The sequence below is a fragment of the Lentibacillus songyuanensis genome (genome assembly GCF_039548255.1).
Taxonomy (GTDB): Bacteria; Bacillota; Bacilli; order Bacillales; family Amphibacillaceae; genus Lentibacillus_C; species Lentibacillus_C songyuanensis.
In genome coordinates this window covers 1-115,343 of the sequence record NZ_JBCLVH010000009.1, presented here as the reverse complement: position 1 = coordinate 115,343, position 115,343 = coordinate 1, and the positions used below count along the sequence as shown (strand labels likewise).

Here is a 115,343-nt window from a genome sequence, read left to right as displayed (position 1 = left end):
TCGCAGCACCAATTACATCGCTGAATCCATTGATCGCTGCAGGTTGGTTTGCGGGGATTGTACAGGCACTTATTCGACGACCGCATGTGCGGGATTTTGAAACGTTATCCGAGGATGTATTCAGTTTTAAAGGTTTTTGGCATAATAAAGTAACGCGTATTTTATTGATTGTGGTATTAGCGAACCTCGGCAGCTCGCTTGGAACATTTATCGGTGGCGCGGATGTTATTCGCCTGTTTTTTCAGAACCTTTAGCTAATCAAGCCTGCTAATGCAGGGAAACCATTTTGGAGGAATTTCATGGATCCGATAGCTACTCAAATGTATGAGATCGTTGAAAGAGTCGTCACCGGCCTTGAAAAAAAGGAATATAAACGTGTGGAAAGCATGCATTTGTATCAGGATCGGATTGTCACGGCAAAATATGATTTTCCCTTACATGAGATACTGGATATATCTTACAGAAAAATGGGGGATCAGGGCGGATTGTTATATTTACATACCAACAGCGGGTTGTATAGCTATCTGGTGGCATCCTCACCGATGGAATTCATTCGTGTTTATAGGGGATATGGATAATGTTGAATAAAAAAACGCCAATTTGTTATTGAACAATCGGGTCCCTAATAGAAAAATGTGTGGTGTTAAAACGATTGCAAATTATATTGTTCGTTTAAAGTGTGCAAGATGATTAAATACCATGAATGTTTTGTATCCCATTTTAAGATCTTTTTCACACGTCATTAATATGTTGGGATATTGGTGGCGTTTATGATGTCCGAAAAGAATGATAAAAAATAACCCCTCATATCAGGCGTAAGGGGTTATTTATCCAATCTGCGCTGCCCCTCTTGATGGGGTTCGGTCTATTATGCCGTAGACGCCCTTACGTCTATGGTTTTTACTATTATATGAACTTTCAATTTCCAGTATACCCGATTTTTTCTGAAATGAAGAGAAACATGAATGTTTATTGGGGGTTTTAGGAATAAGGATTGGAAAATCAAATAACTTAATTATCAATTTTCAAAAGAAGACATGAGCGTTCTGTTTAATGATAACAGAACGCTTATGTTTATTCTGGGTATCCATTATTTTAGTTCGTCAGCAGTTATTTTCCAAATAGCTTTACCAGACTGAAATGGGTCACTGAAATGCAGTTCATACGCATCTGATTTCGGAACATCAAATGGTATTTCACCACGCAGTTTGTTACCAGCAGGAACGGAACCGTCGAATTGTCCCTTTGCTCCCTCTGTTAAAATGGTTGTGGAGTAATTATATCCCTCATCATCGTACAACTCAACATTCATCATTGAACTCATCGTGACTTCTTCATCCGTATTATTTTCGGCAGTTAAGTTAACCACAATGAATTGCTCGTTTTCTGGTTCATCAAATTCTCCGCCAGGCTCGATTCGTGCTTCATTTAATGTAATGTCGACACCGTCAAATGTTACTGTTTCTCCCACTTTTAGATTCTCTGTTTCTTTGTCTTTGCTCTTTTCTTCTTTTCCCTTATCTTTATCCTCCGAGGCTTTGGAATCATCGGTTTTGCCATCTGCTTTCTCGATTGCGCTTTCACCACATGCAGCTAAAAGGATGCTTAGGGATAAGATTAAAAATAATGCCATAAACGTAAATTTCTTCATGTGTTGTTCCTCCTTTGATTTTGATAAGTTAACAATATCAGAAAGGGTGTGCAAGAAAATGTAGAGGATTGATGCGATGGAAATTTGCTATAATAAAGGAATTTATTATCATGATATCGAAATGAAGGGAACATATGAAGGAAGGTGTTTGTTATGTTAAAAAAACCAGAACGTTTGCGACATGGGGACAAAGTGGCTACGGTTAGTCCGTCATGGGGAGGAGCTGGTGAGCCGGAGTTGCAATGGCGATACGAACAAGGTGTAAAAAGGCTGGAAGAGGTTTTCGGCTTACAGGTTGTTTCCATGAAAAACAGTTTAATGGGCGGCGATTATCTTTACGCGCACCCTGAAGCAAGGGCTGCGGACTTAATGGAGGCATTCCAAGATAACACCATCAAAGGAATTATTGCAAACATTGGTGGGGAAGAAAGCATTCGCTTGTTACCATATATCGATTTTAAGGTAATCCGGGAGAATCCGAAAATTTTTATGGGATATTCCGATGTGACGATTTCGCATTTGTTTTGCCATAAGGCGGGAGTTTCATCGTTTTATGGACCAGCGATATTAACTGATTTTGCTGAGAACGTGAAAATGGACGATTATACGGTTGAAATGGTACAGCGGATACTTTTTTCCAATGACTCGATTGGAAATATCCAACCAGCAAAGCAATGGACCAGTGAGCGTTTGGAATGGCTGGAGGAAAATAAGCATCAACAACGAATAATGCAGCAAAATACGGGATATGAAGTTCTGCAAGGGGTCGGCCGTGTACATGGAAGGCTAATTGGTGGCTGTATAGAGGTATTGGAATTTGCAAAAGGAACCATTCTTTGGCCGGATCAACGGTATTGGCAAGATAGTATCTTGTTCTTTGAAACGTCCGAGGAAAAGCCCGGCCCAGATATGCTAAGGAAGTGGCTGCGGAACTATGCTGCACAAGGTATTCTGCAACAGGCGCAGGGAATTATTTTTGGTAAGCCGAAAGATGAGCAGTTTTACGAAGCGTATAAGGAAGAAATTCTAATGGTTATGCAGGAATATCAATTGGAGGATTTACCTATTCTTTACAATTTAAATTTTGGGCATACCGAGCCAAAGTTTATTTTGCCATATGGTGCGATGGCGGAGATCGATTGTGATCAGGGGCGGTTCGCTATACTGGAGGCTGGCGTGGATTGATTTTATCTATTAATAGTAGTTAAAGGCAAAACAGCCATATGACTAGCTGATCATATGGCTGAAGTACCTTATCCTTTTTCATATGTCCAAACCCGGTCATGGTTTGAATTCTGCGGGAACTTCTCTCCTGCTTTTAGCTTAACGACTTTTGGATCATTGACATTGCTTCCCTCTTCGCCAATTTCCCGGTAAATTCCATTGTTTGGAGCCTTTTGTCCAACGCGAAAATGACTGTATTCACCCATGTTCACCACTCCTTACCTAAGTTTCTCTTAGTATGGCTGTTTACGCATTATCCATTCGGAAGCGGAAAGGTGATGTGCTCATGTTATCCTATCTACTGAAATACGATTGTCTTGTTCCCTTGTACGATAATGCGGTCTTCCAGATGCCACTTTACGGCACGGGCTAAGACACGACGCTCGATTTTTTGACCGGTTTTCTTTAAATCGATGACCTGATTGCGATGGTCCACACGTTCCACATCTTGTTCAATAATCGGGCCTTCGTCTAAATCATTGGTGACGTAATGTGATGTCGCCCCGATGAGTTTTACCCCACGATCAAAAGCCCGCTCGTAAGGTCTGGCACCAATGAACGCCGGCAGAAACGAATGGTGGATGTTGATGATTTGATTTGGAAAACGCTCGACAAATCCCGGTGTTAAAATTTGCATGTAGCGTGCTAAAATAATCAGATCAACTTGATGACTTTCAAGTAATTGTATTTGTTTCTGTTCAACCTGCTGGCGAATATCTTTGTTCGCCGGAATATAATAAAATGGGATTCCAAGTGGCTCGACAACCGACCGAGCTTCCTCATGATTACTAATAACCAGTGAAATCTCCGTATCCAAGTCGCCATTTTGCCATTCCCATAACAGCTCCATCAGGCAATGAATTTCTTTTGAGACAAAAATAGCCGAACGTTTACGCTCATTTCTGTATGTAAAGTGATATTCCATAGAAAAAGAATCCGCTATTTCGGCAAAATCCTGTTCTAATTGGTTTCGCTTGCGTCTTAATCCATCACAGAAAAATTCAATTCTAATAAAAAAAGTGCCATTCTCCGGATCGCTGGAATATTGTGTTGATTCCATGATGTTTGCGTCCCGAGCAGACAAAAAATGGGAAACTGCCGCTACAATCCCAGGTCTGTCCGGACATTTGACAATTAAGCGGCCACAGTTTAGTTGATTACTAGATTCATTATGATTGCCCAGATTATTATTATGTACCATTTGTATTCATCCATCCTTTTTGATTCATTATATAGGAAAACGTCATTATGAACAAAGATGTTCATACCGTTATGAATTCCTATATGATATAATAGACATAATATTATATACAATTTCGATTTCAAATAGAAGGGATGGGAATGAATGGCGAGAAAGAACTGGATTGGTCTATTTTTTCTAGTGTTCGGCTTTGGATTTTTAATGCAACAGGCGAACATATTAGACTTTTCACATATACTCTCCATCTGGTGGCCGCTAATCTTTATTATCATTGGTGTTGTTCAACTCTTTAATCGTACATATTCCACAATGATTTCAGGGTTCTTGTTCATACTAATTGGTGGATTCTTTTTAGTAAAACAATGGGTCGATATAAATCTGACAGAATATTTATGGCCACTAATATTAATTGTGATTGGTTTTGTATTTATTTTTTCACGCGTGAATCATAAAAAAACCCCCGTTGATTCCAAAAATAAGATCCATCATTTTTTGCTGTTTTCTGGAACAGAGGTAAGAAGTCAATCGCAAAGCTTTGAAGGTGGAAGCGTTACCGCGATATTCGGTGGCGCAGAGATTGATTTACGAGACGCTACCATTGCTGATACAGGGGCTTCACTCGATTTAACAACGATATTTGGCGGGGTTAACCTTTATATTCCTGAAAATGTACAAGTGGAGGTAAAAGGGATTCCGATTCTTGGCGGTTGGGAGGATAAAACGAAAAAACGTGGAGATGATCATACAGGTTTTCCTGTTTTAACAGTGAACTATTTAGCTGTCTTTGGTGGTGTTGAAATTATTGACTGAAATAACAAAAATGAGAAATTAATTGGACAGAGGCCAGTTGATTTGCAGTATCAATAATGATAAAGACAGATTCTAAACCCTTCTTTCCGTGAACAAAAAAACCTATTTTTTATTTTTTTACCTTAAAGATAAAAATGGGGATATGTTCTCAGGATAATGTTTAAAATCGAACAGTTGTGGCGGATTTTGTCTTTTTAACAGCTGGAAAGTCGCATTTTGATGATTTGTGTTTCGTCTAAGAACCCTTATAATGAAGCTAGATAACCAAATCATTTAGGGAGGTTGTTTATATATGGCAGATATTAAATACGACATTGTCGAGACCGTTGCAGTACTTTCTGAATCTCCAAAAGGATGGACAAAGGAACTTAATCTCATTAGCTGGAATGGTCGCGATCCAAAGTATGATATCCGCGATTGGGCACCTGATAAAGAAAAGATGGGAAAAGGTGTGACTCTGACCGAAGAAGAGTTAGGAAAATTGAAGGATGCTTTGGTTAACAAGGATCTAAACGGTAATTGATAATCAATGGTTGCAAATAGATCATGAACTGCAATCCAGTGTAAGTTCGTTCGAAGCAGGTGGAACTAAGGGAGAGGGGACCATCTTTAGTTCCTTCTTTTCCATGATTTTTTCTCGTCTTAACGTGCCGTAAGCCCCTCCGGTCCAAGTTCCCCGCACGAATCCAGCCAGTTGTCGCACGTTTCGCGCTGGTTCCCGCGCGAATCGGACCAGTTCCACTCTCCATTTGCTTTGCCTCCATTTCTATTTCGATCATTCATCTTGTGGTATTCATGCACGGAAGAATATCCAGAAGACAGGGCTTCGTAAGCTTGTATTTTGACTTTCTCGCACTACATATGCTATCATTTATCTTGAATTCAAAATAACTTAATTACAAATAATAATCGTAAATAAATGGAGGCAGTAAATATGAACCACTTAAAAGGGATCCATCATGTCACTGCGATCACTAGCAGTGCAGAGAAAAACTATGAATTTTTTACGTATGTGCTAGGTATGCGTTTGGTCAAAAAAACGGTTAATCAGGATGATATCCATACGTATCATTTATTTTTCGCGGATGATACGGGTGGTCCGGGTACAGATATGACGTTTTTTGATTTCCCGGGGATTCCAAAAGGAGTTCACGGTACCGATGAAATTGCTAAAACCTCTTTTCGGGTGCCAACAGATGCGGCACTTGATTATTGGGTGAAGCGTTTTGACCGGTTAGAGGTGAAACATGACGGAATCTGTGAGCAATTCGGTAAAAAGACATTAGCGTTTGTTGATTTTGATGACCAGCGGTACCAATTGATTTCCGATGAACGAAATGCTGGTGTTGCTTCTGGTACGCCGTGGCAAGATGGTCCAATTCCTCTAGCATATGCCATCACCGGCTTGGGACCAATTTTTGTTCGTACCGCTAACGTTGATTACTTTAAAGAAATGATGGAAAAGGTTCTCTTATTTAAAGAAGTTGCTAAAGAAGGCTCATACCATTTATTTGAAGTTGGTGAAGGTGGGAACGGGGCACAGGTCATTGTTGAGTATAATGCTGTTCTCCCGCAAGCGCGTCAAGGCTATGGTACGGTCCACCATGCGGCATTTCGTGTCGAAGATCGTTCGGTGCTTGAGGAATGGATCACGCGAATGCAAAGCTTTGGCTTCCAAACATCAGGCTATGTCAATCGCCACTTTTTCGAATCGCTATATGCCAATGTTGCCCCACATATTCTCTTTGAAATGGCAACTGACGGACCAGGGTTCATGGGGGATGAGCCATATGAAACCCTTGGGGAAAAGCTGTCGCTGCCACCATTTTTAGAACCGAAGCGGGAACAGATTGAGCAAATGGTGCGTCCGATTGATACGGTGAGAAGTACGAAGGTATTTACCAAAGAATGATATAATAGGCTGGGCCCAAACAATGAAGCAAATTTCATCCATTGGAATTTGAATTTGTTTGGGTTTTTTGTTACGAATGATTCATCTGTACTGACAGAAAAATTCGCTGTTCCGACAGTATTTGCTTTCATTTGGACAGTAAATCATCGAATTCGGACAGTATTCACACTGCTTCGGACAGTATTGTTTTCTTGATTGACAGTGAACAAAGTGTTCATTATCTCCCATTCCTTTTAAAATATGAAAATGCATTGTCTTTGCATTCCAAATTATTAACAGGTAAACTTATTATAATTTAGAAATTTTGAGTAAATAAAGTGAAACTTCATTCAGTGGGGGTTTCTCTTTCTCCCCCACTGAATGTTAGTTGAACAGAATCAGACCTTTACGGGCAGTTGACCCCACTTATCTTTTTTAGTTTCACCTCAAAATCTTGAAGCGGGGGTCTTAATGCCTGTTAAGGCGGAATAAAGGGGCAAGTGACATGCTGGAGCAAGTTGCAGAAGGAATACATAAATTAATTGTTCGTTTTCCAGGGGGCATGGGCGAGGTGAATTGTTATTTGCTGGAAGGTGAGCATGGTTATACGGTTATTGATACAGGGGTCGATTCAAAGGAAGCACGAACGATCTGGAAGCAGGCATTGGCAACTGGATTAAAGTTGGAAAAGGTTGTATTAACTCACACTCATCAGGATCATATTGGCTTGGCGAAATGGTTTCAGCAGCAGATTGGTGTGCCCGTTATTGTTTCAGATCTAGGCCATCAGGAAATGCAGTATTTCTGTGAGACAGATGCAGATGGGCGGCTGGTCCAATTGGTAGATAAACATGGTGGACCCGTGCTTCGGAATCGGCGGGATCATTCGTTGATATATGACTTTAAACCGGATGGAATATATCAAAATCATGACACTATCCAATTGGGTAACGATATCTATGAAGCGATTTGGACGCCTGGGCATGCACCAGATCATTTCTGTTTTTATCAGCAAGACCGACAAATCATGCTTGTTGGGGATCATATTTTACAAAATGTGTCACCTGTGATCGGATTATGGGAGGGGAGGGAAGAAAATCCACTTAAGGATTATTACGATTCCTTAGATCTGATGGCTAACTATCCGGCTGCACTGGCATTACCAGGACATGGCGAGCCAATAAAACGGGTGAAGGAACGGGTTAATGAGATTAGAAGCCGGCATGATCATCGTCTGGAGCAAGTGCTGCAGATTTTGAAAACGGGACAGTGTAAAACAGCACAGCAGGTATGTGATGAAGTGTATGGAACCATTGCGCCCGGTCTCAAACTGAGTTCCTTTATGGCAATCCTGACGCGGTTAATTTATCTAGAATCAATTGGGGAAATAAAACGGACTGAGCATGGCGGGAAGGTTGCATTTCACGTCAATGCTGTTAAAAAGAATACCTGGCAAGCATGCTAAGTCACCTGTGGTTTTTCAACCAGGCTTGATAGAGCTGAATCGGGATAGCATTCGTATCTGACGGCACTACAATTAAGTCGGATAATGGCAGGAATCGTTTTTCTCCTTCTTTTTCACATTCCATCCTAATCCCGTAAGATACGTCAACTTCTGTTTCGGCTTCCAACCGTAAGCAGGTAACACTGGCTCCGTCTATTCGCACAAAAAACGGGAGGGTTAGTTCATCACGTAAATAATCGTAGAAGGTGAGAAGCTGTTCCTCGTTGACTTGTAAAACATCCGTCTGGTTTTTGCCATAATAATTTTTTTCGATGCCGGTAACAGGGACCCCTAATATTCGGGCTACCTGCTGCTCCCAATTTTCCATTGCTTGTGCCTCCTGTGTTTTTAATACCAGTATAATGGCTCTGTTAGGAACATGTCCATACGCAAACGTGAACAATCATTTACTATTCTATAACTAGTGAGGTGGATCAATTGAAATTAGTAAGTTATAAATTTAACAACAAACCAGGTGCATATCGAATGGGCTGTGTGATCGATGGTAGGGTAGTTGATTTACAGGAAGGATTGAACTCGTTATTACAATCCAGACAGGATCATGGCGCATTAAGGGTGCTGGATCAGTTGCTTCCAGCCGATCCGAACTTATTTTTCACTTTGGGCGAACACGCCATGGATCAAGCACGAAAGGTATATGATTATTTGGCCGCTCATAAAGATGAAAGCCTAAGTTTTGCGTTAAGTGAGGTCAGCTTGGGGACACCGATTTCTAAGCCATCCAAGATCATCTGCGTGGGCAAAAACTATGCGGATCATGCAGAAGAAATGAAAAGTGCTATTCCAGAAATCCCGGTGTTATTTGCGAAATTTCCGAACGCGTTAATTGGTCCGCAAGATGCAATCGAAAAAGCTGCTGTGACCAGTAAATTGGATTACGAAGTTGAATTAGCGGTTGTTATTGGCAGAGAAGCATCGAAAGTTACCAAAGCAGATGCACTCCAATATGTGGCCGGTTACACGATTGGCAATGATACATCGGCACGGGATTTGCAAAAGCGGACGCCACAGTGGCTGCAAGGAAAGTCGCATGACCGGAGCACCCCAATTGGACCGTGGGTAGTTACCGCCGATGAAATTGCGGATCCGCATAACTTGTCAATTCGTTCATTTGTTAATGGTGAGAAGCGTCAGGACTCTAATACAAGCAAACTAATTTTTGATATTCCTTTTTTAATTGAATTTATCTCGGGATTTATGACGTTGGAACCGGGGGATATAATTATGACTGGAACCCCGGATGGTGTTGGGTTTGCGATGGACCCGCCGCAGTTTTTACAAGCGGGCGATACCGTAATCCTTGAAATTGACAGTATCGGTAAAATGGAAAATAAAGTGATCGATCGAAAGCAATAATCCATTCAGTTCAATCCTTGACATGCGGGAGGTTCCTGTTCATAATAGATATAATATTAATAAAGTGAACGTTAACAAAGGATTAGTATGTGACCTGCTGAGGTGTGAGAGAGCGAGATTTATAAGCTGAGAGATTTCGTCACTATCAAGTCATTGAACCTGCCTTTGGAGTCCCATTTAAGAAAAGTGCTCAATTTTCGCTTCTTTTTAAACATGGGCGCCACCTTCTGCGTTAAAGGAGAAAAGTGGAATGTGCATACATTCAAAATGGGTGGTACCGCGGAATATACTCTTTCGTCCTTTGTTTTTGGGATGGAAGGGTTTTTTGTATATTGTAAAAAAGTAGGTGTGACAGCATGAATAAGAAACGAATCGTTGTCAAAATCGGCAGCAGCTCGCTAACAAATAATAACGGACAAATTGATCACCACAAACTGGACGATCATGTTGCCGCCCTCGCTGCCCTTCGAAAGGCCGACCATGAGGTAATCGTTGTCTCATCCGGTGCAATAGCGGCTGGATTCTCCGGTTTGGGGTATGCGTCAAGGCCGGTCACGATTAAAGGCAAACAAGCAGCAGCGGCGGTTGGCCAAGGTTTATTAATTCAATCCTATATTGAAAAGTTCGCTGCCTATCATTTGAAACCAGCACAAATTTTATTAACCCGGACTGATTTTTCCGACCGTAAACGATATCGGAATGCCTTTGCCACGATGGAGGAGCTTTTAGAACGGGGAATGATTCCAATTATTAATGAGAATGATACCGTGTCTGTTGAGGAATTAACGTTTGGTGATAATGATATGCTGTCTGCACTTGTTAGTGGTTTTGTGCATGCGGATCAGTTAGTCATTTTAACGGATATAAATGGACTTTATGATGTTAACCCGTTAACCAATACAGAGGCCAAACGGGTTGATGTGCTGGAGACCATTACAGAATCCATGTTAGCTGCAGCTGGTGATACAGGATCCAAGGTGGGAACAGGCGGGATGAAGTCAAAACTGTTGGCCGCAAAAACAGCGACATCCCTAGGTGTACCGGTATTTATTGGCCAAGGCGAGGGGCCACATAAATTGCTTGAGGTGCTGAGCGGGAATGGGGATGGCACGTATATTACCGGTGATGCTGCTCGATCGATAAATACAAGGAAACAATGGATCTCCCTTCACTCGGAGACTACAGGGAATATTTACGTTGACCAAGGAGCCGAAGAAGCAATTTTGTTTCACGGAAAAAGTTTACTGCCGGCGGGTATTTTTAAATTGAAAGGAACATTTCAAAAAGGGGATGTGGTGCGAGTATATGGTTCAAGAGGGTTGCTTGGTAAAGGAGAGGTTAGCTGTTCGTCTGACGAATTAAGGCACGTTATTGAGGGGAAAACGTTGATGGCACCCTTTGTTGAGGTCATTCATCGCGATGGCTGGGTAACTGAACCAAAAATCAGGGAGGGATTGATATGAATGAAGTATTACAAAAAGGGCAAGCAGCCAAACAGGCAAGTTTTGCGTTAACCACTGCTACAACTGAAGAACGCAATCAAGCATTAGAATTGATTGCTGATCAACTTTTAGGGGAAAAGTCTGTAATCCTGGTAGAAAATGAACGTGACCTTGCAGCGGGGAAGGAAAAGGGGCTATCAGATGCCATGCTTGATCGAATCATGCTAAATGAAGCCCGCGTGAACGACATGGCTCAGGCGATTCGCCAATTGGTGCTGTTGAAGGATCCGATCGGTGACACGCTAGATATCATTGAAAAGGAAAACGGTCTGCAGCTGCTAAAAAAGACAGTTCCAATTGGTGTTATCGGGATGATTTATGAGGCCAGGCCAAATGTAACCGTAGACGCTGCAACTATTTCCCTAAAAACAGGCAATGCTGTGATTCTTAGGGGAAGCTCCTCGGCCAAGTTTTCCAATCAAGCGCTTGTTGCCATTATCCATCATGCTCTCGAAAGAAGTGCTTTGCCGGTTGATGCCGTGCAATTAATCGAGGATACGAGCAGGGAGACGGCAAAAGAATTATTTCACTTAAATGATTTTCTGGATGTGTTGATTCCTCGTGGCGGGAAAAGTTTAATTGATACGGTTGTAAAAGAGTCAACGGTACCAGTAATTGAAACTGGAGCTGGAAATTGTCATATTTATCTTGATGAAACAGCGGATCCGGGCATGGCAGAAGCAATTGTTTTGAATGCCAAGCTGCAGCGCCCATCCGTCTGTAATGCAGTTGAATCACTGTTGATCCACGAGAAGTGGCTTACGGAAAATGGGATCGGCCTGTTAGATACCCTGATAGCAAATGGGGTAGAAATATACGGAGATGAAGCGGTTTGTGCTCTATTTTCTCAGGCAAAACGAGCAACGGAGGAAGACTGGCACAAGGAATATCTTGGTCTTTGCCTCAGTGTGAAACAGGTTGATTCCTGTGAAGCAGCAATACAACATATCAACCATTATGGCACCAAACATTCGGAAGCAATTATTACCGAAAACACCGCACATGCCCAACGTTTTCAGCAGCAGGTCGACGCGGCGGCTGTTTACCATAACGCTTCAACCAGGTTCACCGACGGAGCTGAATTTGGTTTTGGGGCTGAAATTGGTATCAGTACGCAAAAACTGCATGCTCGCGGACCGATGGGATTACGTGCGTTGACATCAAGTAAATTTTATATTTATGGAAACGGCCAGGTGCGGGAATAAGTTGGTACACGGAGGGTTTTTACATGCAACGTGATTTACCCGCCGCGTGCATTCTCAATTTTATCATAAAATGGGGATCTCATAAAATAACAAAAATTTAAAAGACCTACTATACAAATGATAGTAGGTCTATCATAAATTCAAACTATTTTTTCTTATGGTCGATAAATAAATTGAATCGGAGTACTAGATGGTATTACAACAGATTCTTTAGATAAACTTCCTGTCGGTTCACCATTAGCGTTTAATATAGCAAAATATATATTTTGACCATTTTTATATGCTGTATCAAGGTTGCTATCGCTCATACCACTCAATGTTGCTGCTATGGAACTCGCAGCACCAGGTATAGCAAAAGGTTTAATAAAAGACGCCATTCCAGAGATAATAGAAAACCAACCTACTGATTTTTTCCTCTGATCTAGCATTTCTCCAAGCTGATAATTTGAAAGATAACCAGTTTCAGCAATTGGTTTACCTACATCAATCATTGTAGATTGGGGTTGAAAATTTTCTTGTTTTCCTTCATCATTATCATTAGAAGAAGCAAAACAAACAGGAACAAGCAACGTACTAGACATAAGCATTACGGACAAGATCGACACGATAATCTTTCTTTTCACAATTAGCCTCCTAGTATTTTAGTCTTTTGACCTTATAAGTAAACGATAACATAGTATGATAAAAGAGTCTAATAATTTGAAAGGATGAAAATTATGAAGCCTTCGATAAAATCGTTTAAAAGATATTTAATCGGAAATGTATTAATCGCTACATTGTTAACAATAGTATCCTATCTTAATTATCAAAGTAATGATTCCTCAATATTCTCTGTAGTAAATTTTACTCTTGTAATTGGAATTGTTATGTTCATTGCTTCCATAATTTCATATATTGCAATAAAAGTATATGAAAAAAAATAGAGATGCTAGCAAAATTCAATTATTTTCATTTCAGTACTCAATTTTTTTCGCATTTTGTGTTTTATCATTACTTTATCCCCCCCTCCTGTTAGAGATGGGGGTCATAAGGAAATTCCAATTCATCAATAACAGAACGTGAGAGAGCCGGATTATCCGAGTGTTATGGGGTCAATCCCCACTGCATTAACGCGTTAAAGCGGTGGGGGCTGACCACTTGATTGCTGGGCTACTGGCTGGAAAGCGAGTCGCGATAAGCCACAAAACCGCTGATAAAAGTGGTAAAGCCGCCGATAAACGGCACAACTGTCCGTAAAGCAGATAAGACCACCGTTAAATGTTATAACTAAAAATTGAAAGTCGCTATTTCCTGCATTACTCCGGTTTAAAATAGTAATTTTTATTCGTCTATCCCAGTGTGTTTGGAAATAATTAGGGTCAATCACTCGTGTAATACGAGAGATTGACCCTTTAAACTTTACACCCAAATTTCCTTTGCTAATTCAACAACGAATGCTAACTTGTTCCACTGTTCATCTTCGGTTAGTTTATTCCCATGGTGTGTTGATGAAAAACCGCATTGAGTACTTAAGCATAGTTGTTCGAGCGGAACATACTGAGAAGCTTCTTGAATCCATGCCTTGAGTGCCTCTTTAACCTCAAGCTCCCCACTTTTAGAAGTTAAAATTCTCAGTACCACCCGCGGATCATTTTTTGGGATATATTCCAGCGGTTTAAAATAGCCTGAACGATCGTCATCGTACTCCAGGAAAAAGCCATCTACGTTTTCCTTAGCAAATGGGTTGGTGCGATTTGGGCGTAACTGCCTTCAAATGCCCAATTAGATTGAAAATTTCCCCGGCATAAATGTGTGGTTACAACCAAGTCTTCTGGTTTGTTTGGCCAAAGCTTCATTGACAACCTTTAATGCGATATCAATTAGTTCTTGTCTGCTGAATTCACTGTTACTATACGGAAGGTTTGGCAACCGCACGACCACCGACAATTTCGTTAAATTCAATAAAATCTTTCTTTCTTTTGTATTATTCTGGATGGATTGGCGATTTCATATCATGTATTGCGTATAATACATGATATGAATCGCCTTGTTTACATAAACTTAAGCCTTCAATCGATAGTCCAAGTTATGCTTTTTCAACGTCTTATCTTCTCCAAATAAAAAGTGCTTTTCCATGTTAGGGGAATATTTGGAATTAACAGTTTCTAAACCAACCGCTTCCGCCACTGCACGTAACATAGCGGGAGACGCCCCGCAGCATAAACCGATATAATTTAAACCAATGTCTTTTGCTTCCTTTGCCCATGCTGCAAGCTCATACCGGTTGTGATAGAGCGGGTCAAGCGCAGTTGGGAATGTTGTTTCCAATGGCAAGTGACAGCTGCATCCGCCATCGGGTAAGTTAAAGAACGTTGGATGGTCTTCACTGGTCCGATATGGAATTGGCAACCCTCCAACATATCCTTCGACATGATTGCGGATACTGGCAAGGTACGGCTGCATGGTATCCGGTCCACGGAAGCAGTTCATGCCAACAACGAGTGCTCCTTTTTCAGAAAGAAGTTTGCAGGCTTCTTCAACCGTGTAGCCATCCCGTAAAATATTTTCACCCATCAGTCCAAAAGTGATGACGGCTGGCAATCCTTGTTTGGTAATCTCCTCTAAGGCAATTAACGCTTCTTCGTAATAGTAAAAAGTTTCTCCATTAATGAAATCGACATCTTCTTGTTTGCACCATGACACCATTTCGGCAAACATGCTTCGGACCTGTTCCTTTGATGCTGGATCCTGCGGGTCAAATATATTTGTATTGGAGATGTTCCCGGCTACAAGAGCTTCTTCAACCGGGTGCTCTTTGGCAACTTCTTTCGCTAGTTGAATGGCGTTACGGTTTAACGGTTCTAACAGATTCTCCTTGCCAATGATGCGCATTTTCTCTCGGTGCGCATTGTATGTAAATGCCAATACAACGTCAGAGCCCGCATTCATATAGTCCCGGTATGCCTGTTTAAGTGCTTCCGGATTATCCAGTGCAACTTCCGGTACGAATGAACCCGCTTGTAAATACCCCCTGCGTTCCAATTCAAATAGATACCCTTCTCCGGCAATAACCGTACCTTCTTCCAAACGTTGTTCCAAACTGCGCTTTGACATGATGTTTTCCTCCCTTAATACTTGGTTATATATTTGGTAAAATAAAAAGCTCTCCACTTATAAATAAGAAGAGAGCCTGATACCAACAGCTTCAGCTCTTCTTATCTTCAGCATAACGCTTCTGGAATTAGCACAGTACACATGTCTGTTGCTGAGGCTTCCAAGGGCCAGTCCCTCCACCTCTCTGGATAAGAAAAAATTCAATTTATTTAATTATTAGAGCCTACTATACGGGCAAAGCAGGAAAATGTCAAGCATGAATTTTGAGATACGGGGAACAGGTACAATGTTCCGCGTTGCCGGGACATGACCTGTTCCCCGTATCTCTCAACGTGCGGAACCCGTGCGCTACTCCAGCCAAACCGGAAGAACGCTCAATCAAACTTCCACACTCTTTTTTAAATAAGATCCATACTCAGGTACCGCTCGCCGCTGTCTGGAGCCATGGATAGCACTTTTTTGCCAGGGCCGGTTCGTTTAGCTACTTCAATGGCGGCATAAACAGCTGCTGCCCCGGAAAGGCCGATAAAGATGCCCTCCTGCTGTGGCAGCTGCCGGAACATTTGAATCGCATCTTCATCCTCGATTTGCATAATTTCGTCATAAATGGAGGTATTTAAGATTTGCGGTACAAATCCAGGACTTGTGCCAACCAGCTTGTGCGGTCCAGGTTTTCCACCAGAAAGCACGGGTGATCCTTTAGGTTCAGCTACTGTAATCGCTAAGCCTGGGATTTTGTCTTTTAACACTTCACCGGTTCCCGTAATCGTTCCTCCGGTTCCAGCCGTACAGACAAAAGCATCAAGCTCTCCATTCATTTGTTCATAAATCTCGAGTGCAGTTGTTGTTCGGTGGATATCCGGGTTCGCTTCGTTCTCAAATTGCTGCGGGATAAAACTGCCGGGAATTTTTTTTTGCAATTCCAAAGCTTTTTTAATACAACCAGGCATCTTCTCCTCGCTAGGGGTGAGAACAACCTTTGCCCCATAAGCCTTTAAGATATTTTTACGCTCTGCCGTGCTGTTATCGGGCATTACCATGATAGCGTTATACCCCTTTGCGGCGGCATTCATGGCCAGCCCGATTCCGGTATTGCCACTGGTCGGCTCGATAATGGTTGCCCCAGGCTTCAGTATCCCTTTTTCTTCAGCCATTTTAATCATATTGTAAGCGGCACGGTCCTTGACACTTTTACTCGGATTAAACAATTCAAGCTTTACATAAACAGCAGCAGCCCCCTTGGGAACCAGCCTATTTAATTTGACCACAGGTGTTTCCCCGATGAGTTCCGTTATGTTTTGCGCAATGGTCATTCTAACTCACGCTCCTTATTTGCTCATGAATTTTTATCAAAAACATGAATTCCTAGTGGTTTACTATATAATTAATCATACCAATTTCAAATGAAAATGCACAGCATTTTATTTGCTTTCACAAAATATAGGCAAAAATCTATTGGAAAAATACCCAAAGCATGCTACAATCATTTTAATTCATACTAAATTTATGAGAATTATTTACTTTAATCGAGGTGAAATACGATGGAGTTGACGATCGATGCTGTATCTAAGCAGTTTCCGAATAAGCAAGAACACCCGTTACAGGTGCTGGATAATATTCAGCTAACCATAAAGAAAGGAGAGTTTGTTTCGATATTGGGTCCATCGGGATGTGGAAAGTCAACATTGTTATCTATGATTGCCGGGCTGCAAAACCCAACATCCGGAGCGATTTTCTTAGATGGCGAAATAATTGATGGAGCTCATCCGAATCGGGGGGTGGTTTTTCAGGAAGCAGCATTATTCCCATGGATGAGTGTCAAAGAAAATGTCATGTTTCCACTGCGGAAGAAAATGAGCAAAACAGAGCAGGTGCATACAGCAAATCAATATTTGCGGATGGTACAGCTCAGTAACTTTCCTAATCACTACCCTCATGAGTTATCTGGCGGGATGCAGCAGCGGGTGGCGATTGCCAGGGTGCTGGCTATGAATTCGCAGGTGTTATTAATGGATGAACCATTTGCCGCGTTGGATGAGCAAACAAGAAGTGTCTTACAGGATGAGGTTGAAAAAATCTGGCTGGAAACGAAAAAAACGGTGATATTTGTCACACACAGTATCCGCGAGGCGATTAAGTTGTCTGACCGGGTGCTGGTTATGGGAGCTCGGCCGGGACGGATTATCCAGGACTTCGCCATAGGACTTGATCGTCCTAGACAACAGGAGGATATGGCAAAATGGGAAGAAAAGATCATGGCGATTTTAAAAACAGAAATTGACCAGGTAATGAAGGAGGAGCTTGACTATGCGGGTAGCCATTAAACGCCTCATCTTTTTTGTGTTACTGCTTGTTATTTGGCAAGGAATTGTTCTCCTTCACATTTGGCCTGAATCGATGATACCGAGCCCGCTTTCTGTTTTTGAAGCCATTTATTCAGGCTTTAAGGATATGACACTTGTTTATGATTTGATGGCCAGTTTTCGTCATCTCATCATCGGCTTGATCATCTCGATTCTGGTCGGCACCGGACTTGGATTCTTTCTTGCTAGTATAAAAACAGCGGATGAAACACTGGGTACTATGATTCTGGCATTACAAAGTGTACCAAGTATTGTCTGGGTGCCACTGGCAATTATTTGGTTTGGTTTAGGTGAAACGTCGATTATTTTTGTTGTCATTATTGGGGGAACCTTTGTGATGACAATGAACATGCGAACAGGTGTAAAAAACGTGCCGCCAATTTACTTACAAGCAGCTCGAACCATGGGATCATCCGGGGTGGATCTGTTTTTCCATGTTGTGGTACCGGCATCGATTCCGCATGCAGTAACAGGCGTACGTTTAGCGTGGGCTTTTAGCTGGCGTGCATTAATGGCTGCTGAATTGTTAAGTACTGGACCGGGATTAGGATATACGCTTTCCTATGCATCCGATTTTAATAATATGAGTCTTGTCATTGGTATTATCGTGATCATCGGGGTTATTGGCTCCGTGGTAGATCAGCTTGTTTTTCAGCGGATTGAAAATAAAGTATTACGGCGGTGGGGATTGGAAGAAGCAGCATAACAAACAAGGAGGAGGGTTTTTTGTGAAGAAGGTAGTTACTATTTTCGTAATTGGGGCATTTTTATTGTTAAGTGCATGTGGCGGGAATTCATCGGCATCTGGTGAGAAGCAAAAGGTGATTATTGGCTATTTTCCAAATTTAAATCATGCACCGGCAATGGTTGCGATAGAAAAACAGATGTATGAACAGCATTTAGGTGACGATATAGAAGTGGAGTATCAGACATTTCCGGATGGATCGGACTTTATGACAGCATTAGCAACAGGGGAAATTCAAGGTGGGCTAGTTGGCCCAGGACCAGCAATGAATAATTATATTTCTGGTGTAGATGTTGAAGTGGTGGCAGGCTCATCCACAGGTGGTACGGTCATTGTTGCCCGCAAAGACAGCGGCATCAAGACAGTAGATGATGTTAAAAACAACACGTATATAACGCCGGGCATTGGCTGTACACATGATGTGCAGTATGAAACTTATATGAAAGAATTGAGTGTGACCTCTAATCGGATAGGAGGTCAGATGAAACACGTCACAGGCAAACCGGCCTTATATCCAGCGATGTTTGAAAAAGGAGAAGTTGATATAGCAGCTGCTCCAGAACCGTGGGGATCCGTGTTAGAATTGAAGGAAGGGGCAAACGTTCTGCTTGATTCCGACGAAGTTTCTTTCGGTGAAAAATTACCAGCAGCTGTATTCGTGACAAGTTCCGAGTTTGCAAAAGATAATCCGGAATTGGTGCAAAAAATGGTCGATGCCCATATAGAATCGATTGACTATATTAACGAACACACGGATGAATCCATTGATATAACTATTCAAAGTATTGATGATATTACTGGACAGAAAATGGAGCGTGATGTCATGGAAAATGCCTGGAAACGCACACATTTCGTCTATGATGTGGATGTAGATACGATTCAAAAATTTGGTAACTCTTCTTTTGATTTACAATTTCTTAAAGAAAAACCCGATTTTAGTACGTTTGTTGACAAGCGTTTTATTGAATAACCAAAAGCCAGTCTTTAATTTCATTCATAAAGGCTGGCTTTTTAGTATCGAATTTGGGTCTATCCCGTTGTCCTGTTATGATGGGGTCTTAAATAATATTGAAATTCCCATTATTAGGAATAACTCAACACGGGGTAAATTATCTTTGCGTATATACTCCATACGCATTAGGGCTACCGAACGAGGGAAAAAACCCCCTCGTTCGGTCACTCAACACAAACGGCCGGGCGCTCTTTACCCGGTCCTCGTCTAATAGTTTATAGTCGTGATTCTTTGGCCAATACGGATAATGCCTGTTTTAAATCCTGTTTTAAATCATGGGCCTGTTCAATACCAACGGAAAACCGCAATAACCGATCATCGACACCGCGCCTTACACGTTCCGCAACCGGAATGTCGGCATGGGTCTGGGTTGCCGGGTACGTAATAAAGCTCTCGACACCGCCAAGACTTTCGGCAAATGTGATCAATTGCAGCTGCTGCAGGAATGAATCAACCCATTCGCTTTGCTGGAGGCGGAATGATAGCATGCCGCCTTTTCCCGGGTAAAGAACATCCGCTATTTCCGGTTGTTCACGTAAAAACGCGGCAATTTCTTGGGCGTTTTGTTGGTGTTTTTCCATTCGCAGTGAAAGAGTTTTTAGGCCCCTGATTAATAACCAGGAATCGAATGGGGACAACACCCCACCTGAGGCATTATGAATCATCGCTAATTGTTCACAGAGTTTTGGCCCTTTTGCCGCCACTAACCCCGCCAGCACATCATTATGCCCGCCAATATATTTGGTTGCACTATGAATCACAATATCTGCACCCAATTCGAGTGGACGCTGCAAGTAAGGGGTGAGGAACGTGTTATCTACAATTACTAACAGCTGATGTTTACGCGCAAGCTCGGCAATCTGTTGGATATCCACTTCCTGCATTAATGGATTTGTCGGTGTTTCAAGTAAAATCGCTTTCGTATTGCCGGTGATCAGCTGCTCCGTTTGAGCTAAGTCGGAAAAATCACTGTAGGACGTCTGAATCTGATAGTTTTCTGCATAAAGATCGAGTAATCGGTATGTACCGCCATAGATATCTTCTGTAACGATGAGCTCGTCACCAGATCGAAAAAGGGAAAATATTAACTGAATGGCAGCCATACCGGAACTACAGGCATACGCTCCATCTCCGCCTTCTAAATCCGCGAATGCTGACTCTAACAGATAGCGGGTTGGATTTTTGGTGCGACTGTAATCGTAACCGGTGGACCGGCCGAGCCCTTCATGTTTATATGCGGTTGATAAAAAAATCGGTGGATTAACAGCACCTGTTGCTTTATCACTGTAGCTTCCCAGTTGTGCTAACTTTGTTTCGATGCTTCTCTCTGTCATGTGATCATCTCCTGATAAAATGAATTTATTCCATATTCTCAAATACGAAAATAGAGGTCTTTTCACGTTCATGCGGGAAAAATATAAAACAGCCTCCACTTAAAAAGAAGAGACTGTAATATAAACGGTTGATGCTCTTCTTATCTTTCAAGCATGGCGCTTCTGGAATTGGCACAATACCTGTTTGGCTATTACAGGCTGTTGCCGAGGCTTCAAAGGGCCAGTCCCTCCACCTCTCTGGATAAGAAAATAGTATTTAAATTTTAGAATATTAATCAATACTTTACAATTATCTAGCTGGAAAGTCAAGCAAAAATTATGTAACAAACATATGATGGAAAGGATCTGCTATCAGCAGTTTCGCTAGGAAAGTTTAGTCAGTAGCAAATGGTGATAACGTTTGTTTTCCTTCGTAATTCCGTCATTACTGCTGTGATTCGCTGGGATGCTGACAGACGATGTTTTGTGCTATGATAGAGTAAAGGGGAGGTACATAATGGAGTTTACATCAATCGATTTTGAAACTGCTAATGCAAAACGTTACAGTCCATGCGCGGTTGGTATTGTTGTGGCCAATGAACATGAGATTGTTGATGAATATTATACGCTGATCAACCCATTAATGGAATTTAGTTCGTTTAACATTGCTATACATGAAATCACCAGTCGGGACATTGAAAATCAGCCTACATTTGCTCAAATTTGGCCGACATTACGTGAATATCTTCATAATCATCTGGTTATTGCTCATAATGCTAGTTTTGATATGAGTGTTATTCGTAATACGCTGGATTATTTTCAGATTCCATATCCGGAGCTGGATTACTTGTGTACGGCAACTATTTCCCGGAAAGTATGGCCACAGCTGCGGAATCATAAATTAAATACAGTCGCAGCCGAGCATGGAATCACATTTGAACACCACCACGCCTTAGAAGATGCCCGGGTGGCGGCGAACATCTTTCAACATGCGGTGGACCAGCATGGTGGTGTACTGGATTCATTACTTACCCATTGTCAAATGGATAAAGGCCGGATTTATGAGCATGGGTACAAAGCTCCGCGTATGAAACAGGTCAAAAAAGCCCGAAAGCTTTATTTCTAGTGGCCGATAGGGAGAGATGGTATAGTTACTCTCACTTGATATTATTAATGGCTATTTATATTTCATTTTTAGTGCTTTATGTGCGTTTTTTAGGTCATTTTGCAATAACTTTTCCAAATCATATGCCGGATATTCTCCTTTTTCGAACATGTATGAAAATACATTGGCATGGGCTTCAATCGCTTTTTGCAAGTGCTGATTTAATGTTTCCCTTAGTTGAGGAGTAGCGACTTCTGTGATGGAAGCGGCATAATTTTTCACACACGATTTGGTTAAAACTAATAAGTCGCCAGCGTAAAAGCTGTTTCCAAGCTCGCGAAACCCCTCTTCCCCTTCTGTCTCTCTGGGCGCCAACGAATAAAATTGTGTAAGTTCCTTTAAATTGTTTTCCATATCTTTAATACATTGCACATACAAATTACGGAGCATGTTATCTTTGACGTCACCAACCGCATGCTTTAATTTCATTAATCCGATCGATTGAAATGCTACAAGTTCGTGTATTTCAAGTGTTTCATGCCAAGCGAGATGCTTTGGGCGGTTTTTTCTTGATGTTTCCATTGTGTCAGGTTCCTCCTTTAAACTAGTCAATTTCACTATATTCAACAACCCATGATTAGGTACTGTATAATGTGATTTTGGGCGATAAGATTGAAAAAATAGTGCTATATTCATAGGAAGTAAAGTGATAGTATAATAGTATGAAGGGTTAAGTGTTTGGACTTTTAATACAAAGGAGAGGTTACATATGGCATTATTTGATGAATTGCAGCACGAATTAGCCCCGGATCGTGTTACTAAAAATGAAACGATATTGGAGCAGCATAGCAGTGATGAATCCTATCATACCCCACATTTGCCGGAAGTAGTCGTTTTTCCGGAAACGGCCGATGAAGTGAGTACTATTATCAAATTGGCAAACAAGTACGGGCAAACGGTGGTTCCATTTGGGGTTGCTTCCAGTTTGGAGGGGAATGTGATCCCGTATGAATCCAGTATTGTTGTAGATTTTTCACTAATGAATAAGGTGTTGGAAGTACGGGAAAATGATTTTCTTGTGCGGGTACAGCCTGGGGTAACACGATCCCAGTTGGATAAAGAATTGAAAAAGTATGGGCTATTTTTCTCGGTTGATCCGGGAGCAGATGCCACACTTGGCGGGATGGCCGCAACAAATGCAAGCGGTACAACGGCAGTAAGGTATGGAATTATGCGTGATCAGGTAAGGGATATGGAGGTCGTTCTTGCTGATGGATCGATTATTCATACGGGTAACCTGGCAGCGAAGTCCTCTTCCGGTTATCATTTGAGCGGTATTTTTGTCGGATCGGAGGGGACGTTGGGCTGTTTTACCGAGTTAACATTACGCATCTATGGAATTCCAGAACATGTGATGGCGGCACGGGCTGCGTTTGCCAGTGTAGACGACGCCGTAGAAGCGGTCATTGCCATCCTGCAAGCTGGCGTTCCGATCGCACGTGTGGAATTGGCGGATGCTCAGTCCATCAAACAAATGAACCTGTTTAGTGATACAGATTATCAGGAAGTGCCAACTGTCTTTCTGGAGTTTCACGGGAATGAGGCAGGACTGAAGCAAGATGTTGATTTTACCCGTGATATCGTCATGGATTATAATTGTCAGGATATTGAATTTGAAACCGATACAGCGGGTAGAAACCGGCTATGGGAAGCAAGACACAATGTTGCTTATGCCTATATTCATGGTCATCCTGGTAAGAAACAGATGGTAACCGATGTCTGTGTGCCGATTTCTGAGCTTGCAGGTGCGGTAAAGGATGCGCGAATTGCCGTTGAATCATCTGGACTTGCCGGTGGGATTGTCGGTCATGTTGGGGATGGTAATTACCATATCTTGTTAATGGTTGATGTCAATGATGCAACGGATATTGAAAAGGCAAATACGGTCAATGAGCATATTGTTACCTATGCACTTGCCCGCGGTGGTACCTGCACGGGTGAACATGGAGTCGGTGTTGGAAAACGGAAATATCAAGCAAAGGAGCATGGAGTGTCACTTGAGGTTATGCGCACAATTAAGCATGCTCTGGATCCTAAAGGTATACTGAATCCAGGTAAAGTTATATAAGGGACAGCCCCACCATGTTATTGTGGTGGGGTTATTTTCTAAATTTTGTTCGTTCGAAGTTATTCTTTTTTACAACTGCCCATGCCGGGAGTACCTCGAAGCCGGGAGGAAGTACCTCGAAGTCGGGAGAGAACGCCCTGAAGTCGGGAGAGAACGCCCTGAAGTCGGGAGAGAACGCCCTGAAGTCGGGAGAGAGCGCCCAAAAGTCGGGAGAGAACGCCCTGGAGTCGGGAGAGAACATCTCAAAGTCGGTAGACAGCTTCCCGAAGACGGTAAGAATACTTCAAAACTCCAACCTGCTGAAGAAACAATCAGGCAACCCCCATTTGATTACATTTATGCCGCCTTAACGGGCTGTAGACCCTCACTTCAAGATTTTGAGGTAAAACTAAAAAAGATAAGTGGGGGTCAACTGCATGACAATGGTCCGATTCTGTTCTCAGCCTGCACGATGCAGGTCAAAAAGCGTTGCAACTCAGGCCACTGAGTTCTTAGTCTTTCTCCAGTCTCAGTGGGAAAGAAGGGAAACTCTCACTGTATGAAGTTTTCACTTTATCCTCAGTAGTAAGAAATCATAATTATTTTCACACCACTAATGATTATTTCCTAACAGTTTGGTACGATAGCATAAAGAATGAAGTTTCATACATATGGAAGTTGTTAGGAGATGTTTAATTTTGCACAAGGACTTATTCATTGCTTTTTTTCGTGCTGGAATGCTTGGCTATGGCGGCGGATTGTCGGCAATTCCACTGATGCATAAGGAAGTAGTGAAGACGTATCAATGGATGGATGACGATGAGTTTTCCGATATACTCGCGCTTGCCAATACATTGCCGGGACCAATTAATACGAAATTGTCTGGTTATATTGGCTGGCGGCTGAAAGGTTTTTGGGGATTAATTACATGCACTATTGCAACCGTACTGCCGACTGCTTTTTTAATGATTTTATTACTTACGGTGCTTAACAAATATAAAGACGTGCCGTGGGTGCAGGGAATGTCAAAAGGGGTTCTGCCGATTGCTGGCGTAATGATTGGGGTTTTAGCGCTGGACTTTATTAAAAAATCTAAACAACTGCTTGGCTGGGTTGCAACGATAATGCTCACTATCCTAAGCATTGTTGTGATGGAGGTATTGGGAATACACCCTGCCATTCTCATCATTGTATTGATACTTTCTGCCTTATTTTCGAAAGGGAAATCGAATGAAAGGCAGGCTGACGGGTCATGATCTATTGGAAAATATTTTTAGCAAATTTCACCTCGAACCTTTTGGGTTATGGCGGGGGGCCGGCAACGATTCCGCTTTTGGAGCATGAAGTCGTGGACCGTTATCATTGGTTTACCACCCACGAATTCAGCGAAATGGTCGCACTTGGCAACGGGCTCCCAGGTCCAATTGCAACAAAATTAGCTGCGTATGTAGGGTATGATGCAGGGGGAATCCTGGGTGCATCCATCGGTGTTTTTGCATCAGTGGCACCATCGCTTGTGATGATGATCGCGTTGTTGGGGTTATTAATGCGGCATAAGGAATCACCGAAAGTGAAACGGCTGACAAAAATTATCCGGCCGACAATCGCTGTACTGCTCGGTGTGATGACGGTTGAATTCTTTCATAACTCATACGTAGAAATCGGATGGATACATATGGTTATTTTAATTGTCGCTGGCTACTTTTTATTGGAGAAACGCGGAATCAGTCCAGTATATGTTGTGCTGGGTGCATTGCTTTATGGTGCCTTATTTTTGGCCTAAAAAAGAGAAAAATGAAAATAAAAGGGCAATCTCTAAGTCATATAGGAGATTGCCCCGCTTTTTATTGCTATTTAAACCAATCTGAAATAAAATAAGAGAAAGAATATTTTATAAAAATGCGAGCAGCATCTGTAGGGGAGTGGTTTTTTGAAAGGGCTTACACAAAAGGATAACGAATTTTCCAGCATGTTACAGCGTGCACGACGGAACACATTGGGGGATTTATTGGCTAGAACGCGGGATCGGACTCCGGATAAATTGGCGTTCATGTATCAGGATAAGCAAGTAACATATGCCGAGCTGGATGCTTTGGTAAACCAGACAGCATGTGCCTTTTTAGCAAAAGGAATGACAAAGGGCGAAATGGTTACCGTTATGTCAAAAAATAGTTTGGATTTCGTTGTGACAAATTTTGCGTTAGCTCGCATTGGGGCAGTGATGATTCCGATCAATTACATGCTGTCGATCGAGGATGTGCAGTATATTGTTGAACATGCTGAGGTCACTGGTTTTATTGCGTCTGCGGAATATGCTCCTGTTTTAGATCAAGCATCCAATTCTAAGGTGCAATATCGCTATCTGATGGACATACCGGCGGAAGCGCAATTGCCAGAAGAATTGTCTTCATGGGAAACGCTGTCCAGGAGTCGTAACGGACAACCTGTAACATTGGTAGAAGCAGCGATTGATGATGATGACTTGGCACATGTATTATATACCAGTGGTACCGAATCACGGCCCAAAGGTGTCATGCTAACCCATAAAAGCCTGATCAGTGAGTATGTCAGCAGTATTGTTGATGGCCACATGGAGGCGCGGGATGTTGCAATTCATGCGCTGCCGCTTTATCATAGTGCCCAGCTTCATGTGTTTTTGGGACCAAGTGTGTATGTTGGGGCGAGCGGGATCATCCTTGGGGCGGCGGATCCGCAGCTGATTATGAAGACGATTGAAGATGAAAAAGCGACCCAGTTGTTCGCCCCGCCAACTGTTTGGATTGCGTTATTGCGCCATCCGGATTTTGATAAGCGTGATTTATCAACGTTGGAAAAGTGTTACTATGGTGCTGCCATCATGCCGCGGGAGATATTAAAAGAGCTTGCGGAACGGTTGCCAAATGCCCGGTTTTGGAATTTTTACGGTCAAACGGAAGTCGCACCGCTCGCGACCGCGTTGCAACCGGAAGATCAATTACGTAAACTTGGTTCAGCTGGAACACCAACATTAAATGTGCAAACGAAAATTGTTGATGAACAAGGCCAAGAGGTAGCCTGTGGTGAAATTGGTGAAATTGTACATCGGACGCCACATGCAATGAAAGGTTATTTACATGATCCGGATAAAACGCGCGAAGCATTTCGTGATGGCTGGTTTCACAGCGGAGATCTCGGTGTCATGGATGAAGAAGGGTATGTCACGATTGTTGATCGGAAAAAAGATATGATTAACACAGGTGGCGTTAATGTTTCCAGCCGGGAAGTGGAAGAGATGATTTATCAAATGAAGGGTGTTTCTGAAGTTGCCGTTGTGAGTATTCCCGATCCGTATTGGATAGAGGCGGTTACAGCAATTATTGTGCTAAAACAGGGGGCGTCATTGACAACAGGGGAGGTCATTTCCTTTTGCAAGGAACGTCTTTCTACTTTTAAAGTGCCAAAGTATGTTGATTTTACCGATCAACTGCCAAAAAATCCAAGTGGAAAAGTGCTGAAACGAGCATTGCGCGATCAGTATAAGGATTTGGGTAACTAGTTAATTCAATTAAAAGGATAAAGCAGCTTGATCATTGCTTTATCCTTTTTGCGTTGATAATCGGGGGAATAGAACTGTTGATGAAGAAGATAATAGAACGACGGGAGGTGTTTTTCATGAGCGAAAAAGAAAGTAATTGGAGTAAACAGCGCGTGACAAACAGCATAAATCCACAGGGACTCGCTGAAGATGAGAAAAACCAACGGGTAAAATCCCAGCTGGAGCAAAAAGCAAAAAAACGTAATACGAAAATATGAGAAGGTGAAACCAATCAATTATACTCCAAGGCTTGCGGGAGTCGTTAGCAAATTATGCGGATGTATGATGGGGCAGCAGCTCATTAACAAATTGGGATTTGATCATCAAGGAGAACAATTTTCAGGCGGAGACGCTCAACTTAGTTCCCAGACCGCTCAATTTTATGTCTGGCCCAGTTTACAGTCAGGAAATCAAGCGTTATCAGCAGCATCGCCCCAGTTTTCCAAAAAGGATAAAAATACCATTGCAATCTTAGCAGTTTCGTTGTAGTATATAACTACAAGCTACAATGTACGTAATCATAATAAGTTTTAACCTCTAATGTGATAATAGGGAGTTTTAGATCGAGGCTATAATGTCGGGCCGCCACGGAGCGGAAGGCAGGAAGGTCTCTGCAAACACCCACTTTGTGAAGTGGTGGTTTAAAACTTTTTATATCTTAATTACGGCAATTGTGGCTGTTTATGATGAACATGGCAGACCAGTTCCCAGATGGAGCTGGTCTTTTAAATTTTAATGTGTAAAAAAGAGATCAACCATCCAAGGTATGATCTCTTTTTGTGTACTGATCCAGCTGTGTGTGGGGCTAGCTTCTCCTTGGCTATGACTTGCAGCCGCTGGAAAGCCCGTGCCGCTTTTCGCTTAAGCAGATTTTAACGAAATTCCGATACTTTCCAGCTTTCGTTTAGATTCGTCATTCATAGGTCTGTATCCTTTTTCAATGAGCTCTTTTATGTAAATCTTATTATAAATAAACGCAAAAACAATCGAAACAACCCATGGAGCGATTCCAGCTGTTACGATTCCAATAACTACTGCAACGACGAACATAATTGCGGCCCATTTTAAATCTCCTCTGAATAATGCCGGGAAAAAACCGAAAAAGAATGTAGTCCAACTAAAGCCAACCTTAACCTCTTTAAATAAGCCAATATCATTTTCAAGAGTCGCTTTCATTTGTGTCACCTCCTTCAAAAGCAAAAATTACATGCATAGTAAAATCATACTATACTTTCTTCTTTCCGTTAAGACCTTTTAGGAAAAAGTTGAAAAATATGTATAACAATAACCTTACACGATCGATCACAAATATGTATTATCTTGTTTTACATACTTGTGTTAGGCTGAAGTTCATAAGGTGAGGGGATATAAGATGAATTTTGCCATTCAAATGATTGATCATGTCCAGCTTGCGGCTCCAGGTAATAAGGAAGACATTGCGCGTAAATTTTATCCCTCCTTAACGGGCAGTAAGACCCCCACTTCAAGATTTTGAAGCGGAACTAAAAAAGATAAGTGGGGGTCAACTGTCCGTAAAGGTCCGATTTTGTTCAACTAACATTCAGTGGGGGAGAAAGGGAAACAATGTTGTCAGGTTAATATTGTGAATAAAAGTATTTTACACCTTTTATTAATTTTATCTGCACTGATAGAGTGATTTACTCATCACTCTACACACTGGAGCATAGAGATTGGATCATTGCCCATAAAAAGCTATTAAGTGGACACACTTCGCCATTTAACATCATTTTAAAATGTATTTATTTAGGCTATAAACTGCGCCTATTGGTGTTGCTGTATCGATTGGCTTGTTTTTTCTCTCTTTTATATCGTCGTCCGGGTATGACTGGAACCACGTGACGTTGAATTTCGGCCAAGAAAGTCTCATAGATCTGCTCTCTGTGATGAGGGTCGTCTGTTAAAACCATTTCAATGAGACGTGTCCTTAATTTACCTGCCAAAATGCTTTTATTGATGTGATAGGTTTGATATTTACGATCTTTATGATGGTTCTTTTCGTACCATTCGGCTTCCGCTTCTTGTTCAAAGAGCGAGGCGATATTGCTTAAAAATATCGTTGCGTAAAAGTCTTGTTCAATCAACAGTGGCTTGATACCTGAGAAGTTTTCAACTTCAAATTTATGCTTAAGGTCATTAAACCCAGACTCGATGCCCCATCTTTTCGCATATAGTTCCTGGCTGTCGCTGTATTTGATGTCTGCTGAACTCACATTCGTGAGAAGCGTTTCCGTTTCGCCAGTCGGTAGCGTAACCTTGAGGACACGCACTTGAAGAACAGTTCCGACTGGAATAGGCGTCCCTTGTTTTTTCAATTCCCTTGCTCGCGGTTTGGTGACCTTTACCTGAATCCATTCGTCTTCAGAGGTCGTTTGTTCTACTTCTTTGAGAAAACTACCTTGAGAGCGAATGACATAAGAAATACCTTGCTTTTCCAAATCGATCATGAAAGCAATGGAAGGATAACCGCGATCAAAAAGAATAAGATCACGAACCGACGGCTGTTCAAACGATTGAAGCTTTTCGATATTACGCTTGGCCAGGTCTCTTTCGCTGTCATGAAAGTTTCCAAATACACTACTGATTGTTACCTTGTTTTCAATATCATATAAATTGGAAGCGAATGCCCGGGCAACCGAAGGGTCTGCATTGGAGCCCCAGTAGCCATATGTGTTCCGAGTTTCTTTTGTATCAGGAATTTCTACCACACTGCCATCTATGGCCAGCAATCGGAAGTTATGAAAGGTTTTAAAGTCACCATCTTCGTAAAAACCGCGGATGAATTCATCATTCAAAAGCGTAAAAGCAACAGGACGCAATTTTTGGCGCGCTTCTGAAAACGACTGTTTGGTGTACGTATCCGAGGAGCTAGGCAGAGATAGCGCCTGCTCCCGAAACTCGTCTAGTTCCAATTGGGAGGATTTACGTACCATTCGTAAAAGCAGGGTGAGTAAAGATACAAAACCCACTTTTCGTTCTCTTGTGAAATCTTTGGCATTGCGCTTGGATTTACGTTTGAATTTGTCATTATTCATAAGCTGAATGGTCCGTTCCATAAGGTTGGTCATTTTTTTTCATGAGTGATCACCTAATTCCTTTTTCCCCCAATATAACTAAAATTTGTTAACCTGACAACATTGGAAAGGGAAACCCCCACTGAATGAAGTTTCACTTTATTGAGTGGGAAAAAATAACAAAACAGGAAGTATCTTTATGATAAGGTACTTCCATGTATAAACTGCAAAATCCGCGTGTTTTTCTCCATATTATTGATCTGCTGTATGCCGATGCTTCACCCAACGAAACAACAACGTTAGCCAATAGGCGAAAAAAGAAACCGCAATATCAATTAGAAAAACGTAAACAAAATTCATTCCATTATCCAATTTAAGAAGGTTACAAGCGCTCATAATGGGGGCAAAAACAAAAGCTCCCAAAGCGCAACCAATGAGTGACCACAAATATACATTTTTATTGCGGTTGGTGCTGTACTGGTATAATAGCATAAACAAGATGGGTAAAACCACAGCAGTCATATTTAAGCCAGTTGGAATAAAATAGGTTAGGCTGTGTGGATGGACAAGAAGATTATGAGTAGACAGGATACTATCAACATTCGCCCATCCAACGTGAATGGTATATCCGTAAAAACAAATTTCAAATATCCGTTTCTTATCAATTGCAAAATAAAGAATAACTAGCGGAATAATGGCACTAAGAATGTTAAACCAGAAGTACCATGTATCAATACTCGAATATTCATGCCAGAATTGACTTACCAATTGTTGGGTTTCGCTTTTATATTCTGCAATCTTATGATATAGCTGTTCTTGATTCATTTGTCACTCTCCCATAACAAATAGTACACCTAGCATGTAATATTTGAGCAAAATTTATTCATCGGCTAACATTAGATTGGTATGATGAAAAATAGTTAAAGAAAGGTGTGGAACATATGGCTGAGAAGCTAACATCTTTTGTCCCAATACTTCCTGTACATCCCAAGGTGCTAATTCTAGGCTCCATGCCAGGAGGAATGTCGCTTGAAAAACAGGAATATTATGGGAACCCTCGAAACCATTTTTGGGACATACTCTATACATTATTGCATCAGCCCCCGCTTGCTACATATCATGAAAAAATCATGTTTGTTAAACGGCATCATTTAGCGTTATGGGATACTATTCAAACTTGTTATCGAGAGGGCAGTCTGGATACAAAAATTACCGATGAAATCCCAAACGATATTCCTGGACTGCTTGAGAAGTATCCAAGTATTCGCTTGGTTGCTTGTAATGGAACAAAATCTTTTCAAACGTTTAGGAAATTTTTTGGAAGGGAAAAGTTGGAACAAGCTGACGTGCTAAAACTGCCGTCAACAAGTCCGATTCCCGGGCGGTATACGAAAACGTTTGCCGGGAAAGTAGAGGAGTGGAGCAAAATTTTAACGTATTTATGAATTCCTCATGATAGCGGTTCTGATGGTTATTTTGTGGTATAATAGTATTAGAAAAGGTAATTACGATTCGGAAAGTGATTAAATAGTCTCAATTTTAAATTGTTTGCTATTTTCATTGTTTTTTTAAAAGGATTCGAATAGAATGAAAAGGTGAGTCGTAAGCGGCAACTTACGACTCAAGCGATGACAGTTTCCGCAAGGTGCGGCGACTTTGTGTAAGGATCAAAAGTAATTATCCCGTTTTCGTCGTCGACAGGGTGATTACTTTTTTTCTCGGCTGTTGACAATTAGTAAGACAAGCGTAGAAAACATAACCATCAATTCAATCGCTTTATCAACCGGTATCAATTGCTTCAGCCCCTTTCCTAGGGGATAAAAGCCGCCGATCGAGAAGCTTCCCTATGCAGCCCTCGCCAAGCTCACCCTGCATACCTGTCCCCTTCATTATACAATAAATAAATTGGAAAAGGTTGTAATTATTAGAAAATGGTACAATATTCACAGAAATCGGAAATAAACAGTTAAATAATGTACCGCTTTTGTACCGCTTTTTTCTAATCCAGAGCACTACAAAAAACAGGCTTCGCTACAGTTAAGCCTGTTTTTTTGATTGGATGTAATTTGTACAAATGATAGCCGCTTTAGTTTAGTTAATTTTTATTTGTTTCGTATGGTCGTCTCTATATTTCCGATAATAGGCAATCATCGACGGCAGCGTGTCTTTTAAGTCTGGACAGGAAATACCAGATCCCTTCAAATCAGTTGTGGCTTGTGAGGTGTCATACGACGAATGGATCAAGAAATAATCTAATGCTTCCGGCTCGATTTGAAGCATTTTTCTTACTGGTTTTATTTTTAGCACTGCTTTCCCAAGGCCTACTGGTAACTTACCTTTTGGAGGTTTGCCAAGGTAATATTCAGAAAGCATCGTTTGCAATTCCCTCATTGTGTATGGATTCGGATCGGTTAGGTGATAGGTTTTTCCCTCGCCAACTGGTGCCAGTGACAGATAGCTTGTCGCCTTCAGAACATAATCATTTGGCACGAAATTCCCCTCGGGTTTTCCCTCACCATAATACGTGTTCATTGGGAGGAAACGTGAATTCTCCAAATAGTTTAGCATGAAATAAAGTCCGTCAAATTTAATAGTTTGCCCGGTTTTAGAATTTCCTTTAACGACACCAGGTCGAATGATGGTTAATGGAATGGTATCCTTTAAGGCATCAACCAAGAGTTCTGCCTCATATTTTGTACTTTCATAATGATTCCGGAAACTCTGCCCCTCAGCCAGTTCGTGTTCATAGATACGTCCTTCGCGTCTTCCTGATACATATGCAGTACTGAAGTAAATGTAGCGTTTGAGGTTCGTCAGGTTTTGTACCCAGTCATTCACTTGTTGAGTACCAATTACATTTACGTTGTGAGCAAGGTCCTTTGGCACAGCCAAATCATAAATCGCTGCTAAGTGAAAAACATGTGTTACTGACTCCTGTAAGACGTGATCGACTTTGGAATCAAGTGCAAGTCCTAATTTGGTAATGTCACCGCTTACAATTGTAAATAATTCAGGATCCCGATTATATTTGTAAGCATAAGTAGTAATGGCATCTATGGCCTGGTCATGGAGGTCAGGCAATGCCAATAAGTATATATGATCGATTGTTTCGCCATGATCTTCAATAAGTTGATCGATCAAATTACGTGCTAAAAAACCAGGATACCCAGTCATCATAAAAGTATTTCCCATCTTCCATCAACCCCTCAATATATAAGAATAGTACAAATAGTATAACACATGTGACCTTTATAATCGACTTTCCATTTAATTTTTGGATATACATACATAGAATTGTGGAAGGATAACGTTTAAGTGATGGAATTCGTGTTATATAACTGTTATAATACTAACTTGTATGATAGTAAATGAATGGTCATTCACTTTTAAAAAAACAGATTGAGGTAAACGAAATGAAAAATATCTTTAGGATATTCAAAACAGATATGAAAAACATTGGAACCAATTGGGTAGCTGCAATTTTAATAAGCGGTCTTGTTATTTTACCGTCATTATATGCATGGTTTAATATTCAAGCTTCTTGGGATCCTTATGGTCAGACCAATCAGATTCCAATTGGTGTGGTAAATGAGGACACGGGGGCAACGGTTCGTGACGAGGAGATTCATGTAGGAGACGAACTGGTGAAGGAACTCAAGAAAAATAATGATATGGAATGGCATTTTGACAGTCGAAAGCAGGCTATGGACAAAGTGGAATACGGTGATTATTTCGCTGTGATCGTCATTCCCAAGGATTTTTCTAAAAAGCTTGGTACCGTTGTCCAGGATGATCCACAAAAAGCGAACGTAGAGTATTATGTGAATGAAAAGATCAACGCAATTGCACCAAAAATTACCGATAAAGGTGCGAGTTCCATCGTTGAAAAGATCACAAGTCAATTCGTTTCCACGGTCAATGGGGTCATTTTTGACATGTTTAACCAGATTGGGGTTGAATTGCAAAAAGATCTTCCCGATATTAAACGGTTTGAGGACTATGTATTTACGATGGAAAAAAAGCTTCCCGAAATACATAAGGTGTTAAATGAATCCTTGTCCGATGCAAATGATGCCCAAGATATTATTCATAAAGCCCAAGGGTTAATGCCAGATGCGAAGGAAGTAACGAATAATGGTCTCGAGACGATTGATCATACGACCGAGTTTCTGAAAAAAGCAGAGAGCCGGCTAAATGAGATGGCTCCGAAAGTGAAAAAGGATTTGGAAAAGGTTCAAAATGTTGCTAGTGAAGCAAATGATTTTATGAGCAAGGTGCAGGCAGCGGATATTGATTTCGATAAGGGAAAAGAAATTAGTGACCAATTAACTGGGAAAACGAACGATGCAATCAAACGAATTAACACAATTGAAGATGCATTGAATCAGTTGAAACAGCAAAATCAAGGACAGCAGGAGAATGACGCCGACAATGATGCGGAACAAGAGGAACAGCAACCCGACAGCAATATAAAAGATCAGAATGAACAAATTGATGATGCACTTCAGCGATTGGAGACGTTAAAAGCAGGTCTGCAGGAGGCGCAGGATAATGCTAAGGATGTTAGCTCGTTCATCGAGGATAAGCAGTCAGAGGTTGATTCCACTATTTCCGATTTAAAAAAGATAACTGCGGATACCTCGACGAAAATTGATGATTTTGTGAAAGAGTATAATGAAAATATTGAGCCTACTGTTTTGCAGGAGGTACAAAATGCAAAAGATACGTTGGGCAAGGCCCGCGGTATCCTGACCGAAATCCAGTCCACCATTCCAGAAGTCGAGAAAATCTTAAATCGGACGGATGATAATCTTGGAGAAGGGAAAGATGTGCTGCAATACGCACTTGGCGAGTATCCATATGTACACGACAAGGTGGACCAGCTGGCAAATCGGATTCGCGATATTCAAGGTGAAACCGATATTAATGAAATCATTCAACTATTACAGAATGATCCGGAAGCAGAACGCAGCTTTTTCGCTGAGCCAGTTGAACTGAATGAAAATAAATTGTTTCCAATTCCTAACTATGGATCTGGCATGACACCATTCTATACTGTTCTGGCGATTTGGGTTGGGTCGTTGCTGCTGATTTCTTTACTGGCGACAGATGTGCGAGATCCGGAAGCTTATACCACTAGACAAACCTATTTTGGTAAATATTTAACATTTATGTCGATTGGTATATTGCAAACCTTAATCGTAACGTTTGGTGACATCTTTCTGGTTGATGCCTATATCAAAGATCCTGTTTGGTTTGTGGTATTTGGTCTGCTGATTAGCATGCTCTTTATGTTAATTGTGTACACCTTAGTGTCGGTTTTCGGTGATACTGGCAAGGCGATGGCAATTGTGTTCCTTGTTCTGCAAATAGCGGGGTCTGGCGGCACATACCCAGTCGTGCTACTGCCAAAGTTTTTCCAAATGATAAATCCTTTCCTGCCATTTACGTATGCCATCGATTTGATGCGCGAAGCAGTAGGGGGAATTGTTTGGGAGCGTGCATATCATGATCTCCTATGCTTAGCACTGTTTGCTGCTCTTTTCCTATTACTGGGAACGTTTTTGAAAAAGGCAATTAACAAGCGAACAAAAATTATGATGAAAAAATCGAGGGAAACCGGATTATTTCATTAACCGTCGTAATGCTGTATAGTAACGAATATGTATTTTTAACCCTGTATGAAAGAGATGCAATGAAAAGGAGCGATACATTTGCATGTAAACGAAGAAGCACGAGAATCCTTATTAAAGGAAGTCAATGGCATTTCGGATGACAATTTAAATAAACAGCCAGATGCAGCCAGCTGGTCCATTAAACAGATATTGGAGCATTTGTTTTTAATGGAAGGTGTTATTGTAAAAATGATCGAAAATGAATTGGAGAATGGGAAGGATGTCCAAACAAAGCCAAAACCGATTGAGTTAACGGTTAATCGTGATCAAAAAGTGCAAGCACCGGATTTCGCTGTTCCATCTGATGACTTTGCGACACTTGAAGAACTAAAATTAAAGTTAGAAGCTTCTCATCAAGGGCTTGCTCAATTAGTTACTAATGCTGATGAACACGTATTGGCCAATCGAGCCTTTTTGCATCCTGTATTTGGGGAAATGAGCTTGAACCAATGGATTCCGTTTATTGGATGGCATGAGAAACGTCATACGCTGCAAATTAAGGAAGTCAAGACGGTGTTAGGGTTAGCTTAGTTTTCTTAGATGATCATACTTATGAAAGAAAGGCGGGCAGCGTGTGTTGCCCGCTTCTTCTTTTCGTTGGAAATTACTGGCGTGATGCTAATAAGTACCAGCATAAAAGACAATCAACGGTTGAAATGGTTTGGTATAATAGAATGGAGAAAGGAGCAGGTCAGAATTGAAGCGAAAAAGGCTTTTAAAACTATTAATCGGATTTATTGTCCTTTTATTTATCATAAATATAGTTGCAAGTTTTTATTTTTATCATTTAGCCATTGAGCGCGGACCAAAGGACTTCTTGGTTGGAAATGCGGATCTGGAAGTATCAGCTGCAGCCATGGATGAGTTCATTGATGGTGATTGGCATGCGTGGCTGGATAATCAGTCGTTTGAGGAATTTAAAATGACCTCCTATGATGGGCTGACGTTAAAAGCATATTATTTAAAAGCCAAGCAGCCAACAACGAAAACGGTAATCTTAGCACACGGGTACCTTGGCAGTGGCAAAGATATGGGATTGTATGCGCGTTATTATCATGATGCACTCGGATATAATGTGTTGATGCCTGATGCGCGCGGTCAAGGGGAAAGTGAAGGGGACTACATTGGATTTGGCTGGCATGATCGTCTGGATTATGCAGATTGGGCTGATTTGATGATTGATAAGTTAGGAGACAATGCACAAATTGTGCTGCATGGTGTTTCCATGGGAGCAGCCACCGTGTTAATGACAAGTGGAGAGAATCTTCCTGATAATGTGAAAGCCATTGTTTCAGATAGTGCGTATACAAGTGTGAGAGATATGTTTGCGTATCAAATGAAACGCATGTATCATATCCCATCGTTTCCGGTGCTGCCGACTACTAGTCTGGTGACAAAGATGGAAGCAGGGTATTGGCTAACGGAAGCGTCTGCACTTGATCAGGTGAAAAAAGCGACCGTACCGATTTTATATATCCATGGCAACGCAGATAAATTTGCTCCTGCACGTATGTCTGAGGAATTATATAAAAACACTAAAAGTGATGCAGAGCTCATGATTGTTGACGGCGCTGGACATGCTGAATCATTCGTACTTGCACAAGATAAGTACGAAGCAAAACTGCAGGAGTTTTTAGGGAAGTACGTAGAGTGAGGCACAGGAACAGGTAGAGTGTCTCCATGTTTCCCATGGTGGATTAAATCCGGAGAAGAGCTACCTGTCCCGCCTATGATAGTCGACCTATGACTCGCTGATGTTGGCGTCTTGTTTGTATGCTATTTGCAGTTGTTTTGTGATGTTGCCAGGTTTGCCATTAGCGATTGGTTGATGATCAACTGTGATGATTGGCATAATTTCCGAGGTGCTGCTCGACAGAAAAAGTTCATCCGCATTAGCAATATCATCGACGGAAAAAGCTGTCTCATTGAACGGAATGCCAAGTTTTTCCGCAAATTGTTCGACACGAATTCGCACACAACCATGTAAAATTTGATTGGTGGCCGGATGCGTCATGATCGTACCATCTTTCACCAGATAGACATTTGATGAACTGCATTCCGTCACCGTGCCATCTTTGTGCAAAATGGCCTCGTAACATCCTTGCTCCTGAGCTTCTTGTTTTGCCAAGACATTTGGTAACAGATTAAGGCTTTTAATATAACAATTTTCCCAGCGTACATCGCGTTGTGTAATCGCCTTGACACCATTTTTTAAATTGTCCAGATTCCTTGGCTGTTTTGAAACATAAGCATATACATTTGCGTCTACGCCGGTTGGAAATGTATGCACACGTGGTGCGGAGCCGCGTGATGCTTGAAGATATACTTTTGTATCGGTTTTGACATCATTTTTAAGTAATAAGGTATGCAATAAATCGGTTAGTTCCACCTTTGTAAAGGGCAGGATAATTTTGACTGCTGCTGCCGATCGAAATAAGCGATTGACATGTTCGTCAAGCAGATAATAGGTACCGTTATACACACGAATCACTTCATATACACCATCTCCAAATTGCAGCCCTCGTTCCTCGAATGGATAATGCAATGTGTCGCGGTGTACAAATTTTGTTTGTGATAATACGACAGGATAATTTGTCATTTCTATTCCCTCCCATAAGCCATAAGATCATTCTATATCTTCATACAACCATTGTAAACAAAGAATTCCTAATTGTCGTACCGCGGGAAATCATTTGGAATGAAGAATCTGAAAGTGATACCGGTTTAATGGAAATTTGTTTAATTTAGTGATAAATATCACGGTGTGTATTATATTTCTCATATATAATAGTGATAATGAAGCAGTGTGTGTTACATAAAAGTAATTGGCTAAGCACACATGAATCGTATCCATCTTCTAAAAGGAACGTGATGACAATGGAACCTTTATTATTACGGCTGGGTCAGCGGGATTGTGACAAGCTGATTGCCAATACGAAACGGTTACATGTAAAAAAGGGCGCGGTTATTTTTAATGAGGGAAGCCCAGCGGAGCATTTATTTTTTATCGAAAAAGGGGAGATGCGCATTTTTAAGAACCTTGGTGATAATAGGGAAATTACGATATTTACCCGGGGTGAAGATGATGGATTTGGTGAGATTGGTATTTTTAGTGGGAAAAAGTATTCAAATACAGCTGAGGCAACAAGAGATAGTGTAATCCTATCCATTCATAAAGATGTTATTGAATCCATTTTGGCTGAGGATGGGCATCTGTGTTTGCAATTCATCAAATGGGTTGCCGAGTCATTGGAGGCTAGTAAAGCACAAACTCGTGATTTTCTGGCATTTGGATCGGAGGGCGCAGTGGCATCCATGTTTCTTCGGTATGTCAATATGTATGGCGTGGTAACGGTGAACGGAATCCGTATCACAAAGCCAATCTTGATTCAAGATATTAGTAAGTATATTGGAATTTCCAGAGAGACGGTCAGTCGAATTGTAAACAAATGGAAGGAAAAAGGAATCCTCACAAATGATAATAAATATTTTTTAGTGAAGGATATCGACTATTTGAAAACACTGCTTGCATGTGATTCGTGTGGCGTGGAAAATTGTGTGCTGTAGGTGAAGTCAGATAGTAAATCTTGTAGGGTATTCGTACACTTTTGTTAAAAAAACGACAAATTTCTCTTGAATTGCGATGATAGACTTGCTATAATAAAAAATGCATTACAAAAAGCGGGTGTAGTTTAGTGGTAAAACCTCAGCCTTCCAAGCTGATGATGAGGGTTCGATTCCCTTCACCCGCTCCATACATATGTCATAACGCAGTGTTTCGTCGGATGAGCGACGAGGTGTTGCGTTTTTTTCATTGTTTGGAGTTTTTGACTCGTGTCTGCACTTGAATTTAGAGTTCTCTAAGTAGTATTCTTTAAGTTAGAAATGATTAATTAATGAGGGATTTTAATATGAGACATTTGTTACAACAATTAAAACAACTAGATGGAAAAGGGTATAAAGCTTACAAAGGTGTACAAGGAACCTATTATTCTGCTCGCTTCACGTTATCGATTGACTATGTACAGGGGGATCCATTTGCGTCCCCTTCCAAAATTCGTGTCGTGGTGCCACAACAGCAACGTCGCATTAAGCGCGAATGGATGGAAGATGATTACCGCAATGTGGCGACAGCGGATGCGCTAGCCCGATCTGTCGGTAAAGCAGTAGCAGGCAGTCATGTTCAGGTAAAAGGATCCGGCAAAAGTGGTGCTGTGTTATTTGATACACCTGGGCAGGAGGTCTTGGAGCGGAGCGCGGTACAAATCGGTCCGAATGGTACCACTATCTGTCTGTCAGTTGGACTTCCCGCGAATGGAAGACGGATCAACGGCAGGGAAGCCATCAAGTTATTTGAAACGGTTATTCCCGCGATCATCAACAAATCGATTTTTACGATAACCGATCAGGAAATGGAACAGGCGGTTCAATTAGCAGATCAGCAAGAAGCTATTCGTGAGGAGATGGTCAAACAGGGGTGGATTGCGTTTATTGCGAATGGAGCAATTTTACCAAGAGAAAGCGGGATAAGCAATCGCCCGTTGAAACAAGCAGTTCCCTTTCAAAGCCCGAAAGAAAACCAAGTAACCATTCGTGTGCCCCACCGGTCTGAAGCCTTAACAGGAATGGCGATCAAAAAAGGAATTACATTGATTGTTGGCGGTGGTTATCATGGCAAAAGTACGGTGCTTGAGGCGGTGGAACGAGGTGTCTATCCGCATACCAAAGGGGATGGGCGTGAATTTGTCTTGACCGATCCAGATGCCGTCAAAATTCGTGCGGAAGACGGCAGGCAAATTAAGGGTGTGAATATTTCACCGTTTATTTCTAACTTGCCACATAAACAGGAGACGGAGTGTTTTTCCACAGAAAATGCAAGTGGCAGTACGTCACAAGCAGCAAATGTTATGGAGGCTTTAGAGGTTGGTGCGACAACATTGCTGATTGATGAGGATACAAGTGCAACTAATTTCATGATCCGCGATCACCGAATGCAGCAATTGGTGACACAAGAACAAGAACCGATTACCCCGTTTATCGATAAGGTAAAACAAATGCGTGATCAGCTCGCTGTTTCAACGATTCTGGTAATGGGAGGTTCCGGCGATTATTTTGCTGTTGCCGACGAGGTAATCATGATGGATGAATATGTTCCACGAAATGTGACGGCAAAGGCAAAAGCAATCATGGAGCAGTACCCGATGGAACGAAATGGTGTTAATGATAGTATGTTTGGTACGATCGCGAAACGTTGCTTGAAGCCGAGTAGCTTGCAAACGCAAAAAGGGAAGCGGGCGAAAACACAAGCAAAAGGATTAACGAAAATCTTAATGGGTCGAACAGAAATTGTTTTTGATCAAACAGAACAACTAGCAGATGCCTCACAAACACGGATGATTGCGGAGATCATTTCCTATCTGGATCGGACCAATGGCTTGGAAAAGGTTAGGACATTAGCAGATGTGCTTGTAGAAATAGAACGGAAAATGGATGATGATGGACTGGCTTCGTTTACTAGTTTTTCAAAGCAACACCCCGGTGACATTGCCCGTCCACGCAAATATGAAATTGCCGCCGTATTAAACCGGATCCGGACATTGCAAGTGACCCAAATGGACTGATATACGGCGCAGGGGGCAGTTTTAGACCGCTTAAAAACGCACCTTTTATCCCGCAAGTCCCCCACTGAATAATCGTTTGGGAGAAAATGGGCTAAGACGTGCGGGAACAGCCCTGAAACGTGTGGGAGTAGCCCTGAAATGTGTGGGAGTAGCCCTAAAACGTGCAAGGACCAGCCTGAAACATGCGACAGCAAGTTCGAAATGTGTAATAGGTGCAGAGGTTTTTAAAACGAATCTATTTCACTTTTTCAGCAGTCTCAGCCGATTCCACTATCCCGTATCGATCGTTCATGTGAATTCCCGATCGGATATCCTGCATCCCCGATCACATGGCAAACTTACTTTGCCCAACTTTAGAGGAAGTGAATGAAATGGATGTGCAACAATTAAAACAGGAAATTATCGCGTACAGCAAAGATATAGGCATTGATAAAATTGGCTTTGCTGCTGCCGACGTGTTCGGTGAATTAAAAGAACGGCTTAAGCAGCAACAAGCACTAAGCTATCAGTCGGGATTTGAAAAAGGGTCGATCGAGGAACGGACAGAACCAAATCGATTATTACCCGAAGCACAATCAATTCTCTCGATTGCCGTTGCGTACCCTTCCCGGATTAGGAACGCGCCAAAAGGAACCAAACAGGATCGCCGGGGAATTTTTTGCCGGGCATCTTGGGGGATGGATTACCATGTCATTCTCAGAGAACGGTTAGAAAAATTGGCCACATTTATCGCGGAACAAGTCCCCCATGCGCAGACAAAAATAATGGTTGATACGGGGGAATTATCCGATCGAGCGGTTGCGGAGCGGGCTGGTATCGGCTTCAGCGGAAAGAACTGTTCCATTATTACCCCTGAATTTGGGTCGTTTGTTTACCTTGGCGAATTAATCACAAATATTCCTTTTACCCCAGATTCACCAGTAGAAGATAGCTGCGGAGATTGTCGTAAATGTCTTGATGCTTGTCCGACAGGGGCCTTGGTGCAGGGTGGACAGTTAAACGCCCAGCGCTGTTTATCCTTTTTAACCCAAACAAAAGGGTTCTTGGCTGATGAATTTCGTGTGGAGCTTGGTAACCGGGTATATGGCTGTGACACCTGCCAGCAAGTCTGTCCCAAAAATAAAAAAATGGATTTTCATCTGCATCCAGAGACAGAGCCCGAACCGGAAGCTGCCAAGCCGAAGCTGAAACCGATGTTACGCATGTCCAACCGGGAGTTTAAAGAAACGTTTGGCCATATGTCCGGATCTTGGCGCGGAAAAAAACCAATCCAGCGTAATGCAATGATAGCACTTGCTCATTTCAAAGATGAAACAGCTGTGGACGATTTGATTGCGGTGATGAACGATGATCCACGCCCAGTTATTCGTGGAACAGCAGCTTGGACCCTTGGAAAAATAGGGACCGTAGCAGCAATCACTGCTTTGAGGGAAGCCCGGACGATAGAAGCAGACGATCAGGTGTTATTTGAAATGGAAAAAGGATTGAACATGAATAGCCCAGTTTTATAGCTTGTAAGGGAGTGGGGAAAATGAACGAGGCACTTTTCTACGATGTCATGGAATCACCGGTAGGACCGCTGTTAATCATCAGTGACGGGAAAAAAGTCATTCGGATTGATTATGGAACAATGCACGATTTGCAAGCGCAGTTGACAAAGTGGGCTACACGTTATTTCGCCCATTCGGTATTTGTAAATAAGCCGGAAAAAGTGAAATATGTGAAGCAGCAACTTCAGGATTATTTTGACAACGAGAGCAGCGATTTTTCGATCGATTTTACCTTTCATGGTACACCTTTTCAAAAACGGGTCTGGCGTGCTTTGTATGAAACAATTCCGTATGGGGAAACAAGGACGTATAAGGATATCGCTGAAGAAATTGGCAACCCCAAAGCTGTTCGTGCGGTTGGCGGCGCGGTGAATAAAAACCCATTTTCAATTCTGGTTCCGTGTCACCGTGTGATCGGGGCAAACGGGAAAATGGTCGGCTATAATGGGGGACTGGATAAAAAGGAATATTTACTGGAGCATGAGCGGATTCATAAGCGTGGTAAGGAAAATGGCGCGGGTTGAAAAAATCATGCGTTAGACAAGGCCACCCTCCATATACATATAGCGGAGGGGATTTTTATGGAGCGGTTAGCAAATTGGTGGCAGGATGTCTTTCAATCCGATGCCAGTCACGAAGCGTGGTGGGAACGAAAAAAAGCATTATGCCAGGAGCGTGGTGTGGAAATTAGCCGGATACAGGGCGATGGCCATGTATTTCAGGAGTTACGGTATGACCGGGAATCGATCTTTCATTATCTGTTACATGTGTCCTTTTTAATGAAGCAAAAGGATTACTTGTATCGTGAGGAACAAGTTATCCCGCTGCAATTCCGAATGCTTCCTGATCAATCCATTGAACATATCAAGCTGGAATCTAAGCCTGCTGAATCAGCCGAATCGAATTCCGCTGAGCTGTTGGAAGCGCGTGATGCCGCAGAATATCGCTTTACGTACGACCGGCTTGCCGCAGTGAAATATGCCGAACGATGGTGGAATGATTATAATCCTGCCTATCAAAGGTTTCGTGTCGATTGTACGAACTATATTTCGCAATGCCTTTATGCTGGGGGAGCTCCGATGCGTGGTGCGCCAAATCGTGGCACAGGCTGGTGGTACCAGAATAATAACTGGAGCTACAGCTGGTCAGTAGCCCACTCCTTTCGCTGGTATCTAAGCGGGTCAACAAAAGGGTTAACCGGAAAGGAAGTGGGTACGGCAGAAGAATTAATTCCTGGTGACGTGATTTGTTATGATTTTGAAGGGGACGGCAGATGGGATCATAGTACCATCGTGGTGGCCAAAGATGCATATGGGATGCCGCTGGTCAATGCTCATACCGACAATTCCCGAAATCGTTACTGGTCGTATGAAGATTCAACGGCTTATACACCAAATATGGCCTATAAGTTTTTCCATATTGGTGAGTAGTGGTATACTATTTTTCGTATGCTAAAAAGTCAAGGCAATGCCTCGCCCGGCTCCAGCGCCCAGTCGATACCGCTTAACAGGCGCTTTTAGCCTTTGATGTGAATAAGGAGAAGAATAATTGTGAGCTTACATGTTGTTTTGTATCAACCAGAAATTCCGGCAAATACCGGGAACATTGCCAGAACATGTTTGGCAACCAATGCAATATTACATTTGATCCGTCCGCTTGGATTCTCTACCGATGATAAAATGGTTCGCCGAGCTGGACTGGATTACTGGAAAAATGTTGATGTCCGCGAGTATGATTCTATCGATTCTTTGTATGCCACGTACCCGAATGGCGACTTTTACTATATTGAGAATTTCGGGACAAAATATTATACGGACTATGACTATAGTGATCCGATGAAAGAGTTGTTTTTTGTGTTTGGCAGGGAAACAAACGGCATACCCAAAAATTTGCTGGCCGGAAAAGAGGATAAGTGTTTACGGATTCATATGTCGGATCAAGTCCGCTCGCTGAATTTATCGAATACAGCTGCCATCATTGTTTATGAGGCATTGAGACAACAAGGATTTCATGGGTTATCCTAGAGAAGCTGTTTTCATTTCAGCATTTCCACATACATGGAAAAAGCTGCCCCCATTTTATGTGGAGCAGCTTTTTCCTATTTACAGGCTACTGTTTTCTAGGCTTCCCTGGCTTTGCTTCATACCCGGAAGTAAAGACGGATACCATAAATGTAACAATAACACCCATTAATAATGCTAACTTCATGTGTGTTGCCTCCTTTAAAGCGGTATGTAAAACATGACAATCATTAGTATACCCCCATTATACCGAAAAACTATCTGAATGTGAACTGGAAAAGATGTAAACGGCCTCAAAATTAAATAAAAATAAGTCAGTTAATAAGTTAATTTACTTTAATATATATTCACTATTTTATGAATTCCATAACCTCCGACAAACGTAACGCTATGTGATTGTTTATCCACTTAAAATAGGGTATATTAGTTGATGAAGTCATTCGACAGTTCTATAATGGATACGGAGTTTGAAAATACCGTTGTCGAACGGAACAGTTAATACTAATGGGGGTATATAACGTGGCACAAAATGAAGAATCTCATCAAGGATTCTGGGGAGAATTTTATGGTCCTAACTTGGGGTATATTGAAGAACAATATGAGTTATATAAAGAGGATCCACAAGCAATTGATCCGTCTTTAAAGGAATTGTTTGATCAACATGGGGCCCCCAACTGGCAGCACCAGACAAACGGTGCCGTACAAACATCAGCAAGCCCTGCAACTTCCATAGACGATGTGAAGAAACTAACCTCGGCAATGAAACTTGTGGAGGCTATTCGCCGTTATGGTCATCTGGAGGCTGATATTTATCCAGTTGGGCGTGAGAAAAACCGTAAGTCGGACCTTGTTGATCCAAAGTCATATGGATTAACCGAGGATGATTTGCAAAGTATTCCTGCTTCCTGGTTATGGGAAGATGCATCAGGAAATATTGAAAACGGGCTAGATGTTGTCAAGCAGTTAAAGAAATATTATTCCGGAACCATCACGTTTGAATATGATCATGTAAATAATGATGACGAACGAAAATGGCTGTTGGAACGTATTGAATCGGGAAACCTATCATTATCATTTTCTGATGAAGAAAAGAAACAATTACTGGAGCGGCTTGCCCATGTAGAGGGTTTTGAGGAATTTCTGCAAAAAACGTTTGTTGGGCAAAAGCGTTTTTCTGTTGAAGGTTTAGAAGTCATGATTCCTATGCTTGATCAGGTTGTTAAACATGCGACTGATGAGAAAATTGATCATATCATGATGGGCATGGCTCACCGCGGACGACTGAGCGTTCTATCCCATATATTAGGTAAACCATATGACAAAATATTTTCCGAGTTTCATCATTCGCCAGACAAAGAATTAATTCCATCTGAAGGTTCAAGGGGAATCAATTATGGCTGGACCGGTGATGTGAAGTATCATTTTGGGGCAACAACGGAAGTAAAGGATAAAGAAGATGAGTCCACCCAAATTACGCTGGCGCATAATCCATCCCATTTGGAATTCGTAAACCCAGTTGTGCAAGGCTTTACTAGAGCAGCACAAGATAGCCGAAAGGAAAGAGGCTATCCAGCACAAGACCTGGATAAAGCATTTAGTGTACTCATTCATGGGGATGCTGCTTTTATTGGAGAAGGTGTTGTAGCGGAATCATTGAACTTGAGCGGATTACCAGGTTATCGAACTGGGGGAACGCTGCATTTAATTACGAACAACCTTGTTGGATATACGACTGATCAAAAAGACGGGCGTTCTACCCGTTATGCTAGTGATTTAGCAAAGGGATTTGAGATTCCGATTATTCATGTCAATGCGGATGATCCGATAGCGTGTGTTTCGGCAATGAACTTTGCTTATGAATATCGGAAAACATTCCGTAAAGACTTTTTAATTGATCTGGTTGGTTACCGTCGTTATGGTCATAATGAAATGGATGAGCCAAGAACGACACAGCCGCAGCTTTATCAGGATATTGATAATCACCCAACGGTTGCGAATGTATTTGCTAATGTGCTGCAAAATGAGAATGTTATTACAGAAGATACCTTGAAACAAATGAAAGAGAAAGTGGAAAGTCATTTACGGGATATCTATGAAAGCATGAAAGAAAATGAGAGTGGGGAAGCGGAAGCAAGAAGCATGCCGAAAGCACTAAAAAATGGTATTGACCGCTTCGAAACAGCAGTACCACTTGATCAGCTGAAGGCCTTGAATAAAGGATTATTAAATCGTCCTGAAGGTTTTACCGGCTTTAAAAAATTGGAGAAGATTTTAAAACGCCGTGAAAATGCCCTTGAAGAAGGGAACAAAGCGGACTGGGGCGCCGGGGAAGCATTAGCCTATGCATCCATTTTAGCGGATGGCATTCCAATTCGGTTAACCGGCCAAGACTCGGAACGCGGAACATTTGCGCATCGTCATGTTGTATTGCATGATGTCGAAAAACAGGATTCTTACTGCCTCATGCATGGTTTGGAAGAGGCTAAAGCATCATTTGATATTCACAATAGCCCCCTTTCAGAGGCTGGAGTGTTAGGTTTTGAGTATGGCTATAGTGTTCAATCACCAAACACGTTGGTATTATGGGAAGCGCAATTTGGCGACTTCGCGAATGCTGCACAGGTAATTTTTGACCAATTTATTTCTGCTTCTCGTGCGAAATGGGGCGAGAAATCAAACATGGTTGTACTTTTGCCGCATGGTTATGAAGGCCAGGGACCGGAACATTCCAGTGCACGGTTGGAACGCTATCTGCAATTAGCTGCAGAAAATAATATCATCGTGGCAAACGTGACATCGTCAGCACAATTTTTCCATTTAATGCGTCGTCAAGCAGCCATGCGTGGACGTGAGGAAGCGCGGCCATTGATTTTGATGACACCAAAGAGCTTGTTACGGAATCAGCGTGTTGCGTCAGAAGCAAAGGAATTTACGGAGGGAAAATTCCAAGTGCTTAAGTCACAGCCGAATTTAAAAGTGAGCAAGAAAAATGCCAAACGCTTACTGATTGGCAGCGGAAAAGTCATGGTTGACATTGAGGAAGCAATTGAGAAGTCGGAAAGCGCTTTTGACTGGCTACGCGTATTACGACTGGAACAAATCTATCCATTCCCTAAAAAGGAATTGCAGAAAGAACTGGAACAATTACCAAACCTCCAAGAAGTTGTTTGGGTCCAGGAAGAACCGAAAAACATGGGCGCCTGGGTTATTGTAGTTGAATATTTAAAAGAATTGGTAAAAGAAGGCATTGATATCCGGTATATTGGCCGTCCTGATCGTTCGGCACCGGCAGTTGGGGAACCAAATGTGCATAAAACAGAACAAAATCAAATCATCCAAGCAGCAATAAGCGAATCACAAGGAGGAGATACCCGTGAAAGAGATTAAAATTCCGGAATTGGCTGAGTCTATTACAGAAGGTACGATCGCTGAATGGTTAGTAAAAAAAGGTGACAAAATTGAAAAAGGTGACCCGGTTGTTGAACTGGAAACAGACAAAGTAAACGTCGAAGTGAATGCCGATTCTGCTGGGGTACTTGTCGAAATTGTAGCTAATGAAGGTGATGATGTCGAAGTTGGCGATGTGATTGCCAAGGTGGACGAAAATGGGGAAGCATCCGGTGATACGTCTTCGGCAAAAGAAGAAACAAAAACGGATGATCAGCCAAAACAGGAAGAAACAAAACAAGAGGCACCGAAACAAGAAGCACCAAAGCAGGACCAGCAACAAGCAGATGAAACCAATCAAGACGTGATTGCATCACCTGCAGCAAGAAAACGAGCCCGCGAATTAAATATTGACTTGAGCCAGGTAAGCACACGTGACCCATTAGGCCGCGTGCGTCCTGAGGATGTGGAAGCAGCTGCTAAAGGTGGAAATGAATCTAAACAGCAACAGCAAAAGGCTGCTAAAAGTGACACACCAAAGCAATCTGAAAAGACGGAGTTTGATAAGCCTGTAGATCGAATCAAATTATCGAGACGACGCCAAACAATTGCTAAGAACCTTGTGGCAGTGCAGCATGAAACTGCTATGTTAACAACATTTAATGAGGTTGACATGACAGCAGTGATGAATTTGCGCAGTAAACGAAAAGAAAACTTTATTAAAAAACATGATGTAAAACTTGGCTTCATGTCATTCTTTACTAAAGCGGTTGTTGGCGCATTAAAAGAGTTCCCTGAAATTAACGCTGAAATTCAAGGCAATGAACTGGTGTTGAAGAAATTTTACGATATCGGAGTTGCGGTATCAACAGAAGAAGGATTGGTTGTACCGGTTGTTCGTGATGCAGATCGTATGGATTTCGCCGGTGTTGAGCGTGCAATTGGGGATCTTGGTGTGAAAGCGAAAAATAAAGAACTGTCATTGAAAGATCTTCAAGGCGGCACATTCACAATTACGAATGGCGGTACATTCGGATCAATGATGTCGACACCGATCTTGAACGCACCACAGGTTGGAATCTTAGGAATGCATAACATTATTAAACGACCAATCGCGATGCCAGACGATTCGATCGAAGTACGCCCAATGATGTATATTGCCCTGTCTTATGATCACCGTGTTGTTGATGGAGCAGAGGCTGTACAATTCCTCGTTCGTATTAAACAGATGTTGGAAGATCCATATGATTTATTGTTAGAAGGTTAATATAAATATGGAATGCCCCGTTTTGATGAGGATCAAAGCGGGGCATTATATATAGGAAAATTAAATATTGTTGTGGTTTTGTTCTATCGTTATTTTGTGGTTACTTTCTTAAGTAATTTTATATCAGATTGCATGTCAGTTACGGTTTCTTTTAGCGTATCCATATCTGATTTCATTTCGTATTCGTACCAACCTGCTCTTTTGTGTATTTTACATCGCGATGAACTCGTCTAAGAAGATTCATTTCCATTCCATGATTTGTTTTGAGGAGTGAATGATTCATCGCCATTTCGTCTTGAAGATTTTTAAACCCGCTTTTCTTTGTGGTTTCGAGTGACCCAAGCTTTGTTTCTACGGAGCTGAGTTTATCTTCTTGAGAACTTAGCTTATTACCCATCAAGTCCAATTTTTCTCCTTAAGCGCCAAATTGTTTTCCAAGGGCGTCCAACTTTTCCCCTTGATAATCGAATCGTTCTTCCTGTGAATCAAATCTGCTGTTTAATTTGTTGATTTCCGTTAAAATTACTTTCATATCTTCATTTATACATACGACCTCCTTTTTTGATTTATGTTATCTACATTATAGCATGTATGCAGAATTAGTCATTTCAGTAATTTTTCATTTTAAATGATTTCACATGGGTCAAATGTGAAATTTAACCTAGACGAAAATATAAATTTCAGCCCATAGAAAGGTATTAAAATTCATTTCAGTCATTTTCAAATGAATTTATCCCACCTTAACGGGCAGTAAGACCCCCACTTCAAGATTTTGAAGCGGAACAAAAAAAGATAAGTGGGGGTCAACTGTCCGTAAAGGTCCAATTCTGTTCGGGCCTGCACGACGCAGGTCACAAAGGCGTTGCAACAGGACGTTGCGTTCTTAGCCTTTGTTCTCCTGTTTCAGTGGGGGAGAAAGGGAAAAGAAAGGAAACCCCCCCACTGAATGAAGTTTCACTTTATTGCATTTCTTTCTAAAAACGAATATTATATTAGGTGTTGATTGATATTATTCGTTAATGAGGGTGAAATCGTTGGAAAATTTATTCAAACTTAAACAAAACAATACTAACATCCAAACCGAAGTAATGGGTGGTGTGACGACCTTTCTTACCATGGTCTATATTATCATTGTCAACCCCGCGATTCTTTCAGCGGCAGGAGTTCCGTTTGATCACGTATTTATGGCTACAGTTATTTCAGCTGTCGCGGGGACATTATGCATGGCATTATTTGCGAATTATCCGATTGCAATTGCACCCGGAATGGGGATGAATGCTTATTTTGCCAGCGTGGTTGCTACACAAGGCTTCTCCTACCAGGTAATATTCGGGACGGTATTTCTAGCAGGTATTGTCTTCATCATTTTAAGTTTTACAACGTTACGTGAAACGTTAATTGAGGCAATTCCAGCTTCACTAAAGTTTGGCATCACGTCAGGGATTGGTTTGTTTATCGCTTTTTTAGGGTTGCGATCATCTGGAATTGTGGTTGCCAATGAGGCGAACCTGGTTGGATTTGGTGATTTACACGCACCTGGAACCTTATTAGCAATAGCAGGATTATTTATCATGTTAATCCTGATGACTTGGAATGTGCGTGGAGCGCTGTTTATCGGGATGGTTGCAACTGGTATTATTGGTTATTTCACCGGGCAGTTAACGTTTAATGGGGTGGTATCTGCACCTCCAACACCGGTGTTCTTTGATATGGATATTGCGGGTGTGTTCAGTAATGGATTATACACCATTGTTTTTGCTTTTTTACTTGTAACGATATTCGATACAACGGGAACGTTAATTGGGGTAGCGGAACAGGCAGGATTTATGAAAAATGGCAAACTTCCGCGGGCAAAGGCAGCCTTGATGGCAGATGCAAGTGCAACGACCATTGGCTCGATGTTTGGTACAAGTCCTTCGACCGCGTATGTTGAGTCGACTTCAGGAGTAGCAGCAGGAGGAAGAACCGGATTAACATCGGTGGTTGTTGCTGTTCTGTTTGCTTTATCGATTTTTTTCACGCCGATTATTAGTTCGATTGCCAATGTAGCAGCTATCACCGCTCCTGTCTTAATTATTGTTGGTTGCTTTATGATGGAGGGGTTAGCGCGGATTAATTGGAAAACATTTGATGAGGCATTTCCTGCATTTTCCATTATTTTAACGATGCCGTTAACCTCCAGTATTGCAACGGGAATTTCGATCGGGTTTATTACCTATCCATTATTAAAATTAGTAAGCGGGAAAGGAAAAGATGTGCATTGGATTCTTTACGTTTTCGGTATCATCTTCATCCTGCAAATGATCTTTTTTCCCGCACACTAAATGACTGATCTTCCTTTGATGGAAGAACTGATTTTAACAAAAAATCCTGCAGAAAAGTGTCGTGCTAACTTTTTAGTACTTCATGATAGTGTTTTAAGTGTGGAATCCACTTGAAGATTAAAACAGGTATAACAATGAATCGTGAACCCTCATTGCGTCTGGCCCCAATACGAATAAAATATATGGGATAGTAAATAACTATAGGCAGACGAAAAAGGCAGCCTGCTGATTCGTTATGGAAAGTATTTATTATTAGTGGGACACAGGAATCTGCCCTGTATGTCTCCAGGAGGGCTTATTTGTGGATATTATTTTAGGACTTATAGCAATTGTTGTTGTTCTTGGGGTAGCTTATTTAATGTCGAATGACAGGAAAAATATAAACTATCGGGGAATTGTCGTTATGTTGATAGCGCAAATCATAATTACCTGGTTTATGTTTTCGACGGAGATCGGAAAAAAAATCATCAACGGTATTTCGGCTGGGTTCGATAAATTAATTGAGTTTGGTCAGGAAGGAATAAGTTTCGTTGTTGGCGGATTTCAATTAGAGGAGAGCGGCGTGTTTTTCTTTAATGTACTCTTATTGATTATCTTTTTTTCCACACTTTTATCCGTTCTGACCTATTTGAAAATTTTGCCGCAGATCATTAAATACATTGGCGGTTTATTGTCTAAGATAACGGGATTGCCAAAGGTGGAGTCATTTAATGCGGTAAACAGTATCTTTTTTGGTCAATCTGAAGCGTTGCTGGCTATCAAAACCCAGTTCCATCAATTGGAGAAGAATCGGTTGTATATTGTCAGTGCTTCAGCAATGGGTTCCGTTTCGGCATCAATTGTTGGTTCCTATATACAAATTCTGCCGCCACAATATGTATTGGTTGCATTGCCACTAAACATGTTTAGTGCTGTTATGATTGCATCGGTGATTGCTCCGGTACATGTACCCAAAGAGGAAGATCATGTCGATGTAAAGGATGTTTCCAAGGATCGCAGTATTTTCGAAGCGATGGGAAATGGGGCGCTTGATGGGGGGAAGATAGCCTTAATCGTAGCTGCCATGCTAATCGCGTTTATTGCTTCGCTTGCCCTCGTTAACTGGCTGATTCAACTCATTTTCGCCGGTGTGACATTGCAGGATATACTCGGGTATGTTCTGTCACCAATTGGCATGTTAATGGGGATTGCTCCTAGTGAGGTTATTCAAGCCGGTGGTGTAATGGGGACGAAAATTGTTACCAATGAATTTGTTGCTATGCTTGACTTCCAATCCATGCTTGGTGATATGTCGCAGAAAACGGTGGGGATTGTGTCCGTTTTCTTGACCAGCTTTGCTAACTTTTCATCGATTGGCATTATTGCGGGAACGGTACAGGCGATTGATCAAAAAAAGGCTGTACAAGTTTCCGGATTTGGGATGAAATTGTTGATTGGGGCAACACTGGCATCGATACTTTCCGCAACGATTGCTGGATTATTTCTATAAAAAAGTGGAAACCGGTCAGTGATCGGTTTCCGCTTTTTTTCGCTAGCGAATATTTTAAAAATATGGAGACGGCGATATGGTATAATGGAAGAAAAAGGGTATGAGGTGTATTCGCTGTGCTGTCTAAACATTGTAATGGATGTGGGAAAGATATCCCGTTTTCTATGTTTATCAAACAAAAAAGCTTCCATAAGGTTTTCTGTCCCAATTGCAACAAGCGGCTACGTCCAACAGGTTCTTCCAAGGTCGTTTTTTCTGTACTATGTATTGTGCCAATCATCGCCTTGCCAAATACATTTTCATATTCATGGATGATAATGTTTGCCTGGATCATCTTTTGTATTTTTATTGTCCAGCCGCTTGTTTACAAATATGAAATCCATGAATAAAGTGAAACTTCATTCAGTGGAGGGATCTCTTTCTCCCTCACTGGGACAGGAGAACAAAGGCTAAGATCGTAATGTCTGAGTTTGCAACGCCTTTGTGACCTGTATCGTGCAGAAGCGGCTTGTTTTTTCGTTTCACCTCAAAGCCTTGAAATGGGGGCTTACTCCCCGTTAAGGCGGGATAAAACTGAAAAATAGCTGGGATGTAACGGAAACATTGCACACGAAAGAAGAACGATCATTCGGTCATCCAACAGCCGTTTGCCTTGCCGCATGACGATATACAACTTCGTTTGGCAACTCAACCCTCATTTGAATGACCGAATGACAAAAAACTCTTTCGTTCGCTAACTTAACTGTCCGGAGCGTTCCCGCGGCAACCGCAAACTTTTATGTTTCTTGAACGACTTTGACTTTTTGCAGCTTTTTTTGTAAATAGAAAAATCTTGCTAACAGACAGCAAGCACCAAAGCTTAGCCCAATAATAATTCCCACCCAATAGCCAAATGGTTCAAGCGGAGTGAAATTTGCCAGAAGCCAGCCGCTTGGCAGTCCCACAACCCAGTAGGAAATAAGTGACAGAATAAGGGTGACGTTAACATCCTTGTAGCCGCGTAATGCACCTTGAATGGGAGCACCAACTGCATCAGCCAACTGATAAAAGATCGCGTAGATGATGAAATGTTTGGTCAGCTCAATAACATCTGGATTAGTATTATAAATTGCAGCAACAGTTCCGTTAAATACATACAAGACAATCCCGGCAAAAACTGCAATAATTAACCCACTGCTAATTCCGATATATCCATATGCTCGTGCATCGGCAAATCGCTTTGCACCAGCCTCAAAGCCAACCGCAATCGTTAATGCCATGCCAACACTTAACGGTAGCATATATAATAATGAAGCAAAATTCATTGCAGCCTGATGTGCCGCGATTGTAAACGTGCTATAGACACTCATTAATAATGTTATTGCAGAAAAAATGCTCGTTTCAAAAAAGATGGAGAAGCCAATGGGAATCCCGATTTTTAATTGTTCCCACCACGCTTTTATCGATGGCTTCACCCAGTTGGAAAAAATGCTGTACTGGCGAAACGGCTTTACCTTATAAATGACCACAATGGCAATGCCGCACACCATCCAATACGTAATCGCTGTTGCAATCCCGGCACCAATTCCGCCAAACGCTGGCAGCCCCAATTTTCCAAAGATAAACAGATAGTTAAACAAAACATTCAATGGTAGGGATGTTAGAATTATGAGCATAGATATTCGTGTTTGGCCCAGCGCATCAATAAAACAGCGCAATGTGTTAAAAATAAACAACGGAATAATCCCGGTTACAAGAAAAATGAGATAAAACTTAGCGGTATGCCGGACTTCCGACTCCAAATCCATCATCTGCAGAACTGGGTGAAGCAACAATGCACCGGCTGCTGCAATAACTAATGCGAGCGCGATTGCCAGATAGATCCCTTGTTGGACTTTTTGGGGAATAGCATGATCTTTCCTAGCCCCGGTTAAGTGCGCTATAATAGGGGTGATCGCAAGCAAGATCCCATTGATTCCAGTGAAAATCGGAACCCAAAGACTGGAACCAATGGCCACACCTGCTAAATCCGTTGCACCAGCTCGTCCAGACATGACGGTGTCAAAGAAATTCATAAGGTACATACTGACTTGGGTAATCAGAATAGGTATGACGATCAGGCTAAAAAGCTTTATTTTCTCTTTTAATGTTGTTGTTTCGTGCATATTCTTCTTCCTTTTTTATTCATTTTCCAGTAGGATAGAAATGGCTTATGACATCTTAGTTTATTTAACTTAATAATGTAAACATGGAATCGGGAATGGGAACATCAACCGAAGTCAAGGAAACATCGACCCAAGCACGTGAGCATCAACCGAAGTCAAGGAAACATCGACCCAAGCACGTGAACATCAACCGAAGTCGAGGAAACATCGACCCAAGCACGTGAACATCAACCGAAATCAAGGAAACATCGACCCAAGCACGTGAACATCAACCGAAATCAAGGAAACATCGACCCAAGCACGTGAGCATCAACCGAAGTCGAGGAAACATCGACCCAAGCAGGTGAGCATCAACCGAAGTCGAGGAAACATCGACCCAAGCAGGTGAGCATCAACCGAAGTCGAGGAAACATCGACCCAAGCAGGTGAGCATCAACCGAAGTCGAGGAAACATCGACCCAAGCAGGTGAGCATCAACCGAAGTCGAGGAAACATCGACCCAATCACGTGAGCATCAACTGAAATCAAGGAAACATCGACCCAAGCAGGTGAGCATCAACCGTAATCGAGGAAACATCGACCCAAGCAGGTGAGCATCAACCGTAATCGAGGAAACATCGACCCAAGCACGTGAGCATCAACCGAAGTCGAGGAAACATCGACCCAAGCAGGTGAACATCAACCGAAAACAGGCAAACATCGACCCAAGCACGTGAGCATCAACCGAAATCAAGGAAACATCGACCCAAGCAGGTGAGCATCAACCGTAATCGAGGAAACATCGACCCAAGCACGTGAGCATCAACCGAAGTCGAGGAAACATCGACCCAAGCAGGTGAGCATCAACCGTAATCGAGGAAACATCGACCCAAGCACGTGAGCATCAACCGAAGTCGAGGAAACATCGACCCAAGCACGTGAGCATCAACCGAAGTCAAGGAAACATCGACCCATGAATGGCTATGAGAGCATTGGTGACTATTTTAAACAAGTATCACAACAGCAATTATACCGTTTTAATGCAGGAAAGGAAGACATTTTATGAAAAAGAAGCGAATCCTTTTTACTGGCGGGGGAACTGCCGGACATGTCATTGTGAATCTGGCTTTGATTCCTGTATTCCAGGAAGAAGGATGGGACATAGATTATATCGGTTCGAGAGATGGGATTGAACGTACCTTAATAGAGCAGTTAGACGGTGTTACCTACTATCCAATTTCTACAGGAAAACTCCGTCGTTATATCTCTAAGGAAAATATGAAAGATCCATTTAAAGTGTTAAAAGGAACAATGCAGGCATGGCGAATTATCGGTAAGCAAAAACCATCTATTATTTTCTCCAAAGGTGGCTTTGTATCTGTTCCAGTTATAATGGCAGCTAAAATGCGCAGGACTCCGGCAGTAATTCATGAATCAGATTTCACGCCGGGACTGGCAAACAAATTGGCAATTCCTTTTGCCAATAAGGTATTAGCAACCTTTCCGGAAACGATGAAATTCCTACCGGAAAAGAAAGCAGAATATGTCGGGGCTGTCGTTCGGGATGAATTATTTCAAGGAAAGAAACAAACCGGTTTGGAATTATGCGGCTTTACCACTAAAAAACCTGTCCTGCTAATCATGGGCGGAAGCGGTGGCTCAGAAAAAATCAACAATACAGTTCGTGAGGGTTTGGATGATCTGTTGCCAGTATTTCAAATTGTCCATATTTGTGGAAATGGCAAAGTGGATTCCAGCATCAATCGGGAAGGGTATAAACAATTTGACTATGTTAATGAGGAATTAAAGGATTTGTTTGCAGCTACCGATTTCGTGTTATCGCGTGCAGGTTCGAATGCGATCTTTGAATTCTTGGCATTACAAAAACCGATGTTGTTGATTCCATTGTCAAGACAGGCAAGCAGAGGGGATCAGATTGTTAATGCAAACTCATTCCATGAGAAGAAATATGCCCGGGTGATGGAAGAAGAAAAGATTACGGTGGATAATTTAGTCGCGCAACTGCTCCGTTTAAAAGAACAAGCGCCAATCATGATCGACTATATGAAAAAATATCAAAGTGAACAGGCAAAAGACCGGGTAATTGAGATTATTAAGCAGACAGGCAAGTGATTGAACAAAATCTAATGGGGGAATAGGCGATGTATTTATATCGTACTGATGCAGTATCAGTGGATGGATACTGGCAAATTCGCGAAAAGGACGACGCATTATTGGAGTACATTGATGGACTTGTTTATCCCGCCTTAACGGGCAGTAAGACCCCCACTTCAAGATTTTGAAGCGGAACTAAAATAGATAAGTGGGGGTCAACTGTCCGTAAAGGTCCGATTCTGTTCAACTAACATTCAGTGGGGGAGAAAGGGCAGGCTAAGAACGCCACGTCCTGTGGCGACGCCTGCACTAGAACGTCCTGTTCGTCGAAAACCCCCACTGAATGAAGTTTCACTTTATATGTCACCATCCCCATCAACGAAACATCAACGGATTTCAAGTGATTTGCAGCTTGAATTCGGTACCTTTCTTAAAGGAAAAGATTGCGAGGTATTTCCAGCACCATACGATATCGAATTGCAAGCCGACAACATGGAAGGGACGAAGATTTTCATCCCGGATATCAGTATTATTTGTGAAAAACAAGGATTTACCGAAGCCAGATATGTTGGTGCTCCAAGCCTGATTGTTGAAATTCTGAGTCCTTCCAACCAATCGCATGATTTGAAAACCAAGCTCAACCTTTATATGAATTATAGTGTCAAAGAATATTGGATTGTGAATCCGATGCTGGATACGACTATGGTTTATGCGCTTAATGATAAGGGCATGTATGAACAGCATGACATGAAAACCGAGATAGGGGAAATTACATCTAGATTGTTAGAAGGTTTTCGTGTTGATTTAGCAAATATTTTTTAATAGAAAAGCAGGAGCGAGAAACTCGCACCTGCTTGCTTTTACTCCTCGTTCTTCTTCCTCCGAAACGGCCACCAGTTTGCTTTACCAAAAATCCGCACCATAACGGGAACAAATAATGGAAGCATCACAAAGGCGTACAGGAACAAGCCTGTTAATACAACCGTTGCAATTTGCAAAAGCGACATAACGCCGGATGGCAGCATAGCTCCAAATGTTCCACCCAAAATAACTGCAGCGGAGATGATAACCGTACCCATGTTTTTCATGGCAGTTAATAACGCTGTTTTAATATCACCATTCTTATACTCATTGAATCGATCCATTAGGAAAATACTATAGTCAATTCCTAGTGCCATTAGCATTACAAAGGCAAAGAATGGAATGGCCCATGTCAGTCCATCATATCCTAATAGGTTTTTGAAGATCAATTCGGCCACACCCATTGATGTAAAGTAGGTTAAGACCAATGAGCCAATTAAATACAATGGCATAATTAAGGATCGTAACAGAATAACCAGGACGATAAAGATTCCAGCGATCATTAAGAATACGGTACGCGAATAGTCTGCATCAGAAATATTTTGTAAATCATTGTTTGTACTGCTGATTCCACCAAGTTTAGGATCGCTATTCGCAAAAATTGTGTCGTTCTTTGCTTGATCGGCTGTATCCTTAATCTTGTCAACCATATTGATAGCCTCGGTTGAATATGGATTGTGGGATAAGACAACATCGAATTTAACAATGCGCTTATCATCCGAAAGATAGGTTTCGGCAGCATCCATGAAGTCATCTTCATCCAAGGCTTCTTCAGGAATAACGACAATCGGTTTTCCGCTGTCTGCATCAAAATCGTTTAAATGATCCTGTACGGTTGATAGTCCATTGTTAACCTTCTTCAATCCGTCAGAACTGTCATTCAATCCATCGGAAAGCTCACCTAGTTGATCCTGCATATCGGCAAATGCGGTTTTTAATTCTTTTTGTCCACCGTAGATTTGTGACAACCCATCCTGTAAGCTTGGAATGTTCGAAACAACTTCCCCTTGACCGCCTGCTGCTTGGTCTAAGCCGTCCTGCAATTGATCAATACCGGAAATTAACTCACCAATACCAGCGGATAGTTTTTCCTGGCCGTTAATTGAATCAGCGAATCCTTGATTTAATTGATTTAATTGTTCTTTTACCGATTGAATTTCGGATTGAATGCCTTGTAATTCGCCAAGTTTGTCCTGAAGCTGGTCAATTCCTTTCAAGGCTCTATCGGTATATTGAATGGCAGCACTGAGCTGTCCTTGTTGTTGTTCGTTTAGATCGGATTGTTGCAGTGCATTTAATTGATCCAATGAACCTTGCAAGGCATTTTTCAGTTCACCGATACCTTCTGACGGATCACCGTCCGTACCACCGCCAAAATCGCCAAACCCATCGGCGAATTTTTGATAGCCATCCAGCAGCTTACGGTTGCCGGCAATCGTCTGATCCAGGTTATCCTTAATCGTTTGCAGGTTAGATTTTATTTCACCAGCACCCGCAGAACCGGATTCGATTCCTTGTTGAATTTGGGTTAGGGCATCCTTGATATCGCCAATTCCGGTATTTGCATCATTGGTACCTTTCATCAATTGATTGACCCCATCTTTGGCATCATCCAGCTCTGGGGAAGAATCTTTCAATTGTGACGCGGCATCTGTTAGTCCATCTTGGATTTTTTTAATCCCGTCCGTACTTTTACCGATACCATCCCCTAGCATTTCAGTTTGATTGTTTACCTTGAAGTCATCGATAATATCACCAGCGGGCCGGGTTGCACTGCGGACTTGATCGACCCCGTCTAATTGCGCAAGCTCCTGTGACATGTCCTCGATCGCTTGGTAATCATCAACGGATTTAATTGGTTTGTCAAGTTTAAATACGACACTCGTTGGCATGGTCTGGCCAGGTCCAAAACTATCGGCAATCAAGTTGAAACCTTTGACCGAATCATAACTATCACCAATTTCATCAAGTGAATTATACGATTTATCCCCATGAAACATGATTAAAAATGGGATAGTGATTACCGCCACGATGACAAGTGCAATCACGGGCCGTGTCCAGGCAAATGCACCGGCAGTACCCCAGATCCTGCTTTCCTTGTGGGCGACATTTTTGTCAAATGGCCAGAAAAGTTTTTTACCAAATAGTACAAGGAAAAACGGTACCAGTGTAATTAACGCAATCAGCACGACCGCTACCCCTACTGCAACAGCAACCGCTGATTGATAAAGGGAAAACGTTGATAAGCCAATGGTTGAAAAGCCGATTAATACAGCAAGGCCAGCAAAGAAAATCGTTTTTCCACCGGATTTATATGTGGTATAAACGGCATCCTTGATGGAATCATGCTGGGCAATTTCTTCTTTAAATCGGCTGATCAATAAAATACAGTAATCAGTTCCAATCCCAAACATGACCGCTACCATGAAAATTTGTGTAAAGGTCGACAGTGGGAAATTAACCGTATCCGCAAGTATGGATACAACCCCTTGTGCGGCAAGGTAACTGATACCAACTGTCAATAGCGGAATAAATGGTGCTACAAATGATTTAAAGACGACGAATAAAATAATCAGGATGAGTCCAACGGTAATAAATTCCGTCTTTTGCAATCCATCTTCTGAGTTGTCAAGAATATCTTGCTGAATTAGCTCTTCGCCAGTCAGGTAATGGTCCACCTTGATATTCTTTACCGTGTCAGTAATCTTGTCTCGCGCGTCTTTAATTTCCTGATCCTTTAACGATAATTCAAAAGGAACCATGATCGTCTTGCCATCGTCTGCAACGGTTTGATCGGCAACGTCATCATTTTCCGTGAAATCAAGAATATCGGAAATACCAAGTTTTGCTTTATTTGTCTCCAGCTCATCGATGGCCTTGTCGATCTCTTGTTTATCTGCTTTATCCAGGCCATCGTCGTTATGAAAAACCAGTACGGAACTTTCCGTATTACTGTCTTCGTTGGATGACATATCCTCTATTAAAGCTTGAGCTTCTTGGGAGGAATAGCCGTCAGGAACCGTTATTTGTCCCTTTTCCTGAACCAGATCCTGCAGGTTCGGGGCAAAGATAAACAAACAAGCGGCAACAGCAATCCATAAAACAGCAATGAGCCAGCGGAAATTAATAATTTGTTTCATAATACTCTCCCTTCAAAAAGGATGTTCAAAAGCCCTAAACGTGTTGAGAACTTCTTACCCTTTTCTATCTTTTTCCATGATTTGTGCGAGTTTCTCTAATGAACGGATGACCCGTTGTATTTCTTCCTCATCAAAGTGTGCCAGCTGTTTGCCAAGTACACTGTACAATTCCTGCTCTGTGAAAGCTACCAGTTCCATACCCTTTGCTGTTACATACAAGTACACATTACGCCGGTCTTTATCATCGCGTTTTCGTTCGATCAATTGCTTATCGAATAAGCGATTAATTTGGGCCGTTACTGCACTTTTTCCAATCCCGAATGCGTGGGCAATTTCGGTTGATGTACAGTTTTCGTGATTTTGAATGTATTGCAGGGTGGAGAATTGATCGGAAGTAATATCAGAGTGAATTTTTTCCTTCAATATTCCATTGACACCGCGATAAATGGTGTTCATTGCTCCTTGGTAACGTTCAACGAGTTCTTTTAATTTCATAAAAATATGAACACCCCCTTCATTAAAAAAAGGTTCAACCATTGAATAGTTTAATTAGTGAACTATTATATGGTAGCAATTTCATCCTGATTTAGCAAGGAAATATTGTTTTACTGGAAAAAGAATTTTTATGGATGTTTAAAAAATTGTCACAAACGTTGGTAAGAGGCTTAGCGACCGAAGAAAAATGGGTATTAATAAAATGTCCGAAAATAGGTATCATTTTCCCAATTTTGGATTATATTAATATATACGAATAAGATGAAAGGATGGTATAATGATGGCAAATAATGAAAAAGGGGTGCTTTCTATGACGACCACAGCAAGAAAATGGGGAAACAGTATTGGAGTTAATATACCTAAAAGAATAGCAAATAAACATGGGTTAGTGAACGGGACCCAATTGGAAGTGGTTGATAGCAAAGATGGTATTTTACTAAAGCCTATTGATGACGATCCATCATTAGAAGAACTGCTCTCCATGATCACAGAAGATAATCAACATGACGAAATCGACTTTGGTAAACCAGAGGGCGGTGAAGTATGGTAATGAAAATACCTAAAAGGGGTGATTTAGTCTATCTGAATTTTAGTCCACAAATAGGTCACGAGCAGGCGGGGCATCGACCGGCAATTGTTTTATCTCCTAAAAAGTTTAACGAGGCTCAAAAATTTGCTATTGTCTGCCCGATAACCAGTCGAAAAAAGGGATATCCTTTTGAAATTGGGTTACCTGATGATTTATTAATCAGTGGAGTTATTTTATCTGATCAAGTGCGTAGTCTTGATTGGAGAGCAAGAAATTTAAAAATAAAGGATAAAGCACCTGTCGAGATTATCAATAAATGCATTAAAAGGATTCATAAAATATTATATGTAAGTGATTATGCAAGGGACAATTAAAAGCCTCGTTCATTTTTCATGATTTGGATAGAGTTGAAATCATGCTGCTGGGGATACTATATCTTTGCTACTAAGTATCAAGGGGGAGGCGGCAATGGATATGCAAACAAAAATGGAATTAAATAATGGAACAAGCATCCCACAATTGGGGCTTGGTGTGTATAAGGTGCTTGCTGAGGATGTATATGAAACGGTGAAACATGCCTTGGAAATTGGCTATCGGCATATTGATACTGCGAGTTTTTATGGCAATGAAGAAGGGGTGGGAAAGGCGATTCAGGATTCCGGCGTACCAAGAGAAGAATTGTTCGTGACGACCAAGGTGTGGAATGATGCACATGGTTTTGATCGCGCATTACAAGCGTTCGATTCTAGTTTAACCCGGCTTGGGCTGGATGATGTTGATTTATATCTCATCCACTGGCCTGTAGCAGACGTATTTCCAGAAACCTGGAAGGCATTGGAGCAGTTATATCAAGATGGGAAGACAAAGGCGATCGGCGTTAGTAATTTTCTTGACCATCACTTAAAAACCTTGGCCTCGACTCAGCAGATTATGCCTGCTGTAAACCAAATAGAATTGCACCCTAAATATCAACAACAGCGGACGACGGATTATTGCCGCAAACAGGGGATTGCTGTTGAAGCATGGTCACCGCTTGGCAGGGCAAAATATTTGGACGAACCAGTGCTTGTCAAGCTAGGTGAAAAATATAATAGGTCTCCGGCGCAAATAATCATCAGATGGCATTTGCAGCATGATTTCATCGTGATCCCAAAATCAACGAATAGCAGACGTCAATGGCAGAATATGACCGTGTTCGATTTCTAGCTTGATGACGAGGATATGCAAGCAATTGATGGTCTGGAAGAAGGGATGCGTGTAGGTTCACATCCCGATCAGCCACCAAAGTAATACAATGCGGAAGACATCTCCGGTCGTATGCAAGCTTTAGGACGTACGGCAGGGGATCTGTCCTCCGTTATGGGAGCATTCCATGATGTTTAATCCGCGCTTTAACATTAAAATGGACATTTATGTTTGGATAAATATCATGTAATTTAGCGCTCCCAGGTTTATTTCCTCTGTGATTGATACGATAAACGACACCGTAACCAAACGGATCCGCGCCTACTTGTTGGGTATAGGCCAATAATCTTTCGTATTGATCTTTTACTTGTTTTTCAACCACTTTTTCAAACTTTTTCATTACTTTTGGATCCTTCATACTAATTTGTTCGCTTACTTCCAGCAAATCCAAATCCAGTTTTACATCGGTTTGAAACGTCATGTTTTGTTTATCTGTCAATTTTGTTTTGGCCTTCCCTTTTTGTATATGTAAAGAGGCATAGGCATACTTTTTATCCGGATGTTGATCGGTTCCGCTTTTTAAATCGTTTTTAAAGGCTTTTAACGGAATGGGCACTTGAATGTCCAGTTTGTGAATCGTTTTATGAAACATAGTAATTAAATAGGCCTTATCCACTGGTATCTTTCCAACAAAATAATCATCTTGGAATAGGGCCACGGATGAAAGTACAGGTCTCTTGTCCTTGACGGATAATACCGGCAAGTATGGATCTCTGCCAATTTTGTAGTACTCATTAACAAAATCAATCAGAGTGGGGTCTGGAATAGCATTGTTCTTGGCATTTTGTGTGACTAGACTATTAAAATACTGTCGAACATCGATATCAGAGTTTTTTTGGGCTGCTACAATAATTTCTTCTGCAGTGGAATCCCCAATCGTTAAATACATCGTATCCGAAACTTGAGCATCACGTTCCAATGCCATAATATAATGCATTAATCCATGCTTGGCGGCTTCTTCAGAGTATAATTCCAGTTGAATCGATCCGGGTGTAAGCTCAATACTGATCTTTTCATTAGCTGCCTGACGAGCACGTTTTAACGTATGTGCCTTCCCGGTTACAATCTGGGTAACTTCATTTTCTTTAGTTCTGAATTTGAACGCTGCGATTGTTGTCTTAATAGCATCATCTTCCAGCATGTCAACCCCTCGTACATTGATGATTCCCATGTCTTCAATTGTTTTTGAGGGCACACAGCCAGCTAGAAAAATCAGTAGTGCGATTACCACCCAACCTGTTCGATTCATTTTTTTCCTCCACCTTTTCGTTTTTTTCCCCAACGTTTTTTCATCCATACCAATGGAAGCAGAATAATTGGATAAACGTAGACTAACCAGATACTAACGCTGGCATAGGCGGTCGTCAGTTGCATCACATACGCATGATATGTAATAAATCCACAAGCAATAAAGAGTAGAAGTGCTACGGCATAAACGGTGAATTTTTGCGGGATATTATATAACCGTTTCAACCCATAGACGATCCCCCATAATAATAACAGCATTGTCGACAGCGTCACCATCATCCATATCGCAATGGCAATAAAATCGAAACGATTGATAAACGGCAGCTTTATCCCTTTAAACAAGTCCAATACAGCCCATTCCAATTGGGTAAGCAGCCCCGGACTGAAAAAGCCAATCGCAATGACCATGTCCAATAAAACGATGCCGGCAGTATAGGATAAACCTAAAAAGACCGGACGTTTGGCCTGCTGTTTATTTTGGATAAATGGATAAATAAAAAAGAGAATTTCAAAACCCAGGAAGGTAAATGCTGTCTGCTTCGCCCCATGAAGTAACGATGGGACAGATGCCTCAAAAAAGGGTTGAAAATTGTCGAATTCTATATTCATGAGAGGAGCATAAAGCAAAAACAATAACCACATCGTTAAAAAAAAGAATAGAAACACAGCCCCAACTATGACTCGCAGACCACCTAGAATACAATAAATCATCAGGATAAGTAACAGTCCACCCATAACAAACGAACTCATTTCAGGGAAAATAAAAATCTGCACAACCTCAATATAGGTAACAAATACGGTAAGCAAGCCAACGAAAAAGTAGATCATGTAAATGGTGCCAAGCAATTTGCCAATCCATTTACCAAACACATCGACCTGAATACCTAAGATATCCGCACTTTTATATTGTTTTAATATTAAAAACATGATGTATACGATGAACATCATGTATAGGTAGGCGATAATAATGGATATCCATGAATCTTGTGCTGCTTCATTGTACACGTACGTCGGAAACCCCATAATGCCGACCCCTATTTGGATACCTGGAATGATAAAGAACAAATAAAATGCACGAATACGAACATCATCTTTTACGTTCACATTAATATCCATTATTTCACCTACTCTTCAATGTCATGCTTTCGTTTTGCTTCTTTGCGTTTGTAACGAAGCAAATTCTTTGGCCGTAATGAAAGAAACCGCTTATTCTCATATTGGAGCGGGGCGCGGAATAACGCTTTGTTCAGATCGGCTAAGCGGAATGGATAGATGGGTGTAAGGTATGGTATTCCCAGCGACTTGAGTTTTAATAAATGGATAATCAGTAACGAGACACCAAAAATGATCCCAATCAAGCCAAATAGTCCCGCCAGGATGATCATCGGAAAGCGAACGACGCGAATTGCAGTTCCCATCAAGTAATTTGGTGTTGTATACGAGGACAGCGCGCTTAACGCAACAACAATAATCAGAATACTGCTGGTTAGCCCCGCTTCCACTACCGCCTGTCCAATGATTACCCCGCCAACAATTCCAATTGTCTGACCAACTTTGGTCGGTAGCCTGGCACCAGCTTCGCGTAACAATTCAATCAAGAATTCCAGAATGATTGCTTCCCAGATTGGTGGAAAAGGAACGACAGCACGGGATTGCCCGATGGTGATCAGCTCATCAATCGGAATAATCTCGTAATGATAGGTGACAGCAGCTACGTATAATGGCGTTAGTACAGTTGAAAAAAACATTCCGAAAAAGCGTAAGAATCGTAAAAACGTACCAATATTCCAACGCATATATATATCTTCCGTTGACTCAAAAAAGCTTATAAATGGCGATGGGGCAATAAACCCGGTCGGGCTATTTTCCGTCAATACCCCAATCCGCCCTTGCCTGATCGCATAGCTGAAACGATCAGGGAGTTCGGTGGAATAGAACTGGGGAAAGACCGTGGATGATGAATCATCGATATACTGTTGCAATACGGTACTATCCTCTAGTTCGTCTACATCCAAATCTTGCAGTCGCTGTCGCATCGTGTTTACCAGTGTTTTGTTGACAATTGATTTCATGTAACAAATTCGAATTTCACGGGGATAGCGATCACCAATGATGATCCTTTCCAAGACAAGGTCAGTTGAGCGAATACTCCAGCGAACCACATTGAGATTAGTGATAAGGGACTCGGTAAAGGATATTTGCGGCCCAATCACAACCGTTTCATTTTCCGCTTTACTCAGCTCCCTATGTTGCTTTTTTAAAGCAATATAGGCGATAGCTTCCTCCTCCCCCTCCACGTAAATAAATACTTCTCCAATGAGTAACCCCTTTAATATCGATTCTAGTGCATCAATGGGAGTTCCGGAGTTTAAAGGAATTTCATTTAAAATGGAATCGTTGCTCCACTCCTCTTTACTGCTTAATAGAGGATCGAGGAGAAACTCATGTACGATTTCCTGGTCGACTTGATAAGAGATAAAAAATACAGCCGCTTTTTTACCATTATCTTGATTATATGTACGAAATAATAAGTCTTCGTTATGTTCAAATTTATCTAGCATGATCTGTTCTAATGTTTCAAGCTTCATCGGAAAGGAATTATTCATGTTAGACTTCCGCTGGCGACCTCTTTTCATAGGAACCTCCTGGACAAAAAGCTACTAACAACTAGTATGTAACGAATTACCAAAATTATTAGTGGGAAATGAGGGGAGGCGAAGACCATTGAAAAAATACGATTACCTGTCTACCAGCCTTGTTGTAAGAAAGGGGGTATAGTTGATTGTGCGTGCAGAATTCGACAATCTGCTTAAACTCAATGCAAAATCGTCAAACGAAGCAATGTAATGAAAAAGGCATTAACCACAAAGCCAAAAAATACTATAAAAAACCCTTTCCGATCCGTGCAGACAATTGGATCGAAAAGGGATATTATTTGCATTTTAACCTTTTGTAACTAAATCAAGTTTGCCTGTTGCTGGATCAATAACCAACCCGTGAACTTTAATCGATGGGGGTAGCAGGGGGTGGTTGCGAACAATTACAACACTTTGCTCTACTGATTCCTCAACAGATGAAAAACCGCTAAACTCTGTATGTAGATCGATGCCGGCGTGTTCCAGTGTTGATAGTGTTTCTTTGGAAATCCCCTTTTTAAGCATGGTTTCTTGTAACACATTGGTATCCACATGGGACATGCCGCAATCACGATGCCCAATGACCATGACTTCCTCGGCTTTTAATTCATAGATGGCAACAAGGATCCCTTTCATAATGCTGTCAAAAGGACTGCGAATGATGGCACCAGCATTTTTCAGCATTTTCACATCGCCATTATGAATGTTGAGCGCTTTTGGAAGTAATTCAACAAGACGTGTGTCCATACAGGTTACGATAACCAGACGCTTATTCGGAATATTATCGGTTTTGTATGGCTCGTATTCCTTTCCTTCCACAAATTTTTGATTGTAGTCAAGTATTTCATCGATTTGCATATGAATCCTCTCCCTTTTTTAAAATATTTCTTCTATATAACTATAGCAGGTTTTGCTATCATCGCAAATGTCATTTTCACTAAATAGAGACTGGATAAAGGTGGAAAGTGAATCGTATAAATGGATAAATCTCCAAAACAGGGGGAAGCTATACTATCACTAAATCGAAGGGAGGGGCTTAATTTGCCGAGTATTGGTAGTATGTTTAAAAACGCCGTAAGTGTTATTGAATCACTAACGGATAATCATAAAAATCCGCTACATGTCGGCGAAACAATGGCATGTTGGACCTATCTTAATTTTGTATCAGGTATTATCGGGTATATGGAAGTTGCGATTCATATGACAACAGACTCTGAACTAAAAAAACAGTTACAGAATGCTCTCCAGGTTCCCCTGTCACACAAAAAGGAACTATCTCAATTTATGCGTAAAGAAGGCGTTTCATTGCCCGATATGCCTGAGCATAAACCGGAATCCAATCCAAACGACGTACCGTTGGGGGCAAAGTTAACCGATAATGAAATTGCGAACACCATAAATATAAATTTCGTGGTGGCTGCCGACATGTGCGCAGGCGCTGCCAGCCAATCATTAAGAACTGATGTTGCTATTATGTTTCTAAGATATCAAATCGATAAACTGTCACTAGGGCTGAAATTCAAGGATTTAATGCAGCAAAAAGGTTGGCTTAAAATACCGCCGTTTTATCATCCGCCAGGTTCCCTGTACAAAATAAAGGTTAAAAAAGGTTAAAATGTTTTTTACTGACGTATCATCTCCTGTTTTTAAGGCAGGGGGTTATTTGGCTTCGATGATCATTTCACCAAGTAAGGTTTAATTTCCGACATGTTTTGGGTGGGGGAGAAAGGGCAGGCTAAAACCGTCACGTCCTTATGCCTTCGCCTGCACTAGCACGTCCTGTGCGTCGAAAACCCTTACTGATGCTAAAATAGGAAAAGTAGCTGAGCACAGTGAATAAAAGGATGGGTTGATTAATGAAACAAGTAATTAAGATTCGTTGCTGGAGTCATTATTGGTCGATTTACGGAAAACTTACCTCACGCAGATACAGATTGATCAGTCCTCATTGCAATATATTAAAGAAAATGTGCTTACCGTTGATGCAATTGATGATCTAACGGACTCCAATACGCTATTTCAATTCCTGTTATCCGGGAGTGTTATTCTCCTATTTGAAGGTTACAATTTTGGATTTGCTATTTCAATGATTGTCTGGGAAGATATTGGAGTCACGGAAGCAAAGCGGGAAAATACATTACGCGGTTCCAAGGCATCCCTGACGGATAATTTCCGAACCAATTCACCTCAAATACAAAGAATTATTAGAGATCCCAATCTTTGGTTTGAAACAAGAAAAATTGGTACTATCACAAAAACCAAAGTAAGCTTGAAAATTGGGCCTCTGGGAATCGGCAGACACCCTTTCCCAAACCATGCCACAGTTGAAGTTAACCACCATTCATCAAAGGCATAACAAAAAATAACGAGTTTTTGAATGTTGGGCTATTCCACGTATATTCCAGTTCCCCCGATACATACTATCACTAAATATATATCAAGGGGGATATGAATAATGAAATTTAGGCTTTTATGCGTTTTGTTTGCTGTAATTTTTGCACTTGCCGCGTGTGGAAATAATGGAACAAATAATGATGCAAACAATGATAACAATGGAACCAATCGGGATGATAATGTAGAACACACGAGATTTAATAGTCATGCAAATGATGATAACCGAATCGATAACGGGGATCGTCACGATGATCGCATCCATATGGGTAATGATAGTAATGATGACCTTAATAATCGGTACGATGTATCCAAAAAGGCTGCCGACAGAATAATGAATGAAGTCGCCGGTATAGACCGTGCGCACGTCTTTACAACCGACAATAATGCCTATGTAGCTGCAGGATCGGATGAAAACGATGGTGATGGCACAAACATGGATAACAATCATGGTGTGAATGATGAAAAAATGAACGATAATACAAACAGCAATCCTTTAGATAATGGACATGCATTAACGGATGAGAAAAAACGGGAAATACAAGAAATCGTTAAATCCGTTGAACACAATGTTGACCATGTATATGTTTCCACAAACCCCGATTTTTTTAATTTGGCAAATGACCACGCTGGTGATGTGCGCAATGGCAAATCAGATCATGGTTTTTTCGACCAATTTGGGAACATGATAGACCGTATATTTCCACAACACAATCGCTAATATCATAACAATGTAAGGTTAAAAGACATAAAATATAAAATGTCCAAGGGGTAAGCAGCTATTATCACATGTTGGATGACAGCGGCTTACAGTAATTCTATGGTTATTATTAACGCGGATTATAAATTAGATAAAGGGAAGAGGAAGGTTGATCTGATGGGAAATCCAAATAACGAAATAAAAAGCATTTTGGGAGTTGATGTTAGAATTAGGTCCAAAACGCACAGGGTATTGAATGTGAACGAGCATGTTCAAAAGCCCATTATACATAGAGAAATTCAAGGTGATAAAATATTTGTGGCATTCAATCTTTGGTCAAGAGAATAGATAGGTAAAGGGTTGATCTAATTATGGATCAACCTTATTTTTTATTCCACTTTAATGGGTAGTAAGCCCCCCATTGAATGAAGTTTCACTTTATGGACTCCTCAACCCGAAAGTTTCCCTTATACAACACTAACATAAAAAACAAATAAGGATGAGGAAACCTCTCTTTAAAAATCGGTAACATTTACTTTGCATTACCATAAATATATGATATATTAAAGTAAATATAATATTATAATAGTTATAAATAATGATTGCTGTCGCTTATAGTGGCAGCTTTCGATGTTTTAAGAGGAATGATTTTGAATCTCATTATCAATTAGAAAAGGAGTGGTGAATATGGGTATCCCAGCAGAACAGATAAAGGAAAATGCCCCCGACTCTTCAGTTGGAACGAAAAATACTCCCAACCCTTCGGCGGGGAAAAAAACTCGTTGGATGGAACGATTTCAAAAACATGGTGAAATGATCGCAGCACTTGTTGCAGGTGTTTTGATTTTGATTGGATGGGATCTTTCGGCCAAAACATCCAATCCTATGGTAGATGGCTTGTTTATCACAGCATTTGTGATCGGTGGTTATGCGAAAACGAAGGAAGGTATTACAGAAACCATTAAGGATAAGACGCTTAATGTCGAATTACTTATGTTTCTTGCCGCGATTGGCGCGGCGGTCATCGGCTACTGGCTAGAAGGCGCAATATTGATCTTTATCTTTTCACTGAGTGGAGCGCTGGAAACTTATGCAATGAACAAAAGCAGCGATGAACTTTCCGCTTTAATGTCACTTACACCTGAAACGGCCCGTGTTCTGCGCAATGGAAAAGAAGAGAGCATCCTTGCTAGGGATTTGCAAATCGGCGATACTATTCTTGTTAAACCCGGTGAACTAATGCCAGCTGACGGTGTCGTGGTCAAAGGGAAAACCTCGGTCAATGAATCGGCCATCACGGGAGAATCGATGCCTGTAAGAAAAGGAGAAAATGAAGAAGTTCTTGCTAGTACGGTCAATCTCGACGGGGTTGTCCAGATCAAGGTGAATAAAACGAACGAAAATACATTGTTTCAAAAGATTATCAAACTTGTTCAAAGCGCGCAGGAGGAAAAACCGCGAGCCCATCTTTTCATCGAAAGAGTTGAAAATTCCTATGTCATTGCTGTACTGGTCGCTTCTGGATTAATGATGTTCCTCCCACATTTTTTGTTTGGATGGTCCTGGAATGAGACAATCTACCGGGCACTCGTGCTTCTTGTGGTTGCATCACCCTGTGCTCTTGTTGCCTCAACGATGCCCGCAATCCTTTCAGCAATTTCCAAGGGGGCTCGCGAGGGTATGCTGTTTAAAGGCGGCGTACATCTGGAGGGATTGGCAAAGCTTTCGGCGATTGTTTTTGATAAAACTGGTACGCTTACCACCGGAAAACCAGAAGTTACTCATATTGCTGCATGTGACGGATGGGATTCGAATCAAATCCTGCAGATCGCTATATCCATAGAAAACTATTCTAATCACCCGTTGGCTTCTGCTATGATGAGAAAGGCAAAAAAAGAGGGAGTCGATTTACTTAAAGCAGGAGAAATCAAGGATGAGCCAGGATGGGGCATTGAAGGCATAGTGAACGATGTCCACTATAAAATAGGAAAAGCAGATTTTGTTGGGACAAAAAAAGCTGGAGTATTTTTAAATACAGCCACTTTAGAGACAATGGGAAAAACGATTGTGTTTGTAAAAAATGAGGAGGAAGTTATTGGGGCGTTGGCTTTAAAGGACGCCGTACGTTCAGATGTGAAAAAAGCCATTGAGGACATTAATGCGGCAGGTGTTGAGACGTATATGCTCACTGGGGACAGTGAGGAAATGGCAAGCGAAATTGCACGTGAAGTAGGCGTGACACAATATAAATCTGAATGCCTACCTGATCAAAAGCTTGATGAGATCAAAAAACTAACAAAAGAATATCAACGTGTGGCCATGGTGGGGGATGGAACAAATGATACACCGGCACTTGCAACGGCCCATGTCGGGATTGCTATGGGAGCTGGGACAGATGCCGCTCTTGAAACCGCAAATGTTGTGATTGTGAATAACGATTTGCGCTCCATTCCTTACACGATCCAGTTGTCCAAAAAGATGAATCGGATTGTCAAACAAAACATGGTATTTTCAATTGTCGTCATCGTGGCACTCATTGCATCGAATTTCATGCAAAATCTGTCGTTACCACTTGGTGTTATCGGTCACGAAGGAAGCACGATACTGGTTATTTTGAATGGGTTAAGAATGTTGAAAGGCTAAATTTTACTCCCTCAGTTTTTTAATTATCTTGAATGTAAGTCTCCCGCAAAAGGGGAGCGATTGTGATGGGAAATGTTCCTAGTTTCGTTGAACTAACATCCCCCGTCAGGTTAATTGAAAATATCCGTGACATGGCCTGATTGCTGGGAAGGGTTCCCGTTAAAGTAGAGCATCCACGCATACGCTAAAGAATATTTAGCTGAACAGATTGACGGAATATCGAAAGTTTGGAGACAATTAGTTAGATAGTCGTAATAGCTTTGGCTCTGTGAAGACTCGATTATTAACAAAGGCATGTACACGAGAGGGCGCTAAGGTCAGTTGCTCATAGAGTTCATGTACGCCGAACCCAAATTTGTCGGTATCTCTCTTCAACGATCTGAGTCGATCGATGGAAGTTCTTCTTAAAACGTTGATATGACGCTATCTCTCAAACTGATAGCGTCATATTTTGTGTATATTTTCTTTGGGTGGGTGAGTTAATAAAATAAATGGGAATCGAACTGAACTAACTAAAATATATTTGGTTTCTAAAACAAATTCATGGGGGAAGATGATGTTGTGACTTTGAAACAAAGTTTGATACAATAACGTTGTTGTGTCGAATTGCGGCAATTTGGCATCCGGGCCCAATTGTTTAACATGCTATAATTTTAATAAACAGGACAAATAATTTCTAAGAAGTGTTGGAAAGGAGAATCCCTATGAGAAAAAGAATTTCTATTGGGTTGATTATGATAGCTATCATAATTGGAGCCTTTGTTTATTATTCGATTTCGAAAGAACCTATTAATAAAACAGATACTATCATAACAGATAAAAATGGAAAAGTAGTAAAACCAATTAGTGGTAACAACGATAACATTGGTCATTAATGAATATTAATAGCGGGTGCAAAAAATGCAAATTAACCTAGGTTGAACGGAGGAGGGTCAAAAGGACATTATATTTTTTGTTGGCTGGTTTATTTAATTTTATTTTTGGGTGTTTTATCTTTCTTCGTATTTTTTCATGGCCTATGAGTCTTTTATATATCGCTGACGCTTTTGGTTGGGTCCTAGATCCTACATTGGAGCCGGGGGTAGAGATGCTTTTTATTTTCTTATTCCTTGCAATAATTTTATGTATAATTTATTTTTCAACAGAGTGGTTTGCAATCATTGTAGCAGGAGTTTTCCTAGCAGCCCATTTCGGATTATGGTTTAAATCGTTAAATCATACAACAGTGGCAAGCTCTACATTAATACTTGCATTACAGTCGGCAATAGCTTTAATTGGTGGGCTTATCTTCTTTAAGAAAAAGAATTATCCAACAAAGAGACTGAAGCTGGTCTTTTGTGACATCCTTCGTATTTACATAAAAATCATGTTTATAAAATACCTTACAGGGGTATTGTATTTAGGTATAACGGAACGATAGAAGTAAAAAGCTAAAACTTGCAACGGATAGAATTTAATATCGAAAAAAATATGAAGTAAGAGGAGTGATAGGTTTGGCAGGTAATGACGATACACACAAAAAAACGCAAGATGATCATAACCACCATGACCATCATGCTAACCATACGGATGAACATCACCATGACCATAGTGCACAAAAAGGGCATGGTCACGCTGGGCATGACCATCATGGCCATCACGAACATATGGTGAAGGACTTTAAAAAGCGGTTTTATATCTCGTTAATTGTCACTATTCCAATTCTCATTTTATCGCCGTTGATTCAAAGCTTCATTGGTGTGGATTGGCAAGTACCATACAATCAATATATTTTATTTATTCTTGCTACATTTATCTTTTTCTATGGTGGCTGGCCGTTCATTACCGGGGCAATTAGCGAGGTAAAGGATAAAAATCCTGGAATGATGACACTTATAGGCTTAGCTATTTTTGTTGCGTACGTGTATAGTTCGCTAACAGTATTTGGATTAGAAGGAAATGACTTCTTTTGGGAACTGGCTACTTTAATTGACATTATGTTGCTTGGGCACTGGATTGAAATGCGTTCGGTGATGGGGGCATCCAATGCATTAGAGGAACTCGTAAAACTTATGCCAAGTGAAGCCCATAAATTAGATGATAATGATGCGGTACATGATGTACCAGTTTCCGAATTGAAAAATGTTGACCGTGTACTGGTTAAGCCAGGGGAGAAGATCCCGGTTGATGGAACGATTATAAATGGAACATCAGCAGTAGATGAGTCCATGCTCACTGGGGAATCCGTACCTGTCGAAAAGGAAAACGGTGATGAAATTATCGGTGGTTCCGTAAATAAGGAAGGATCGCTGACGGTACAGGTCGAAAAAACAGGTGAAGCTTCTTACCTGTCGCAGGTAATTACATTGGTAAAAGAGGCACAGGAATCGAGATCACGAACACAAGATATTAGTAATAGGGCAGCAAAATGGTTGTTTTATGTTGCGCTTGCTTCGGGATTTATCACCTTGTTCATTTGGCTTGCGCTTGGCTACCCATTCGATACATCATTGGAGCGTATGGTAACGGTAATGGTTATTACTTGTCCACATGCACTTGGTTTAGCTGCCCCACTCGTTATAGCAGTCTCTACTTCCATTTCTGCAAAACAGGGGTTACTTATCCGTAATCGTGCTAATTTTGAAGGGGCGAGGGATTTAAATGCAGTTGTTTTTGATAAAACGGGTACGCTGACAAAAGGGGAATTTGGTGTAACCAATATTGTCCCAAGGGAAAGATATAAAGAAGATGATGTACTAAACTGGGCAGCCAGTCTAGAACAAAATTCAGAACACCCCATCGCAACAGGTATCGTCAAATCGGCAAATGAAAAAGGAATGGAACTCAAAAAAGTAATTGATTTTGAATCGATAACAGGGAAAGGAATTCAGGGAACGATTGATGGAAAAAAGGTCAATGTGGTAAGTCCCGGTTATGTCGATGACAATAATCTTGACTATGATCAGGAACCGTTTAACGAAATGTCCGGGGAAGGAAAAACAGTTGTATTTGTTTTACTGGATGATGAACTAGTTGGCATGATTGCACTAGCTGATATGGTAAGGGAAACGGCGAAGGAGGCTGTTGCCAAGCTCAAAGAAAATGGTATTCACTCGATTATGTTAACGGGGGATAACAAAAAGGTTGCCAATTGGGTTGCAGAGCAATTGAATATTGATGAGGTGTATGCCGAAGTTTTACCAGATAAAAAGGCGGATCAGGTCAAAATAGTTCAAGAAAAAGGCTGGAAAGTCGCGATGACAGGAGACGGAATTAATGATGCCCCTGCGCTAGCAACGGCTGACTTGGGAATTGCTATTGGCGCTGGTACTGATGTTGCTATGGAAACAGCCGATGTTGTGCTAGTAAAAAGTAACCCAAAGGATGTCGTTTCGTTAATTAACTTATCAAAGAAAACCTATCGGAAAATGATTCAGAATCTATGGTGGGCCACTGGGTATAATATTTTGGCGATCCCACTTGCAGCAGGTATATTGGCACCGGTAGGCATTGTTTTAAGCCCTGCAGTTGGTGCGGTTTTGATGAGTTTAAGCACGATTATTGTAGCGATTAATGCGAAGTTGTTGAAGGCATAAATTCGCTTCAGAACCCGGATATAAGCGAAAATGATTGGAGGGAAATATAGTGAATAAGAAATTCAAACTAAGTATTGTAGCATTATTGATGGGTGTTGTGTTAGCAGCTTGTGGTGGGAACAACAAGACTCCTCCCAATAGTAACTCTGATTCAGAGAATGACGCAACCAAAAACACAGAAATAAATGAAGAATCCCAATCCGAGAAAGAATCTGATTCTACGGAAGGAGCAGATCACTCAAGTATGGACCATTCTAGTTCAGATGAGGTTCCGGAAGATTTAGCTGATGCAAAGGATCCAACATATCCTGTCGGAAGTGAAGCTGTGATCGATGCAAACCACATGAAAGGCATGGATGGCGCTGTTGCAACTATTGAAGGCGTCTATAATACCACAGTTTACGAGGTGACCTACACTCCAACTAATGGTGGAGAAAAGGTTGAAAACCATAAATGGGTGATTCATGAAGAGATTGAGGATGCAAAGAAACAGCCATATAAGCAAAGTGATGAAGTTGTTCTTGAGGCAGATCATATGGAAGGCATGAAAGGTGCGACAGCTACAATCGATGCTGCGAAAGACACCACGGTTTATATGGTAAGCTATACAGATACAAAGACTGAAGAAAAAATTAAGAATCACAAATGGGTAACGGAAGATGAACTTTCATCAGTCAAATAAATAAGTTTATCTCCTATCATTCAATGATGTAATCTTTTTTACTACTGTTTTTACAATGGGCTTAAAAAAAGGGTCACCTTTAGTGGTGACCTTGCTTGGAATTAGGAGACAGATTATAACCACTACGCCTATTATTTCCAAGGGATATTAAAACATTAAAATAAGTCAGAAGTTCCGAACAATAAGGAGGTTTTAAAGGTTAGGTGCTTGTTTCATCAATAGAAGGGAGGATATTATTTTTTCCTATGCTATTTTATGGGCCCCGCTTACAAACCAATTAGACGTTCTTTGGTTTGACAACTTTACACTAGGAGCATCCCCTGACTTATATATATGTTGATTAAAGCAAGTTGTGCAAAAAAATGATGTTGGTGGACTTTTTGTATTCCCGTCTAGTTACTCGTTGTAGATATGAAAACAATAATCGTAAAATGGCATTAGTTGTATACATAAAGAAAATGTTTCACGGCAACATATACTTGTAAGCAAATTAATTTAAGGAGGAGTCTTCATGACAGTTGTGAGTCAAGTGAACCAGACGGTGGCAGGTTTAAAAAGCGCTCAGGCAAGTTTCGAAACCTTTGCACTTCAGACGGAGAACAAACAGGCAAAACAGTTGTATCAAAATGCGGCCCAACAAACACAAATGATTGTAGATAGTCTCGTTCCACGTATTCAAGAAATGGAACAAGAGGAACCGCAATACAAACAATAAAACACTTGAATAGTGCCATCACACGTATTAATGAATCAAACGACCATTCCGGCACGCAAACCGGCAACTAGTCAGTGTTTCACTATTGTACTCCACCACTGCCAGTGATAGGGGGCATTTAATTATGGGTATTGTTGCCCCCTGGATATGGTGGAATAGGGAAGAAAAATATAACGATGTTTTACATTTGATTGTGTAAAGGAGTATATTTTTGTTTTTCTAAAGGAACTTATGAAAGCAACAGATGTACTTGTTCAATGTTTGGAAAATGAAGGTGTTGCACATGTTTTTGGCATTCCAAGTACGGGATTTTAGATCTGGTCCATTCCTTGGCCCACTCCGATAAAATTCATTTTGTAAATGTTCGTCATGAACAGGGTGCGGCCTTCATGGCAGATGTTTACGGAAGATTATCTGAAAAGGCAGGGGTTTGTTTGGCGACGTTAGGTCGTGGTGCCAGCATAGGGGAAGCGGATTTACTTATCGTCATTGGTTTTGATTTTGTGGAGAAGCTCCCAAATGTGGAATAAAAATAAAATATCAGTTTTATATATTGATACCATACCAGCGGAAATAAATACCCTGTGGAAATGGAATTGACCGGGAATATCAAGCAAATTCTTTACCACCTGAATCAGCTTAGCATGGAGCCAAAATCGTGGGAACCAATTGGAAAACCCAAAGAAAAAATTGAGCAGGAAAATATGCCGCATGCCATTGAACAGCTAATCCCGGATCGGTCCATTGTTATTTCGGATGTGGGTGCACATAAAATGTCCATTGCTGGGACGTTTCAGCCAAAGGGACCGGGAAGGATGATCATTTCAAATGGTTCGCTTCCATAGGAGTCGCTTTACCAGGAGCAATCTAGGCAAATTGGCCTGTCCCGACAGCCCAGTAATATGTATTACCGGTGATGGAGGGGTCCTTATGAACTTTGCTGAAATAGAAACAGAAAACGACTTGGTGTATCGTTTATTATCATCGTATTAAATGATTCCGTTTTAAGGCTGGAACAAATGAAAATGAGAAAATGTTTGGGGAAAGCAGTGGAGTAACATTTCAAAATCCAAATTTTACCCAACTGGCAGATGGTTATGGAATAAGGAACGGTAAAGCGAATAGTTTGATTGAATTTGCGGATATTATGATAGATGCACTTCAATCTGTAGGGGAAATAACGATAATCGATGTTCTTTTGCCACAGTAAACGATATTATGTTTTCAAACTGTATTGTACAAGTACTATACCTATTAAAATGAGGGATAGGCCGAACGCGGAAGTCCAACCTGGGTATATTTTGTAAAGAACTGTACTGACTATAATAAGACTAAGAACCCAAATTGACATCGATATTCCGAATAAAAACATTGGATTAAGCCCCGTTTTGATGCCGAAGATAAAACCTGTTGTAACCAGGATATTAGCAATCAAATAGATAGGAAGCATTTTGAAATGGTGAATGGTTATTTCTGTGAAGGTACTATCTCCCTTGTTGCCAAACCAGTATACTGCAAAATCGATAGCTATATAGGCAATAAACGTAAAAGTAATAAACTTTATTATTTTAACCACCTCCACCGGGAAGCATTAACGAATAAATATTTGGCTTAATCTAACTTATATGCCCTATTGGCGCCGTATATGCATGTTATGTTTTTTATTAACTTGATATATATGCACCTATTTTGTCGGCCCTTTAATTTGATCCCGCAATATTTTTCGGCACAGGTTGTACCTAACAAATATATTTTCCATAATATTGAAATGGTTTGTAATATAATCATTAATGGGTTAATAATTTAGCATAATGGACAGGTGGACGTGAATACAATCTAATTGTTCGGGGCGATTGACTTTATTGGTGCTCCTTGAATCGACCCGGATGGGGGTGATGGCCGATTCAAGGTGCCCAATACTTTCATTGCATTTTCCGGACTAAACCAATAAAGTGAAACTTCATTCAGTGGGGGTTTCCCTTTCTTCCTCACTGAATGTTAGTTGAACAGAATCGGACCTTTACGGACAGTTGACCCCCACTTATCTTTTTTAGTTCCGCTTCAAAATCTTGAAGTGGGGGTCTTACTGCCCGTTAAGGCGGGATAAACTAACCCCTTGTTCCCTATGTTTAGGCCGTAATTATTGAACAGTGAGACATAGTTAAAAAAACGCACAAAGGACATATATACTGGCGAATCAATCAAATTAGGTTTGAAATCTTAATGTTCGACAGTTGGAGACAATTGCTTTATCTCGTGGGCCATTATTCATTATTGCTGATACTTTTTATCGGTCGCAAATTAGCACCGAAAAAAATTATGAGAGGCCCCAAAAAACACTATGTAGAATATTGGGATTAACGTGGCGTTAACATTAATTTTAACTGTTGAAAACCTTGAAAAGGGATGCCGCAGGAAACATGCAACAATTGTTATGTTGGTCATATACTTAATGAAACGGGGAACTTAACTGGATCCATCCCTTCAGTATAATCCCAAATTCCCCAGCTGCAAACTTCCATTTTTTGTCTCTTTTAAAAGACTGATCACTTGGTCAGTCTTTTAAAGACAAAATTACATTTGCAAGGCAATTACTAATGTGTGAACCTTTCCACCTAAATCCCGGATTTTTTGATGGAGCATCCTCTTGAATTCACCGTAACAACCTGCCTCCTTTGATCCTAGTCTTTCGGCAAACTTTAATCTTCAGAGCAGCCGCAAAAAATAATATGTCTATGTAACACTTCATGCTTTCGTTTAACATTATTACTCATTTTATGTTTTTTTATGTATGAGCCGAGTTTTGAAATGTGGCATAAGAATTAGTTCTAAAAATGATTCGTTCAATGTTATAATGGTGTTGGTAAATGACAAGGCGGTGTTTAAAATAAGTGTTAACCGTGTGGTTGGAAGAAACTTATGATGAACCTATTTTTGAATACAGTGATGCATTATTCTCCAAATGCTCGCTACAATTAGAACCCGATAATGAATATGATTCAAAGGCAATAGCAGTCTACATAGATTCATTCAAGGTTGGTCATATTCCTAAGAAAAACAGAGGGTAAAGAATACTTTTATGATCAATTAACTGGTGGATTAAAAAATAATCAAAAATTCAATTTTAGTGTTAGTCTAAGAGGTGGTAAATACCGAAGGGGTGGGATGGCTATAGAAAATAATAAATAGTCTTTCGGAATAGGGCAAGATTGTTGTATAAAATAAGATACTTTCTATATTTCAGTAAGAGGTTATATAGGTCATGGAGGGAGCTGTTTTTTCGGTGAAAAAAGACCCTGTATTAATCGTTGATAAACCTCAATCCTATATTGATGAGGAAATTGATATAAAAGTAATTAACTGTGAACCAAATGAGATAATTACGCTCAAAGCAAAAATGTGTGATGATAGGGGAAAGAACTTTGATTCAAAAGCTACTTTTAAGGCAAGTGAAGATGGGACCGTTTCACTTGCCTACGCAAAACCTGTAAAGGGTTCGTATAGTGAAATCGACAGCTTTGGTTTGTTTTGGTCTATGGAAGACACACAATCGAAACATGGAGATTTTTTTGTCAAACAAAATGCAAAATCCGTTTCAGTGGATCTTTCGCTGGAAATATCAGACCAAACTCTTGATATGGTTAAAATTACACGTCACTTTTATAGGGAAGACATTCAAAAAGAAGTCATGGAATCGAATGAATTTACGGGGGTATTATATCGTCCGGTGAGTGAAGGGCCGTACCAGGGTGTATTACTGTTAGGTGGATCGGATGGCGGTTATTTAGAGCCAGCCGCAGCACTATTATCCTCCTATGGGTATACGGTACTAGCATTGGCTTATTTTGGTATGAATAACGTTCCAGATAACTTGATAGGAATTCCTTTAGAGTATTTTGAAAAGACTACCCACTGGTTAAAACAACACCCTGCTGTCAACAAACAAGTATCCCTGATCGGATTCTCAAGGGGAGGAGAATTGGCCCTTCTTTTAGGTGCTGTTTATGATGAATATAAGGCTGTGATTGCTGTTTCTCCATGCAGTTATGTCACATCGGGGATGAAAAATAATATATTTGCCCCAATTCCTTCCTGGACGTTCAATGGGCAAGATCTGGCCTATATGAAGTTTTCCTTTCCACCTTCTATGATTTTTTCTTCATTTCGCAACTGGATACTCAAGCGTCCATCTTCTTTCTTATCCATTTGGAATCGTACCATGAGAAATGAACAAAAGATAGAGAACGCACGGATTCATGTAGAGAATATCCATGCTCCTGTTCTGACAATATCTGGAGGCGATGACCAATTATGGCCATCTGAGAAATTTGTCAAAACTATGCAAAAGCATTTATTGCACCATCCCTACCAGCATAAACACTTTTTTTACGAAGGAGCTGGTCATTTCTTGGCTTTTCCGTACAGTTTCCCCTCGCTTCCGAGTAACGTAATCAAGCAGTTGGACAATGGAATGGCGATAAACTTTGGCGGCTCAAAATCAGCGAATGCCAAAGTAACAATAGACTCATGGAAAAAAATAAGAGACTTCCTTAAAATAATCGATGCATGAATAAAAGTTATTCCACTGTCGGACGCTAATCTACAACAATGTGGAGAGACTTTTTTCGGATATTACCTAAATAAAGAGTTTAAAATATCGTTAGTTAGCATTTCCAAAGCGGTTTAATAAATGTGTTTTAGTATGCAACATTACCGTATATTGCAGCGGGTGCCTTATAGAAGGCATTGATAGGCTGTTCATTCAGTCACCTATCCAGCCCAGTATTGTGCTGGGCACCTTTGATTAGATTCCTATTTTATACGAAAAAATTGGTGGGTATAAGCAAGCTTGCTACAAATGATAAAATCAATAATATTTTTCCCCGAAAGAGGTATGCTAGTACATATTACGTATTTGGGGTGAATAGATTCATGGATTGGAGTATTGGAAAAGGTGTTTACCGTAAAGATGCCGCTGAAAAAGTAACAGGAGCGGCTAAATATACAGACGATTTATCGGATGCACAGATGCTGCATGTTAAGTTGAAGGTTAGTGCCCATGCACATGCAAAACTAAAGAAAATTGATACGTCAAAGGCGAAGAAGGTAACAGGGGTTCATGCAATTATATTAGGGGAGGCACTACCTCTCACAGGGGCGGAGATAAAAGACCGTCCTATTTTGGCTTATGAAAGGGTACGTTATTTTGGGGAGCCGATTGCGGCGGTTGTGGCTGAGCATCCGTTCATTGCAAAACAGGCTGCAGAATTGATTGAGGTAACGTATGAGCCCCTACCTGTGGTAAACGACCCATTACAGGCCCTCGAACCCGAAACAACACTATTACATAAGGATTTGGCTATATATGAAAAAATCGCGGATGTTTATCCTGAATTAAACACAAACATTGCTAATCATGTAAAGGTTAGAAAGGGAAGCATGGATCAAGGTTGGCAAGGGAGTGACATCAGTATAGAGGGAGATTTTTCTCTCGCTCCTTCAGACCATTCGGCAATGGAGACAAGATGTGCCATCGTGGAAATAAAACCGGATGGGGTAGTCCATATTACATCCACAACACAGGCACCATACGGTATCAAAAAGGAATTAAGTGATATATTCCATCTCGATGAAGGTAAAATTATTGCCAAGGTCCCGTTCGTTGGCGGGGCTTTTGGAGGAAAGGTAGCAATTCAGTTGGAGTTAATTGCCTATTTGGCTAGCAAGGCAATTGGTGGGAAGCGGGTTAAACTTTTATTTACGAGGGAGGAGGATATGATCACCGCACCTGTACGTATGGGGCTTAATGCCAAAATCAAACTTGGGGCGACCACCGACGGGAAACTCACCGCGGCAAAAATAACCTATATGATTGACACTGGTGCATATGCTGATAAGGGAACCTTGTTAACCAAGGCTGTTGCCGCAACCGGTACGGGACCATATAATATTGACCATGTATCTTGTGATGCGATATGTGTGTATACCAACCATCCTTATACAACGGCGTATCGGGGTTTCAGCCATTCCGAAATATTGTTTGTATTTGAAAGGGCAATGGACATGCTGGCCCGTAAACTCGATATGGATCCATTGGAATTTCGCAAAAAAAATGCAATTTTAAAGGGACATACTTCTCCAACACAAACATTATTAAATGAAAGTTCTATTGGTGATTTACCAGGTTGTATCGATAAATTAAAGGAATTGATGAACTGGCGAGAAGGACTGATCGTACCGGTCAATGAACGTAAACTTCGGGTTAAAGGCATGTGCTGCTCCTGGAAGACGTCCACTATTTCAGGGGCCAGCTCGGGTGTTGTTCTACTTTTTAATACGGATGGAAGTGTCAATATCCTGTCCGGCATAGTAGAAATAGGCATGGGTACAAAAACAGTTCTTGCACAGTTACTAGCTGAACGATTAAAAATGGATGTAAATAAGGTACACGTACAGATGGAAGTGGATACGAAAACCATTCCAGAGCATTATAAAACAGTTGCAAGCAGGGGAACGTTACTGGCAGGCCGGGCACTATTGAAAGCTGCTGATGATGCAGTGGAGCAATTAAGGGATATCGCCTCCCGGGTTTTAACCTGTTCCCCAGAAGATTTGGAAGTTGGTTATGAGAAGGTCTATGTTCGTGATGACCCTTGTACATTTGTCCATATGAAGGATGTTTGTTATGGATACCAATACCCGAATGGCCATTCAATCGGTGGTCAGGTCATTGGGAAAGGAAATTACACGATCAGGCATCTAACGCATCTCGATAATCAAACGGGAAAAGGAAAAACGGGCCCGGAATGGACGGTTGGCGCCCAAGGTGTTGAAGTTGAATTTGATCCAACTGATTTTACGTATAAACTACTAAAAGCATATTCCGTGATTGATATTGGTAAAGTGTTAAATTATAAGACCGCACTGGGGCAGGTGATGGGGTCCATGAGCATGGGGCTAAACCACGCAAGTGCGGAGACACTAGCCTTTAATCAAGATGGAACAATTCCCATCCCAAAACTGCGGACTTATGGCACATTTCGTTACGGGGATCATCCAGAGTACGTTGCGGATTTCCTTGAAACAGCCCATCTCGATGGTCCATATGGTGCGCGTGGTGTCGGTGAGCATGCATTGATTGGTATGCCTGCAGCCTTGGCAAATGCATTGTCAAATGCGACGGGCCTGGAACTAAACAAACTTCCATTAACTCCAGAATACATTTGGCGAAAGAAAGCAGGGATTGAACAAATATGATCTCGTATAATTTTGCCTATTATCAACCTACCTCTATTCAGGAGGCAATCGGACAATATGAATCATTAAAGAAACAACAAAAAAACCCGATTTATTATTCCGGTGGAACAGAAATTATTACACTTGGCAGGGTCAATAAAATGGTGGCGGATGCAGTTATCGATATAAAAAAGATTCCTGAATGCCAAACGTATGAAAAAAATAAAAAGCAGCTTGTACTTGGGGCTGCACTGTCTTTGACAAGAATCCGGGATATGCAATTATACCCCTTTATGGAAAAGGTCATATCAGAAATCGCGGATCATACTGCTCGAAATAAGATTACATTGGGTGGAAACATTTGTGCCAATATCATTTACAGGGAGGCCGTACTACCACTGTTGTTAACGGATAGTAACGTTGTTATCGCAACCAAGGATGGACTAAAAGAAAAACCGATTAATAAGCTGTTTGGTCAGAAGTTGCAATTACATGACGGGGAGTTCCTTGTTCAGGTGAAAATTGACCAAAAGGCCATTCAATTACCTTATTTCACTGTTAAAAAGAGACGTCAATGGGGGGTTGGCTATCCCTTAATAACAATTGCAGCCGTTAAAAAAGAAGGTCGAATCAATACGGCATTTAGCGGATTATGTGCCTATCCCTTTCGTAACCAAAAAATGGAGGAAGAATTAAATAATAAAAGGTTACGGGTGATAGATCGAATCGACAAGGCGCTTCAACATATCCCCGGGAAGGTTTTAAATGATGTGCACGGGTCAAATGCATACAGGATGTTTGTATTGAAAAATATATTACAAGATGCAATTCATGCTTTGGGAAGGGGAGAGATGAGTGAATGAGCAGGAAATAACGTTTTACATCAATGGCAGGGAGCGTTCATTCCATGCACGAAATGCAGATACATTATTATATGTATTACGCGAAAAACTTGGTTTAACTGGTGCGAAACCGGGCTGCTTAAATGGTGATTGTGGCGCCTGTACAGTTGACGTTGAGGGTGAACCAATGAAATCATGTCTTATGCTTGCTGTGGAGGGACAGAATAAAGAAATAACAACGATTGAGGGGCTGCATGATTCTCCTATTCAGACACAATTTATTGAAAAGTTTGCGTTTCAATGTGGTTATTGTACTCCTGGATTTATCATGAATTGTCATGCATTAATGAACAACCACCCAGATCCGACGGATGACGTTATTAAGAACTGGTTAGAATCCAATATTTGCCGGTGCACAGGTTACAAAGAAATCGAAGAGGCGATTAAGGCTGCACTCGGTCAAGCCCGTGAGACCAAATCGTGATTGGTTCGGCAGCCATCATAGTAACGATGCCGCCATTCAGCTAGCGACGTAAATACTTACTCATGAGAAGACCTGAACTAAGTTGATATTCCGGGAAAAATGGTTTCATCGATGTTATGAAGGGCATGTGTTCCATTTGTTCGAGTAAATGAAACAATTCCGCCATTCCACCCACAAAAAAATCATTTGGTAAACGTTGCCTCAGGTAAATACCTCCAAATAACAGTCATAGCTAATGTCATATTGCTTGCTATGATAAAATGGAGAAAAGTGAGGTGTAACCTATGAGAACAGGTATGGCAAATGCCCCGCTTCATGGCGGCCATTGCCCGCCCTGGCTATTTACAAAAATGAAAGAGTTAGGAGCATCCATCGTTCAGGTAATGGTAATGGAATATGGAACATCAGAGGTTTTGCGCAGACTGTCGGATCCTGTCTGGTTTCAATCCTTTGGTAGTGTACTTGGATTTGATTGGCATTCTTCCGGCTTAACAACAGTTGTATGCGGAGCCCTTAAGGAAGGTCTAAGACAGTTTCAGGGCGAATTAGGGCTGTTTTTGGTTGGCGGAAAGGGCAAAGCCTCCAGAAGGACCCCAGTGGAAATTGCAGAGGCTGGTGAAAAATATGGTTTGTCGAATGATTTAGTTCAACTGCAACAGACAAGCCGCACGGTAGCTAAGGTGGATTCAGCCGCTGTGCAAGATGGTTATCAGTTATATCATCATTTCCTAGTTTTTGACCGATCTGGAGATTGGGCGGTTATTCAACAGGGAATGAATGGAAAAAGCCGTTATGCCCGCCGGTATCACTGGTTAAGCGAGGATGTAAGGTGTTTTACGGAGGATCCCCACAAGGCCGTATGCGGTGTACATGGAAAAAGAGTACTTAATTTAGTATCAGGGCAAAATCACACAACAAGGTTGGCCTCAGTTGAAATATGTCGAGAAAAGCCAGATGAAGTCAAAAAGGTCTATGATGAAATTATTAATCTTCGTATTGAAAGGAAAAATCAGGCTTCACAACAACTTAGTCTTTTTGATGAGACAATTTGGGATGACCATGTATCAACGAAGGCTCCGGAAACTGCCCCTGCACACCCTATCATTACCATGCCGGATAGTCACCCCATTCCATCTTCCCGCTATTTGGACAAGATTTTATACAAGATTTATGATAAACCGCCAAAAACGTATCAACAGTTGTTGGAGACTGAGGGAGTAGGGCCAAGTACATTACGGGCATTGGCCATGGTGGCGGAGGTTACGCATGGTACGCAGCCATCCTTCCATGATCCTGTAAGATATGCATTTGCCCATGGGGGCAAGGATGGATATCCGTTTCCGGTACAACGTGGAAATATCACCCAATCCCTGTCCGTACTGAGAAAGGCTATTGAGAAGGGAAAAATGGGAGAAATGGACAAATTAAAATCACTAAGAAGATTAGCTGATCAGGAGAATCGGTTGGGTGAAGGAACGGGTATTGAAATCCGAGTGGACACGTAAGGGAAAGGTGCTTATACTGCAAACGAAGGATATTGTGGAAGAGGTATAAGTTTAGAAAGTTTAACTATCCTTTCTTGAAGCAGAAAATGTTATAACTCAACTTTCGCAGACTGAAATAGGTAGGTAAACCTTGATATAGTTCGGCAGACCCGCAATCCATTGTTGTAGTTGACTTTTGATGAGTTGTTGCATTTTCTTATTACTTTTTTTCAGGGTATCTTCTAGGAGCTCGATTAACTGCTGTAAAGCCACAGCCCAATCGAGATCATTCACTTCATCACATAACTCATAAAACATGCCGCCTAATGTTCGGTTATCTGTACTGCAGCGGTTTTGCCATGACAGCACAATATACCTTGCAAACACAATGGTTGTGTGGCTGATGAGAGCGTCATAGGAGCGACTCTGGAATTCCTTCTGAAGTTTCAAAAGAGACTTAGTCGTTTTGAAGAAAACTTCAATATCCCAGCGCATGCCGTAAATTCGGATGATTTCCTGGTCGCTCAATGTACAGTTTGTACTCAAAATCGCAAGCCAATCACTTTTCTTATTTCGGTTGCGGACGAAAACGACTTTGACAGGCACACCATTGGCCTGTGTCGTGTGGATGGAGCGTAAAATACCTCTTTTCCCATCGGTTGGTGTAGCCAAGCGGTATAGTTGATCCAAGCTAACACGCTTGCCACCTACAAGGTAACGCTGTTTTAGTTTTTTGACCATGCCAATCACGTCAAGACCTTGTTCTGTCAGATCTTTAATGAGAGGCTGTTGTGTAAACCATGAATCCATCAGCACATAGGAGGCATCAATGCCGGCTTTCATTGCCCGCGCAATCATACCCGGAATTTGTTCCGGAGCTGTTTGCAACGCTTCTCGTCGGCGCTTGTAGCCGGAACTGCGTTTATCAATACTTTCAGAAATACCGTTGATTTTACTTTTTTTCGAACTCAATAACGAAAAGTCAACGGGGAGGAATGTAGCACCATCAGACCAACCCAGTGTCAACATACGAAACCCTTTATAGAAACGCATTTTCTGTGATGCATGATCAAAGCAGCGAGCCAGAAGCTCCACGTGTTTGCTTCGGTTCCGGTCATAAGATGAATCATCTAAAATGAATACCTTCGGGCGGTCATGGTGCGTCAGCTTTGACACTTTTCCAATCGTATAAGCGACGAGTGAAAGCAGAAACCGACGCCAATTGAACGTTGATTGGTTCAGAAACCTATAAACGGTATCCTTGGCCGGAACATCCGCGGATTTCTTGCTTTCCAGCGTCCGAAACCAGTTTTTGTTTTCAAAGATCAAACAAAAGATTAGCTGAAAAATATAAGCACAGGAAAAACCAAAGGACTTCGTAATGCCCGCGTCACGCAAGTGCTTGATCACATTCAATTCTTTAAATGTTGCTTTTATTTCATTTGGCAGTTGATTATTCGGGTCATTATTCGCTATCATAGTAGGAGACACCTCTTCTGTTTTGGTAGTGATTCGCTCAAATCAACTATACCAAACGTTGAGGTGTTTTTTCATGTTTAAACCAAATGTCAAGCATGATATGTCAGACGCTACACGCACCTACGCGTACTGAGTTCACTGCAATTTTCTTGGTGCGAAAGTTGAGTTATAATAAAAGAAAATCTTATTTGGGGTGATTGATGTGTCATTACCGAAAAAAGATCGAGTCTACACGTATTCGGATTATTTATCGTGGCCGGAAAATGAAAGAATAGAGATTATTGCGGGTAAAGCCTATATGCAAGCCGCACCTTCAAGAATACACCAAAAAGTATTATCAGAAGTTCATCGGCAAATTGCAAATTATTTATTGGATAAGGATTGTGAAGTATATCCAGCACCATTTCATGTAGTATTAGACCCAGCAGGAGATCATGAAAATGAAGCAGACAAGGAGTATATATTAGAACCTGATATTTCCATTATTTGTAATAAAAATAAGCTGAATGAACGTGGTTGTCAAGGCAGCCCTGATCTAATTGTGGAGATTATCTCACCTTCTACTGCGAGAAAAGATAAAATGGAAAAGTTTAATATTTACGAGCAGGCTGGCGTGAAAGAATATTGGATAATTGAACCGGAAGAAAAAATGATAAGTGTTTTTACACTTGAAAATAATCGACGATTTGGACGACCAGATTTATATGGTGAGGAAGATAAAGTGACGGTTTCCATATTTGATGATCTGCTTATTGATTTGAAAACAGTATTTACTGTTTAAGATGATGGAGCTAAATGAAAAATCATAAATAAACAGACATGCAGTATTAACGAACAACTAGAATCTAGCTGCTGTTATGAACAACGATAAATATACTATTGCTGGAACAGTAAAAGCAGCAAACAAAAAATATGGATGTCTTATAATGTGGTCAAGGAATTTTTGGCAAGGGCATGGTACCGTTGCAGTAATACAGAGATGTAAAGGTCATGCGTCAGAAAAGTCAGCAATCCCAAGGTAAAAATGAATAAATTGTCCGCTGGTTTTCCCCTTTAAAACCGGCGGATTTTTCATTACTTTTCCTTTCGTCCCCGTGCAATTCTGAGCATCTTTTTTCACCATATTCTTTCTAATTGGTATGACGTTTTTGCCTGCCTATTCAGATGTAAGCGGGATCGTTATATCCCTTATACAATGGAATGCCTCGTTCATTAGCAATTTCGTATTTGGGGTCTATCCCCATATAACCTTTTTCCCTTATGACATGTCCTTTTAAATTAATGCAATAGCGAAACAAAAGGCCAATTTTTATGAACCAATCAGTAAGCACTTTTAGACGGATCATAGAATGTCACTAAATAGTCATAAATACCTATCTTTGTGATTGTGCATAATCTATCGACAATAATCGGCGCTAACCGCAAATCGCGCTATAATTCGAGTTTAGTCGACATAATTAGCTTGTTATTTCGAGTAGTTTCGACAATTAATGCAGCGGAATCCGGATTTAGGTCGATTTGACACAATCTGACATAATAGAGGTAATGCGCATATTATAAAGAGGCTGGCCTTTTATGGGAGAGGCTGTAAATGAATTCTGCGATTGGGGAATCTTTTGAAACAGTTTTAATGAAACATGAGGGAAGAATTTATTACCACATCCACAAGTTAAACATCGTTGACCCACACCGGGAGTTTTACCAGGAAGGGTTATGTGCTTTATGGGAAGCGTACCATACGTTCCAACCAGAGAAATCGCAACTTTCTACGCACCTTCACAACACGATCCACAACCGTTTAATTGATTTACTACGAAAAAAAGCTTGCCAACAACGCTATGACAAGATGTATTACCATGAAGAAATGAAAAGGCGGGAAAGTGGAAATCGCCGCTGCAATGTCAATATGCTGATTCACGATGATCTGGTGATGGCGATCCATGAGGCGGAGCTATCACAGCAGGTTCAGGCTTTACTGACTGTTAATCAGTGGAAATGGGTGAAGTTTCATATTTTACTGGGTCTTTCGAATCACGAGATTGCGGGGCAGGAGGGTGTTTCCATCGCAGCAGTCCATAGTTGGGCGAAAACGGCTAAACAAAAATTGAGGAAGAAATGGGTAGACTGGAATCGTTACGTAGATGGGGAAGGTTGAATTCGTAAACGTGGGTTGCTCGTCCGTAAGCCTGGCTTGCAAAGATGGGCAACCCTATTGTCAGCGTACAAATGACTTTTCAATGTTGTTCAGCATGGATGGCTCATGTTTAAATATGAACGATTTGTGTCAATTAAAATAACATGCTACTTTTTGACTATCCCCTACGATAATAGGAATAGGGGAACGTATAAAAATAGATCAAAAGTCACCTTCTGTAAAATATTGAAATCGATACATTGGCATCTATCGGCCATGTATGATTCCTATTATATATTATCCTCTAAAACTTATCTTCATTTTTTCCGTATAATTAGCGCCCTCAAGATGGAGGTAGCCATGTTTCGGCTAATGAACATGAAGATAATCTATATTTTGATTATACGGTGGAAGCTGGCTTTTGAGAAAAGAGGCGAGAGATGGTAAATGGAAAGCGGAACAAAGAAGAAAAGTGTGTGGAAGTGCGACCTGGGGAGGGAAGTAATCAGGAGGATAGCCGTGTTGTTCAGCACGATAGGGCCGGGGCCCGCGGGGAAAAGGAGGATAAGATTCATGGGGAAAGGGGGTATGAAAAAAAGGCAAATTGGGGAGCAGCAAGTTTTGAGGATATTTTTAAACAAAATGAGCGACGAATTCATTACCAGATTCACAAACTAAACATCCAAGATCCACATAACGAATTTTACGTGGAAGGTTTATATGCCATGTGGTGTGCCTATAAAAAGTATAGACCGGATCAAGGAGTTATGTCGACTTACTTCAACTTTACCATCCGCAATCGATTAATTGATATGCTTCGTAAAAAGAAACGAGAAAACCAACACCAAAAGACATTTATCCAACATGAAAAATTAAAAATAGATGATGGCAACCACGATTGCAAAACAAACTTGCCGATTCCCGACGATAGCGGGGTGGAGATGTGGGACGATGTGTTTTGGCAGAAGGTGCGCGCCATGCTGACTGACAACCAGTGGAAATGGGTGAAATACCATATTATTGGTGACATGCTTTTGACAGACATTGCTGAGCAGGAAGGGGTTACAGTGGATGCGGTGAAGAGCTGGAGGAAAACAGCGAAAAAACGGTTGGAGAACGCCGGGATTAGGGATTTTCTATCCTATGATTAACGGACTGTATACCTCAGCAAACCAAAACACAGAAGATCCTAACTGACCGATTTAAGGGGCGTTTTGGTAGGGATCATTCCATTGTGTGAGGGAATGATCCGCTTGGTATCACGTAGATTGCCATTTTGAAAATAGAGAGGACGGAAGAAAATGAATTACATAAAAGAAATCAATGCATTTCATGATAGGGCGGAACAAAATCCAGTATCTGCATCAGCAGCATTATTATGGTACATTTTGATGCATGTCAATAACAAAACAATGTGGAGTAAAACGTTTGTGGCGTCTTGGCCATTGCTTCGTTTAAGGTCGGGATTAACGGAGAGTTCGTTTAAACGGGCAAGAAAGGAACTAAAGGAGAAAGGCTATATCAACTATCAATCACGTCCAAATAATCAGGCACCCGTTTATCGCATGATTCCATTGTCGGAGGTAAAAGGAAACAACGTTGATGATGTGGTATGGGAGGAGCATAGTGAGCGGCGGCAATGTGTTGGTATGGATACGCAAGGGCCTAATCGGCAGTTTGGTGAATTGGATAACCTAACCGTGAATTGGCATGTAACTTCGAATGAAAATCAGATTACGGACAGTGGGCAAATGGACTTGGTTGAGCAGCAAAAAATGGAATCAAATCGTTTGATGGATGATGATCCGGCCCCTTTTGTGAACCAAGATATGGACCCCCTTATGGACCGGGGGATGAACCGCCTGACAGACCGGGATGCGGGCACATTAATTAAACAAAAACAAAATAGAGACCAAACCATACAAAGCCAAACTACTACTGCTGCAGAAGATGCATTTGTGTTTTATCAGAACAATTTTGGTGAGATTAGTCCATACGTTACTGATGCACTGCTAAATTGGGTGCGAGATGTCGGTGAGCCATTAGTGCTCGAAGCAATGAGACGTGCGATAGAGCGTAATAAAATGAGCTGGAGTTATGTGAAGGGGATATTACAAAATTGGACAAGAAAGGGAATTATGAGTATCGAGGATGCATTGGCGGAAGAGACAGCATTCCGGAACCAGCGACAAACACGATCCCAGCACGTGGCGAATTCATGGGCAAGTGGGCACCAGGCAGAGGTCGTGCCGGATTGGTTTGATACATATAAACAAAAACGAAATAAGGCAACGTGGAAGAAACGTGAAGCGGTAGAAACAGAAGAGGATATTGCTGAATTTGAGGCATTGTTGGCGGAGTTTAGGGGGAAATAGATTCAGGGCCTGTTACGGGGTGTCACGGTAACGTTAGTAAAATAGACAATAATATACTGATCATTTGATTTTATCCTACTCCATGTAGCAAATATTACTGCCCCCCTCAGCATTGTACGTAAGTATGTAATGTATTTATCATTTGGAAATCGAGGTCGATCAGATAGGCATTCAACCTAAATGCATGTTTTTTAGGGAAAAACAAAAACTAACCTTAAAATATGTATTTTGGAGGTTTATGCAGTGAATAATCAACCTAAAATGGGTTCTTCTGAACTTGGTGCACTATGGCTAAACATACCATAAAAAAACATTGATTTTGCAATGTTAGAGTATTTTATCGAGCAAGCCGACGATGAAGAAGCCAAAAATCTTATGACAGGCTTATGGGAACAACTTCATCCAAGGGCTATCGAAATAAAAGCCATGCTTGAGAATGAGGGGGCTGCACCACCAGAAGGTTTCACAGAAAAAGATGTCAATTTACAAGCACCAAGGTTATGGGAAAATGAATTTGATATTATGTTTTGCCGGGTACTGAAGGAAATTAGTACGGGGTTATATGCACTTCATCTAACAATAGCTTATAGAGAAGATATCATTAAACTGTATGAGCAACTTACTAAAATAACAGTGACTTATTATAATCGGTTTACGCAATATCTGCTTGAAAAGTCTGTGCTATCGCGTCCGACTTATGTCACCATGCCAAACTCAATTGATTTCATTACGGATAAACAATACATGAAGGGTACGAATATTTTGGGACATAAGCGGCAATTAAATATGGTTGAATTCGGCATACTTTATCGTGCAGTCGAAGGCAATATTACGGGGATGCAATTACTAAAAGGGTTTGCCTAATGTGCCAAAGATGAGGAAGTGCAAAAATATTTTACAAAAGGCATGGAACTTTCAAAAGAAATTTTAAAAGAAGATAGAGATATCCTTTTGCAAAATAATATTCAATCACCTGCAACACCGGGGGGAACAGTTACCAGTTCAACCATTGCTCCATTTTCAGAAAGACTCATGATGTTTTGCAATTATCTTTTGGGCAGTATGAGTATGGGAGGTCAGGGTTTTAGTGGTGCATTGTTATGGCGTAATGACCTGATAACAAAAACAGGGATACAAGCAAAAGATGTATTTGCATACGTTCGGGAGGGTACTATGCTTATGATGTCTAAAGGATGGCTTGAAGAGCCGCCAAAAATGGATCTTTGATTCCCTGTGTTGCCTGTCTCAATTATTAAGCCTATTGCAAAAACAATGATACAATTGGGCTTACTGCAGTTCGCAAGCCCAATATACTCACTCACTGGCTCAATTATTCGCAAACGTTCTGTAAACTTCGCACTAGTGGCTCATTCTATCCGCAATACTCATACTATCAAACGCCCGATTATTGAAGCCTTAAAGTTGGATAATAAAAGCAAATTAATTATTTAAGAAAGGTGTAATTAACCTATGGATAAAATTATCTTATGGTTCTCGTTAGGAGCATTTATTGCACTTTTTGTTTTCAGTTTAAGAAAAAGTCCAATGAAAGAGTGGATATTGGCTTTTTTTGTCACTGCTTATTTTGCAAACTTTTTTGGTGCTATCGTTGCAAAATTAAATCTGATTAAGTACCCCGAAAATTTTTTAAGCCAATACTTTTCCTCAAGTTTACTTTTTGAACTTATCGCATTTCCAGTTATTAACGTTTATTTTTACCAAACTTCATACCGATCAGGCTGGCTTGGTATCATTATTCAATGTGTTTTATATACTTCTGGAATTACAGTTCTTGAAGTAATTTTGAAAAAATATACCAACTTAATCGTATATATGAATTGGAACTGGCTAATCACGTTTATTAGTGTTTTGCTCTTTATGCTTGGTGTTCGTCTTTTGTTGGAGTTACAGAAAAGAGTATCAAAAAATGAAAGAATATAAATCCCCTGTTGCTGCCCTATTATGGGCAATTACCATGTCAGGATTTGGACAATATTATAATGGTCAATATATTTTTGGAACGGTTTTATTTATAGCTGAAGTATTAATAAATGGCCTATCTGGCATAAATGCGTCTATCATACTTTCCTTTCAGGCTGACATAAAATCTCATAACGTTTTTAACGATCAGTGGGGTTTATTTTATCCATCCGCATATATTTTTGGCATTTGGCAGGCATATAACAAAGCCATCGTAATTAATTATCACCAGGACGGCGAAGATCCACCAAGGGAAACTTATTTAACGGGATTTTTCTTTGGTTATGTAATCGGTATGAACCTTGGTGTTTATTGGCTTCCATTAAGTAAAATACCCTATTTGAAATTCATCTCCAGTCCAATTGTTGATGGGCTAATTATAGGTCTTATTATCGCGTTAACAGGGCATTTAATTGAGCGATACAATAAAAAAAGAGCAGTAAGAAAGGTTTCCTAGGCTAAGAGCCCATTAGTATTTTGTTCTTCATGGCCTGATTGACGGAACTACTGCAATTTGAATTATCGGACTTTAAATGATCAATCTTTTTTTAAAACGAATCCATGCTTGAATTTCGATTAAAATTGACCTGTGGATAGTTCCATATTGAAAGGAGAGCATAATAACATAACCATACCTGTAGGAGGAGTTATTATGCCTAAAGAAGATAATCGGATGATGCCGCAAGCTTCCAAATCATATTGGATAGATGCTATTGGTCTTCCTAAGTTTCCCCATTTGGAAGAAAACATGCATACTGACGTTGCCATTGTCGGGGGAGGGATTACGGGGGTCACAGCCGCCTATTTGCTAACCGAGAAAGAATATAACGTTACGCTTCGAGGCTGATAAATTAATGCATGGGACCTCTGGACATACCACCGCAAAAATCACGGCGCAACATGGTCTCATTTACGACGAATTCATCCAAAATATTGGTAGGAAAAGGCGAAGAAGTACTATCAAGCGAATATAGAAGCTCTACAATTGATCGAAAAAATAGTGGAGCAGCAACAAATTGATTGTGACTTTAGTAAACAGGATGCCTACATGTACGCCACTACGGATGAATATGCTCGTAAGTTAACAAAGGAAGTAAAAGCCTATGATAAACTTTGAATTGACGGTGAACTAGTAGATAACATCCCTGTCAGCACAGAGGTTAAAAATGGACTGGTAATGAAAAACCAGGCACAGTTTCACCCAACAAAATATCTCGCCAACCTTGTCAAAACCATCAAGGAAAAAGGTGCACACATTTTTGAAAATACTACCGCAGTAGATATTAAATCGGGTAAGCAGCCGATAGTTATAACTCGAAACGGGCAGGAAGTTACGCTGACTATGTTCTGGCGTGTACACACTTCCCTTTCTATGAAGGCACCGGACTTTATTCTGCCAGAATGTATGGCTGATCGTTCCTATATTCTGGCAGCTCCACTTGAATTGGGATTTTTCGTATTCAAATACCTATTTGAAATATTTTGGTTCGGTAATTCAATAGAAAGAAATTTATTTACAGGTTCCATTTGTCAATTTAGTTAATTCATCAAGATTTTAATGACAATTTCTTTTTTTGATGGACTCGCAATTTTTAAGAATTTCCCTTCTTTTTAGTTTCATTTGTTCCAAAATGTTTTATCAATTCCATCTAGATTATAGCTGATTTCCTCGCCCATCTGTATGCTTCCTTTCTTAAATGTAATGCTTTCCCCTAATAAATGATTGCCTGAAGCCATTAACGCCGAGTATCATAGTTTGTTTACGGTATAGTTAATGATTAATATAAAATGAAAATTTTTTTGAACAGATTTTATTTCATTCAAATCTACAAAAGCAAATTTTTCTTAGCGTACAAAATTCAATTTTTTGGTAGCACGTACTATATTAATGTATAGAAAAAATAACGTAAGTAGTTTATCATTTATAAAGAGTGATAATATTGGATTTTACTTCGGATCAAAATCAATTTGTGGATGCATTAAATTCCGTTGCGCGCAATTTGGAAATAAAGGGGTACATTCAACAATCACTAGAACTCTATCCTTTATTTCAAAGAGCAGCTAAGCGATTTGTTTGTGGAGAATCAAAAGAAGACGGCATATCTGTAGGTAATCAATTTATACAAAAAGGGTATCGAATTTCTCTTGAATTCATTGGTGAGAATACTGTCAGCAAAGAAGTATGTGTTCAAGCTAAAGATGAGTTTTTGAAGCTAATACAAGAAAGGGTTTGATACATTACATTCTCTATCCATATTGTGACAATGCAACAAACTGGTCATATTGTTTAACTAGTAAATGGGAATAGTCTTGATTAAAAATATTAATATAACCAATCCCGAGGGTTCAAAGGAAGTATTAAACATTCAAATACCTCCATACAAGGTGGAAGCAGAAATAATTAACTTTATGATATACTGCCATTAAAGAACACAGTTTAGTCGTTGTAATAATGTAGTGAGACTTTCTTTGGATATTACTCAAATGAAGAGTTATGTGGAGTTGTCTGTAAAGGCAGACAAAAGGGCTAATTGATATGCATCGGCTAATGGTGCATCCTAAGCTTTCAGAAAAGGCATTGCCAAGAAATTATTAAATTTCGTTGAAAGAAATATGGAAAATTTTGAAGCAATAGTAGTATCCACCGGAACCAAGAATGCTCCAGCAATAGCCTTTTATTTGAAAAATGGATTTTTAAAAACAGATGAAACAAAAATAACAGAGTGCTCATCTTTAACATCTTTTAAAAAAGCAATATAGTTAAAACTATATTGCTTGTTCAATAAATAGGCTCAGTTGTTGAGGAAGCATTGTGCTTGAATCATGCCAGACTGTAAAGATTAAAAGTGAATTTTATAAATAATACAAAGAATATTCCAATTCTAAACAATGAGGTGAACAGTGAAGTGAATGAAGAATACAGCAGACAGTCTTTGCCATCCAGGAAATATAGGGAATTACTGGGGAGCGCAATTTGTGTTTTTAACTCTAATAATTCGTTTGTTATTGAAAATATACTAAGAAACGATGAAGGTAACGATTATAATTGGCATGAATTAATTGATTATCCTTCAGGGGAGCTGAGCCAGCCAATAAAAGAGACAATATCTAGACTCTCTGGGAGAAAAATAGCCTCTTGTTTTTCGGAAATAGTAAACATGAGAAATAGGATTGTTCATAGCTTTCAAATAACCATTGATGATGAGCAAATTTTAGCCACCAAGCAGAGGAATGGAAAGCAATTTCGTATTACAGAAGATTACCTTTATGATTTTGTTCAAAAAAATGACGAATTAAGCATGCTACTTCATGAGTTTAGAGGATATTAAATTTTATCGAATAGTTTAGGATTAACCCGAACGGGTGCATTAATTGAAATAAGAAGTATGTAGTTTTGCGGCGATAGGAGGGGTTATAATGGCAAAGGAAAGGCTGGCTTTTTGGGGGACTTTTTGCTACTTTCAGTAACTTTTATAATTAGCACTTTCATATGGGGATTTTTTATCCGGAATAATAATAAATGGATTGTGTTGACAGACCCTTTATCAATTTGGTGATATAATATTTTATTATTAGCATTTTCTTTAGCTTTTGGAAACGATAGTCTGATAATCGTGCGCAATCGGGAAATATTGTTGAAGTAAGGAGAATAACCAATCAATGAAAGGCAACATAAAAACTATAATTAGTATGACCGTTTTCGCTGTTATTATAATTGGACTTTTGTTAGGGGTTTACTTATTTGGAATAGCAGGGATTTTTGAAGTGCTCGGAGTTCAGTATAAGTCTAATTGGTCATTATTGATTTTTGTAATAGGTTTCTTTATTCTAGGACTGCTAGTTGATTTGGTTTTAGGCGCTATGGCTGATATATCAGCAAAAAAGGTATCGGGAAAGATAACAGCATTTGTTATCCGATTTATTTTTGGGTTTGTGACAAATTTGATTGTAATTTTTACGGTTGATGAATTTATGAGTAGTATTAGTCTTTCGCCTGGTACAAAATTGGTCATTTCACTGATATTAACTATTTTTGAGTCGGCACTTGGTAGTGACTATAAAAATGATCGTAAAGAAGTGGCTTAAAAATCATTTCTGGCTTGGCAAATTTGTTCCATTCAAGTTACTGAAATAGAGCAGTTCAAAATATTAAGATTAAGGAATCTGGCTTCGACCCTATTTCTGTTTCTAAGGGATAATCGAATTACAATTGAAGCAAAGCAGATTTGGAGAACAGAGTTACATTATTCAAGAATAGGTTGTGGAACAACACAGGTAGAAAAAGATCAATCTTTTTTATAAAAATTGTATAGTACTTCACAAGAAGGAACCCGTTTTGACTAATCCTTTTTCAAAACGGGTTCCTTTTATTTAACGTAAAAATATGGTTTGCAGGTTATTATTAATCAAACTTTATTCAAGCAACATTCCTTCTAATGATTATTGAAAATTATTGTTCTGGTTCTGTTGAGAATTCTGGGTTTGTTGAACCTGCTGGAGTGCTTGTTGAACCTGCTGTTGCGCCTCTTGTAATTGTGTGTTTTGCTGTGCATTGGTACTAGCTTGTGCACTTTGCAACCCTTGCTGTGCTTGCTGCAATTGCTGCTGAGCTTGTTGCATTTGCTGCGGATTTGCACTAGCTTGTGCCTGTTGTACTGCTTGTTGCGCTGCCTGAGCCTGTTGCAAAGCTTGTTGCAGCTGTTGATTTTGTTGTTGGTTCTGATTTTGATTTGCCATGAGAATTACCTCCCGTGTTTTTTGAGCATTATACTCTCTCTATGTAGCCTTCCTAATTTGTAATAGGTTATGTATGATTTACAAATGAAGACATGTTGTTATTCATAACTACTGTTAGAAATCGAAAAAAGGACAAAGAGCAGCATCTAAAATATTCATACTCGCTGAAGTAGCCATTAATCAAAAAATAATCCACCTTTGAGTTATAAATTCGATATTTAAAGCAAATAGTAAACCTATCTTCATAATTTTTAGGAGGTAACACTGTGAATGAATCAAATATTCGCCTTACATCTAGTGAGATTGGAGCACTTTGGACGGGATATATGAATGATAGTATGTCAAAGCAAATATTGGGTTTTATGCTGAAGGATATTGAGGACCCTGATATAAAACCCGTTATTCAGTACGCATATGACTTTTCATCTACTCATTTAGAAAAGTTAGTGTCTATATTTGAAAAAGAACAATTCGCTATCCCAAATGGATTTACCAAGCAAGATGTGAATATGAGTGCTCCTTGGCTGTTTACAGATACATTCTGTTTAACTTATGTGAACCATATGGCTAGGGTTGGTATGCTGGCATATAGTGGTTTTGTGGCTATTAGCTATCGATTAGACATATGTGCGTATTTTTTACAAGGGTTAAACGAAGTCGGGAATCTCTATAACCAGTCACTTAAAATTGCTCTTCGTAAAGGAGTAAATGCGAGACATCCATATATTAAGGTTCCTAAAGAAACAGATTATGTTGATAGTAAGAAATATTATAGTGGTCTAAATCCTTTCAGTAGTAAACGCCCGTTAAATGCTGTGGAAATTTCACATTTATATTTAAATACAATGACAAATGCAATAGGAGCGAAGTTGTGCCTAGCCTTTGCCCAAACCTCCCCTCTTAAAGAAATACAGGATTTTATGCTTCGGTCAAAGCAAGTTTCGCAAAAGCATAATAAAATTTTCGTGGATACTCTTCTAAAAGATGATATTGAAGCCCCGCATTTACCTGATGTAGCTGTAAGCGATTCGACAACGCAAACATTTTCCGATAAATTGATGATGTTTCATATGTCTTTGTTGATGGCCTCAGGTATGGGGAATTATGCTACTGCTGCAGCTGCCAGCCAACGAACTGATTTAATGATCAATTATGAACGTTTATCGCTTGAAGTTTCCCGGCTGGCCAAAAGCGGAGCGGATATTATGATTCAACATAATTGGTTAGAACAACCACCAGGTACTAAAAATCGAGAAAAATTAGCTAGGAATAAACAAAAAGGCTGATCCATATAGATTTAGTTTCCTGTCTGTTCTAGACATATGGGTCAAGTCGATCGCTGTACAGTGTGAATCCATATATAAATACAGTAATTTTAAGATTATTTATTTGGTTATAGATGAATGAATCAATTGACGCATATTTGCACCCATTTTAGTTTGGAGTGAATAAAATAGGCAATATCTACAAAGGTTCGAAGTGAAATAGATTTGTTTTGAAAGCCTCTCGTAATTTGGAATTTTCTGTCGCCCGTTTCAGGCCTGCTGTCGCCTGTTTTAGCCTGTTTTCTTCCAACGATTATGAAGGTACTTTTTCAGTGCTCTCTGGTTTTTTTAGTCCCCTTTTTAAATTATCCGACCATATAGCAATTACCGCGTTGAATATCGGAATATCACAAGGAAGTTGGGACGCATTGGACTTCCCTCTTTGGGAAGTTTTTTGTATATGCGAAATTGAAAGAAGCTAACCTGAATACTTTACAAACAAGAACCAATAACTTAACCAATAGAAGGAGAAAAACACATCCTCCCTTCCTTTTACAAAATACTAATTAATCTTTTCACTATATACAATATAGGGTAAAGAGAAAGAGAAGGGAACGCCACGGCGTACTTCGGCGGGGCTAGTTTGTATAAAGGTAGCAATTGTTACAGATTTCTCCGAAATATAGAAAAGACTTTATTAATTTTTGTGAATATTTTATCATGGAAATAAGGGGGACCACAACATGGAACGTAACTTCCAAAAAAGAGTAATTGAATTGGACACTGAACAAGGCGGACAACGACAGGGTATTCTAGTCCAATTTAAAGACCTTCAAAGTAAAAGGCAGAAGGAGCAAGGGTTATCACGATTGGTTGATGATTATGGGAAGGCTTTAAAAAACTTAGATAGGGAGAGTATGATAAAATTGTGCGAAGAATATCACGGGGTGACGTTATCCACCGAAGACTTAAAAGTCGTCGATACCATGCTAGAGATGGAAAAAAGATTTCAAGACATAATGGAAAAGTCGGAAAATGTAATTTCCAATAGCAAAAGTGAACATGAAGTACATAGGCGTAGATTCAACGCCAAGTCAAGGGATTAATATCAATGATTATGAAAAAAATCACCTGTAGTTGTATTAGTAGAGTGGTACGTTACGGGTGATTTTTTGTTCCATTACAATTTCTTAAGTAGAATTCTTAACACCGTTCCAACAATTATTCCTATAGGTAGAAACAAAGTTGGTAGCCATATCGGTCCGAACAATATACCACCAATTTTTAACGTTGGTGAATATATAGCCCCTACCGTCATTGAATATGCGGAAAAAACAAACGGAAGAAATGAAAAGGATTCTTTTCCACTACCTGTATCCTTATATACGTCCCACATTGCAAAAATATACCAACAAGGATAGAACAATAGCAACTGATAATTCGTTATATCAATAGCCAGTTGTATTTCCCCGTTAAAACTGTATAAAATGGCTTGATTTAAATTGGATTGAATGTTCACCAAAAATCCCAATCCAACTAAAACTAACCCTTTTATTATTTTTCCATTTAAAATTTGTGCAAGCCCAGGTAGTGCAATATTCCAAATGATTGCTTCAATAACTTTTATCTTTCTGCCTCCATTGAACATTTACCTATCCTTTTTTCGCTAATCCATCACGGTCTGCATTCATTGGAGGTTGTTCCATCCATCCGTTTTTAATCATTAGTTTTGCACCGGCTAATGCAAACTTCCCTACTTCCAGTGTTAGCCTTGCATATTGGGCAGAAATATCAGTCCTCATACTCATTCCCATAGCCAAACCATAATATCCTATGCCGATTCCGTTTAATGCTGCGGTTAAAGCCAACATTAACTTATCAGAAAAGGGAGGGACGGTTGATTTTGTTACACCAGTATCTGGTATCATAGGTATAGGAAGATTATCCTTACGCAAAATGGAACTGTAAACTTCAACGTGTTTGGAAGCAATTTGTTTCCCACGCACAAGATAGTCCGTAACTTCTTTGGATTGGGCAACTTGACTAAAGCCAATTAGAGTTGATACACCTAAGTCATTTCGTTGGATATCATCGAACAAATTTGTAATTTCAACTGCTAATAATGGTCTTTTCTTTCCAAACCATCCTTGAAGTAAATTATCCGACTCAACAAAAGTGACTAGTTCTTGGTTTGGTATATAAGGTGGACGAATGTAAAGGCCTTTTGAAAGCATTACGAGATTTATCATTTTATGTAGTTCAAGGTGTTCTCGAAGACATTCAGGAAAATAGGCGTGAATATCCTGACGTGAAGCATAAGAAACTGAAAAACTATGTGCACTAAGACCAAATTGCCCCATTTGGTGTAGGTACCTTAATATATAGTTGTCTGTAAAGAGACGTGGTGCGGTTTCGTTTACATCATCTTCAGTAAACCCTTGTGGTATCGGGTTCCCTTCACCTTCAAAAAAAGCTATAATTTTTGGGATATGTGCTTCCGTAAAATCTAATGTACGCTGTAGTAATGGATGTATTTCATCATCATCAACGTGATTTAAAAAGTATCTAATTATACAAATTGCTAACGTATCACTTTGATAAGCATCCCACAAATTTGAAAGTTCGGCAGCTGTTAATTCAATGTTTTTATCCTTTTCCATAAATAGTCAGACCTCCATTTTTACCATTTTGTAATATGTTATTATTTCCTAATGATGGGGTCTTATTATGCTTTCACGTATTTAATTGGAAAGGAAATGGATAAATATAAGTCACAGGCTACACATAGGAAGACATTAGTAATGTAGGATTTTATAACTGATTCAGACGTAGCGAAAGAATTACGAACACAAGTAAGAAGGGTACAGTACCATTGCTTAAACGAACGGCCACCTGCTTTAATCCGGAACACGGACAATCATATTATTTTTGATTGTCCGTATTTATTTGTTTTAACTCCTGTTTTTAAGGCAGAGGTTTATCTGTCATCGATGATTATTTTCATCAAGTAAGGTTTGATCTCCGGAATATTTTGAGTGGCTACAACCCAAACAATAGAAAAATCAATACCAAAATACTCATGGATAAGCAAGTTGCGAAGATCACTCATTTTTCTCCATGGCACCTCTGGGTATTTATCCCTTAGCTCTTTTGGAATTTTGTTAGCTGCTTCCCCAATTACTTCTAAATTTCGTAGAACAGCGTCAACGATTAAATTAGATTGTTCAAATCCCTTCTGTATAGACTTCTAATTTACGAATAGCTTCTAAAATGTCCTCGATAAATAACTTATAATCCCTTTTCATTGATAAATAACCTCTTTTAATATTTGGTCTTTCATTTGAGGTTTTAAAGCATTGATGGTTACAAGGTCCACTGCGATACCTAATTTATCTTCAAGATAATACTTAATATCCAGAAATTCCAACCCGATCGGTTTTTCCAATTCGATAAGTATGTCTATATCACTCGACTGTTTTTGTTCATTTCGTGCATAAGAACCGAAATACCCAATTTTTTCAACACCAAATTGATCTTGTAACGTCTTTTTGGATTCGGCTATGCATTCCTCAACAAAATTTTTATCAAGCATTTCATCACCCGCCCCATCCGTATATTTTTCTCTCTATTGTAGCATGTTTTTCTGTGTTATAATAATGTGCTTTTTCAAACGCGAACGATTTGGAAAGGAATCAGACCAAGCACCTGCGATCTTCCTGTTTGTATAATTAATGTACTTAAAAAGATGATTTAAATTTAACCATGTTTCGGGGAAAATTAAATGAAATTAATATTACCCAACTTGGTCATGAGTGGCAACCGGCTGAAGAAACAAAACACAACAAATCGTAAATTATCGGATGCTGGAAAGTGGCGAAATAACCGCCAAAGAGGCAACCAATCTATTATAAAAATAAATGAAGGGTATCATGCAATATGATATGACAAAGATCTATACAATGGCTCTGAATGTAAAGCTTGATGCAGATGAAGCGGTAGGGTTAATCACTGCCTTAAAAGATGGGGGTGTCAACTTTCACAACAACCAATCGCCATTTGGGCAAAATGCTCAAGGTATGCATGAAGTCGGACGAGCATGATAATGTGAGTGTAATATTCCGATCCAATCGGTCAAACGCTTTTAAAAGTTGGGCATGGAATCACATCTCATATTCCCCAGGTCAAAAGGTATGCAGAAGGTATTGATATTGACCTGTTGATAAATGCTATTGATCGGGAAATCACCGGTAAAATTGTTGCTGTGCAATCGGCAAGTGAAGATACGATTGCTGTTTATATTGAATGAATATTTTGGGGCGATTGAATTGGCGGGTAACTTCCAATAAATTTACAGATATTTCGATTTTTTTCTTCAATGTTCGTGCCTTTTAATGTATAATAAAATCAAATACGAATTGGAGGTGATAAACATGGAACAATCTGCTTTGCAACAGATTAGGGGAGCATTGAAACAATTTTCTGCTGAAATTCATGAAGGAATGGACAAGATGAAAGATGAAATAAGGCAAGAAATGCAGCAAGAAATGAATGACATGCGGCAACAGATGAATCAGAGATTTGACCAGGTTGATCAACGCTTGGATCGAATGGATGATAAATTTAAAGGATTGCGTGCGGAATTCACGGAAACACAGGAAACGGTCGATTATCTTGCTAGCAAATCCAATCAGCATGAGAAAAAACTGCGAAATGTTGCCTATTGACGGGAATGTTCGATATTTCTCTATTTTAGAACAGGACACAGGCTAGAAAACCTTTTTTTATCCAAAAAGGATAAATGAAGGAACTGTTTGTCATTCCTTTGTTCGCCTTCCATAATAAACCCAACACGATTTTTTCAATAATACAATTCTCGCCACCGAAAATAACAATTACTTGCCCCGCATTTTAAGATATCGCTGCGCCTCTTATATTTCCGAAAACCAAGATTACCACTTAAAGACCCGCAAATACGTAAAATTCCACCAAGGCAAAATATGAGAACCCTGAAGGTTGGGATATGTAATGCTGGGCTATGTAAAACATACTTGGGTTTCATTGGCAATAAGGAAAAACAGTAGCGAACTCTTTTTGGGAAGGAAGTTCACTGATAAATAGCCAAGGTTTATCGAAAAATCACCTTGGCTATTATGGTATCAATCTCTCATACTCATTCCTTTTAACGTAACACCTGTGATAAATATGGTCACACAAATAATTGCCGTAGAAACAACAATAGCGGTCGCGATACTCATGATAATGCCTCCCTCTATATAATCGTTACGTTACTAAGATCCGCCTTAGCTCCATTTAAAAAGTTATAGGTTAACTTATCCATCTTTGCTCCCGAGAAGTCAGTTTTTTTCATATCTGACAAGCGGAATTGGGTGTTCATAAGGGTGGTATTACGAAATGTTGCTTTCTTCAGTGTGGAACCTTCAAAAATGGTTCCGTTAAAATACTCTCCATCAAAAACTAACCCGTCTAAATTGCAGCTTTTGAAGTATGCACGGTCATATTTGCAACCATTAAACGTAGCTCCTTTTAGGTTTGTGCTTTTAAATAGCGTTCCAGTTAAATTAGCATCCTCGAAAATACAATTGTGTAAGTTGCTGCTTTTAAAAATACTGTCTGTTAGATCAGCGTGGCTAAAATCTGAACTTTTTAAATCACAGGCATTAAATTTCCCATCGTGAACCGAAACCGAGCGGAAATCGGAATCACGAAGACGCTGACGGGAATAATTCATGCGTACAGCCTGTTCCAACTCATTGTGCTGCAAATTAATGGATTCGACCAACTCCGATACGTCACCGATTGAATCAATGGTAAACTGGTATGCTTCCTCATCACGATATCCGTTTCGTTTGTAGTCATCAAATTTTTCTTTGAGATTTTCCGATAACTCCTCTTCCAGCTCTTGGGCGGATTTTACATTTTGATACGGTGCAAAAATGCTGTGCACATGTGCTTTTATTTGGTCAATCATTGATCATTTTCCTTTCTTTTTTAATTTTTTACTTACAACAAACGATCCAGTATTTGTTTTGCCTGCTCCCAGTTTTGTTTGTTTTGTTTATATGTTTCTTCTCCGGCGGCGGTAATCGTATAATATTTTCTCCGTCCGCCCTGGGTAGCGTCACCCCAATAGGATTGAATGCTTCCTTCCTTTTCAAGCCGTTTTAAACTGGAATACATGGTTGCTTCTTTTAATTCATATTGCCCTCCTGAACTCATCAAGATTAGTTTACTAATTTCATAGCCATATTTATCGCCGTTTAATAAAAGTTTTAAAATCATCGTATCCGCATGCCCACGAAGTAGGTCAGAGGATAGTTTTGCTTGAACCACATCCTCACCTCCTTGTGTATAATATATAGCATATTACTATGATAGTCAAGGTAATATATCTAAAAAGGACAGATCGATTTTAAAAATCTAGACCTGTCCCTTAGGTTTCAAACATCCATTTTCGGTGGCTCTTCCAACCATCCTTTTTCCATCATTAATTTCGTACCTTCCATGGTGTATTCAAAGATATCTTTCGCAAATGTGATAGTATGTCTTGTCACATCATTTCGCAAAATAAATGCTGCACTAAAACCTTGACCACCCATGCTAAACCCACCCAACTGGTAATTGCAAAACATCATTAGCTTATTGGAAAATGGCGCCTCAGTGGAACTTGTTACTGTGCCGCCTGGTGTTGCGGGAGCTTGAATATTATTCTTAAGCAGGATTTCACCGGTTTCATTTACAATTTCCTTAGAAAGCTCCCGGCCTTTTGTAAAATATTTTCTTACGTCGGCATCTTTGGCAGTTTGTGCAAAGCCCGCCATCAGTTGCATACCCGTAATATTTGTTTCCACGGTATGGTAAAGTATGCCAAATTCAACCGTATTTAACACCCGTTTTTCACCAAAAAGATTCGTTCCTTTTACATAATCTTTATTCGTAATATAATCGGTAGATACAGGCATCACGGTAAAATTTGGCCGGGGAAGGAATCCATTATCAAGGAGATATTGGGTAAAGTGATGATAATAGGCTTGTGTGATACTTGTAAGCTGTTTATAAAACTGTACAATGTCTTCCCGGTATGCTGTCGTCATATGAAGCACGTACATTCCCATGCTGATTTCCTTTAAAATCCTGCAGAACATGATGTCAAACCCATTATCATAAAGCTGTGGTGTATTCAGATTGACATCTTCTTTGGTAAATCCTGTTGGACATGCTGCCCCGTCGTTTTCCAACATGCTCCTAAGTTCGATGACCATGGGATTTATTTCGTCCCATAAGCTTTCCATTAGATCTTTTGCCTTTTGATCATCCGCTTTTTCGATGAAATACTCCAAGAACCGTAATATCATTGTTTTTTTCTGATATGTCATCCACAATGCTCCAAGCTCTGCTGCACTCATTTTTGGTTGATTAACCATCAAAACATTCCTCTCCATAAATTTTGCAAAGTCCAGTGTTATTTTGTAGTTATTTTACGGATTTATACGTGATTTCATCAGGTTGAAACGTGATAAAAGGCTGCATGATTGGACCTAACTGATAGTGGTGAAATCAAAGTTATGTTAAAATATGAAATAGTAAATCAGGGGGGTGTATACATATATGATTCACATAACAGAGGAAGAGGATGTTACTTGCGTCAAGCTGGATATCATCATGGAGGGCAAAAAAATAAATAGAGTTTACGTTTTTCTAACTGATGGCATGCTAGTGGATACTGGCCCTAAGCGACTGGTGGAAGAACTGATCCCATTTTATGATAAGCATGCATTTGACCTTGTCACCCTAACACACAGCCATGAGGATCACACGGGAACGGCACCATGGATTCAGGAAAACCGGGATGTTCCCATTTATCTCCATCCCAAGGGCATTGATATTTGCGCTAAATCCTATCCCTACCCTGAATACCGTCAGTTCATTTGGGGGAAACGGGAAAAATTCCACGCCATACCAATGGGCGACACAGTCCGGTCACGTAGCAAGGAGTGGCAGGTGATTTATACACCTGGACACGCGTCTGATCATAACGCGTTATACAATCAGGAAGCGGGAATTATGTTCGCTGGTGATCTGTATGTTAACCCAAAAACAAAAGTGATTATGGGTAGTGAATCGATTCCGACAACAATGGATTCGATTAAAAAGCTGCTCACCTATGATTTTGGAGCAATGTTTTGTTGTCACGCAGGGTATGTACCGGAAGGACGAAAGATGATCAAACAAAAACTGGAATATCTGGAAAATCTGAGCGGGGAGGTAAAGCATCTGCACCAGCATGGTCTTTCGGTTGAAGAAATCAGGGAGAAACTTTTCCCCGAAAAGTACAAGATTATCGCCATTTCCGGTGGTGAGTGGGATTCGCTGCATGTGATTACCTCTATTCTTTCCGAAGAAATATAAACAAACCTTGTAAATGGGCACAATCCATTTTCTGGATTGTGCTTTTAAAGTTGTAATTTGCAAAGAACAGTTAAAAACCCATTTATTCATCAAGTTATTACATATTAATGCAACAAATGGAAAATATACACCTTAAGAAGAAAGGGAATTTTAAAAGTAGTGGGGCGATCACACGATGAAACCGAAAAAAATGCAACTAAAAAAATATCATATCATTCCAAACGCTCTGCGTCTGGGCAAGATGAACAAGGGGAGAAAGCTAAACGGAATAAATCAAAGACGGCTTTCATCGTCTTTGGATGAGAGCAAACAAAAAATCATGGAAACTACCGGAAATAGTGATGATATTGTTTATCGGGAAATGCTGGTAGGCAAGAATGGAACGTTAAAAGTAGGGATATTCTTTACGGATGGGTTGGTCAACGAAACAATTAATCAGGAGTCATTTTTGGAGTAATTATTAGTCGATTTGAAGAAAACCGGTCTCACACAGCTACGAGATGATCAGATGGATCCATTGCAATATATTGAGGAAAATGTGCTTACTGTTGATGCGATTGATGACTTAGTGGACTGCGATACGCTATTTCAAGGGTTTATGTCATTGGGGACTGTCCCCGAAGTTGTCAATTTTCAATATGGAACCAATAATCCTTTGCCCCTTTAAAAAAATACATTACTTTGTCCCGATCGATATGGTAGAAAAATACAATATAGTCACCTTCATCATCGATTAATTGTTGTCCATAAGGGAATGCTGGGTATTTACGAAGCGTAAGATTGTTATTATTCATCAATAAACGGTCCATACACTGTTTCACCATCTCATACGACATTATGCCACCGCCTGTTGTTTATAGGTACTTTTTCTTTTTCCCTAAAAATATGGATGTAAACTATAAAACAGAAATAAAATAACATTCGACAATTGTGGTATTAGTCTCCTTTGCTGGTACTATTTACAAGATTTCATGTAGTCGTTAAGATTGCAGAATCTAATTTTTTGGTTTTTGAATTAGCAGGTCTAACAAAAATGATAATAATAGCGAAAATGAAAATGAAAGTGAATAGTTTCATAACGCACCTTGGAAAAATTGATTTTGCTTAATATACCCTGTTAGGATGATAAATATGAAACGCTCTAAAAAATTTAATAAACCGATTTCAAACGTGATATAGATGACTGTCAAAAAGGTGTCATAAAGTTCACGACAAGATTGTGACATTTTTCACAGATGACCCAACCTTTATGCCATAAGCTGATATAATGAAAGTAGATAAATCAAGATCAACACATGGCAACAAGCTAAAAGTAGAAAGGATGATTGATATGAATAGACCAAATGTACAACTATCACTGCAATCGCTCAGTCTTGTTGTAGGGTTTATGGTGTGGGTACTCATTTCTTCGTTGATGCCAATTATAAATGAGGATATTCAGCTAACCGCCAGTCAAATGTCACTCGTTACGGCGATTCCGGTTATTCTTGGTTCGTTGCTTAGGGTTCCGTTAGGGTTCTATACAAATCGCTTCGGTGCCCGGACAATCTTTATGATTAGTTTTATTGTACTTCTTTTTCCGGTATTTTACATGAGTATTGCGACTTCTTATGCTGATTTAATTATTAGTGGGTTATTCTTAGGGGTTGGGGGTGCGACCTTCTCGATTGGGGTAACCTCGCTGCCAAAGTATTATCCAAAAGAAAAACATGGATTGGTCAATGGAATTTATGCGGTAGGGAACGCTGGAACAGCAATCAGTACATTCTTTGCTCCTATCCTGGCTGGATCGATTGGCTGGGAAAGTACCGTTCGTTTTTATTTGATTTTGTTATTAGTATTTATCGTGATTAACTTTATTATGGGTGATCGTAAAGAAGTAAAGGTTAGAGTTTCTATGGTAGGGCAAATCAAAAGCGTTTACCGTAATCAAACATTATGGTTTCTGAGCTTTTTCTACTTTATTACATTTGGTGCTTTTGTTGCCTTTACCGTATATTTACCCAACTTTTTAGTTTCCCATTTCACACTTGATCCGGTTGATGCTGGACTCCGAACCGCCGGATTTATTGTGTTAGCGACAGTGGTGCGTCCATTGGGAGGCTGGCTGGCAGACAAATTTAATCCCTATTTTATTTTGATGATTATCTTTCTGGGAACGAGTATTTCCGGGGTTATCCTGTCATTTTCGCCAACCATCGGTATTTATACGTTTGGTACACTTTCTGTGGCTATTTTTGTTGGTATTGGCAACGGTACGATATTTAAACTTGTCCCACTGCATTTCGCTGGACAGGCCGGAATTGTCAATGGAATTGTTTCAGCAATGGGGGGGCTCGGCGGCTTTTTTCCACCGATTGTCCTAACAACGGTATTTAATTTAACTGGACATTATGCCATTGGTTTTATGGCATTGTCTGAATTTGCGCTGGTAAGCTTTGTCCTTGTTATTTATATGTATTATCAGGATCGTTTGAATATCGAACGGCGAATCATCGAAGGAACTGCGGAAGGCATCATGGTGACTAACAGGCATGGTGTTATCCGTAATGTGAACCCGGCTTTCACACGAATAACCGGATTTACCGAAGAAGAAGTAAAAGGGGAAACGCCAAGTGTGTTGAAATCTGGTGAACATGATACGACTTTTTATGAATCAATGTGGAAGATTATTGGAGAGAAAGGCTATTGGGAAGGGGAAATCTGGAACAAACGAAAAAATGGGGAAATCTATCCCGAATGGCTAATCATCAGCCAGCTGAATAATAGTAAAGGTCAGCCGCAATATTATGTTGGCATGATGAGTGACATTTCTGAGGTGAAAAAGTAAAAAATAAAACGTGCAAAACAGCGCCAAAAGACTCATTTTTGCAAAAAATCCCATAATCACATTGTTGAATTTTGCCGATTGCTCTATAATAAGGTTAAAGGCATAAGGGGTGATTGAATGGATGTATTTGCGAGAACGTGCCGATTGTGTGAATTGCCAATGGAATCCAGCCCATTTATGATGTGTCCAGCATGCCTCAAAGCCAGTGACAAAGTTAGACATTTCATTACCAAGCATCCTCATGTATCCATCGAGCAGATTGTTCAGGAGACACACGTGCCGACCGAACAAGTTGAGAAAATGGTGCAGCTTGGATGGAATAAAAAGGATCAAACGGCGATAAATTAACAAAAAAAGGAAGAAGATCACCTGTTGTGATTTTCTTCTTTTTTAGTGGATTAATATCTTTCTCTGGTGTGTGTCCTTGAATTTGACCAACCGCGGATGCAAGTTCTACGGTTGACACAAGATGATTGACATTAGCCTGTTTACGATTTTTGTATTTTACGTACATTTAGTCTATTTTAAAGAAGTAACCAAAAAAAGGATTGACTTTAAATTTTAGTAATACTATAATTATTAGGAATCAAAAAGTGAGAGGAGGTTACGACCATGCAAAAAATAATCCAGCGACAACAGCAGCAACAGCAGTTGAAACAAAACAATATCCATGGTGTGACCTCAAACGGTGGCAGTATCTGATTAGTAGTACATAATCGAAATCTGTTTAACAAGAAGGTCACACATGTCTGTGGCCTTTTTGTGATCATAGGGGGGATCTCTCCTTTTATAAAAGCACACGTCATAGGCGACGTGTGCTTTTATTTTTGGTAGGTCAATGCGTAGTTTACTTAAACTGCGACGTAAAAAGGACGTTGATTTTTAAATACGAGTGCCGCTGCCGCCGTCCGGGATCGCTACGGGCGGAT

Annotated in this window: 115 protein-coding genes, 1 tRNA gene, 1 other RNA gene, 2 pseudogenes and 2 riboswitches (1 of these 121 running past the window's edge); of the genes and pseudogenes, 85 read left to right on the top strand and 34 right to left on the bottom strand. The window is 40.4% G+C overall.

Annotated elements, in window-relative coordinates; genetic code table 11:
* Both WMZ97_RS11105 and WMZ97_RS11100 read left to right on the top strand, forming a co-directional pair.
* On the top strand, positions 1 to 254 hold the end of the coding sequence (locus WMZ97_RS11105; RefSeq protein WP_343272150.1) for a TraB/GumN family protein. Its footprint begins 913 nt before the window's first position; 254 of the gene's 1,167 nt are visible here — the last part of the coding sequence; its start codon lies off the left edge, out of view; it ends in the stop codon at positions 252 to 254.
* 45 nt (positions 255 to 299) lie between these two features.
* Positions 300 to 578, top strand: a complete 279-nt coding sequence (locus tag WMZ97_RS11100; RefSeq protein ID WP_343272149.1) for a hypothetical protein — start codon at positions 300 to 302, stop codon at positions 576 to 578.
* Between the two features lie 512 nt (positions 579 to 1,090).
* Here WMZ97_RS11100 and WMZ97_RS11095 read toward each other — a convergent pair.
* The gene (locus WMZ97_RS11095) at positions 1,091 to 1,651 is read right to left on the bottom strand and encodes a DUF4352 domain-containing protein (protein ID WP_343272148.1); all 561 of its coding nucleotides are present in this window, start codon (positions 1,649 to 1,651) and stop codon (positions 1,091 to 1,093) included.
* A 153-nt stretch (positions 1,652 to 1,804) separates the two neighbouring features.
* Here WMZ97_RS11095 and WMZ97_RS11090 point away from each other — a divergent pair, with 153 nt between their 5' ends.
* Complete coding sequence (locus WMZ97_RS11090) at positions 1,805 to 2,836, top strand: S66 family peptidase (protein WP_343272147.1); 1,032 nt, start codon at positions 1,805 to 1,807, stop codon at positions 2,834 to 2,836.
* Between the two features lie 68 nt (positions 2,837 to 2,904).
* Here the strand turns inward: WMZ97_RS11090 and WMZ97_RS11085 are convergent, their stop codons facing one another.
* Together WMZ97_RS11085 and purU are read right to left on the bottom strand one after the other, a co-directional pair.
* Positions 2,905 to 3,081 (bottom strand): YjzC family protein, encoded by a 177-nt coding sequence (locus WMZ97_RS11085; protein ID WP_343272146.1) that lies wholly within the window; start codon positions 3,079 to 3,081, stop codon positions 2,905 to 2,907.
* A gap of 92 nt (positions 3,082 to 3,173) precedes the next feature.
* A complete protein-coding gene (gene purU / locus WMZ97_RS11080) occupies positions 3,174 to 4,076 on the bottom strand; it encodes a formyltetrahydrofolate deformylase (protein ID WP_343272145.1) in 903 nt (300 codons plus the stop codon).
* Between the two features lie 144 nt (positions 4,077 to 4,220).
* Here purU and WMZ97_RS11075 point away from each other — a divergent pair, with 144 nt between their 5' ends.
* Together WMZ97_RS11075 and WMZ97_RS11070 are read left to right on the top strand one after the other, a co-directional pair.
* Positions 4,221 to 4,886 carry a LiaF transmembrane domain-containing protein gene (locus tag WMZ97_RS11075; RefSeq protein WP_343272144.1) on the top strand — a complete coding sequence of 222 codons (666 nt, stop codon included), beginning with the start codon at positions 4,221 to 4,223 and terminating at the stop codon, positions 4,884 to 4,886.
* Between the two features lie 292 nt (positions 4,887 to 5,178).
* Positions 5,179 to 5,409, top strand: a complete 231-nt coding sequence (locus WMZ97_RS11070) for a YdbC family protein (protein WP_343272143.1) — start codon at positions 5,179 to 5,181, stop codon at positions 5,407 to 5,409.
* Between the two features lie 119 nt (positions 5,410 to 5,528).
* Here the strand turns inward: WMZ97_RS11070 and WMZ97_RS11065 are convergent, their stop codons facing one another.
* Positions 5,529 to 5,669 (bottom strand): hypothetical protein, encoded by a 141-nt coding sequence (locus WMZ97_RS11065; protein WP_343272142.1) that lies wholly within the window; start codon positions 5,667 to 5,669, stop codon positions 5,529 to 5,531.
* 151 nt (positions 5,670 to 5,820) lie between these two features.
* On the opposite strand from WMZ97_RS11065, the gene WMZ97_RS11060 reads away from it, so the two are divergent.
* Both WMZ97_RS11060 and WMZ97_RS11055 read left to right on the top strand, forming a co-directional pair.
* Complete coding sequence (locus WMZ97_RS11060; RefSeq protein WP_343272141.1) at positions 5,821 to 6,798, top strand: ring-cleaving dioxygenase; 978 nt, start codon at positions 5,821 to 5,823, stop codon at positions 6,796 to 6,798.
* A 484-nt stretch (positions 6,799 to 7,282) separates the two neighbouring features.
* Positions 7,283 to 8,242: an MBL fold metallo-hydrolase gene (locus WMZ97_RS11055; RefSeq protein WP_343272140.1), complete on the top strand. Its 960-nt coding sequence runs from the start codon at positions 7,283 to 7,285 to the stop codon at positions 8,240 to 8,242.
* A gap of 1 nt (position 8,243) precedes the next feature.
* On the opposite strand, the gene WMZ97_RS11050 is transcribed toward WMZ97_RS11055, so the two are convergent.
* Complete coding sequence (locus WMZ97_RS11050) at positions 8,244 to 8,609, bottom strand: hypothetical protein (protein ID WP_343272139.1); 366 nt, start codon at positions 8,607 to 8,609, stop codon at positions 8,244 to 8,246.
* A 110-nt stretch (positions 8,610 to 8,719) separates the two neighbouring features.
* On the opposite strand from WMZ97_RS11050, the gene WMZ97_RS11045 reads away from it, so the two are divergent.
* The 3 genes from WMZ97_RS11045 to WMZ97_RS11035 all read left to right on the top strand — a co-directional run bounded on the left by WMZ97_RS11045 (position 8,720) and on the right by WMZ97_RS11035 (position 12,365).
* The gene (locus tag WMZ97_RS11045; protein ID WP_343272138.1) at positions 8,720 to 9,658 is read left to right on the top strand and encodes a fumarylacetoacetate hydrolase family protein; all 939 of its coding nucleotides are present in this window, start codon (positions 8,720 to 8,722) and stop codon (positions 9,656 to 9,658) included.
* A gap of 356 nt (positions 9,659 to 10,014) precedes the next feature.
* On the top strand, positions 10,015 to 11,121 hold the full coding sequence (gene proB / locus WMZ97_RS11040; protein WP_343272137.1) for a glutamate 5-kinase: 1,107 nt from the start codon (positions 10,015 to 10,017) through the stop codon (positions 11,119 to 11,121).
* Positions 11,118 to 12,365 (top strand): glutamate-5-semialdehyde dehydrogenase, encoded by a 1,248-nt coding sequence (locus WMZ97_RS11035; RefSeq protein ID WP_343272136.1) that lies wholly within the window; start codon positions 11,118 to 11,120, stop codon positions 12,363 to 12,365. The genes proB and WMZ97_RS11035 overlap by 4 nt, the downstream gene beginning before the upstream one ends.
* A 155-nt stretch (positions 12,366 to 12,520) precedes the next feature.
* Here WMZ97_RS11035 and WMZ97_RS11030 read toward each other — a convergent pair whose 3' ends face one another.
* The 4 genes and pseudogenes from WMZ97_RS11030 to cysK all read right to left on the bottom strand — a co-directional run bounded on the left by WMZ97_RS11030 (position 12,521) and on the right by cysK (position 16,771).
* Positions 12,521 to 12,988: a hypothetical protein gene (locus WMZ97_RS11030; protein ID WP_343272135.1), complete on the bottom strand. Its 468-nt coding sequence runs from the start codon at positions 12,986 to 12,988 to the stop codon at positions 12,521 to 12,523.
* Between the two features lie 775 nt (positions 12,989 to 13,763).
* Positions 13,764 to 14,270: pseudogene (locus WMZ97_RS11025) on the bottom strand (5-methyltetrahydropteroyltriglutamate--homocysteine S-methyltransferase); the annotation flags it as partial.
* Between the two features lie 135 nt (positions 14,271 to 14,405).
* Entirely contained in the window at positions 14,406 to 15,458 is a 1,053-nt protein-coding gene (locus WMZ97_RS11020) for a homocysteine S-methyltransferase family protein (RefSeq protein WP_343272134.1), read from the bottom strand.
* A 98-nt stretch (positions 15,459 to 15,556) separates the two neighbouring features.
* A riboswitch (SAM riboswitch) is annotated at positions 15,557 to 15,653 on the bottom strand.
* A 203-nt stretch (positions 15,654 to 15,856) separates the two neighbouring features.
* Positions 15,857 to 16,771: a cysteine synthase A gene (gene cysK / locus WMZ97_RS11015; RefSeq protein WP_343272133.1), complete on the bottom strand. Its 915-nt coding sequence runs from the start codon at positions 16,769 to 16,771 to the stop codon at positions 15,857 to 15,859.
* Between the two features lie 228 nt (positions 16,772 to 16,999).
* On the opposite strand from cysK, the gene WMZ97_RS11010 reads away from it, so the two are divergent.
* Genes WMZ97_RS11010 through WMZ97_RS11000 form a run of 3 tightly spaced genes read left to right on the top strand, consistent with a single transcriptional unit; the run spans position 17,000 to position 19,536 of the window.
* A complete protein-coding gene (locus tag WMZ97_RS11010) occupies positions 17,000 to 17,782 on the top strand; it encodes an ABC transporter ATP-binding protein (protein WP_343272132.1) in 783 nt (260 codons plus the stop codon).
* Positions 17,766 to 18,527, top strand: a complete 762-nt coding sequence (locus tag WMZ97_RS11005) for an ABC transporter permease (protein ID WP_343272131.1) — start codon at positions 17,766 to 17,768, stop codon at positions 18,525 to 18,527. The genes WMZ97_RS11010 and WMZ97_RS11005 overlap by 17 nt, the downstream gene beginning before the upstream one ends.
* A 22-nt stretch (positions 18,528 to 18,549) precedes the next feature.
* Entirely contained in the window at positions 18,550 to 19,536 is a 987-nt protein-coding gene (locus tag WMZ97_RS11000) for an aliphatic sulfonate ABC transporter substrate-binding protein (protein WP_343272130.1), read from the top strand.
* A gap of 257 nt (positions 19,537 to 19,793) precedes the next feature.
* Here WMZ97_RS11000 and WMZ97_RS10995 read toward each other — a convergent pair whose 3' ends face one another.
* A complete protein-coding gene (locus tag WMZ97_RS10995; protein WP_343272129.1) occupies positions 19,794 to 20,912 on the bottom strand; it encodes a methionine biosynthesis PLP-dependent protein in 1,119 nt (372 codons plus the stop codon).
* A 137-nt stretch (positions 20,913 to 21,049) separates the two neighbouring features.
* Positions 21,050 to 21,160: riboswitch (SAM riboswitch) on the bottom strand.
* A 248-nt stretch (positions 21,161 to 21,408) separates the two neighbouring features.
* Here WMZ97_RS10995 and WMZ97_RS10990 point away from each other — a divergent pair.
* The gene (locus WMZ97_RS10990; RefSeq protein ID WP_343272128.1) at positions 21,409 to 22,017 is read left to right on the top strand and encodes a 3'-5' exonuclease; all 609 of its coding nucleotides are present in this window, start codon (positions 21,409 to 21,411) and stop codon (positions 22,015 to 22,017) included.
* A gap of 51 nt (positions 22,018 to 22,068) precedes the next feature.
* Here the strand turns inward: WMZ97_RS10990 and WMZ97_RS10985 are convergent, their stop codons facing one another.
* Positions 22,069 to 22,578: a spore coat protein gene (locus tag WMZ97_RS10985; RefSeq protein WP_343272127.1), complete on the bottom strand. Its 510-nt coding sequence runs from the start codon at positions 22,576 to 22,578 to the stop codon at positions 22,069 to 22,071.
* 187 nt (positions 22,579 to 22,765) lie between these two features.
* On the opposite strand from WMZ97_RS10985, the gene WMZ97_RS10980 reads away from it, so the two are divergent.
* The 7 genes from WMZ97_RS10980 (at position 22,766) to ssrS (ending at position 28,361) form a co-directional block, all read left to right on the top strand.
* On the top strand, positions 22,766 to 24,124 hold the full coding sequence (locus tag WMZ97_RS10980; protein ID WP_343272126.1) for an FAD-binding oxidoreductase: 1,359 nt from the start codon (positions 22,766 to 22,768) through the stop codon (positions 24,122 to 24,124).
* A gap of 14 nt (positions 24,125 to 24,138) precedes the next feature.
* Positions 24,139 to 24,474 carry a hypothetical protein gene (locus tag WMZ97_RS10975; protein WP_343272125.1) on the top strand — a complete coding sequence of 112 codons (336 nt, stop codon included), beginning with the start codon at positions 24,139 to 24,141 and terminating at the stop codon, positions 24,472 to 24,474.
* Positions 24,475 to 24,798: 324 nt separating this feature from the next.
* Positions 24,799 to 25,359, top strand: a complete 561-nt coding sequence (locus tag WMZ97_RS10970) for a chromate transporter (protein ID WP_343272210.1) — start codon at positions 24,799 to 24,801, stop codon at positions 25,357 to 25,359.
* Positions 25,356 to 25,886 carry a chromate transporter gene (locus WMZ97_RS10965; RefSeq protein WP_343272124.1) on the top strand — a complete coding sequence of 177 codons (531 nt, stop codon included), beginning with the start codon at positions 25,356 to 25,358 and terminating at the stop codon, positions 25,884 to 25,886. The genes WMZ97_RS10970 and WMZ97_RS10965 overlap by 4 nt, the downstream gene beginning before the upstream one ends.
* 186 nt (positions 25,887 to 26,072) lie before the next feature.
* Positions 26,073 to 27,638, top strand: coding sequence for an acyl-CoA synthetase (locus WMZ97_RS10960; RefSeq protein ID WP_343272209.1), 1,566 nt, complete (start codon positions 26,073 to 26,075; stop codon positions 27,636 to 27,638).
* A 116-nt stretch (positions 27,639 to 27,754) separates the two neighbouring features.
* A complete protein-coding gene (locus WMZ97_RS10955; RefSeq protein WP_343272123.1) occupies positions 27,755 to 27,895 on the top strand; it encodes a small, acid-soluble spore protein L in 141 nt (46 codons plus the stop codon).
* A 279-nt stretch (positions 27,896 to 28,174) separates the two neighbouring features.
* Positions 28,175 to 28,361: non-coding RNA, 6S RNA (gene ssrS, locus WMZ97_RS10950), on the top strand.
* Positions 28,362 to 28,538: 177 nt separating this feature from the next.
* Here the strand turns inward: ssrS and WMZ97_RS10945 are convergent.
* The 3 genes from WMZ97_RS10945 to WMZ97_RS10935 form a co-directional block, all read right to left on the bottom strand.
* Positions 28,539 to 28,853 (bottom strand): DUF2628 domain-containing protein, encoded by a 315-nt coding sequence (locus WMZ97_RS10945; RefSeq protein ID WP_343272122.1) that lies wholly within the window; start codon positions 28,851 to 28,853, stop codon positions 28,539 to 28,541.
* Between the two features lie 593 nt (positions 28,854 to 29,446).
* A complete protein-coding gene (locus WMZ97_RS10940) occupies positions 29,447 to 30,751 on the bottom strand; it encodes an IS4 family transposase (protein WP_343272121.1) in 1,305 nt (434 codons plus the stop codon).
* Positions 30,752 to 30,961: 210 nt separating this feature from the next.
* Entirely contained in the window at positions 30,962 to 31,534 is a 573-nt protein-coding gene (locus WMZ97_RS10935) for a hypothetical protein (RefSeq protein WP_343272120.1), read from the bottom strand.
* A 116-nt stretch (positions 31,535 to 31,650) separates the two neighbouring features.
* On the opposite strand from WMZ97_RS10935, the gene WMZ97_RS10930 reads away from it, so the two are divergent.
* Positions 31,651 to 32,154 carry a DNA-deoxyinosine glycosylase gene (locus tag WMZ97_RS10930; protein WP_343272119.1) on the top strand — a complete coding sequence of 168 codons (504 nt, stop codon included), beginning with the start codon at positions 31,651 to 31,653 and terminating at the stop codon, positions 32,152 to 32,154.
* Positions 32,155 to 32,800: 646 nt separating this feature from the next.
* Here WMZ97_RS10930 and WMZ97_RS10925 read toward each other — a convergent pair.
* The gene (locus WMZ97_RS10925; protein WP_343272118.1) at positions 32,801 to 33,901 is read right to left on the bottom strand and encodes an SDR family oxidoreductase; all 1,101 of its coding nucleotides are present in this window, start codon (positions 33,899 to 33,901) and stop codon (positions 32,801 to 32,803) included.
* A 221-nt stretch (positions 33,902 to 34,122) separates the two neighbouring features.
* Between WMZ97_RS10925 and WMZ97_RS10920 the strand changes: the two genes are divergently transcribed.
* From WMZ97_RS10920 to WMZ97_RS10910, 3 genes are all read left to right on the top strand, one after another.
* Positions 34,123 to 36,345 carry a YhgE/Pip domain-containing protein gene (locus WMZ97_RS10920; RefSeq protein ID WP_343272117.1) on the top strand — a complete coding sequence of 741 codons (2,223 nt, stop codon included), beginning with the start codon at positions 34,123 to 34,125 and terminating at the stop codon, positions 36,343 to 36,345.
* A gap of 78 nt (positions 36,346 to 36,423) precedes the next feature.
* Complete coding sequence (locus WMZ97_RS10915) at positions 36,424 to 36,915, top strand: DinB family protein (RefSeq protein WP_343272116.1); 492 nt, start codon at positions 36,424 to 36,426, stop codon at positions 36,913 to 36,915.
* A 166-nt stretch (positions 36,916 to 37,081) separates the two neighbouring features.
* On the top strand, positions 37,082 to 38,038 hold the full coding sequence (locus WMZ97_RS10910; protein ID WP_343272115.1) for an alpha/beta hydrolase: 957 nt from the start codon (positions 37,082 to 37,084) through the stop codon (positions 38,036 to 38,038).
* A gap of 87 nt (positions 38,039 to 38,125) precedes the next feature.
* Here the strand turns inward: WMZ97_RS10910 and dat are convergent, their stop codons facing one another.
* The gene (gene dat, locus WMZ97_RS10905; RefSeq protein WP_343272114.1) at positions 38,126 to 38,983 is read right to left on the bottom strand and encodes a D-amino-acid transaminase; all 858 of its coding nucleotides are present in this window, start codon (positions 38,981 to 38,983) and stop codon (positions 38,126 to 38,128) included.
* A gap of 278 nt (positions 38,984 to 39,261) precedes the next feature.
* Between dat and WMZ97_RS10900 the strand changes: the two genes are divergently transcribed.
* The 9 genes from WMZ97_RS10900 (at position 39,262) to odhB (ending at position 50,230) form a co-directional block, all read left to right on the top strand.
* On the top strand, positions 39,262 to 39,951 hold the full coding sequence (locus tag WMZ97_RS10900) for a Crp/Fnr family transcriptional regulator (RefSeq protein ID WP_343272113.1): 690 nt from the start codon (positions 39,262 to 39,264) through the stop codon (positions 39,949 to 39,951).
* A gap of 114 nt (positions 39,952 to 40,065) precedes the next feature.
* Positions 40,066 to 40,139 (top strand) — tRNA-Gly (locus tag WMZ97_RS10895).
* A gap of 156 nt (positions 40,140 to 40,295) precedes the next feature.
* Positions 40,296 to 42,005 (top strand): ABC-ATPase domain-containing protein, encoded by a 1,710-nt coding sequence (locus WMZ97_RS10890; protein ID WP_343272112.1) that lies wholly within the window; start codon positions 40,296 to 40,298, stop codon positions 42,003 to 42,005.
* Positions 42,006 to 42,376: 371 nt separating this feature from the next.
* Positions 42,377 to 43,516 (top strand): tRNA epoxyqueuosine(34) reductase QueG, encoded by a 1,140-nt coding sequence (queG, locus tag WMZ97_RS10885; protein ID WP_343272111.1) that lies wholly within the window; start codon positions 42,377 to 42,379, stop codon positions 43,514 to 43,516.
* 20 nt (positions 43,517 to 43,536) lie between these two features.
* Complete coding sequence (locus WMZ97_RS10880) at positions 43,537 to 44,079, top strand: methylated-DNA--[protein]-cysteine S-methyltransferase (protein ID WP_343272110.1); 543 nt, start codon at positions 43,537 to 43,539, stop codon at positions 44,077 to 44,079.
* Between the two features lie 57 nt (positions 44,080 to 44,136).
* The gene (locus WMZ97_RS10875; RefSeq protein ID WP_343272109.1) at positions 44,137 to 44,985 is read left to right on the top strand and encodes an amidase domain-containing protein; all 849 of its coding nucleotides are present in this window, start codon (positions 44,137 to 44,139) and stop codon (positions 44,983 to 44,985) included.
* Between the two features lie 120 nt (positions 44,986 to 45,105).
* Positions 45,106 to 45,579, top strand: coding sequence for a tRNA (uridine(34)/cytosine(34)/5-carboxymethylaminomethyluridine(34)-2'-O)-methyltransferase TrmL (trmL, locus tag WMZ97_RS10870; protein ID WP_343272108.1), 474 nt, complete (start codon positions 45,106 to 45,108; stop codon positions 45,577 to 45,579).
* A gap of 516 nt (positions 45,580 to 46,095) precedes the next feature.
* Positions 46,096 to 48,963: a 2-oxoglutarate dehydrogenase E1 component gene (locus WMZ97_RS10865; protein WP_343272107.1), complete on the top strand. Its 2,868-nt coding sequence runs from the start codon at positions 46,096 to 46,098 to the stop codon at positions 48,961 to 48,963.
* A complete protein-coding gene (gene odhB, locus WMZ97_RS10860) occupies positions 48,950 to 50,230 on the top strand; it encodes a 2-oxoglutarate dehydrogenase complex dihydrolipoyllysine-residue succinyltransferase (RefSeq protein WP_343272106.1) in 1,281 nt (426 codons plus the stop codon). The genes WMZ97_RS10865 and odhB overlap by 14 nt, the downstream gene beginning before the upstream one ends.
* 172 nt (positions 50,231 to 50,402) lie before the next feature.
* On the opposite strand, the gene WMZ97_RS10855 is transcribed toward odhB, so the two are convergent.
* Positions 50,403 to 50,627, bottom strand: a complete 225-nt coding sequence (locus tag WMZ97_RS10855) for a hypothetical protein (RefSeq protein ID WP_343272105.1) — start codon at positions 50,625 to 50,627, stop codon at positions 50,403 to 50,405.
* A gap of 637 nt (positions 50,628 to 51,264) precedes the next feature.
* On the opposite strand from WMZ97_RS10855, the gene WMZ97_RS10850 reads away from it, so the two are divergent.
* Entirely contained in the window at positions 51,265 to 52,554 is a 1,290-nt protein-coding gene (locus WMZ97_RS10850) for an NCS2 family permease (RefSeq protein WP_405027682.1), read from the top strand.
* 301 nt (positions 52,555 to 52,855) lie between these two features.
* A complete protein-coding gene (locus WMZ97_RS10845) occupies positions 52,856 to 54,043 on the top strand; it encodes a NupC/NupG family nucleoside CNT transporter (RefSeq protein WP_343272103.1) in 1,188 nt (395 codons plus the stop codon).
* Positions 54,044 to 54,819: 776 nt separating this feature from the next.
* Here the strand turns inward: WMZ97_RS10845 and WMZ97_RS10840 are convergent.
* On the bottom strand, positions 54,820 to 56,187 hold the full coding sequence (locus WMZ97_RS10840; RefSeq protein ID WP_343272102.1) for an MATE family efflux transporter: 1,368 nt from the start codon (positions 56,185 to 56,187) through the stop codon (positions 54,820 to 54,822).
* A 1,041-nt stretch (positions 56,188 to 57,228) separates the two neighbouring features.
* On the opposite strand from WMZ97_RS10840, the gene WMZ97_RS10835 reads away from it, so the two are divergent.
* The 3 genes from WMZ97_RS10835 (at position 57,229) to WMZ97_RS10825 (ending at position 59,103) form a co-directional block, all read left to right on the top strand.
* Complete coding sequence (locus tag WMZ97_RS10835; protein ID WP_343272101.1) at positions 57,229 to 58,299, top strand: undecaprenyldiphospho-muramoylpentapeptide beta-N-acetylglucosaminyltransferase; 1,071 nt, start codon at positions 57,229 to 57,231, stop codon at positions 58,297 to 58,299.
* Positions 58,300 to 58,328: 29 nt separating this feature from the next.
* Positions 58,329 to 58,469 carry a hypothetical protein gene (locus WMZ97_RS10830; RefSeq protein WP_343272100.1) on the top strand — a complete coding sequence of 47 codons (141 nt, stop codon included), beginning with the start codon at positions 58,329 to 58,331 and terminating at the stop codon, positions 58,467 to 58,469.
* Between the two features lie 172 nt (positions 58,470 to 58,641).
* Positions 58,642 to 59,103, top strand: a complete 462-nt coding sequence (locus tag WMZ97_RS10825) for a Uma2 family endonuclease (protein ID WP_343272099.1) — start codon at positions 58,642 to 58,644, stop codon at positions 59,101 to 59,103.
* A gap of 38 nt (positions 59,104 to 59,141) precedes the next feature.
* Here WMZ97_RS10825 and WMZ97_RS10820 read toward each other — a convergent pair whose 3' ends face one another.
* Positions 59,142 to 62,282 (bottom strand): MMPL family transporter, encoded by a 3,141-nt coding sequence (locus WMZ97_RS10820; protein ID WP_343272098.1) that lies wholly within the window; start codon positions 62,280 to 62,282, stop codon positions 59,142 to 59,144.
* 54 nt (positions 62,283 to 62,336) lie between these two features.
* Complete coding sequence (locus WMZ97_RS10815; RefSeq protein ID WP_343272097.1) at positions 62,337 to 62,777, bottom strand: MarR family winged helix-turn-helix transcriptional regulator; 441 nt, start codon at positions 62,775 to 62,777, stop codon at positions 62,337 to 62,339.
* Between the two features lie 277 nt (positions 62,778 to 63,054).
* Here WMZ97_RS10815 and WMZ97_RS10810 point away from each other — a divergent pair, with 277 nt between their 5' ends.
* The 3 genes from WMZ97_RS10810 (at position 63,055) to WMZ97_RS10800 (ending at position 64,512) form a co-directional block, all read left to right on the top strand.
* On the top strand, positions 63,055 to 63,327 hold the full coding sequence (locus WMZ97_RS10810; RefSeq protein WP_343272096.1) for an AbrB/MazE/SpoVT family DNA-binding domain-containing protein: 273 nt from the start codon (positions 63,055 to 63,057) through the stop codon (positions 63,325 to 63,327).
* On the top strand, positions 63,327 to 63,680 hold the full coding sequence (locus WMZ97_RS10805; protein ID WP_343272208.1) for a type II toxin-antitoxin system PemK/MazF family toxin: 354 nt from the start codon (positions 63,327 to 63,329) through the stop codon (positions 63,678 to 63,680). The genes WMZ97_RS10810 and WMZ97_RS10805 overlap by 1 nt, the downstream gene beginning before the upstream one ends.
* Before the next feature lie 94 nt (positions 63,681 to 63,774).
* Positions 63,775 to 64,512, top strand: a complete 738-nt coding sequence (locus WMZ97_RS10800; RefSeq protein WP_343272095.1) for an aldo/keto reductase — start codon at positions 63,775 to 63,777, stop codon at positions 64,510 to 64,512.
* Positions 64,513 to 64,663: 151 nt separating this feature from the next.
* On the opposite strand, the gene WMZ97_RS10795 is transcribed toward WMZ97_RS10800, so the two are convergent.
* From WMZ97_RS10795 to WMZ97_RS10780, 4 genes are all read right to left on the bottom strand, one after another.
* Positions 64,664 to 65,800: a Ger(x)C family spore germination protein gene (locus tag WMZ97_RS10795; RefSeq protein WP_343272094.1), complete on the bottom strand. Its 1,137-nt coding sequence runs from the start codon at positions 65,798 to 65,800 to the stop codon at positions 64,664 to 64,666.
* Positions 65,797 to 66,915, bottom strand: a complete 1,119-nt coding sequence (locus WMZ97_RS10790; protein WP_343272093.1) for a GerAB/ArcD/ProY family transporter — start codon at positions 66,913 to 66,915, stop codon at positions 65,797 to 65,799. The genes WMZ97_RS10795 and WMZ97_RS10790 overlap by 4 nt, the downstream gene beginning before the upstream one ends.
* Positions 66,916 to 66,923: 8 nt before the next feature.
* Positions 66,924 to 68,435, bottom strand: coding sequence for a spore germination protein (locus WMZ97_RS10785; RefSeq protein WP_343272092.1), 1,512 nt, complete (start codon positions 68,433 to 68,435; stop codon positions 66,924 to 66,926).
* Between the two features lie 306 nt (positions 68,436 to 68,741).
* The gene (locus WMZ97_RS10780) at positions 68,742 to 69,293 is read right to left on the bottom strand and encodes a beta-class carbonic anhydrase (RefSeq protein ID WP_343272091.1); all 552 of its coding nucleotides are present in this window, start codon (positions 69,291 to 69,293) and stop codon (positions 68,742 to 68,744) included.
* 120 nt (positions 69,294 to 69,413) lie between these two features.
* Between WMZ97_RS10780 and WMZ97_RS10775 the strand changes: the two genes are divergently transcribed.
* The 19 genes from WMZ97_RS10775 (at position 69,414) to WMZ97_RS10695 (ending at position 89,208) form a co-directional block, all read left to right on the top strand.
* On the top strand, positions 69,414 to 70,049 hold the full coding sequence (locus WMZ97_RS10775) for a DUF3231 family protein (protein WP_343272090.1): 636 nt from the start codon (positions 69,414 to 69,416) through the stop codon (positions 70,047 to 70,049).
* A gap of 280 nt (positions 70,050 to 70,329) precedes the next feature.
* Complete coding sequence (locus tag WMZ97_RS10770; RefSeq protein ID WP_343272089.1) at positions 70,330 to 70,791, top strand: spore germination protein; 462 nt, start codon at positions 70,330 to 70,332, stop codon at positions 70,789 to 70,791.
* A gap of 99 nt (positions 70,792 to 70,890) precedes the next feature.
* Complete coding sequence (locus tag WMZ97_RS10765) at positions 70,891 to 71,547, top strand: YhcN/YlaJ family sporulation lipoprotein (RefSeq protein WP_343272088.1); 657 nt, start codon at positions 70,891 to 70,893, stop codon at positions 71,545 to 71,547.
* Positions 71,548 to 72,312: 765 nt separating this feature from the next.
* Positions 72,313 to 74,169 carry a heavy metal translocating P-type ATPase gene (locus WMZ97_RS10760; RefSeq protein ID WP_343272207.1) on the top strand — a complete coding sequence of 619 codons (1,857 nt, stop codon included), beginning with the start codon at positions 72,313 to 72,315 and terminating at the stop codon, positions 74,167 to 74,169.
* Positions 74,170 to 74,873: 704 nt separating this feature from the next.
* Positions 74,874 to 75,044 (top strand): hypothetical protein, encoded by a 171-nt coding sequence (locus tag WMZ97_RS10755; protein WP_343272087.1) that lies wholly within the window; start codon positions 74,874 to 74,876, stop codon positions 75,042 to 75,044.
* 77 nt (positions 75,045 to 75,121) lie between these two features.
* Positions 75,122 to 75,589, top strand: coding sequence for a hypothetical protein (locus WMZ97_RS21920; RefSeq protein ID WP_405027681.1), 468 nt, complete (start codon positions 75,122 to 75,124; stop codon positions 75,587 to 75,589).
* Positions 75,590 to 75,662: 73 nt separating this feature from the next.
* Positions 75,663 to 77,744, top strand: coding sequence for a heavy metal translocating P-type ATPase (locus WMZ97_RS10745; protein WP_405027680.1), 2,082 nt, complete (start codon positions 75,663 to 75,665; stop codon positions 77,742 to 77,744).
* A 49-nt stretch (positions 77,745 to 77,793) separates the two neighbouring features.
* Entirely contained in the window at positions 77,794 to 78,426 is a 633-nt protein-coding gene (locus WMZ97_RS10740; protein ID WP_343272086.1) for a YdhK family protein, read from the top strand.
* A gap of 511 nt (positions 78,427 to 78,937) precedes the next feature.
* Complete coding sequence (locus WMZ97_RS10735) at positions 78,938 to 79,141, top strand: DUF1657 domain-containing protein (RefSeq protein ID WP_343272085.1); 204 nt, start codon at positions 78,938 to 78,940, stop codon at positions 79,139 to 79,141.
* A 329-nt stretch (positions 79,142 to 79,470) separates the two neighbouring features.
* The gene (locus tag WMZ97_RS10730; protein WP_343272084.1) at positions 79,471 to 79,671 is read left to right on the top strand and encodes a thiamine pyrophosphate-binding protein; all 201 of its coding nucleotides are present in this window, start codon (positions 79,471 to 79,473) and stop codon (positions 79,669 to 79,671) included.
* A gap of 54 nt (positions 79,672 to 79,725) precedes the next feature.
* On the top strand, positions 79,726 to 79,986 hold the full coding sequence (locus WMZ97_RS10725) for a hypothetical protein (protein ID WP_343272083.1): 261 nt from the start codon (positions 79,726 to 79,728) through the stop codon (positions 79,984 to 79,986).
* Positions 79,970 to 80,134: a thiamine pyrophosphate-dependent enzyme gene (locus WMZ97_RS21915; RefSeq protein ID WP_405027679.1), complete on the top strand. Its 165-nt coding sequence runs from the start codon at positions 79,970 to 79,972 to the stop codon at positions 80,132 to 80,134. Before WMZ97_RS10725 ends, WMZ97_RS21915 begins: the two co-directional genes overlap by 17 nt.
* Before the next feature lie 40 nt (positions 80,135 to 80,174).
* Positions 80,175 to 80,351, top strand: a complete 177-nt coding sequence (locus WMZ97_RS10720) for a hypothetical protein (protein WP_343272082.1) — start codon at positions 80,175 to 80,177, stop codon at positions 80,349 to 80,351.
* A gap of 1,681 nt (positions 80,352 to 82,032) precedes the next feature.
* A complete protein-coding gene (locus WMZ97_RS21910; RefSeq protein WP_405027678.1) occupies positions 82,033 to 82,209 on the top strand; it encodes an HIRAN domain-containing protein in 177 nt (58 codons plus the stop codon).
* 194 nt (positions 82,210 to 82,403) lie between these two features.
* Positions 82,404 to 83,711 (top strand): acyl-CoA thioesterase/bile acid-CoA:amino acid N-acyltransferase family protein, encoded by a 1,308-nt coding sequence (locus tag WMZ97_RS10715; protein ID WP_343272081.1) that lies wholly within the window; start codon positions 82,404 to 82,406, stop codon positions 83,709 to 83,711.
* 362 nt (positions 83,712 to 84,073) lie between these two features.
* Positions 84,074 to 86,398, top strand: coding sequence for a xanthine dehydrogenase family protein molybdopterin-binding subunit (locus WMZ97_RS10710; protein ID WP_343272080.1), 2,325 nt, complete (start codon positions 84,074 to 84,076; stop codon positions 86,396 to 86,398).
* Complete coding sequence (locus WMZ97_RS10705; RefSeq protein WP_343272079.1) at positions 86,395 to 87,240, top strand: FAD binding domain-containing protein; 846 nt, start codon at positions 86,395 to 86,397, stop codon at positions 87,238 to 87,240. The genes WMZ97_RS10710 and WMZ97_RS10705 overlap by 4 nt, the downstream gene beginning before the upstream one ends.
* On the top strand, positions 87,233 to 87,703 hold the full coding sequence (locus WMZ97_RS10700; protein WP_343272078.1) for a (2Fe-2S)-binding protein: 471 nt from the start codon (positions 87,233 to 87,235) through the stop codon (positions 87,701 to 87,703). The genes WMZ97_RS10705 and WMZ97_RS10700 overlap by 8 nt, the downstream gene beginning before the upstream one ends.
* A 296-nt stretch (positions 87,704 to 87,999) precedes the next feature.
* A complete protein-coding gene (locus WMZ97_RS10695) occupies positions 88,000 to 89,208 on the top strand; it encodes a DUF763 domain-containing protein (protein ID WP_405027685.1) in 1,209 nt (402 codons plus the stop codon).
* A gap of 96 nt (positions 89,209 to 89,304) precedes the next feature.
* On the opposite strand, the gene WMZ97_RS10690 is transcribed toward WMZ97_RS10695, so the two are convergent.
* Positions 89,305 to 90,666 carry an IS4 family transposase gene (locus tag WMZ97_RS10690; RefSeq protein WP_343272076.1) on the bottom strand — a complete coding sequence of 454 codons (1,362 nt, stop codon included), beginning with the start codon at positions 90,664 to 90,666 and terminating at the stop codon, positions 89,305 to 89,307.
* Positions 90,667 to 90,868: 202 nt separating this feature from the next.
* Here WMZ97_RS10690 and WMZ97_RS10685 point away from each other — a divergent pair, with 202 nt between their 5' ends.
* The 15 genes and pseudogenes from WMZ97_RS10685 (at position 90,869) to WMZ97_RS10615 (ending at position 101,241) form a co-directional block, all read left to right on the top strand.
* Positions 90,869 to 91,447, top strand: a complete 579-nt coding sequence (locus WMZ97_RS10685; RefSeq protein ID WP_343272075.1) for a Uma2 family endonuclease — start codon at positions 90,869 to 90,871, stop codon at positions 91,445 to 91,447.
* Positions 91,448 to 92,257: 810 nt separating this feature from the next.
* Positions 92,258 to 92,821 carry a sigma-70 family RNA polymerase sigma factor gene (locus WMZ97_RS10680; protein WP_343272074.1) on the top strand — a complete coding sequence of 188 codons (564 nt, stop codon included), beginning with the start codon at positions 92,258 to 92,260 and terminating at the stop codon, positions 92,819 to 92,821.
* A 419-nt stretch (positions 92,822 to 93,240) separates the two neighbouring features.
* Positions 93,241 to 93,951, top strand: coding sequence for a sigma-70 family RNA polymerase sigma factor (locus WMZ97_RS10675; protein ID WP_343272073.1), 711 nt, complete (start codon positions 93,241 to 93,243; stop codon positions 93,949 to 93,951).
* Between the two features lie 150 nt (positions 93,952 to 94,101).
* Positions 94,102 to 95,175: a DnaD domain-containing protein gene (locus WMZ97_RS10670; protein ID WP_343272072.1), complete on the top strand. Its 1,074-nt coding sequence runs from the start codon at positions 94,102 to 94,104 to the stop codon at positions 95,173 to 95,175.
* A 324-nt stretch (positions 95,176 to 95,499) separates the two neighbouring features.
* Complete coding sequence (locus WMZ97_RS10665) at positions 95,500 to 96,039, top strand: DUF3231 family protein (protein WP_343272071.1); 540 nt, start codon at positions 95,500 to 95,502, stop codon at positions 96,037 to 96,039.
* A 12-nt stretch (positions 96,040 to 96,051) separates the two neighbouring features.
* Positions 96,052 to 96,402: pseudogene (locus WMZ97_RS10660) on the top strand (DUF3231 family protein); the annotation flags it as partial.
* A gap of 243 nt (positions 96,403 to 96,645) precedes the next feature.
* Complete coding sequence (locus tag WMZ97_RS10655) at positions 96,646 to 97,116, top strand: CBO0543 family protein (RefSeq protein WP_343272070.1); 471 nt, start codon at positions 96,646 to 96,648, stop codon at positions 97,114 to 97,116.
* Positions 97,103 to 97,612 carry a hypothetical protein gene (locus WMZ97_RS10650; RefSeq protein ID WP_343272069.1) on the top strand — a complete coding sequence of 170 codons (510 nt, stop codon included), beginning with the start codon at positions 97,103 to 97,105 and terminating at the stop codon, positions 97,610 to 97,612. Before WMZ97_RS10655 ends, WMZ97_RS10650 begins: the two co-directional genes overlap by 14 nt.
* Before the next feature lie 195 nt (positions 97,613 to 97,807).
* Positions 97,808 to 98,002: an FAD-dependent oxidoreductase gene (locus WMZ97_RS10645; protein ID WP_343272068.1), complete on the top strand. Its 195-nt coding sequence runs from the start codon at positions 97,808 to 97,810 to the stop codon at positions 98,000 to 98,002.
* A 138-nt stretch (positions 98,003 to 98,140) separates the two neighbouring features.
* Positions 98,141 to 98,272 (top strand): hypothetical protein, encoded by a 132-nt coding sequence (locus tag WMZ97_RS10640; protein ID WP_343272067.1) that lies wholly within the window; start codon positions 98,141 to 98,143, stop codon positions 98,270 to 98,272.
* Positions 98,273 to 98,698, top strand: a complete 426-nt coding sequence (locus WMZ97_RS10635; protein WP_343272205.1) for an FAD-dependent oxidoreductase — start codon at positions 98,273 to 98,275, stop codon at positions 98,696 to 98,698.
* 397 nt (positions 98,699 to 99,095) lie between these two features.
* The gene (locus WMZ97_RS10630; RefSeq protein WP_343272066.1) at positions 99,096 to 99,389 is read left to right on the top strand and encodes a hypothetical protein; all 294 of its coding nucleotides are present in this window, start codon (positions 99,096 to 99,098) and stop codon (positions 99,387 to 99,389) included.
* Between the two features lie 343 nt (positions 99,390 to 99,732).
* Positions 99,733 to 99,915, top strand: a complete 183-nt coding sequence (locus tag WMZ97_RS10625) for an N-acetyltransferase (protein WP_343272204.1) — start codon at positions 99,733 to 99,735, stop codon at positions 99,913 to 99,915.
* A gap of 146 nt (positions 99,916 to 100,061) precedes the next feature.
* Positions 100,062 to 100,484: a selenium binding protein gene (locus WMZ97_RS10620; protein WP_343272065.1), complete on the top strand. Its 423-nt coding sequence runs from the start codon at positions 100,062 to 100,064 to the stop codon at positions 100,482 to 100,484.
* A 331-nt stretch (positions 100,485 to 100,815) separates the two neighbouring features.
* On the top strand, positions 100,816 to 101,241 hold the full coding sequence (locus WMZ97_RS10615; protein WP_343272064.1) for a YrvL family regulatory protein: 426 nt from the start codon (positions 100,816 to 100,818) through the stop codon (positions 101,239 to 101,241).
* Positions 101,242 to 101,595: 354 nt separating this feature from the next.
* Here WMZ97_RS10615 and WMZ97_RS10610 read toward each other — a convergent pair whose 3' ends face one another.
* Positions 101,596 to 101,892 carry a hypothetical protein gene (locus WMZ97_RS10610; protein ID WP_343272063.1) on the bottom strand — a complete coding sequence of 99 codons (297 nt, stop codon included), beginning with the start codon at positions 101,890 to 101,892 and terminating at the stop codon, positions 101,596 to 101,598.
* A 266-nt stretch (positions 101,893 to 102,158) separates the two neighbouring features.
* Between WMZ97_RS10610 and WMZ97_RS10605 the strand changes: the two genes are divergently transcribed.
* Positions 102,159 to 103,178 (top strand): DUF3231 family protein, encoded by a 1,020-nt coding sequence (locus WMZ97_RS10605; RefSeq protein ID WP_343272062.1) that lies wholly within the window; start codon positions 102,159 to 102,161, stop codon positions 103,176 to 103,178.
* 722 nt (positions 103,179 to 103,900) lie between these two features.
* Positions 103,901 to 104,263, top strand: a complete 363-nt coding sequence (locus WMZ97_RS10600; RefSeq protein ID WP_343272061.1) for a hypothetical protein — start codon at positions 103,901 to 103,903, stop codon at positions 104,261 to 104,263.
* A gap of 74 nt (positions 104,264 to 104,337) precedes the next feature.
* On the opposite strand, the gene WMZ97_RS10595 is transcribed toward WMZ97_RS10600, so the two are convergent.
* From WMZ97_RS10595 to WMZ97_RS10580, 4 genes are all read right to left on the bottom strand, one after another.
* Entirely contained in the window at positions 104,338 to 104,805 is a 468-nt protein-coding gene (locus WMZ97_RS10595) for a hypothetical protein (RefSeq protein ID WP_343272060.1), read from the bottom strand.
* Between the two features lie 4 nt (positions 104,806 to 104,809).
* Complete coding sequence (locus WMZ97_RS10590) at positions 104,810 to 105,817, bottom strand: DUF3231 family protein (protein ID WP_343272059.1); 1,008 nt, start codon at positions 105,815 to 105,817, stop codon at positions 104,810 to 104,812.
* A gap of 317 nt (positions 105,818 to 106,134) precedes the next feature.
* On the bottom strand, positions 106,135 to 106,335 hold the full coding sequence (locus tag WMZ97_RS10585) for a HepT-like ribonuclease domain-containing protein (RefSeq protein ID WP_343272203.1): 201 nt from the start codon (positions 106,333 to 106,335) through the stop codon (positions 106,135 to 106,137).
* 123 nt (positions 106,336 to 106,458) lie between these two features.
* On the bottom strand, positions 106,459 to 106,749 hold the full coding sequence (locus WMZ97_RS10580; protein WP_343272058.1) for a nucleotidyltransferase family protein: 291 nt from the start codon (positions 106,747 to 106,749) through the stop codon (positions 106,459 to 106,461).
* A 189-nt stretch (positions 106,750 to 106,938) separates the two neighbouring features.
* On the opposite strand from WMZ97_RS10580, the gene WMZ97_RS10575 reads away from it, so the two are divergent.
* From WMZ97_RS10575 to WMZ97_RS10565, 3 genes are all read left to right on the top strand, one after another.
* Positions 106,939 to 107,097, top strand: coding sequence for a hypothetical protein (locus tag WMZ97_RS10575; RefSeq protein WP_343272057.1), 159 nt, complete (start codon positions 106,939 to 106,941; stop codon positions 107,095 to 107,097).
* The gene (locus WMZ97_RS10570) at positions 107,087 to 107,257 is read left to right on the top strand and encodes a hypothetical protein (protein ID WP_343272056.1); all 171 of its coding nucleotides are present in this window, start codon (positions 107,087 to 107,089) and stop codon (positions 107,255 to 107,257) included. Before WMZ97_RS10575 ends, WMZ97_RS10570 begins: the two co-directional genes overlap by 11 nt.
* A 330-nt stretch (positions 107,258 to 107,587) precedes the next feature.
* On the top strand, positions 107,588 to 107,881 hold the full coding sequence (locus WMZ97_RS10565) for a hypothetical protein (RefSeq protein ID WP_343272055.1): 294 nt from the start codon (positions 107,588 to 107,590) through the stop codon (positions 107,879 to 107,881).
* 545 nt (positions 107,882 to 108,426) lie between these two features.
* On the opposite strand, the gene WMZ97_RS10560 is transcribed toward WMZ97_RS10565, so the two are convergent.
* The 3 genes from WMZ97_RS10560 to WMZ97_RS10550 all read right to left on the bottom strand — a co-directional run bounded on the left by WMZ97_RS10560 (position 108,427) and on the right by WMZ97_RS10550 (position 110,599).
* Positions 108,427 to 109,146, bottom strand: a complete 720-nt coding sequence (locus WMZ97_RS10560) for a pentapeptide repeat-containing protein (protein ID WP_343272054.1) — start codon at positions 109,144 to 109,146, stop codon at positions 108,427 to 108,429.
* A gap of 32 nt (positions 109,147 to 109,178) precedes the next feature.
* Positions 109,179 to 109,457 (bottom strand): PadR family transcriptional regulator, encoded by a 279-nt coding sequence (locus WMZ97_RS10555; protein WP_405027684.1) that lies wholly within the window; start codon positions 109,455 to 109,457, stop codon positions 109,179 to 109,181.
* A 158-nt stretch (positions 109,458 to 109,615) separates the two neighbouring features.
* On the bottom strand, positions 109,616 to 110,599 hold the full coding sequence (locus WMZ97_RS10550; RefSeq protein WP_343272052.1) for a DUF3231 family protein: 984 nt from the start codon (positions 110,597 to 110,599) through the stop codon (positions 109,616 to 109,618).
* A gap of 184 nt (positions 110,600 to 110,783) precedes the next feature.
* On the opposite strand from WMZ97_RS10550, the gene WMZ97_RS10545 reads away from it, so the two are divergent.
* Positions 110,784 to 111,584 carry an MBL fold metallo-hydrolase gene (locus tag WMZ97_RS10545; RefSeq protein WP_343272051.1) on the top strand — a complete coding sequence of 267 codons (801 nt, stop codon included), beginning with the start codon at positions 110,784 to 110,786 and terminating at the stop codon, positions 111,582 to 111,584.
* A gap of 175 nt (positions 111,585 to 111,759) precedes the next feature.
* Positions 111,760 to 112,041 carry a hypothetical protein gene (locus tag WMZ97_RS10540; RefSeq protein ID WP_343272050.1) on the top strand — a complete coding sequence of 94 codons (282 nt, stop codon included), beginning with the start codon at positions 111,760 to 111,762 and terminating at the stop codon, positions 112,039 to 112,041.
* A 169-nt stretch (positions 112,042 to 112,210) separates the two neighbouring features.
* On the opposite strand, the gene WMZ97_RS10535 is transcribed toward WMZ97_RS10540, so the two are convergent.
* Positions 112,211 to 112,420, bottom strand: a complete 210-nt coding sequence (locus WMZ97_RS10535) for a hypothetical protein (RefSeq protein WP_343272049.1) — start codon at positions 112,418 to 112,420, stop codon at positions 112,211 to 112,213.
* Between the two features lie 494 nt (positions 112,421 to 112,914).
* Between WMZ97_RS10535 and WMZ97_RS10530 the strand changes: the two genes are divergently transcribed.
* Together WMZ97_RS10530 and WMZ97_RS10525 are read left to right on the top strand one after the other, a co-directional pair.
* Positions 112,915 to 114,414 carry a nitrate/nitrite transporter gene (locus tag WMZ97_RS10530; protein ID WP_343272048.1) on the top strand — a complete coding sequence of 500 codons (1,500 nt, stop codon included), beginning with the start codon at positions 112,915 to 112,917 and terminating at the stop codon, positions 114,412 to 114,414.
* A gap of 117 nt (positions 114,415 to 114,531) precedes the next feature.
* Positions 114,532 to 114,762, top strand: coding sequence for a hypothetical protein (locus WMZ97_RS10525; RefSeq protein ID WP_343272047.1), 231 nt, complete (start codon positions 114,532 to 114,534; stop codon positions 114,760 to 114,762).
* Positions 114,763 to 115,343 lie beyond the last annotated feature (581 nt).

Coding starts and splice junctions, on each gene's coding strand:
- WMZ97_RS11075 (WP_343272144.1), top strand. CDS start 4,221: ATGGCGAGAAAGAACTGGATTGGTCTATTTTTTCTAGTGTTCGGCTTT.
- WMZ97_RS10690 (WP_343272076.1), bottom strand. CDS start 90,666: ATGATAGCGAATAATGACCCGAATAATCAACTGCCAAATGAAATAAAA.
- WMZ97_RS10680 (WP_343272074.1), top strand. CDS start 92,258: ATGAATTCTGCGATTGGGGAATCTTTTGAAACAGTTTTAATGAAACAT.
- queG (WP_343272111.1), top strand. CDS start 42,377: ATGGATGTGCAACAATTAAAACAGGAAATTATCGCGTACAGCAAAGAT.
- WMZ97_RS11055 (WP_343272140.1), top strand. CDS start 7,283: ATGCTGGAGCAAGTTGCAGAAGGAATACATAAATTAATTGTTCGTTTT.
- WMZ97_RS10830 (WP_343272100.1), top strand. CDS start 58,329: ATGTATTTATATCGTACTGATGCAGTATCAGTGGATGGATACTGGCAA.
- WMZ97_RS11100 (WP_343272149.1), top strand. CDS start 300: ATGGATCCGATAGCTACTCAAATGTATGAGATCGTTGAAAGAGTCGTC.
- WMZ97_RS10965 (WP_343272124.1), top strand. CDS start 25,356: ATGATCTATTGGAAAATATTTTTAGCAAATTTCACCTCGAACCTTTTG.
- WMZ97_RS10570 (WP_343272056.1), top strand. CDS start 107,087: ATGCAATATGATATGACAAAGATCTATACAATGGCTCTGAATGTAAAG.
- WMZ97_RS10825 (WP_343272099.1), top strand. CDS start 58,642: ATGTCACCATCCCCATCAACGAAACATCAACGGATTTCAAGTGATTTG.
- proB (WP_343272137.1), top strand. CDS start 10,015: ATGAATAAGAAACGAATCGTTGTCAAAATCGGCAGCAGCTCGCTAACA.
- WMZ97_RS10715 (WP_343272081.1), top strand. CDS start 82,404: ATGGAGGGAGCTGTTTTTTCGGTGAAAAAAGACCCTGTATTAATCGTT.
- WMZ97_RS10535 (WP_343272049.1), bottom strand. CDS start 112,420: ATGTCGTATGAGATGGTGAAACAGTGTATGGACCGTTTATTGATGAAT.
- WMZ97_RS10600 (WP_343272061.1), top strand. CDS start 103,901: ATGGAACGTAACTTCCAAAAAAGAGTAATTGAATTGGACACTGAACAA.
- WMZ97_RS11090 (WP_343272147.1), top strand. CDS start 1,805: ATGTTAAAAAAACCAGAACGTTTGCGACATGGGGACAAAGTGGCTACG.
- WMZ97_RS10575 (WP_343272057.1), top strand. CDS start 106,939: ATGAAATTAATATTACCCAACTTGGTCATGAGTGGCAACCGGCTGAAG.
- WMZ97_RS10800 (WP_343272095.1), top strand. CDS start 63,775: ATGGATATGCAAACAAAAATGGAATTAAATAATGGAACAAGCATCCCA.
- WMZ97_RS10780 (WP_343272091.1), bottom strand. CDS start 69,293: ATGCAAATCGATGAAATACTTGACTACAATCAAAAATTTGTGGAAGGA.
- WMZ97_RS10880 (WP_343272110.1), top strand. CDS start 43,537: ATGAACGAGGCACTTTTCTACGATGTCATGGAATCACCGGTAGGACCG.
- WMZ97_RS10755 (WP_343272087.1), top strand. CDS start 74,874: ATGAGAAAAAGAATTTCTATTGGGTTGATTATGATAGCTATCATAATT.
- WMZ97_RS10805 (WP_343272208.1), top strand. CDS start 63,327: ATGAAAATACCTAAAAGGGGTGATTTAGTCTATCTGAATTTTAGTCCA.
- WMZ97_RS10920 (WP_343272117.1), top strand. CDS start 34,123: ATGAAAAATATCTTTAGGATATTCAAAACAGATATGAAAAACATTGGA.
- WMZ97_RS10940 (WP_343272121.1), bottom strand. CDS start 30,751: ATGGAACGGACCATTCAGCTTATGAATAATGACAAATTCAAACGTAAA.
- WMZ97_RS10925 (WP_343272118.1), bottom strand. CDS start 33,901: ATGGGAAATACTTTTATGATGACTGGGTATCCTGGTTTTTTAGCACGT.
- WMZ97_RS10710 (WP_343272080.1), top strand. CDS start 84,074: ATGGATTGGAGTATTGGAAAAGGTGTTTACCGTAAAGATGCCGCTGAA.
- WMZ97_RS10775 (WP_343272090.1), top strand. CDS start 69,414: ATGGATAAATCTCCAAAACAGGGGGAAGCTATACTATCACTAAATCGA.
- WMZ97_RS10530 (WP_343272048.1), top strand. CDS start 112,915: ATGAATAGACCAAATGTACAACTATCACTGCAATCGCTCAGTCTTGTT.
- WMZ97_RS11060 (WP_343272141.1), top strand. CDS start 5,821: ATGAACCACTTAAAAGGGATCCATCATGTCACTGCGATCACTAGCAGT.
- WMZ97_RS10565 (WP_343272055.1), top strand. CDS start 107,588: ATGGAACAATCTGCTTTGCAACAGATTAGGGGAGCATTGAAACAATTT.
- WMZ97_RS11050 (WP_343272139.1), bottom strand. CDS start 8,609: ATGGAAAATTGGGAGCAGCAGGTAGCCCGAATATTAGGGGTCCCTGTT.
- WMZ97_RS10560 (WP_343272054.1), bottom strand. CDS start 109,146: ATGATTGACCAAATAAAAGCACATGTGCACAGCATTTTTGCACCGTAT.
- WMZ97_RS10720 (WP_343272082.1), top strand. CDS start 80,175: ATGTTTGGGGAAAGCAGTGGAGTAACATTTCAAAATCCAAATTTTACC.
- WMZ97_RS10785 (WP_343272092.1), bottom strand. CDS start 68,435: ATGAAAAGAGGTCGCCAGCGGAAGTCTAACATGAATAATTCCTTTCCG.
- WMZ97_RS10525 (WP_343272047.1), top strand. CDS start 114,532: ATGGATGTATTTGCGAGAACGTGCCGATTGTGTGAATTGCCAATGGAA.
- WMZ97_RS10610 (WP_343272063.1), bottom strand. CDS start 101,892: ATGGCAAATCAAAATCAGAACCAACAACAAAATCAACAGCTGCAACAA.
- WMZ97_RS10705 (WP_343272079.1), top strand. CDS start 86,395: ATGATCTCGTATAATTTTGCCTATTATCAACCTACCTCTATTCAGGAG.
- WMZ97_RS10835 (WP_343272101.1), top strand. CDS start 57,229: ATGAAAAAGAAGCGAATCCTTTTTACTGGCGGGGGAACTGCCGGACAT.
- WMZ97_RS10580 (WP_343272058.1), bottom strand. CDS start 106,749: ATGCTTGATAAAAATTTTGTTGAGGAATGCATAGCCGAATCCAAAAAG.
- WMZ97_RS10900 (WP_343272113.1), top strand. CDS start 39,262: ATGGAACCTTTATTATTACGGCTGGGTCAGCGGGATTGTGACAAGCTG.
- WMZ97_RS10545 (WP_343272051.1), top strand. CDS start 110,784: ATGATTCACATAACAGAGGAAGAGGATGTTACTTGCGTCAAGCTGGAT.
- WMZ97_RS10665 (WP_343272071.1), top strand. CDS start 95,500: ATGTTAGAGTATTTTATCGAGCAAGCCGACGATGAAGAAGCCAAAAAT.
- WMZ97_RS11010 (WP_343272132.1), top strand. CDS start 17,000: ATGGAGTTGACGATCGATGCTGTATCTAAGCAGTTTCCGAATAAGCAA.
- purU (WP_343272145.1), bottom strand. CDS start 4,076: ATGGTACATAATAATAATCTGGGCAATCATAATGAATCTAGTAATCAA.
- WMZ97_RS10645 (WP_343272068.1), top strand. CDS start 97,808: ATGCCTAAAGAAGATAATCGGATGATGCCGCAAGCTTCCAAATCATAT.
- WMZ97_RS11085 (WP_343272146.1), bottom strand. CDS start 3,081: ATGGGTGAATACAGTCATTTTCGCGTTGGACAAAAGGCTCCAAACAAT.
- WMZ97_RS10595 (WP_343272060.1), bottom strand. CDS start 104,805: ATGTTCAATGGAGGCAGAAAGATAAAAGTTATTGAAGCAATCATTTGG.
- WMZ97_RS10820 (WP_343272098.1), bottom strand. CDS start 62,282: ATGAAACAAATTATTAATTTCCGCTGGCTCATTGCTGTTTTATGGATT.
- WMZ97_RS11005 (WP_343272131.1), top strand. CDS start 17,766: ATGCGGGTAGCCATTAAACGCCTCATCTTTTTTGTGTTACTGCTTGTT.
- WMZ97_RS10650 (WP_343272069.1), top strand. CDS start 97,103: ATGAAAGAATATAAATCCCCTGTTGCTGCCCTATTATGGGCAATTACC.
- WMZ97_RS10655 (WP_343272070.1), top strand. CDS start 96,646: ATGGATAAAATTATCTTATGGTTCTCGTTAGGAGCATTTATTGCACTT.
- WMZ97_RS10540 (WP_343272050.1), top strand. CDS start 111,760: ATGAAACCGAAAAAAATGCAACTAAAAAAATATCATATCATTCCAAAC.
- WMZ97_RS10550 (WP_343272052.1), bottom strand. CDS start 110,599: ATGGTTAATCAACCAAAAATGAGTGCAGCAGAGCTTGGAGCATTGTGG.
- WMZ97_RS10675 (WP_343272073.1), top strand. CDS start 93,241: ATGGTAAATGGAAAGCGGAACAAAGAAGAAAAGTGTGTGGAAGTGCGA.
- WMZ97_RS10815 (WP_343272097.1), bottom strand. CDS start 62,777: ATGAAATTAAAAGAACTCGTTGAACGTTACCAAGGAGCAATGAACACC.
- WMZ97_RS11035 (WP_343272136.1), top strand. CDS start 11,118: ATGAATGAAGTATTACAAAAAGGGCAAGCAGCCAAACAGGCAAGTTTT.
- WMZ97_RS10810 (WP_343272096.1), top strand. CDS start 63,055: ATGATGGCAAATAATGAAAAAGGGGTGCTTTCTATGACGACCACAGCA.
- WMZ97_RS10975 (WP_343272125.1), top strand. CDS start 24,139: ATGTTATTGTGGTGGGGTTATTTTCTAAATTTTGTTCGTTCGAAGTTA.
- WMZ97_RS10760 (WP_343272207.1), top strand. CDS start 72,313: ATGGAACGATTTCAAAAACATGGTGAAATGATCGCAGCACTTGTTGCA.
- WMZ97_RS10980 (WP_343272126.1), top strand. CDS start 22,766: ATGGCATTATTTGATGAATTGCAGCACGAATTAGCCCCGGATCGTGTT.
- WMZ97_RS10590 (WP_343272059.1), bottom strand. CDS start 105,817: ATGGAAAAGGATAAAAACATTGAATTAACAGCTGCCGAACTTTCAAAT.
- WMZ97_RS10670 (WP_343272072.1), top strand. CDS start 94,102: ATGAATTACATAAAAGAAATCAATGCATTTCATGATAGGGCGGAACAA.
- WMZ97_RS10985 (WP_343272127.1), bottom strand. CDS start 22,578: ATGGAAACATCAAGAAAAAACCGCCCAAAGCATCTCGCTTGGCATGAA.
- WMZ97_RS11020 (WP_343272134.1), bottom strand. CDS start 15,458: ATGTCAAAGCGCAGTTTGGAACAACGTTTGGAAGAAGGTACGGTTATT.
- dat (WP_343272114.1), bottom strand. CDS start 38,983: ATGACAAATTATCCTGTCGTATTATCACAAACAAAATTTGTACACCGC.
- WMZ97_RS10875 (WP_343272109.1), top strand. CDS start 44,137: ATGGAGCGGTTAGCAAATTGGTGGCAGGATGTCTTTCAATCCGATGCC.
- WMZ97_RS11095 (WP_343272148.1), bottom strand. CDS start 1,651: ATGAAGAAATTTACGTTTATGGCATTATTTTTAATCTTATCCCTAAGC.
- WMZ97_RS10735 (WP_343272085.1), top strand. CDS start 78,938: ATGACAGTTGTGAGTCAAGTGAACCAGACGGTGGCAGGTTTAAAAAGC.
- WMZ97_RS10945 (WP_343272122.1), bottom strand. CDS start 28,853: ATGAAAGCGACTCTTGAAAATGATATTGGCTTATTTAAAGAGGTTAAG.
- WMZ97_RS10615 (WP_343272064.1), top strand. CDS start 100,816: ATGAAAGGCAACATAAAAACTATAATTAGTATGACCGTTTTCGCTGTT.
- cysK (WP_343272133.1), bottom strand. CDS start 16,771: ATGACCATTGCGCAAAACATAACGGAACTCATCGGGGAAACACCTGTG.
- WMZ97_RS10790 (WP_343272093.1), bottom strand. CDS start 66,915: ATGGATATTAATGTGAACGTAAAAGATGATGTTCGTATTCGTGCATTT.
- WMZ97_RS11070 (WP_343272143.1), top strand. CDS start 5,179: ATGGCAGATATTAAATACGACATTGTCGAGACCGTTGCAGTACTTTCT.
- WMZ97_RS10930 (WP_343272119.1), top strand. CDS start 31,651: ATGGCTGAGAAGCTAACATCTTTTGTCCCAATACTTCCTGTACATCCC.
- WMZ97_RS10960 (WP_343272209.1), top strand. CDS start 26,073: ATGTTACAGCGTGCACGACGGAACACATTGGGGGATTTATTGGCTAGA.
- WMZ97_RS11065 (WP_343272142.1), bottom strand. CDS start 5,669: ATGAATGATCGAAATAGAAATGGAGGCAAAGCAAATGGAGAGTGGAAC.
- WMZ97_RS10795 (WP_343272094.1), bottom strand. CDS start 65,800: ATGAATCGAACAGGTTGGGTGGTAATCGCACTACTGATTTTTCTAGCT.
- WMZ97_RS10995 (WP_343272129.1), bottom strand. CDS start 20,912: ATGACAGAGAGAAGCATCGAAACAAAGTTAGCACAACTGGGAAGCTAC.
- WMZ97_RS10765 (WP_343272088.1), top strand. CDS start 70,891: ATGAAATTTAGGCTTTTATGCGTTTTGTTTGCTGTAATTTTTGCACTT.
- WMZ97_RS10890 (WP_343272112.1), top strand. CDS start 40,296: ATGAGACATTTGTTACAACAATTAAAACAACTAGATGGAAAAGGGTAT.
- WMZ97_RS10855 (WP_343272105.1), bottom strand. CDS start 50,627: ATGGGTAATAAGCTAAGTTCTCAAGAAGATAAACTCAGCTCCGTAGAA.
- WMZ97_RS10555 (WP_405027684.1), bottom strand. CDS start 109,457: ATGATTTTAAAACTTTTATTAAACGGCGATAAATATGGCTATGAAATT.
- WMZ97_RS10695 (WP_405027685.1), top strand. CDS start 88,000: ATGGCAAATGCCCCGCTTCATGGCGGCCATTGCCCGCCCTGGCTATTT.
- WMZ97_RS10990 (WP_343272128.1), top strand. CDS start 21,409: ATGGAGTTTACATCAATCGATTTTGAAACTGCTAATGCAAAACGTTAC.
- WMZ97_RS21915 (WP_405027679.1), top strand. CDS start 79,970: ATGGTTCGCTTCCATAGGAGTCGCTTTACCAGGAGCAATCTAGGCAAA.
- WMZ97_RS10955 (WP_343272123.1), top strand. CDS start 27,755: ATGAGCGAAAAAGAAAGTAATTGGAGTAAACAGCGCGTGACAAACAGC.
- WMZ97_RS10935 (WP_343272120.1), bottom strand. CDS start 31,534: ATGAATCAAGAACAGCTATATCATAAGATTGCAGAATATAAAAGCGAA.
- WMZ97_RS10840 (WP_343272102.1), bottom strand. CDS start 56,187: ATGCACGAAACAACAACATTAAAAGAGAAAATAAAGCTTTTTAGCCTG.